Origin of the sequence: Oscillatoria sp. CS-180, from assembly GCF_028330965.1 — a bacterium.
Classification (GTDB): Bacteria; Cyanobacteriota; Cyanobacteriia; order Phormidesmidales; family Phormidesmidaceae; genus Halomicronema.
The window spans coordinates 1-109,905 of record NZ_JAQMUB010000100.1 but is presented as its reverse complement, the minus strand read 5'-3'; the positions used below and the strand labels follow the sequence as shown (position 1 = coordinate 109,905).

The window sequence follows — 109,905 nt, the reverse complement described above, 5'->3', positions numbered from 1 at the left end:
TCAGACCCAAGCGCCCATCCCGGTTGCCCTGGCCGTCCCCGATCGCGTAGTCGTCATAATTCGATCGCGCCGCATAGTTGGGCAGCTTTTCACCGTCCTGGGTAAGGGTGAAATGCCCCTGGATTTCAGCCTTGTACTGATAAGGCTCGTGACTTGAAAGCACAAGACACAGTAGATCATACGACCTACCGCATTTGATTATGAAATAATCATGAAATACATGGATGATCCGGTAAGCTGGACATTATGAAACAATTATGAAAAGCGATGGATTGGCATGTGCAACGACGATCGCTAATCGGAGCAGGGCTTTTAGGGATAGGCACCTGTTTAGGGCAGCGGTTTAGTCAGACGGCTTTAGCCCAAACGACTGCGCCGACGGTTCCGTCTTCCATTCACCAGGGGATGACCACCCTGGGCGAGGTTGACCACAATCAAAACGGCTTTAATCCTCATACTTTGTTGACCCGTTGGGATGGCGGTGAAGTGTCGCTGTTACCGAATGGGCAGCGCTTGCGGGAATACGACATAACGGCTATTGAGCGAGAGATTGAGGTGGCTCCGGGGGTCTTATATCCGGCCTGGACCTATAACGGGCAGGTGCCAGGGCCAACGATTCGTGCTTCCGAGGGCGATCGCATCCGCATTCGCTTTAGCAATCAGGGCTCTCATCTGCACACCCTGCATTTCCACGGCATTCACGGAGCCAGACAAGACGGCATTCCGGGCACTTTGGAAGCCACACCGGGGCAAACGGTGACCTATGAGTTTGACGCCAATCCCTTTGGCTGTCACCTCTACCACTGCCATTCCATGCCGTTTAAGCGCCACCTGCACAAGGGGCTGTACGGCGCGTTTGTTGTCGATCCAGACCCAGAGCGGCATCCAGAACAGGCAGAAGACGCGCGATCGCGCGTCTTAGGCACGCCAGAAAACCAGCGCTGGCAGGAGTTGCTGATGGTGATGAATGGCTTCGATACCAACTTTGACGAGGAAAATGAGGTCTACGCGGTCAACTCCATTCCTCACGCCTACATGAAGCAGCCGATTCGCATCGAGCGCGATCGCCCCGTCCGCATCTATCTCATCAACGTCACCGAATTTGACCCGATTAACTCCTTTCACCTGCACGCCAACTTTTTTGACTACTACGACCACGGCACCACGCTGACTCCCACCCTGCGCACGGTCGATACGGTGATGCTGTGCCAGGGGCAGCGAGGAATCATCGAATGCTCCTTTGCCAACTTTGAACCAGGACTTTATATGTTTCATGCCCATCAGGCAGAATTTGCCGAACTCGGCTGGATGAGCGCGTTTGAGGTGGTGGCATGAAGTGGCGCTGGATTTTGCCCCCGGTTTTGCTGGCTGGATTGGTCGCTCTCCTGTTGAGTATCAATCCGGCTCAGCTTCTGAATCTGAATGCCCCGCCGCTGGAATCCCTCACGGTTGAGCGCACCGTTCTCAATCACGATGGCATAACCCTACAGGTGCGGGCTGAAGGGTCAGAACCCATGCAAATTGCCCAGGTGCAGGTGGATGGCGCGTACTGGGAATTTGACCAGCAGCCCCCTGTCACGATACGGCGCTTAGCGACAGCGACGGTGCAAATTCCCTATCCCTGGGTGGAAGGAGAGGCCCATCACGTCGTGTTTTTGACGAATACGGGCGTGACTATTGATCATGCGATTGAGGTGGCACTGCCAACGCCTGGGTTTTCTCTCTCAACGCTATTGGGCTATGGCTGGCTCGGACTCTATGTGGGCTTGGTGCCGGTTGGTCTGGGAATGCTGTGCTATCCCTATTTGAAAGTGTTGCGGCAGCAGGGACTGATGTTCATGCTCACGCTGACCCTAGGGATGCTGGCGTTTCTGCTGGTAGATACCCTGCAAGAGGGACTGGAACTGGCGACAGCCGCCGCGATCGCTTTTCAGGGACAAGCCTTAGTCTGGTTGGCGGCGACGGTGGCGTTTCTAGCCTTACTCGCGGTGGGTCGGCGTCGCGGCAAGCCGCCTGAAGGTACCACCCTATCTACCTACATGGCGCTCGGCATTGGTCTACATAATCTGGGAGAAGGGCTGGCGATTGGGACGGCTTTTGCCCTGGGAGAAATTGCCTTAGGCTCATTTCTCGTGGTGGGCTTTACCCTTCATAACCTCACCGAAGGACTCGGCATCGTCGCTCCCCTGCTCAAAGACAAACTGCGCTGGCCAATATTCCTCTCGCTAGCTGCTCTGGCGGGACTTCCCGCCGTAGTGGGAATTTGGGTCGGAGCCTTTGCCTTTTCGCCCCATTGGGCGGCTCTGTTTCTCGGCATTGGTGCCGGAGCCATTTTGCAAGTCATAGTCGAGGTGGGGACCTACCTGCAACGGCGATTATCTCAGCCTGACGGCTCTGGACTCTCTAGTCTGGGGATAGCTGGCTTCGCCATGGGTCTGATGGTGATGTACGGCACCGCCTTCCTGGTGAAGTTTTGAAACTTTCGTGCTGGGACCCTTGACCTTGAAGTTGAGTATAAGGCTTAGGCTAAATCTAGCGTTTAGGAGACAAGCAAAATGTCTAAGCGAAGTGTGGAAGTATTCACCGCCGGATGCCAGCTGTGCGACGAGACCGTCAAGCTGGTTCGAGAGCTGGCCTGCTCAAATTGCGACGTGCAGGTTTGGGATCTGCGGACAGAATCTGCAACGAATGAAGGATTAGAAAAAGCGGCTCAATATGGCATCCATCGCGTTCCGGCTGTTGTAGTCAATGGTCAACTGGCGGAGTGCTGCCAGAACCAGCAGCCGATTTCGCGAGAGCACCTGATTGCAGCAGGTATCGGCCAAGGATAAACCAGTATGGCTGGGAGCACTATCTCCCGGCCAGGAAGATAGTGCTATGAAAGAGGGATTATTAATCGGTGAACTGAGCCGTCGGGTTAACCTTCCGGCTCAAACTATTCGCTATTACGAGCGACTGGGGTTACTGTCTCCCCCAAAGCGCACCGCCTCTCATTACCGCATCTACTCGGCAGCGGAGGAGGAGAGACTCGATTTTATCCAGAAGGCCAAACGATTTGGCTTATCTCTGGATGAGATTAAACGATTGATTGATCTCAGGCAGGATGGCGTGCCCCCTTGCGCTGACCTCAAAACTATGGTGAAGCAACACCTAGCAGAACTCGATCAGCACATTCAAGCTATGCTGAGCTTTCGCCAGGAGTTAGTCCATCGCTACAAGCACATTGAAGCCGCTCTGCCTGACTCTTCTGAGCTGCCCGATGAGGCTATCTGCAACGGCAAAATCTGCGGATTGATTGAGCAAGATCATGGGGAAAACGCGAGCCAAAAATAGACTCATTGCCAGTCTGGCTAGCACGGCTATGATCGCCCTTTGCTGCTTTACACCTATTTTGGTGTTCTCTTTAGGATTGCTAGGGTTAGGTGCTTGGGTCGGCTATCTGGATTTGGTTTTGCTGCCCGCAATGGGAGTCATGATAGAAGTGACCCTTTGGTCTTACTGGCGATATCGGCGATCGCGGCAATGCGAAAAATGACATTTGCGAGACCACTACCATGAGTCAATGCTGTTGTCCAGAACCCAACGAAGCTGACAACTCAAAAACAACGGCAGGCGGGTGTCCCCGGTGCCACCATGCAGGGAAATCAGTCGATCTCATCACTCTCAAGAGTTTGTTAACCCCGATCGCTCTAGCAGAACTGAATCCTGAGCAGATCTATCGCTTTTGCCCGGAGGTTTGCTGCTCGGTGGTCTACTTTTCAGCCAAAGGGCAAACCTTCACCACAACTGACTTAACGGTGTCGGTATTTCAGAAAGACCTGGACGAGAACGTCCCAGTCTGTTACTGCTTTGGCTGGACTCGCCAGCGGATAAAAACTACCGTCGAGCAGCAGGGAGCGCAATCTGTTATGGCCTCAATCACCCATCACATTCAAGCTGGCCGCTGCGGTTGCGAGGTGAATAATCCTCAGGGGAGTTGCTGTCTGGCAAATGTCAAAGCTTTGGCACTAACAACGCCTAGTGGCTAATTCCTAAAAGTGGTTAATTCCTAAAATTAGAGTTGCTGCTGGACGTACTGCATGATGCCTGCGGCGATCGCCTGCGACATTTGCTGTCGCCAAGCTGGGTCGTTGAAGTTCTGGGCATCCTGTGCTCCCGTGACAAAGCCAGTTTCGACCAGCACAGCGGGCATTGAGGTATTGCGAATGACGTAAAATCGCGCCTGCCGCACACCGCGATCAGGGATATTCAATGCTCGTAAGATTGACTGATGGATTGTCTGAGCTAAGTCATAGCCAGAGCTGTAGTAATAAGTCTCCAAGCCGTTCACATCGGGGCGTTCTAGGCTAATGGCATTGGCATGAATACTGACGAAGAGATCAGCGTCTGCCCGTTCGGCAATCTGTACCCGAGGGTCTAAGTCAATCTCGCGGTCGTCGGCCCGGGTGAGAATCACCCGCACTCCGCTCTGCTCCAGAATAGCGGCGACTTCGTAAGCAATGGATGACACGACATCCTTTTCCCGCAGTCCGCCGATGCCGATTGCCCCTGGGTCACGTCCGCCGTGGCCGGGGTCAATCACGATGGTAACCACCTGCTGGGGAATGACCGGGTTCGACTCCGGCATTGGTGGAGTCGTGGGCAACGTGGGTTCCGGCTGAGGTGGCACCACCGGAGTTCGCTGAGGCGGGGACTGCACGGCGATAGGCGGCGGCTCTGCTGAAGGTTGAGAAGGCTCAGGCGCTGCATTATCAGGAGGGACTGTGGCGATCGCCGCGCCCCTGGGCGGCAAAATCACAATGCCGCTGCCACTGCTGACCGTCGCTCGCCAATCAGCGGCGCTATTAGCTGGTACGGTCAGGACGATTTGGAGGGCGGGTTTGCCGTCTAGGGTCAGCGGTTGAACCTCCCAGGCACTAACCCCAAAGGCATCAAGCGGGGGCGTTTGCGCGGCGAACGCGGCAGTCACCGCCGCATCGCTGAGTTGCAGCACCACCTGAGTTTCATCGGAGCGATCGACCCTCAAATCAGGACTGGCCCCAGAAGTGCGAATGAAAAAACCATCGGGAGTTGTCCGAATCGCTTCTACTTGAGTGGCGGCTCCGGCGACTGGCTCAGCTTCGACCCGGTTGGCAGTCTGACCAGGCACAGTCACCGCCTCAGGCGTTGGCAGTTGCACCACCCACTGTTGAGGCGTTTGCCCTTGCACAATCACCTGGGCCGGGTCAACTGTATAGCCGGGAGCTAGCTCAATCACTAATCGAGTCGTCTGAGCGTCGAACTGACCAATGCGAATCGCTCTAACCATCCCCTCCACAGCCTGATTCACCGTGGGCTGGCCCAAGGTCGTACCCGGCAAATCCACCACGATTCGGGTGGGATTCGGCAATAGCTGCGCTCTAGGCTGTACCCCAGCATCAGTCGTAAACTCCAGCCGATTTTGTTGCGGGTCAAAACGCCAGAACTGAAGCTGAGCAGCCTCCACCGGATTGGCTAATAATAAGCCGCTAACGATGCCTAACAGACTTAATAGAGGCGGCTGTCGTCTCATGCAGTGTCCCCACAGTTGGTCAATCAGTTTATGATTTTGCCTGATTTTGGGTTTTTGGGATCACACTATTCTTTTCATCAATGTGAAATCCGGGAGCAGACACCGCTCGTTACACTAAACAGAGATCAGGTTTAATAAGCGTCACAGCTTTGCCTTTGGCTACTGTTTCGGCGCTTTAATCTACCCTTGCATGGACAACTGAGCCGTAGAAGAGTCCAGGTTGTCATTATTGGGAGGTCAGAATGAGACGCCACAGAGGGTTGATGCTCGGTTTGACGGTCTTGGTCGTTACGGTAGTAAGCGGACTGTCGGTTCCTGAACCTGGACGAACTGCAACGATTGCGGCTGTCCCTGATCCGTTAGTCGAGCAGGGCCTACAGCAGGCCGAGCAGGGACAGCTAGAGGCGGCGATCGCCACCTACACTGAGGCGATTGCGGCGGATGCAGACAATGCCGATGCCTATCTCCATCGCGGCGTTGCCTACCATGACCTGGGGGATTATCAGCAGGCGGTTGACGACTTTTCTGCGGCACTTCAGCTTCGCCCCGACCATGTGGAAACGCTCTATAACCGAGGCGAAGCCTACTCTCACTTGACCGATGCCGAGGCGGCGATCGCTGATTTGAGTCAGGCAATCGAGCTTGACCCAGACTTCGTGCAGCCCTACCTAGATCGCAGCATCATTTTGGCGGCGACTGGGCGCTTGCCCCAGGCACTGAGCGATCTAGATCAGGCGATCACCCTGGCCCCCGACAATGCCGATGCCTACTACAACCGGGGCAAGGTCTACACCGAACTGGGCAATGCCGACGCCGCCCTGACCGACTTTGATACCGCAATTCAGCTCAATCCGGAGCTGGCAGAGGCTTATGGCAATCGCGGGATTTTGCGCTATCAGCTTGGTGACCCGGAGTTGGCCCTGGCAGATTTGCAGCAGGCGGCAGAGCTGTTTGAGGCCCGTGGCAACCAGCAAGGCTATCAGCAAACCTTGTACTTTATCCAGCAGGTGCAGCAGACAATTGAGAGGGGCGATCGCCTTTGATTTGCCTTTTATCTGAACAGATTTTCAGGCGGTAATGATTCTCAGTATCATAAGAAGAGATGCTGAGAATTCTTTCATTATGGCTAAGTCTCGTTCTGCAAAAGCGCAACCCACTCAAAATACTGACGCCCCTGCCTGCGAAGAATCTCTGGTGCATCTGGATAACGTGCGGCAGGTGCAGTCTGAGGTGCTAGCCACTGAGAAAGCCCAGCGCATGGCGGAGTTCTTCAGTGCGCTAGCTGACCCCCATCGGCTAAAACTGCTCTCTGCCCTGGCCCAACAGGAACTCTGTGTCTGCGATCTGGCGGCTGCCGTGAAAATGGGGGAGTCGGCAGTGTCTCATCAGCTGCGGGTGCTCAAATCTCAGCGCTTGGTTAAGTACCGCCGCCAAGGGCGAAATGTGTTCTACGGTTTAGCCGACGACCATATCATGTCGGTCTATCGTGAGGTGGCAGAGCACCTTGACGAGTAAACGCTAACTGACAGCCGATACTGCCATCAGCCCCCAGACCACATCAAACCGTACTCGCTGAACACGGGCAATGTGAAACCCAGCGTCATTGAGCAAATCGTGCAGTTCAGACTCGGTATAGCACTGCTGATAGGCCGAGTCTAATCGTTTCAATATCCAGTCACACACCCGGCACAGTAGAAAGTCTTTACACCAGTCTAAAATCACCACGCTGCCCTGCGGTTTCAAAACTCGCTTTATTTCCTTAAGGGCCATCTCAGGTTCAGGAAAATAGTGAAAGGCATTGGCCGACACCACGATATCAAAGGATTGATCGGGAAACGGCAGCTGCGAGGCGATCGCCTGCTGAAAACTCAGATTGGCATAGCCTGACAGTTTTTGTCGGGCCTGCGCCAGCATTTGTTCAGAAATGTCAACTCCGACAATAGCTCGATTCGGATCGTCGTTGAGCAGTAAGCGTTCCAGCTCACCTGTACCACAGGCAATATCCAGCACCACAGCGGAGATCGGGATCTCTGCCCAAGCTTTAAAGAATGACAGGGTATTGGAAGTATATCGCCCCCAGCGCCAATCATAGATGTGGGCAAGCCGGTTGTACTGCTCTTGAATTGTCGATTCATGAGGATGCATGGAATCTTAGCTCGGAAGATGTGGAGGTAACTAACCTCAAGCCTAATATCTCAAGGGCACTGAAAAATGCCTCTGGTTCTACGCTTAGTCCCATAAAGCCCTGCCAAGGACGCCGGATTTGGCCCGCCAAAATCTGCTGAACCGCCGGGACCACCGGAATCGCTGTACCGCAATAGATATCCTGGTGGTGTAGTGCCAGCAGGCGCTGCTGCTGCGTCAGGGTAATGCCATAGGGTGGACGAGTAAAGTGCCGATTGGCCACCGGAACAGCTTCATCCCCCAGGAGAGCGCCCTGGCCCCCGACAATGCCGATGCCTACTACAACCGGGGCAAAGTCTACACCGAACTGGACAATGCCGAAGCCGCCCTGACCGACTTTGATACTGCAATTCAGCTCAATCCTGAGCTGGCAGAGGCTTATGGCAATCGCGGGATTCTACGCTATCAGTTTGGCGAGCTTGAGTTGGCCCTGACGGATTTACAGCAGGCGGCGGAACTGTTTGGGTCCCGTGGCGACCAGCAGGAACTCTGTGTCTGCGATTTGGCGGCAGCGGTGAAAATGGGGGAGTCGGCAGTGTCTCATCAACTGCGGGTGCCCAAATCTCAGCGCTTGGTTAAGCCGCCAAGGGCGAAATGTGTTCTACACCCTAGCAGACGGCCACATTACAGCGGTTTATCGAGAAGTAGCTGACCACCTGGACGAGAACTAACCCTTGAGCTGAATTGATTAATTTCTAGTAGTGATAACCCAAACGGCTAAAATTATGAAAGAATTATGAAAAGTCTTTAGGGATTCCACCCCTTCCTCGCTATGCTACATTTGCGCTCATTCTTTCAGGCCCTTGGGAACCGTTTCCCCATTTTGCAAAAGCTCTTCGGCGTGGGGTGGAAGGTCGTACTGACAGAAGCGCTGATTGAAATCCCGTTTACGATTCTGGAGTCATCGTTCTTGATGCGATTTCTATTCGGTGTGACCCTGGGATTGACCCTTTGGCAATACCTCGTCATCGCAGCCGCCCTCTATATACTGATCGAGTTGGGGCGGTGGACATTTTCGCGTTTTGTCACCAGGTCTAACGACTATCGGTTCTGGAAGCATGAACTGGAAATGCTGCAAATTCTGCTCGGTTGGCTCAGTCAGCTCCGAAGAACAAACAAAAACAGGCACTTGCACGGGAAAGAGGAACACTAACTCTAGAACAGTTTCGTGGCCTGGATTGCGTCTGTTGTCCGAAAACCCTCTACAGCCATCGACGTACCGACGCCATGTAGTCAGCGAAGAGGCTCCCGAATCTTTGTAGCAGTGCCTGCTCCTCCGGCTTGATCTGAAACTGGGTCAGATAGAGCACACAAACCAGCACCAGTAGGACGGCTCCTACATTAGACAGGAAGGTAGCCCAACCCATCAATCCTAGAACAAATCCGACATACATCGGATTACGCGTAAACCGATAGAGACCAGTGGAAACGATGGTAGTCGCTGCCGCTGGGACCATCGGGTTAACTGTGGTTTGATGCCGACGAAAAGCAGCCACTCCAGCCAGGCTAATCGCACCACCCAACAAAGTAAGTACGATTGCTATGACCAGCCGCCCAGGAACCAGCCAAGTCAGCCCCGGCAGTAGGCGGGTCACGGCCACCATCAGTGCAGCAAATACGACAATTACAGCCACTGGTGGGACTTTAAGATTCATAGATAGCAGCACTCTAGAAAACTGGGGGCGATGTCTACAGGCCAGCAAATTAACGAGTTTGCTGAGCCTCGTATATAGCTCCACCAAAAGCTAGGAAGAGCCCGATGTAATTGTCTGTGACTGTCATTAATAGCTGGCAAAGATGAGCTGTTGTGCCAGCTAACCGCCTCAGCTAGCCCAACTCCAATGACAAAAGCAATCACTCGATAACTTAGACGATACCAACTCGTAGCTAACTGATGTAGGGCTTTTGCCGTATGCATTTTCCGCTCCTCTGGCTTGATCTGAAACTGGGTCAAATTTCGCCATCCACCTGTCGTAATAGTGCTGCTATGACGGACAAAAATACTACTCCTACAGCTCCAGCTAAGGGATTCTGGTTAATTCCGGTGACCCAGTTGGGCACTACCTGGGTGTAGCTAGCCAAGTCCCCCACATCCACCAGGTAATATCCCCATACCAGTCCTCCATGCAGACCAATGGCTAGGCCCAATCTGCCTTGAGTACGCTGGCGAGCCCATCCCAGCGTCAGTCCTAGCAGCAACAATCCGGGAAAACTCGGCAGCTCATTCACAATAGCCTGCCAGGGCTTGATGAAATGGAGCGCAGCGTAGACAAAACTGCTAGCCCACAGCGCCCTTGAAAAGCCCCAGTCATAGCGCAACTCATCCAGCAGCCAACCACGAAACACAAGTTCCTCAGCCAGACTGACTCCCAAGCCAACGAGGAAGCCTTCAAGCAGGATACGCCAGAAGGCTAGTGGCAGCACCTGCCACCGCAGCCAGCCTAGCCAGCCTTCTATTCCAAAGAGCAGCCCTAGGCTCACTACCCCGATAACAATGCCAGTCAATAGCTCCCGCCAGTTCTGAGCTGATTTAACCAGGCCGTGCGCCTGCAAGGGTTTTGAATGGTGGTGTACTCGTTTACCCCAGATCTGAAGATCCAACACAAAAAGGCCATACAGCAAAACCAACGGCACCACACTTAAAAATGTCGTTGTGCCGAACCACAGGTAAAGTGGGAGCGCGATCGGCACCCAGACCAGCGCTAAAACTACTAAAAACCCAATCACCCGAATAGGAGCAGCAGAGATAGAAAGTTGGCTGACTAACCGGCGAAACTGGTCAACCTGCTTGCTGGGCTTCATACATGGCCCTCAATACCAGACCAGGGTCAACCCATTCACCATTAAATTTCAGCATCCAATGCAGATGCGGCCCAGTGGTGCGTCCGGTCATGCCCACACGGCCCAGTCGTTCTCCAGTGGGCAACTCTTGCCCCTGCTCATAGCGGATGCTGCCATCTGGATCAACCAAATACCGCCTGCCGTTCGAGACTTCAACCCAACCGCTCATATGACAGTAGCGATGTTCCCACTGTCCAGATTGAATGACGGCAGACGTGCCACAACTCGTATGATCAGATATCTCGATCACTTTGCCGCTCCACCAGTTGCGTACATAGCTACCCTGCGGGGCTGCCATGTCGAGGCCGTAGTGAAACTGAGAGCCACCGCCGCCAGTGGGGGAGGTGCGGTAGCCAAAAGCAGATGTGTAAGCCTGAAAGTTTTCGACTGGAAAAGAGGCTTGTTGCCATAGAGCAATGCTTTCGGCCTGAGCAAAAGCAGGTTGAGACAGTGTTGACAGGTTTAGGACACCCACCAAAGCAATGCCTAGAGCAAAGAAAATGCTGCGCATGAGCCAGCCCTGACGCCAGCACAAAGGCAGATCTATCCGTCTATTCATCTGGGTTACACTCCTCACCGTTGGGGTCAGCGACTAAAGGTCTGCCGAATTATGCCTTAGAACAGGCTGCATGGTGTAACGCCTGAATAATATTTCAGATTTTCAGGTGATTTTGCATTTCACAAGTTATGCTTTTTATGAACAGAGTTGCCGTATCTGAGTAGCTGCCGGAGTGGTGCTTAGGGCTACAAACTTAAAGCATCGGTATGAAATCAGTATGAAATCAAAGTCGCTTTTTGGTAAATCGAACGCTTCTAACTATTTTTCTAGATTCGAACGAGTATGTTCGCTAGGGAGCCTTGGATTATTGAGTGGTTTAGTTCTGGCGACACTTCCAGTCTGGGCTGAAGCTGAGATGGAAATTGAGACTCCAGCTGTGGTCGAAGCCCCAACTTCAACCACGCCTAGCCTCCCGATTGAATCTGCAGACAGTAACCCGGTGGAAACCTCGGCAGAAGCGCTATTGCGCCCTCAGGTTACTACGGCCCCAACTGTGGAAACGGATCTGTCTGAACCTGAGTTCGTAGATGAAGCCTCACCCCTCAGTACGCCACGCTCTGAGGCTCAAGCACCTGTAGAGTTCAACACCAACTTCATTGACCCAACTGACTATAGTCTCGGGGCAACGCCGTCGCCTGACAGTCCCTCGCTGGTGTTTCTTGAGCGCTCTACAAGCTGCCAATTTACCGCAGAGGGCGGAGAAGTTCTGAAGCGTAGCTGTGGTGAGGCTTTGCAGGCTAGCGATGGAGAATACCCAGCAGTAAGTCAGCCATCAGGAAGTCATCGAGAAACTAGGGTTTCCCACGAACCTGGTACTGTTGGCGAACTAACTGTTATAAGCCGTGAGGCCTTAAATGATAAGCTACGCCCCTTAAGCCTATTGAGAAGAGGCGCAGAAGAATTTATTTTTCCACTCTCGATTCCAGCACCGATTACGTCTTTGTTTGGCTGGCGCAACCATCCCATTTTTCAGGAACGTCGCTTTCATGCTGGGGTTGACTTAGCAGCTCCCGAAGGCACTCCGGTCCTTGCAGCCAAAGATGGCGAGGTGATTACTGCCGACTATCTGGGGGGATATGGCTTAACTGTGATGCTGCGCCACGAGAATGGCACCCAAGAAACCCGCTATCCTCACCTGTCTCAGATCCTGGTACGTCCTGGGGAGCAAATTAAGCAGGGCGAGGTTGTTGGCTTGGTCGGTAGCACTGGCAACTCTACTGGGCCACATTTGCACTTTGAGCTCCGTGAATTAACGGCTCAGGGATGGGTGCTGATTGATCCAAACGACTTGATGAATTACGCCACAGCTAATTTAGTGGATGTTCTCAACAGCCCTCTACAAGCCCTTGGCATCTCTCAAAAGCCTGATCAGAGTTCATCCTCAACTCTCGTTGAAGGTGAATTGGAATTACCTCATCGACCAGCCCAACCCAACGCTAGTTGAGTTTTGTACGAACCTAGAATCTAAGATAATGGCCGTCTAGATAGCCATTACAGTGCTCTACAGGAATGTTCCGCTGCAGAATATCTTGAGTTATATGGTTTAATATCTGAATAGTATTTCAGATATTCAGTCAACACCTGATAGGAGTGAACTTCCTATGGCCGAGTCTCATGTTCACAAGGGCTGCTGTGGCCACGATCAAAGCCATAGCCACAATCACGACCACGACCATGATCATGGCTCAGGCGAGTTCAGCCTGAGGAAAGCATTGACGCCGATCGCCATTTCCACAGTCCTCTTTTTGATTGGGCTAATTTTCAATGAGCCGCTGCACAATACCCCCTTTGCCATTGCTGAATACGCCGTCCTCATTCCGGCTTACCTCATCAGCGGTTGGAGTGTGCTGACCACTGCTGGACGCAATATCCTGCGGGGTCGGGTGTTTGACGAGAACTTTCTGATGACGATTGCGACCTTGGGGGCGATCGCCATTCACGAAATTCCTGAAGGTGTCGCGGTGATGCTGTTTTTCCAGATTGGGGAACTGTTTCAGGACTACGCCGTGGGGCGATCGCGTCGTTCCATCAAAGCCCTGCTGGAGGTGCGGCCTGACACTGCCAATCTAAAGGTGAACGGCGACGTGCAGGAAGTGTCGCCAGAATCCGTCAGCGTGGGAGATGTGATTTTGGTGCGGCCTGGGGAAAAAGTGCCGCTAGATGGCGACATTCTGGAAGGCAAATCTCAGGTAGATACCTCTGCCCTAACGGGAGAATCGGTGCCGCGTACCGTCACAACTGGGGAAACTGTGCTGGCAGGCATGATTAATCAGTCAGGAGCGCTAACAGTACAGGTTACTAAGCTCTTCGGCGAATCCTCCATTTCCCGAATCTTGGAGCTGGTGGAAAACGCCAGCAGTAAAAAAGCCGATACCGAAAAATTCATTACCCGCTTTGCCCGCTACTACACGCCAGTAGTAGTGATTCTTTCCCTCGCTGTGGCGATTCTACCGCCGCTGTTGATTGCCGGGGCATCCCAGGCCGAGTGGACCTACCGAGCGCTGGTGCTGCTGGTGATTTCCTGCCCTTGCGGTCTGGTGATCAGCATTCCCCTGGGGTATTTCGGTGGCGTCGGGGGGGCGGCTAAGCGCGGCATTCTGGTGAAAGGATCGACGTTTCTAGACGCCCTCACCCAGGTGAAAACCGTCGTTTTTGACAAGACGGGTACCCTCACCCAAGGCAATTTTCGGGTGACTGATGTGGTCACCCATAACGGTTTGAGCCAGCCTCAACTGCTGGAGCTAGCCGCCCAGGTCGAATCGCAGTCCAATCATCCGGTAGCTCAATCCATTCGCCAAGCTTACGGTCAATCCATCGATACCTCTGGTGTTGAAGGCTATGAAGAAATTTCGGGCCACGGTATTCGGGCTCAGGTCAATGGCCGTACGGTGCTGGCCGGGAACGATCGGCTGCTGCACCGAGAAAATATTCCTCACGATGTCTGCACCGTAGATGGCACCGTTGCCCACGTTGCGGTGGATGGTACTTACAGCGGACGGATTCTGATTGCAGATGAGCTGAAGGAAGATGCGGCTGAGGCGATTCGCACCCTACATGCTCAGGGGATTGAGACGGCGATGCTCACTGGGGATAGCCAATCTGTGGCTGACAGCATTGCCCGCAAACTGGGTCTGGATCAGTATCGGGCTGAACTCCTGCCAGAAGATAAGGTCGATGCGCTAGAAGAGTTCCTCAATCGTGCCGGTCAAGGCAAAGTAGCTTTTGTCGGTGATGGCATCAACGATGCTCCCGTCATTGCCCGCGCCGATGTGGGGATGGCGATGGGCGGGCTGGGGTCTGATGCGGCGATTGAAACTGCTGACGTGGTGATTATGACCGATGCTCCCTCTAAGGTGGCCGAGGCGATTCAGATTGCCCACAAGACCCTCCGCATCGTTTGGCAAAATATCATTCTGGCGATGGCGGTCAAAGGCATCTTTATTGCCCTGGGGGCGATCGGCATTGCTACTCTCTGGGAGGCAGTATTTGCTGATGTAGGCGTAGCGCTGCTGGCGATTCTGAACGCTGGTCGCATTATCCGCAATCCACAGTAGATGATGAGTACTTGGCTATGGGGAGCGGTACTGATTGCTGCTGTTTGGGCGGCCCACTGGGGAGCAGAGCAATTGGGCGAACCGTTGGGAAAATTGAGATCGCGCTGGGGGCTGACTCAGGTAGCGGGAGCAGCGTTAGTAGGCATTGCCGCTGCCAGTCCTGAGATTGGCATTAACGCAACCAGTGCTCTCAAACGGGTGGCAGACATCGGTTTAGGCACAATGCTGGGGTCAAACATCATCGCTATTCCAATGGTGGTGACGACCGCCTACATCGCCTCCCGTCAGCCCCAGCTTGGAAAACCCAATCAGGCCGAAGCGGGAGAAGACCAGGAAGCCCATACGAGACACCGGCAGCAGCGGTTTATGCGGATTGAACGAGACGCCGTAACAGTGCAGGCCATTCCTTACATCGCCATTGTGGCGGTGGTAGCGCTGCTCGCCCTACCAGCTCCCTGGCGAGGACTACAGCCCATTGATGGTTGGATCATGCTGGCAGTGTACGGCGCTTACTTGGCTCAAGCCATTTTCAGGGGGCGTCAACCTGGACAGGCAACTCAGTGGAGTCAGGAGGAAATAGCCATTGCGATCGCAGGCATTCTGGCCCTAGCGATTGGCGCTTATTCCACCGTCACCGCGACAGAAAACATCGTCGCGGCGATAGGAATTTCTGAAATCATTGGTGGACTTTTTATTACTGCCCCGATGGCGATGCTGCCGGAGCTGTTTGCGACCTGGAGCATTACCCGCAGCGGCCAAATTACAGCAGCAACCGCCAGCGTCATCGGCGACCATGCCGTCACCATGACCGTCGCGTTTTTCCCCCTCGCCCTTGCCACCGTTTCCATCAGCAACCTGCCACTATTTATCACCAATCTGGTATTTGTGGCGCTGGTGCCAACGGCGTATGCGGTCTTCATCCACTGGGGCACTCCAGAGCATGGCTTTGCCCTTTGGCAGGTGCTAGCTCTAGACAGTTTGGTTTTGATCTACCTGGTGATCGTGCTCTGGGGAGTCCTCAATGGTATTTAACTACCAGCAACCACCATGCCCGCCATGTTCACCACGATGGGTTCCACCGTGATGCCAGACCATCACCGTATCAGTGATTTCTGGAGAGTTGGTAACGGTTGGGTTGACCTGGCTCCATGCGATCGCTGGAACAACCAGTACCAGTCCAGTTGCCAACGCTGTACTAATCAAAGAAGTCCGTTTCATCAGAGCCCCCTTGTTACTAAGTATTTATACCCTGATCCTAGCTCTCCTCTTCCAGCCCAAACCTGCTATTTACAGGATTTCACACTCGTTGTTGTGCTTAGAAAATCTCTTTAAAGCATGTCTGCTTCCCTTCAAATCTTGCTGGGCACTCTGGCGCTGAGTTTGATTCATGCCCTAATTCCCAGTCACTGGCTACCACTCGTGACGGTCGGTAAAGCCGAAGGCTGGTCTCGTCCAGAAACTCTTTGGATTACTGCCGTGACCGGCTTGGCTCACACTGCCAGTACGCTCTTGATTGGGGTAGTCGTCGGATTGCTGGGCTATCAACTGGACTATAACTACGAACTTGTGACCCCTCTGGTGGCTCCGATAGTGCTCATTGGATTGGGCCTGGTTTACCTCAGCCACCCCCTGCGGCAACGCTTCTCGTCAGAGTCTGCTCAGCCTGACCATGCCCCTGTAGCGGCGATCGCAGGCAATTCTGACCGCAGTAAATGGGCGGTTGTCGTGACTCTGGCCACCGCCATGTTTTTCTCTCCTTTCATCGGGATCGGCGCATTTTACCTATCAGCAGGGGCGTTGGGATGGTTTGGCATTGCTCTCGTTTCTGGAGTGTATTTATTGGTGACCGTGCTCGGCATGGTGCTGATAGTGAACTGGAGTTGGCATAGAGCTGAACAGTTTTCTGCTGCCATCCCCACCTGGAACCTCAGCGGCCATGCTCTAACCGGGGCAGTGCTGGTGATTTTAGGGTTTGTAACGTTGTTTATTGATATTTAGAACTTATGCCACGCAAAAAAGCTACTCCTTGGATTCATCGCTATGCCCGCCCCCTGATGGCTGGGTTAGCGGCTGTGGGTGCTGTTGTTACCGCTTACTTAAGCATCAATAAGCTCACAGGTAGTTCTACTACCTGCCCTACCAAAGGCTGCGATATTGTCCTGTCTAGTCCCTACGCCACGGTGTTTGGGCAGCCTTTGGCGCTCTTTGGATTTCTGGCTTACGTGGGCATGATTGGGCTGGCGATCGCCCCGCTTCTCGTTCGGGGAACTGACCAGAAAGAGCTGCGAGCTAACCTCACCCGCTGGACCCAACCGCTACTTTTCATTGGCGGCACCGCCATGATGGTGTTTAGTGGTTATTTGATGTATCTCCTTACCGCCGAAATCAAGGCCGTTTGCCTCTACTGTGTCGGGTCGGCGTTGCTATCAACCGGGCTGTTTCTGCTGGCGCTGATTGGACAAGACTGGTCAGATTTATCCCAGCCTTTTTTCACTGGCATCATCACAGCCGTAGTCATTTTGGTTGGTACTCTCGGCCTTTATGCCAATGTCAACAATCCAGCCACTGCAACGGATGCGAATGGACAACCCAGCATTGAAGTGACTACCGAGTCTGGACCGGCTGAAATCGCCCTGGCTCAACACCTAGCTGATACAGGCGCAATCTTCTACGGAGCCTGGTGGTGCCCTCATTGCCACGACCAAAAGCAGCTATTTGGTAAAGCAGCAGCTCAAACCATTCCCTATATTGAATGCTCCAAGCCCGACGGACAGAGCCAGACTTCAGAATGCCAGGACGCAGGCATTACTGGCTATCCCACCTGGGAAATCAACGGTGAACGGTTATCGGGGACTCAAACCCTAGAAGAATTAGCCCAGCTCACCGGCTACAAAGGCCCAACGAATTTTCAAAATTCTATCTAGTTCAGAGGAGAGAAACTTTGAGACGCACGAGTCATCTACTCAATCAATTAGCCGTAGTCATGGGGAGCCTTTTGGTTTTTACATCCCCGGTTTTGGCCCATACCCCTGGGCAATCGCTGAGTGATCAGTCCCGACTCAATGAACTGGCCGATTTATTAGAGTCTGGAAAAGAACTGGTTGAGTCAGGCAGCCTGACAGAGGCGCTATCCCGCTATCAGCACGCCGCGAGTTTAGATAGCGAAAATCCAAAAATCTTTTCTGCGATCGGCTACTTGCAGGCTCGCCAAGGCAACTTTCAGGAGTCCGTGGCTGCGTTTCAAACAGCCCTGGAATTAGATCCAGAAAATCTGCCGTTTCTCTTTGGCTTAGCTTATTCCCAAAGCCAGCTAGAGGCTTATGAAGCAACCGCCAACACCTACCGCCAGATCCTGCGTTTACAGCCTGATAATTTAGACGCTCAGCTCGGACTAGGGGCGATGTTGTTTCAACTCGCAGCCTTTGAAGAGGCGTCAGAGGTTTATGCCAACATTTTGGCAGACGATCCAGAAAATCTACAGGCCACCGAATCTTTAGGGCTAATTCTGCTGCAACAGGGAGAGATTGAAGCAGCGATTACCGCTTTAGAACACGCGGCTGAACTCGCTCCTCAGGCCAGCCAAATTCAAATGAATTTAGGCATTGCCTATCTCCAAGAAGATGATATTGCGTCCGCTCTAATTGCCTTTGAAGCAGCGGCTGTAGGCGACCCTCGGAATGCCGATATTCGTATGCAAATTGGCTATATCCTCTGGCAGCAGGGTAATCTAGATGCCGCCATTGAGAGCTATCAGCAGGCTGTTCGGTTAGAGCCTGATTCAGTCATGGCCCATGATGCGATCGCCGATCTCTACTTTGAGCAGCAAGATGTTTTGATGACGATTGTCGCTCATCGTGAATTGCTAGAACTCGCTCCTGATCATGCCTCTGGGTACTATCACCTGGCCATTGCACTAGAAGCACGAGGTCGTACTACAGAGGCGATTGAAGCCCTTCAAAGAGCCAAAACTTTACTCTTAGAGCAGGGAAATGAAGCGGATATTCAGGTGATTGATGACCTGCTTCAAGAGCTTGAAACTTCGTGGCTCAGCTAGGTTCCACTAACCCGGCTAGCTTCGGGGATTGGCCTCAGGCGACTGATCGACTAAACCGATACGATCCTGGTTGGTTGCCACCGCAATTAACCTGAGCGGATCCCTGGCAGGGCCATTCACCACATTACCGAGAGCGTCGAAACGGGAGCCGTGACAGGGGCAAATAAACGTCTGTTCGTCGGCGTTCCAGTCAACGGTACAGCCCAAATGAGTGCATTTGGCGCTAATGCCATAGGATGCCAGCTCTGGCCCATTAGTAATTGCCAGGTAGGTCAAATTCTCCAGACCTTCGGCGGGAATGCGATCGCCCGCGCGGCTCTGACTCAGCAGCGCCTCTAAGGAGTAGGCTTCGCCATCGGGAACGGTAGCTTCCACACCAGGGAGATAGTTTTCACAGCGAGAATTGTAGGGATACTCTAAACAGAACTGATCAAGATCGAGTTCTTTAGTCGCCGCTGTGGCGGCAGCATGGCTAGCGGCAACCCAGTGAAACCCGAGTACGGTGGAAGCACTCCCGATCGCGTATTGAAAGAAGCGACGGCGATTTAACATAATCCCCTCGTAGACTAATCAACGATGTGAATGATGTCCTGCAAGCCAAACCAGTTGTAGCGGCGAATTCCCCAGGGCAGCAGTATCAGCAGGATAACGAACACGACAGATAAGACGATGCCTAGAGGCAGTCCGACGGTAAACGACTGTCCCACATAGGTCAGCAACAGCGTAGATGGAAGCATCCCGAAAAAGGTTGACGAAGCATATATTGGCAGAGAAAGGTTCGTGAGCCCAGCCCCATAGCTGACTAAATCAAATGACAAAACGGGCAGCAACCGTGTGACAAAAATGATGCCGCCCAGCAGCCATTCTCCTCGGTCTTTCGAAAAGTAGACCGCTTTGCCTGTCAGCGCCTTGACGGCTGAACGCCCTAGGCTGCGGCCAACAAAGTAAGCGATCAAGCCACCTAAAAACCCCCCTGCCACGCTATAGATAGCTGCCGGAATCGCACCCCATACAGCCCCAGCCGCCACAGTGAGCGGCGCACCCGGAATCGGACTAATCACCACGGCCAGCGCAATGATGGCGATGTAGGCCAAGATGCCCCAAATGCCTGTGCCGTCGATGAGTTGTCTAAGGCCCTCAGGGGTCAGCGGATTCGTGTCAGCTTGGCGGGAAACCCAGATATACACGAGGAGGGAAAGCCCGAGCACCCCAAGGGCAATTAAATTTTGTCGCTGCCATAGCGATCGCAACCGCCGCTGCCGTTTTCGAGACATTATTCTTCGTTGTTACTGGAAGACTGGGAATGGCGACTGCCATGATTATGCATTGCACCATGCATGAATAAGTGCATTAACGGACAAAGCAGCAGGAATAGATAAGGGGCAAAGGCTGGTAAACCCGTCCAGAATTGAGCGATCGCAACAACTGCAAACAAGCCGAGACAAAACAACAATCCTAGTCCTACCGGTGATTTCCAAATTCGATTGGCTTTTTTCAGCATGACTAACAAACTCCTGAAACATATTCGGATAATAATTAGCACTTTGTTCCTACTTAGCTAAGCAGCACAGGACGCAGCAGGACGCAGCAATTTCGAGTTTCTAGTCCCAACTTAAAAGGACAATTTCCAACCTGATTGAATCCCCATCGATTAAAGAAAGCTTGAGCCCGCTCATTTCGTTCTCCAACCTTGAGCCAGAGAGTTTCAAACCCGTTTTCTACTGCATAATTCAAACAGGCCTGAATCAAGCTCGAACCATGGCCTTTGCGAAGCTCACGGTGTTCCACAAATAGTTGAGCCAGCTCTACTGGTTTTGAAACAGTTTCAACAATGGGGACGGAAGAGTTGCCAACTAGATGCGCATATCCGATCGGTTGATGACTTAATGACGGATTGTTATAAGCTAAAAAAAAGATTGATTCTGGCCTTGACAAGTTATCTTCAATTTGCACTGTCGAGAATGTTTCCTCTAAATATTGCCTGACATCCGCAGGATCATACTCTGAGGCAAACGTATCGGAGAAAGTACGTCTACTTAAGTCAGTCAGAATATCAATATCGCTCCAGTTGGCTTGTCTAATGTTGTCCATGTTTTCTATTGAGATGCGTTGGAACCGCTGTCTAAAAGTCGGGACTGTCTGAAAAATTATTTAGCTTCCTTAAACTCATAGATGGAGCCGAATTTCCCCAAATTAAACCTGCTGAATATCCAAAACTCCCATCATGCCCCGGTCTTCGTGATCGAGGACATGACAGTGATAGACCGTTTTACCGGCATAGTCGCGGAAGGGGATGCGCAGGCGAACGCTCTCACCGGGACTCACCGACACCACATCTTTCCACGCGGCATAGGGCTCAGGCTGACCGTTGCGGCTGAGCACCTGAAACTTATTGATGTGAACGTGGAAAGGATGGGCCATTGTCCCTGTGTTGATGATTTCCCAGTCTTCGACGGTGTTGAGCGACACCTGAGTATCGATGCGGTCATGGTCGAAGGCTTTGCCGTTAATCAAAAACACCATACCCATGCCGTGATTGAGGGTGAACTGGCGGGTCGTTTGGGGCTCAGGCAGAGAATCTATGGCGATGAGTTGATCGGGCAACGGGAGTGGCTCGGTGCTGCCGTTGTAGGCCAGGGTCGCGACGGTTTCGGTAGTACTGCGATTTTGCGAACCGCCCATCATGCCGCCACCCATCATGCCGCCGCCCATCATTCCCTGGGCAGGGTTGAAGGGCTGGTTGAGCAGGCGATACTGGCCGGGGTCGCGGTCGGCTTTGACGAGAACCTCAACCCGTTCGCCGGGAGCTAGCACCAGGTCGTTGAGTTCAACGGGAGCTGCGATCGCCCCGCCATCAGTGGCAATCAGGTAAAACGGATGCTCCTCCAGCGACAGCTGGAAGAAGCGCGATGTTGACGCATTCAGCAGCCGCAACCGCAGCAGTCCCCCTTGAGGGATCTCCAGCGATGGATTGAACTGCCCATTGACGGTTAGGAGATCGCCGATGCGCCCGGTCATCTGAGCCATATGACCGGGATTGGGAATATTGCCGCTGCGGTCCAGGGCAAAGTCTTTGAGGACGAGAAATGCCTCCTGCGCCGCTTGGATTTCGGGGATTTCGTCCAGCTCGCTGCGCACCACAAACAGCCCAGCCAACCCGCCAAACAGTTGTTCTGCCACCAGCCCGTGGTAGTGGGGGTGATACCAGAAGGTGCCAGCGGGATGGTTTTGAGGAATTTGGAACTCGTAGGTATGGCTTTCACCGGGCGGGATTTCGAGAAAGACGTTGTCCCCAGAGCCGGTGGGGGGAATATGGAGGCCGTGATAGTGGAGATTGGTGGGCTGGCTCAGCCGATTGGTGAAGTGAATCTGCACCGTGTCGCCGGGGTTGGCCTCCAGATGCGGGCCGGGAACCTGACCGTTGTAGGTGAGCAGGTTGGCGTTGCGGCTGCCCAGCTTCACCCTTTGCTCCTCAGCCACCAGATCGAAGCTGAGCAGTCCGCCTTCACTGCTGTAAACCGCAGCCTGGGCCAAGGCCGAACTCGGCGCAGAGGATGGTGATGCTCCTCGGGAGCACTGCGATAGCAGCACTGCCCCTGTCGCTCCCAGGCTTAATCCCAAAAATTCTCGTCGCCGTATTGTTTTCGTGACTGTCATGAAACTGCTGTAGAACTGGAAGTTGAAACACCAAAGCAGAAGATTCGGATGTCTCAATCAAGGGGATTTGGCTGCTGTTGCCAAATCGGTAGAGTTGGTTTTCATCGAGTCTTCCACAACCTCGACGGTGCCTCGGAACATATTCATGCCGCAGGCAAATTCATACCGTCCAGGTTCATCAGGGGTGAACTCGATCGCGGTAGTTTGATTTACCGGCAGGGCTTTAGCGATGCGAAAGTCCGGGAGGCGAACCTCTTCTAGGCAGCTACTGGGGTCAGTCCGATGGAAGTTGAGCCGCACGGGTAAACCCGCTTGCACCACTATTTGGTTTGGGTCGTAACCGCCATCTACCTCAATCGTGATTTCCTGCATGCCGTCTTGGGCCTTGGCTTGACTCGACTTGGATTGACTGAAGACAAACCACCAAAGCTCTAGCCCGATTAACCCTAAACCACCTGTCGTGACTAAGGCTTTTGTCCACAGCGGCTGTTCAATCCGGCGAAATCCACCGTTAGACTCAGACATCGACTCATGGGTCATTTGAGCCGGAGAGCCAGTAGCCACAGCAAGAAGCAGCCCCACACTGGTCAAGCTACTCAAGGCTAGTTTGTGAAAACAACGCATGGTAGACCTCCTAAGCTAGCTAACGATGCCAAAGATGATGAAATTGCCCAGAATGCCGGAAAGGGCTCCGAGTAAGAAGCCGACGCCGACGAGCAGGGTGAAGAAGGAGAGGGGGTAGGTCATGGTCAGGATCCTTTAGGGGATGGGGGGATGGGGGGATGCGGAGACAGGGGGAGAGGAGTTTTAAGTCTGAATTTTGGGGCGGAAGTTACGGAGTCGTAGGGCGTTGGTGACCACTGACACGGAACTGAAGGCCATGGCTGCGCCCGCGATGACAGGGTTGAGCAGCCAGCCCAATAACGGGTAGAGGATACCGGCAGCAATGGGAATACCGGCGACGTTGTAGATGAAGGCAAAGAACAGGTTTTGGCGAATGTTGCGAATGGTGGCGCGGGAAAGTTGAATCGCCGTCACAATGCCCCACAGGTCGCCGGAAATTAGCGTGATATCACTAGCGGCGATCGCTACATCGGTGCCCGTTCCAATAGCCATCCCCACATCGGCTTGGGCGAGGGCCGGGGCATCGTTGATGCCGTCGCCCACCATGGCCACGAGCTTGCCTTCTTGCTGTAGGGCCAGCACCTGATCGGCTTTTTGGTCGGGGCGCACCTCCGCCATGACTCGTTGAATGTTCACCTCACGGGCAATCACCTCAGCGGTGCGTCGGTTGTCGCCTGTGAGCATGACGACCTCCAGCCCCATTTTTTGCAGAGCGCGAATGGCATTGGCAGAGGAGGGTTTAACGGCATCGGCAATGCCCATAATGGCCTCTACTTGCTCTTCCACTACCAGCCAGATAGCGGTTTTTCCTTCAGACTCTAGCCGATCCCATTCTGGTTTCAGGCGTTGGGTATCGATACCCAGTTCATCTAGCCAGCGGTGGGTGCCGATCTGCACCCATTTCCCTTCTACCTGGCCCCGAACACCGCTCCCGGCTACAGCTTCAAATCCTGCTGGGTCTACCAGGGTTGCCCCCTGCCTTTGGGCGTACTGCACAACTGCTTCTGCTAAGGGGTGCTCAGAGTTTTGCTCCAGGGAACCTGCCAGCTTCAGCAAGGCTAGTTCGTTACTATTGGCGGTGCCCCTAACGGTAATGTAGTCGGTAACGGTGGGCTGTCCCTGCGTCACGGTGCCGGTCTTATCCAGCACGATGGTTTGAATCTTATGGGCCAGCTCCAGGCTATCGGCCCCTTTGATCAGAATGCCGTTTTCGGCTCCTTTTCCGGTTCCCACCATGATGGAGGTGGGGGTTGCCAACCCTAAGGCGCAGGGACAGGCCAGAATCAGCACCCCCACAGTGGTGATCAGAGCCATGCTGACGTTGCCCATGACGTTGAACCAGGTGACAAAGGTGAGAATGGCGATCGCAATCACCGCTGGGACAAACCAGCCCGTGACGCGATCGGCCAATCGTTGAATCGGCGCTTTGGAGCCCTGGGCCTGCTGCACGAGTTTGACGATCTGAGCCAGGAAGGTATCTTTGCCCACCCGGGTCGCTCGAAACTTAAAGCTCCCCGTCTTGTTGAGGGTAGCTCCAATCACCTCATCGCCCACCTGCTTCTGCACCGGAATACTCTCACCGGTCACCATTGCCTCATCCAAGGTCGAGGAGCCCTCAATGATTTCCCCATCGACCGGCACCTTTTCCCCCGGTCTAACGAGCACTGTGTCTCCCAAAACTACTTCGGAAATGGGGACATCAATGGGTTCACCCTGGCGGATCACCCGCGCTGTTTTCGCCTGTAGCCCCATCAGCTTGCGAATCGCTTCCGAGGTCTGTCCTTTAGCCCGGTTTTCGAGCAGATTGCCTAGCAAAATCAGGGCGATGATGATGGCCGCAATCTCAAAGTACACATCGGGTCGCAGCCCCTGATCGATAAACCATTGGGGGTACACTGTCGGGAACAGCGAGTACAGGTAGGCAGTGCCAGTACCCACCGCCACCAGCGTATCCATAGTGGCCGAGTGGTGTTTTAGAGCTTTCCAGGTGTTGATGAAAAAATCACTCCCGGCCCACACCATTACGGGTAAGGTCAGCACTAACTGCAGCCAGGGGTTGTGCATCCAGGCAGGGATCAGCGGTATTTCTAACCCCGTCATCATAGGCAACGCTGCAATCACGAGGACAATACTCATCACCATACTAAAGATGACTTTGCGCTTCAGCTCTCGGTCTCGTGCGGCTCGCTCGCGTCGCTCAGCGTCGTCTTCAGCCGCCAAGGGATCGTCATCAATTGGCTGGGCTCCATAGCCCGCCGCATCAACCGCTGATTGGATATCGGCAGCGCTTACCCGGTTAGCGTCGTAGGCCACCACGGCTTGTTCGGCCCCAAAGTTGACGCTACAGGTCTCGACGCCGGGAACGGAGCGGATGGCCGATTCGATGTTGCTGGCGCAAGACGCACAGCTCATGCCGCGTAGCTTAAAGGTTTGACTATCCATGGGGGCATCCTCACGCGATTGTGTATCCTGCCGTGGCAATGGCGCTTTTGATGTCGGCTTCTGATGCCTCGGTAATGATGTTGACCCGCTTGGTCTTCGGATCAGCAACAACCTGAGCTGTGACATCCACAGAGTGGACGGCTTTGGTCACAGTTCCGGCGCAGGCAGAACAGGCGAGGTCGGGAACATGCAAATCAAGTGTCATCACAAACCCTCCAATATCAATGATGGTTCTATTTTGAGGTCTCTAGTTGGCTGAAGGGTCAAGAGGGGGACGGTAGAAGTTTGCACGTCTGCAGAAAATGAGCGCAGGGCGTAGATTTCGCTATGCCCCGCAGTAGCGACGATGCGCTGACAGATGACATTTGAGCCAGCTACTAGGGTGTGTCCGTCTCTTCGGCTTGATCGGTGATTGTTCGCAACTGCCCCATCAAAGCTTGCATCTCTTCAACCATGCGAGCATGGTGCTCCATCATGTAGGGACGAAACTCCGCCATTTGTTCAGGAGTCAGGGTGGACATGAGCTGCTGCATCTCGCCCATCAGCTCCAGCATTTCGCCTGACATCTGCATGGGCATGCCTTGGTGAGGCATCTGTTCTGACTCCATCATGCCTTCTGAGGCAGGTTCTTGCTCCAAATCTGATTCCTGCGGCATACCTTGACTAAAGGCAGGAGTAGTCAGTCCGCCCACAATCCCTACTCCGAACAAAGCAATCAGGGCGATCTCTGAACTTGCTTTTTTCAAAAACTCTATCATCGTCATTCCCTTAAAATCCAATCTTTTAACTTGCCACAACTAAAGTCTCTAAGATATTCGCAAAGTATTCGCGACAAGAAGGTTGCAGCACATGAGCTATAACAGCGCTAATTAGCTTACAGATAAACTATGAAATGGCGATGAAATATGAGCAATTTCTAGTTTGCTGTTGGAAGTCAAATAGTCTATTACAGAATTATGAAATCAGGATGAAATAGCTTTAATCCCTAGGACTGAAATGCGGCTTATTACCATTGATAGGTGTGGAAGCAATTGTTTTCTTAGTACGAATTAGCTATCGTTGCTGGAGAAAATTATGCTTTTGAATCATGAAAAATATCAGTCAAGCTTTGATAAAGCGATGGCTTGTGCTGTGGAGTGCGAACACTGTGCCGAAGCCTGCATGGGCAATCCAGATATGGTGAAATGTGCCCGCATGTGTCTAGACACAGGAGAAACCTGCAGAAGCCTAGCCACGCTTATGGTGCGTGGCTCCTATGCAATCGCTCCGTTAGCAAATGCCTGCGCCGAAATTTGCGAGGCCTGCGCTAGTGAGTGTGAAAAGTACGACATGGAGCATTGTAAGAAGTGCGCTCAAGCTTGTCGCACAGCAGCCGAAGCCTATCGCAAGATTGCAGGCGTAGGCGCAGTCGCTGCTTAGGTTTCACTAGGACTTGGGAAGTGGAAAAATGTCATATGCCTCCAGAGGCTCTACAGATCATGGTAGAGCCTCACTAACCACGACCTTAACTGACAACCACCGGCCTAGCCTGCGGCTAGAAGCTGCTGGAGTGAAAGATAGCTCCCCCTCTGAAAGAACTTTTCAGGAGATTCAAACTGATGCTGCAGGAGAGGTAGTAACGGCTTTTCCATCTGTTGCTGTAGCCGTAGCAGCACTTATTCCGGCGATCGTGCTCTTTGTAGGAATCGCCGTTTTGCTGAAATCTCAGAAGTGGCGACAGTTTCAGTCATTGCGTCCTCTCAGGCAGGTTTCACCGTGCAAGCGGTGCCAATTTTTTCACGACAATGTTATCTCAAGTGTGCTGTTCATCCTACCAGCGTACTAATTTTAGAAGCCAGAGCGTGTAAAGATTACTGACCTTTAGATTACTAACACGCACTTCAAAACAGACTTTTCAGTCTGGTTTTTTACCTCATTAATTCACGTAGAGAGCAATGAATACTCAGCAAAGTGCAATTTCAAGCCACGCAGATTCGGAGCATTCCAAAGGAATGTCCAGTAGTTACGTCAAATTCTTCGCAATGATTGGCACCTCAATCGTTGTGATGTTTTTCTTGATGTACCTGCATTCTTATGAGATTCTTGGTCACGCTTGGTTTAGCGAAACCAGGGCTTATATGGCACTCATCATGGGTGCTGCGATGATGGTGATTATGCTCCTGTACATGCTGAATATGTATAAGAGCAAGAAAGCAAATGTTGCCATTTTTCTAAGCGCTATTGTGCTGTTTGGCGCATCGCTATGGCTGGTACGGAGTCAAATCACCGTGAGCGATGTGGACTGGATGGAAGGCATGATTCCCCACCATTCCATCGCGATTTTGACCAGTGAGCGGGCTCAAATTAAGGATGTCCGGGTGCGCGAATTGGCAGACGAAATCATTGAAGCTCAACGCCGCGAGATTAAAGAGATGGAATGGCTGATTTCTGATATTCGAGAGAATGGCTTAGTTACCACTCAAGATGAGCTAGACGGGCGAGAAATGCCGGAATTTTCCCCCACGCCCGAATAGATATCGACGCCTTTTTGCTTACCTCATATCAATCGAAAGGAGAATTCTGTGACTGCTACCCAGCCAAAAGCACTAGAAACTAACCAGACTGTTCGCGTTTACCGAATGTCAATGCCGGAGCATGAGTGTCCTTGGGGGCTGCGGGCGGTCAATTTGCTGAACGAAAAGAATATCGAGTTTGAAGACCATCGATTGACCTCTAGAGGGGAGGTTGACGCGTTCAAAGCGGAGCATAATGTTTCGGCTACACCGCAGATTTTCTTTGGCGACGATCGCATTGGCGGCTATACCGACCTAGCGGACTACTTTGACGTTGAGGCTGAGAAAGCTGAGTATTCCTACACGCCAGTGATTGCTCTATTTTCGACCGCCGCGTTAATTTCACTGGCTGCGTCTCTGGGAACCGCTGGCTTCATGGGAGTTTCGCTGTCGATGCTAGCTTCGCTCAAGCTGATGGATTTGGAATCCTTCGTTGAAAGCTTTGAGAAATATGACCTGATTACTCAGCGCGTGAAACCTTTTGGCAGGGCGTTTCCTTTTCTTGAATTACTGCTAGGGTTGGGATTTCTATCAGGCGTGGCTCCGATCGCAACGGGAATTGGTTCACTGCTGTTGGGGACAAGCGGTGCCGTTTCGGTATTCAAAGCCGTCTATATTGACAAGCTAGAGCTCAACTGTGCCTGTGTAGGGGGGAATTCGAGCGCCCCTCTAGGTGTCGTCAGTTTTTTAGAAAACGCCATCATGATTGTGATGGGAGCCGTGTTGCTAGTGTCTGCAACAACGTCGGATACGGCTAGGCTCGAAGGACAAAGGGAAATTGCCGTAGAACCGCAGCGGCTTGAACTGCTGCGGTCTGCAAAGGACTGACGGAGATGCCGGTTTGAAAGCGAGCATCCTTCTTCTGCTCACACTGATCAGTTCTCCGTAGGGGTATCTTCAACCACACATGCTCGCTCAAATTCTAGGCATTGGAATCATTCTTGTTGCCCTTATCGATGTCTATTTGACGGTGCTCTATCCCCGCACCCACAAAAGTGTTATGAGCCTAAAGCTCTGCAAAAGTACGTGGGAGATATTTCGATATCTGTCTCGCGTACCGATTAGGGGGAGCGACAAGATTTTGTCCTACTGCGGGCCAACCTTGTTGATTTTGATTGTTTTTATCTGGGTGTGCAGCTTAATTTTGGGGTTTGCCTTGCTGATTTGGCCGACTTTGGGGAGTGGCATTCAGGCCAGCCAGGGTCAAACACCCACTGATTTCTCGACCGCGCTTTACTACAGCGGTTTTACCTTAACGACATTAGGAGTTGGGGATCTCGTCCCAAAAACGAATCTCTGGAAGTTGATTACGATTCTTGAGTCAGCGGTTGGTTTTTCCGTTTTTACCGCGTCGCTGACCTACTTATTGTCTGTCTACAGCGCCCTTACTAGGCGTAACACCTTTGCGTTGAGCCTCTTTCATCGCTCAGGCAGCGAAGCTGATGCTGGATTATTCTTGGCCCAACTCAAGGGCTACGATCGCTTTGAAACGGCTTTTGAAGACATTTCCAGCATCAGCCGCGATTTGCTGTTTCTTTTAGAATCGCATCATGCCTATCCCATCCTGCACTATTTTCGCTTTCAGGAAGTGCAGTATTCTCTAGCCCGCATCGCTCTAGTCAGCCTTGACTTGGCAACATTAATCAAAACCGCCCTGCATCCTCAAGAGTACGGGCCGTTTATTAATTCTTCTGCTGTTAACGAACTAGAAAGTAGCGGACTTGACCTGCTGTTTCAGCTCTCAGATTCTTTTTTAGGACAGGACAAACTTGATCAACCTGCATTTGAGAAAGAGTGGCGATCGCGCTATTTACGAGCAAGTTCGCTGCTCCAAAGTTATGACGTCAAAACCGTCCCGGATTTGGCAATAGGCGCAGATAAATATGTTGCGCGTCGCAGACAGTGGAATGGGGTTGTCCTGGCATTTGCAAACTACATGGACTATCGCTGGAGTAATATTGTCAATCCTGAAGCCGAAAAATTTAAAGAATAGGAAGCTGCCGCAGAACAAACCGGCGAAGAGTTTCTGGGAGAGTTTTTGCCATCTAGAAGTACAAAATTCACAGTGTGAAAAGCCTGGATAAAGGTATCCAAACTTGAAAACATTTAGCTGAGAAAGATAGACCATGGAAGGTATCAAAACGATCACGCCTGAAATAGCTGTTGCAGACAGCCAGTTAACTCCTGAGCAAATTCATCAAGCTGCTCAGGCAGGATTTCGTTCCATCTTAAATTTGCGATCGCCCCAGGAAGAAGGCGCACCAGCCGAGGAACAGGCTCAGGTTGAACAGGCCGGATTGACCTATGCCAACATTCCGGTCAAACCCAGCGACATCAGTGACGAGCTAACCGACCAGGTACTGCAAACCATTGATGATTTGCCCAAACCCGTATTGACTCACTGCAAGAGTGGTATGCGTTCCGGAGCCATGGCGCTGATGTACGTAGCCACCCGCAATGGCATGAGCTCTGATGCTGCCCTCCAAAAAGGCAAGGAAAATGGCTTCGACTGCGATGCCCATCCCCAAATGAAACAGTTTTTCATCCACTACATCGACAGCCATACCGAAACGAATGCCTCTGTGTGAGTACGCTCAATTGACTAAATTCTGACTAAAGCAATGTTTTTTAAACAGTTCTACCTTGAAAGCCTGGGCCACGCCTCCTACCTGATTGGCTCTGAAGAAACCGGCGAAGCGCTGGTGCTCGACGTGCGCCGGGATGTTGATACCTATTTTGAGACGGCCCAACACCAGGGCATGCAGATCAAGTACGCCGCCGATACCCACCAGCACAACGACTACCTCACTGGCATTTGCGAATTGCCCGAGCGGGGTGACGTGCAGCTCATCGGCAGTGCCCGCGCCGAATTGGGCTACAGCGTTAAAGGCATGGGGGACGGCGATCGCTTAGAGATGGGCGAAATTGTGTTTGAGGCGATGCAAACGCCAGGCCATACGCCAGAACACATGAGCTTCCTCGTCACTGATCGAGGGCGCGGCGACGAGCCGGTGCTGCTGTTGTCTGGGGGAGCCCTGCTCGTGGATGATGTGGGTCGTCCCGACCTGCTGGGGTCGGATGAAGACATTCGCCGCCATGCTGGGCAGCTCTGCCAAACCCTCCAGGAAAAAATTCTCAAGTTGCCGGATTACGTCGAAGTCTATCCCACCCATGTAGCCGGTTCCCTTTGTGGCGGCAGCATCGGTAGCCGTCTCTCAACCACCATCGGCTACGAACGCCGCATGAACCAGATGCTGGCAAATCTGGCGTCCCAGGATGAATTTACCCAGCAGTGCATGGATTTGTCGGAGCTGCCTACCGTACCGCCCTACTGGCCTCGGATGCGCCAAGCCAATCAGCAGGGACCGGCGCTTTTGGGCGTGCTAGCTGATCCACCGCCACTCACCGTCAAGCAGTTTGAGCAATTACAGAAAGACGGTGCCCTGGTGGTTGACTGCCGCTCTCCTGAAGCTTTTGCCAGCCACATTCCGGGGGCCATTAACGTGGCTCTCAGCTCGTCGTTTGCGACCTGGGCCGGGTCGGTGCTGCCGCCGGATGTGCCGCTGACTTTGGTGCTAGAGCGCTCCAGCGATCTGTGGGAGGTCTGCTGGCAGCTGCTTCGTATTGGTTATGATTTACCAAAAGGCTGGTTGGCTGGCGGCATGAAAGCCTGGCGCACAGCGGCTCGCGAGATTGATCTTTTACCACTATGGAGTGTTCATACGCTGCAAGAACAGATGCAGCGCACTGATGATTTGTTCGTGCTAGATGTGCGCCAGCAGGGAGAGTGGAATCGCGGGCACATTCAAGGTGCCACCTTTATCACCGGCGCTGAACTACCCAAACGCCTGGATGAAGTGCCCCGCGATCTCCCCGTTGCGGTGGTCTGTGGCAGCGGCTACCGAGCCTCCGTCGCGGCTAGTTTACTCCAGCATCATGGACGGGAAAGCGTTGCCAATGTTTTAGGCGGCATGAGCGCTTGGAAGCAGGCTAATTACGAAACCGTTTGATGTAGGTGAACGGAGTTTTCAGTTTCTCACTATAAGTGGGGGCATAGCAGGATGGTCTTGCCAACACCTAAACATCAAAGAAAAATCAAGCAATCTTAAGAACCTTTGCCAGTAGAAGGTGTTTCATCCCGATTTCATACTCACCTACGAGCCTTGAGGAGTAGGTTGATGCTTGCGCTTTATCGTCTAATGTGACGACAAGGATCGGGCATACACAAAGCAATGCATCACAAAGATCGCTAAAGAGAGGTGCAGTCGTGGATCAAGATCATACTGAAAATCATTACTGTCCTTGGCTTTTGATCAGACAGGATTCCTTAGCCGAGGATAAATCTAGCGTGGGCCACATTTTTACCGAAGGAATTATGAGTGGACTGCCCACGCGATTGCTGCTTCCTTAGCAACCTTTTTAGGTAGTAAAGCGGCATACAAATGCATTCCGTTTACATGCGATGTCCCCACGATTCTGTCAATGACATATGACAGTTGAATTTCAACAACTTCGATACTTTGTAGCCGTTGCAGAAGAATTAAACTTCCGCAAAGTAGCAGAGCGTTTGCATATTGCTCAACCTCCCCTTAGCCGCAAGATTCGTCAGCTAGAACAAGCTTTGGGAGTTGAGTTAATACGTCGCACCACTCGTAAAATAGAGTTAACTGCAGCAGGCAAAGTATATCTGGAAGAAGTAAGGCAAATCCTCAGCCAAGTCCAACAAGCCTCGACGTTAGCCAGACTGGCTGAACGTGGTCAGGTTGGCCACTTAAGAATCGGGTTTGAGGGCTCTTCTGCATATGATGTTGTGCCTGTTTCAGTCAAAGTTTTTAAGGAAAAGTCCCCTCTGATCGCCATATCTGCGTTTGAAATGGCTACAGGCGACCAAGGGTCAGCCATTCGAGAGGGGCAGATCGAGATCGGGTTTGGAGTACTCTCTCGTTTTGATGGAAACAACCTCACAGTCAAAACGATTATGCAAGACTCTCTCGTTGCGGTTTTACCTCAGAATCACCCATTAGCTGATCATCCCAGAATCGATTTGAGAGCATTACGAAATGAAACTTTTATCATTTGCCCACGCCGATACCGTTGCGGTTTGTATGACCACACTCTCGCAGTCTGTCATCAGGCTGGGTTTAGTCCCAAATTGATTCAAGAAACTCAAGAAGTACACAGCATTTTGGGGTTTGTTGCAGCGGGTTTAGGGGTAGCATTGCTGCCGTTATCTGTAAAAAAGTTACTGCGATCGCAGGTCATTTATCGTCCTTTTGATCCCCCTCTAGAGGGACTTGATTTAGCTATGGCATGGCGTCCAGAAAATGAATCTCCAACCCTATCCGTTTTCCTGGAAGTGGTGCAACAGGTTGTTGATCAACTATCTGAGGAAAAACAAATACACGATGTCAATACCGCTCACTTAGAGGAGGTGACTCCCAGTCATTAATACCATTTAAGTATCAATTCACCTCAAAGTTGGTAAGAGTCTCAAACAAAAATCCATTTAGGATATTGGTTAGATAGCAAATCAATCTTTTGTTGGCAGCAGCAACTCAAGCTCAAAGTCTAAACATCAGCTTCGACGAGAGTTTTTGTCTAGCTTGAGGAGCAGAAGTCACTCTGACGTTGATCACTTTATTACAAGAGCCATGAACTTGCAGCCTGGGCAATGGGTTCAGTGTTCTTTTACCCAGGAGAGAGGCAAGATTCTACCCTATGAAGGCCGCGCAATTTGTATTTCTTTAGGAGACGGTATCACGCTTTATATCTCACCTGAATCTCTGGAAACTCTGGGTTGGCGAATCTTGAAAGAACGGCAATGATCCAAACAATTTGGCCGAAGAAAAAGGAAATATCACAAATACAATTTTCTCAACAAAGCGATCGCATTCAGTGCTGTTACGTTAACCACACTGCCCAATTTCAGATCATACGGATTTCTAGCACTGAAAGTACCTTCTTCGAAAAGACCGTACTCCCACACGCAAGGATCATTTTTGAGGCTGGTCCTGATGACTATTTAGAAATTCATACAGGCAACCCAATTTGTTCAATTTTATCAGACAAGATTTCATGCCATCGTTTAGCCCTTAAGGAGGAGCATTCACCATGACAGTAATCACCCATTCCCAATTTCTTCGATTTTTGCGAGAAGAGTTAGCACTGCCTGAAACTTCTATAGATTTAGCCCTACGACATGAAGAACAAGATCTACGATTATTGCCCATGGTTCTGTGGAAATATGGTCTGGTTACGCTTAAACAACTTGATACAATCTACGACTGGTTGGCATCTCACCATATAGAAGAGGCCACGGTTCCACTGCAAAATCTCAGCGAATCAGTCTAAGCAATGAAGTCATGAGCGTAGAGAAAAAACAGCTAGGGCCAAAGACCTTTAAATCGTTTAAATAGTCTAAATGGAATGCGAAAAAGGATAGTTTCTTTAAGGAACTGATAATCTCTACAACGATTCCAAAACATCTTTTCAGAACAGAGTTTACAGCTTCTAATGCTCCCAGTTGTAACAAATTACTACCAGGTTTACTAATGCAGCAACAACATAGCCAGGGTCACGCACATCACCATGATCACGCTCATGGAGGTCACGAAGGTCACGGAGGTCATGATAAGCATGCGGGACATAGTACCGAGATGTTCAAAAATCGGTTTTTTGTCTGTCTAGCCCTTACTATTCCTGTACTTTACTTTTCTCCTGCGTTTCAGTCTTGGTTTGGCTATCAGGCGATTTCGTTTCCTGGCTCACCCTGGATAAACCCAGTCCTAGCGATTGTTATTTATTTTTACGGTGGCTGGGTCTTTGTTAAGGGTGCCTGGCGAGAAATGAAAGGAAAAATCGGCATGATGACGCTGATTTCTCTCGCCATTACGGTTGCTTTTATCTATAGTTTGGCAGTGACCTTTGGTTTAGAGGGGGAGCCATTTTTCTGGGAATTGGTCACGCTAATTGACATCATGTTGCTGGGGCACTGGATTGAAATGGCGTCAGTGCAGGGAGCCAGTCGCGCCTTGGAACAATTAGCTAAGCTAATGCCTTCGACCGCGCATCGGCTGGTAGGAGGACAGGTTGAAGATGTCTCTTTAGACCAACTCCGAGAAGGTGACTTGATTTTGATTCGTCCCGGTGAACAGATTCCAGTTGATGGGGTCGTGGTTGAAGGAGCGTCAAGTGCCAATGAAGCTTTCCTGACAGGTGAATCTCGCCCCGTGGACAAACGGGAAGGAGATGAAGTTGTGACTGGGGCAGTCAATGGCGAGGGAGCTTTAAAGGCCAAGGTAACCCGAACGGGTGAAAAAACGGCCCTTAGCCAGATCATGCGGCTGGTGGAAGAAGCACAGAATTCGAGAAGTAAGTATCAGGTTCTGGCTGACAAAGCGGCTTATTGGTTGACTTTAATTGCGATTGGCATCGGGTCGCTGACATTTGTGGTTTGGATAGCGCTCAGCGATTTGGTGTTTGCGATCAACCGTACGGTGACAGTATTGGTGATCGCCTGTCCCCACGCCCTGGGGTTGGCAATTCCTCTGGTAATTGTCAATGGGACTGCGATCGCGGCTAAAAATGGCATTCTCGTCCGGAACCGCGAAGCTTTCGAGCGAGCTAAGACCATTAGATATGCTGCTTTCGATAAGACTGGCACTTTGACAGAGGGACGGTTTGGCGTTCAGCGGATTTACACTGAGGGACTGAGCGACGAACAAGCTTTATCCATTGCTACAGCATTAGAATCTCTCTCAGAACATCCGTTAGCTCAGGCAGTTGTAGAAGCCGCCCAACAACAAAGAATACGACCTGCTAATGTCAGCGACTTTAAGGCGGTGCCGGGCATGGGCGTAGAGGGGATTATCAACGGCAAAACCTACCGAGTAGGGCGACCCGAGTGGCCACAAGAGCTAGGTTTCTATTTCTCTCCCGAGCTCGAACGCGGTTTAGAAAGAGCAGAAGCCAGAGGAGAGAGTGTTATCGCTTTGATGGATGAAGAGAAAACCCTGGCATTATTTGCCCTGGCGGATCGGATTCGAGAGAGTGCTAGAAAATTAGTCCACAGTCTAGAGGCAATTGGCGTTCAAGCAGCGATGATTACCGGGGATGCTAAGGCAGTCGCCCAAGCTGTGGCAAGTGATTTAGGCATTGAGCGTTACTATGCTCGGGTTTTGCCCCAGGATAAAGTGCGCATCGTGAAAGAATTAAAGTCCGAAGGAGCCACAGTCTTTACAGGTGACGGGATCAACGATGCACCTGCTCTTCTAGAAGCCGACCTGGGGGTTGCCATTGGTGCAGGTACGAATGTGGCGATCGAATCCGCTGACTTAGTTTTAGTCAAAGATAACCCGCTGGATGTGGGGCGAGCCCTAAAATTAGGCAAGGCAACCAATGACAAAATGATCCAAAACCTGTTCTGGGCAACGGGTTACAACGTTATAGCAATTCCTTTGGCAGCTGGGATTGCCTATCCCTTAGGCTTTGTCCTTTCCCCTGCAGTAGGAGCCGTATTTATGAGCCTTTCTACAGTGATTGTCTCTCTCAACGCTGTATTGTTGCGTCGAGTACGGTTGAACTAGGCCCCAAGAGGGAAAGCTGCCAATTCAGTGAATAGGCTTGCCATGATGAGTATTTCTAGTGGGACAAGACTATTCCAACTTTTTAGAATAGCAGCACCCCAAAAATCACAAAATTCATCATTGAAACAGGAAGTTGATTGTGAGATTACAAGCACTGTTACAGCTTATTAGAGTAGGATTAATCTCATTTTTTTCAGAGGAGTTTTTACTCCATCTTTAGCCTTTTACTAATCCTGATAGCTCAGGGAATGCTAAAGCTTTTCCAGTTTTTTCCTCAAGTTCAGTTAACGAGATGGTCGGGTCTTATTCTCAGTTTCATAGCTTCAGCTGTAGCAACAGTTCTAATTACTGCTCTGATGATTCAGCTTTACGAGCGTTTATACCAAAGCAAAGAATTTAGATAGTTAACTCAGCACTAGCAAGAGATCAACAGATCACAAAAGGTAAGGAATAATGGTCAGCAAGAAAGTACGTGTAGCTGTCAATGGTTATGGAGTTATCGGCAAACGGGTAGTCGATGCCGTCAGATTGCAACCTGACATGGAACTTGTCGGTGTGAGTGACATAGTTAGCGACTATCGGATTAAAACCGCAGTTGTTCTCAATCTTCCCATCTACGCCTCGTTGATAGAAAAAGTCGATCAGATGAAGGCAATGGGTATTCCTGTAAAAGGCACGCTTGATGATCTGTTAACTCAAATTGACGTAGTGGTGGATTGCACACCTAAAGGAATCGCCGCTAAAAATCTAGATCGCTATAGAGCAGCTGGCGTTAAAGCTGTTTTACAGGGAGGTGAAAAGCATGATTTAGTTTCTCACTCTTTTGTAGCGCAGGCTAACTATGAGTCAGCTTTAGGCCGAGAAGCTACGCGCGTGGTTTCGTGCAACACCACAAGTGCTGTGCGTACCTTAACGGCTTTACAGGATGCTCGTTTACTCAAGAAAGCTCGGGGTGTCCTCATGCGCCGCGCAACCGACCCTTGGGAGTCAGATCACAGTGGCATCATGAATACTGTGGTGCCTGAACCCCATATTCCTAGCCATCAAGGCCCAGATGTCAAAACAGTTGCACCAGAACTAGATGTCGTTACCATTGCCGCAAAAGCTGCTCACACCCAAACTCATATCCACCATTGGATAGTAGAGCTAACTCGTGAAGCGAGCCGCGAAGAAGTACTTCAGGCTTTCCGTTCAGCACCTCGTATTGCTTTCATCCGCATGAGTGATGGCATTGTAGCTCTCAATAATACTGTTGAGCTAATGAAGGACTTAGACCGACCACGGGGCGACATGTGGGAGGTCGCTCTGTGGGAAGACGTGCTGACAGTAAAAGGAAATGAAGCTTATTACACCTATCAGGTCTACAACGAGGCCATTGTTGTACCAGAAACGATAGATGCCATTCGTGCCCTTACAGGCATTGTAAAAGACGGGCGAATATCCATGAGTATTACCGATGAGGCCATGGGAATCCGACATGATTTTTTGGTCGCGTGACGTAAGTCTTTTCCCTTTTACCAGCAATTTAAACGACTATCGGAATGGAACTTAAGAGTCATGATACTTGATAGTTACCGTTTCGTAACGACGTGAACATTCAGTAAAAAAGGGCAGTAACAGGTGTGTAGCACTGTAGGGATTTTTATGTTTGAGCAGATTTTTACTACAAGCTCTATGTTGGAAAAACCTGCATCTATTCGTCCTCGAAAAGGAGTAGTTATAGGTGCAGGACAGGTCGGTATGGCCTGTGTTTATTCCCTACTCATTCAAGACTGTTTCGACGAGTTAGTCATTCAAGATATTGCCACAGAAAAAGTCGAAGGGGAAGTGATGGACCTAATGCATGGCATGCCCTTTATTACCCCTACCCTCCTCAGGGCAGGCACAGTAGCTGATGAAGGAAGAGACGCAGATATTGTAATCATCACTGCTGGAGCTGCTCAGAAACCAGGAGAAAGCCGTTTAAATTTGGTAGAACGCAATATCGCTATCTTTAAAGACATCTTGGGGGATATTGTCAAATACTGTCCCAGTGCTATTTTACTGATTGTCAGCAACCCCGTTGACATCATGACCTATGTCACCCTTAAACTTTCTGGGTTTCCCAGTTATAGAGTAATTGGTTCCGGTACGGTTTTAGATACCGCTCGTTTCCGTTCCCTGCTGGCCAAAAAGTTGGATATCGATGCTCGCAGTGTACATGCTTATATCATTGGTGAACATGGAGATAGTGAAGTACCTGTCTGGAGTACAGCTAATGTGGCGGGTCTAAAACTACTTCCCGATAGTTGCCCTGACAGCTGGGAAAATTTAACTCCTTCCGAACAGAAAGAGCTAAATTCTATCTTTGAAGAGGTCAAAAATGCGGCCTATGAAATTATTCAACGTAAAGGATATACGAACTACGCTATTGGTTTAGCCGTCACTGATATTATTAAGGCCATCTTACACAGTCAAGAACGTATTCTTACTCTGAGCAGCCTTGTTAATGGGGTATACGGCATTCATGATGTTTGTTTAGGTTTGCCAACAGTAGTAAATGAGAAAGGTGTACTCAAAACAGTCAATCTTTCTCTCAGCGACAAGGAAGAAAAACAGCTTAAAAAATCTGCTTTTATTTTGCAAGGAGTCTTTAACCAGCTAAACTTTTGACACTCTCATAAGAGTAACAAAAGTTTGACTTGCACCGCTGAAAATAACTCTTGAAGCAGGAAATTGAATGTTTAGATGGAACTGATAACAATGGTCACCGCCTCTTATCTTGAACAGATACTTTGGTGAAAAAAATCGACAACAAGGTATTCATATCCCAGATCGTGTTGCCAATTACGATAAGAATAGGAGTCAAACATGGTTCAAACTGCTCTTGAAGCCCAGCCCTCCCCTCTTGATAGTGCAGAACTAAACAAAATGAACGCCTATTGGCGCGCGGCTAATTACCTTTCTGTGGGGCAAATTTATTTATACGATAACCCCCTATTGAAGGAATCTCTGAAATTAGATCACATCAAGCCCAGGCTGCTGGGTCACTGGGGAACAACACCAGGGCTCAACTTCATCTATGTTCATCTCAACCGGATTATTAAGACTCAAGACTTGAATGCGATTTACATTGCAGGTCCAGGTCACGGCGGTCCTGGCTTAGTTGCCAACACCTATTTAGAAGGGACTTACAGCGAATATTATCCGAATATCTCTCAAGATGAAGCGGGGTTGAAACAGCTATTTCAACAGTTTTCCTTTCCAGGCGGTATCCCCAGTCATGTCGCCCCTGAAACTCCTGGTTCTATCCATGAAGGCGGTGAGCTTGGATATGCACTTGCTCATGCTTATGGGGCCGCCTTTGATAACCCTGATCTAATAGTTGCCTGTATTGTCGGCGATGGGGAAGCAGAAACGGGTCCCTTGGCCACAGCCTGGCACTCCAACAAGTTCCTCAATCCTGTTACTGATGGCGTAGTACTACCCATTCTGCACTTGAACGGATATAAGATCGCTAATCCCACAGTGCTAGCACGAATCAGCGACAAGGAATTAGAAAGCTTATTTATTGGCTATGGTTACAAACCCTATTTTGTAGAGGGGTCTAACCCTGAAATGATGCACCAGAAGATGGCGGCTACTCTGGATATTATCATTGCTGAAGTTAAGGAAATTCAGCACCAAGCTCGCAATACTGAAATACCCCAGCGTCCCCAGTGGCCAATGATTGTCCTAAAAACTCCAAAAGGTTGGACAGGACCACGAGAAGTTGATGGTGAAAAGACCGAGGGAACCTGGCGATCGCACCAGGTTCCTTTAGCTGAGATGGCTACTAAACCAGAGCACATCAAGCTACTAGAAGACTGGATGAAAAGTTATAAGCCGGAAGAGCTTTTCGATGAACGTGGAACCTTGATTCCTGAACTTGCTGAACTAGCTCCTCAAGGCGATCAACGGATGGGAGCTAACCCTCATGCTAACGGCGGCGTGTTGCTAAAAGACCTAAAAATGCCCGATTTTCAGAAATATGCCGTTGATGTTCCTGCCCCCGGAACTGTCACCGCAGAAGCGACTCGCGTTATGGGGCATTTTCTGCGGGATGTAATGAAAGGAAATTTAGAAAGCCGAAACTTTAGAGTATTTGGTCCGGACGAGACAGCCTCGAACCGATTGAGTGCTCTGTTTGAGGTGACAGATCGAGCTTGGACAGCTAGGACGATCGCCGAAGATGAGCATCTGGCTGCTAACGGTCGAGTGATGGAAATCCTTAGTGAACATACTTGTCAGGGGTGGTTAGAAGGATATCTCCTCACAGGTCGCCACGGCTTATTCTCCTGCTATGAAGCATTCATTCACATTGTGGATTCAATGTTGAATCAGCATGCCAAGTGGCTGAAAACTACCCGCCAAGAAATTCCTTGGCGGCGACCTATTGCTTCCCTCAATTATCTCCTGACGTCCCACGTTTGGCGACAGGACCACAATGGGTTTTCCCATCAAGATCCCGGCTTTATCGATCATGTAGTAAATAAAAAGGCTGATGTAATCCGAGTTTATCTGCCTCCCGACGCCAATACCTTGCTCTCTGTTGCTGATCATTGTCTGCAAAGTCACAACTATGTCAATGTCATCGTGGCTGGAAAGCAACCCGAATTGCAATATTTAGATATGGATTCGGCCATCAAACACTGTACTGCTGGCATCGGTATCTGGGAATGGGCCAGCAATGACCGCGATTGCGAACCAGATGTAGTGATGGCCTGCGCTGGAGATGTGCCAACCTTGGAAACGCTTGCTGCCGTTGCTTTACTTCGCCAGCACTTTCCTGAGTTAAAAGTTCGCGTCGTCAATGTTGTTGACCTGATGAAACTCCAACCAGAGGCAGAACATCCCCATGGCTTGTCCAATAAAGACTTCGATACGATCTTTACAACTGATAGACCCATCATCTTTGCCTATCATGGCTACCCTTGGCTAATCCATCGTCTCACCTATCGTCGGACAAACCATAAGAATCTGCACGTTCGTGGATACAAAGAAGAGGGAACAACTACCACGCCATTTGATATGGTCGTCCGCAACGACTTGGATCGCTTCCATCTTCTTGGGGATGTTGTTGATCGAATTCCCCAACTTAGTTCTAGGGCCGCCTACACGAAACAGTTCATCCGCGACAAACTCATCGAACACAAACAGTACATCACTAGATATGGCCAGGATATGCCTGAAATTTCTCAGTGGAAATGGCCATTTTCAAAAGCTTCCGAATCAATCTAAACAATTGATTCTGTGAACCCAAGCGGAGATTTTCATGGTTCTTAAGAAACAGCAATTTTTCTAGCCTCTATAGCTAGTCTTACGACTTCAGAGGTTGTGTCTACTATGCCTTCAATCAATGAAACAAGCATATTTTTTTCTATGACTTTACTCATAGAAACCACTGTCATTTCATCTCTCATCCTAATTCCTCGAATAGGTTCATTCGGTAAAACTCTTGCCGCAGCCTGCACCCGATCTCCGTGGCTCAACTCATTTTGTCCATTATTGTCTTGTTTCCTGGTTAGTTAGTAACTTGATAGCAGGCTGGTTTGGTGTGGTGATTGCCTTGGCTATGCAAATATTGACAATGTAAGGTTTTATGGGACAGCAGATACGCTTCAAAATTCCCCTTAAAATCTTGCCAGAACAGGCTGTAACTCAGTAGCAGATAAAATCTTCCTTGTAGCAGAATACAGCATCATTTCCATCTCTGAATAGCTGATTTACTTTCAAGCTTGCGGTGAATAAAAACCTATTTCTGCTATTAGTCTGTTTATTTGTCCTCATGGTAGGCTTTGGCATTACGTTGCCAGTATTGCCCTATTACGCCGAACGCCTTGATACAGCAGGTAGGGTATCTCGCGAAACGATGGTTATCCACATCAGCCTATTGACCAGTATTTATGCCCTGATGCAGTTTATTTCTGCACCACTATGGGGGAAGTGGTCAGACCAATTTGGGAGGAAACCATTATTGTTACTGGGCCTTGGTGGTTCTGCAATTGCCCAAATGCTATTTAGCATGGCAACCTCTCTGGATATGCTTTACATCATACGCGGAATCGATGGCTTCTTATCTTCAGCAGCCCTCCCTGCAGCAACAGCCTATGTGTCTGACGTGACAACGGAGTACGATCGCAGTCGCGGCATGGCATGGTTTGGTACTGCTGTCAGCCTCGGTGTTGTTGCAGGACCGGCAGTAGGAGGATTAACAACCCGGAGAGATCTCCACTTCGATGTCAATTTTGGACACCTCAAAATTGATAGTTTCTCGCTACCGTTCTTAATTGCAGCAGCATTAATGCTAGTTATGTTCTTTGTAGCTATATTCTGGCTGCCAGAATCTCTGCCACCACGACGAGTTTCTGCCTCAGCCAGTCAATCAACTATCAGATGGCAAAGTTTAGGCAATAAGCTACTCATACTGCTAGGTTTGACGACAATCGGGCAGTTAGGATTAGCGATATTTGAAGGTACATTTGCGCTCTATGCTCAAGAAAAGTTGAACTACGGACCACTTGAAACCGGCATCGTTTTCATGGTCTGTGGACTAGTGATGGCAATTTTTCAGACTGTTGCGGTCAGCTATCTTTCGGGAAAAATCAGCGTAACGAAGCAAATTGCTTTCGGTTTTAGCTTAATGGGAATAGGCAGTGTTCTGCTATTGATCGCTCAAACATTGCCCTATGTTTTAAGCACTGTTGGTGTGTTAGCTTTTGGGGTATCGTTGATTGCTCCGAACCTTTCAGCCTTAATTTCAAAGCGGGGAGGTCAACACACGGGAACAGTATTGGGAATGCAAAATGCCGCCAAGAGCCTGGGACAGGTGAGTGGTCCAATGGTAGGGGGTACACTATTTGCCTGGCAAGCAGGCGCACCCTATCTATTTACTGGCGTCATTTTGCTTGGAATTGGTCTCAAGCTCGGCTTGAGCGTAAGAAATAACTAATCCCAACTCATAACCCAGTCTCACTTGAGAACATAAGTGCCTGACCGATAGGCAAACATAGAGCTAGATGCGACCGAATTAAAGTTTGGCTAACTGGCAGAAAGCTATTAATTCATTTATATTTGTTACGGACATTCGATCATTTCACTTCAGTTTCATAATTCTCTGGGGATAATTAGGAAGAGAAAGCAAATTAGGATATTTTCCCTCAGGCAACGATTCCACTCTAATCTTTCCTAACATTAGAATCAGTTCTTTCCTCTTTCGCAATAACTATCGAAATGCTCATTCACCCATACCGAGAGCAAGCTGTTGACTATGACTTCACAAAAAATCTCTACTATTTTGTCAGTCTCAGAGAATGGTTTTACCGGCGAAAAGCTGTTCAAATGCTGCATTTAAGCCCAGGCGACACGGTCATCGAGATTGGTTGTGGAACAGGGATAAACTTTAGTTTGCTGCACGATATGGTCGGTGGCAAGGGCAAAATCATTGGCATAGACTCTGTTCCTGAAATGCTCGATCACGCCTATAAAAGAGTTGAGCAAAATCAGTGGTCTAACGTAGAACTAGTGCAGAAAGATGCGTCCAAGTATGAATATCCCAATCAAGTCAATGGTATCTTATCAACTTTCACAATTGCAGACATTCCGGAATCCGACTGGATAATTAAAAAAGGGGCTGAAGCTCTTTCATTAGGAAAACGTTTTGTCATTTTAGATGTGAAAATTCCAGATTTTTGGCCAAAGTGGCCACTAAAGCTTTATACATTCTTTTCCTCATTTTTTAAAAACTCGCAATCAGGGAAAATCGAATATCCCTGGCAATCAATTCAAAGATACTTAGAAAGAATTGAGTTCGAAGAGCTTTTCCTTGATGGCGTTTATTTATGTGTAGGCAAGAAGGTTTGAACACTGATGAAAAATTATCTCAGAAAAGTATGTAGGTTGTAAACTTTCATGAAAGTAGCTTAACCCTTTAGTTAGCTGTAGAAACTACGCTAGATACATATCTTTCAGAGACAACTTACTTGAACAGGGAACAATAATGTGAATTTTTTCGGGTCATTTAGATTAAAGAAACGGATAAGCAACCAATGTCTTAAATAGAGTCAGCAAGGAGGTCAAGCCATGAAAACGTCTCACTTGAAACTGGAAGGGCTCATGTGTAGCGGCTGCAGTGAAATTATCGAGCGAGCAACTCAACAGGTTGCAGGAGTGAACGCTTGTAGAGTCAATCTTGATCTTAAACAAGCCGAAATTGAATATGATCCTCAACTTATAAGGCTAGAAACCATTCAGAAGGCCTTAGCAGCCGTAGGATACTCTTCTACGCTAATGGATGAGACCACCCAAATCCTCTGATGAGATGAAGATTTCACGCCTTACTGACTGGATAAGTCAAATTCCATCAGTCCCTGAAGTGAATTTTTTCGTCTTCGCTTTTCTGGTGAACTTTGTCTATGAGGTTTGGCAGTCACCTTACTTCGAGTTTTATAACCAGCCCAGTTTGGCGGAGAAAATTGCAGCAATTAACCATTGCACTTTTGGCGACGGAGTTATCACTGTTATTTGTAGTCTGATTGTCAGTTGGCTTTATCGTTCTCGCTATTGGATACTCCAAGCTAGCTGGAAGTCGATTCTTATCTTCACAGGATTAGGATGGGCATACACTTTCGTCTCGGAGATTTATCGCACTCGAATTGCTCATCTGTATGGAGTTTTCAACTTTACACTGCCAATTATCGGCATTAGCTGGCTGCCTCTACTTCAATGGGCAATATTACCACCCATTGTTATTTATTTGACTCGACGACAAATACTGGGCGAACTTAATAGAAGGTAGCCGCAAGATTTCAAACATTTCCCTGAAATGTTATTCGATTCCTAGTTCATTAGGAGAAAACAATGTCTCAAAGTTCTCGGGAAAGTTGGCGGTGGCGATCGCCTGCAGGAATTGCCCTATTGGTATTTTTGGGCATTGCCGCCTTCTTTTTGTTCACTGAACATTTAGCCCACATCATCCCTGTTTTGCCATGGCTGTTTTTACTGCTGTGTCCCTTAATGCATGTATTCATGCATGGCAGCCATGGAGGACATGGTGATCATCGCAATCATAATACGCACGATGGAGATGAAAAATGAACGACGTTCCTGCCTACGGCCTTTGGTCTTTGGTGATTATTAATTCTTTGGTGTTCATCATTTTTGCATTCAGCTTTACGAAGCCCAATAGTCCGCGTGACTGGCGTTCTTTCGGAGCTTTTTCAGCCTTCATTGTGGCTCTCTTCACAGAAATGTATGGCGTCCCGTTAACAATTTATTTGTTGTCAGGCTGGTTACAGAGCCGTTATCCCAATTTAGATCCCTTCTCCCATGATGCTGGTCATGTCTGGTGGACAGTTCTAGGACTTGGGGGTAATCCTCACTTTAATCCGATTCACTTACTGAGTAATTTGGTGATTTTAGGTGGATTTATTCTCCTGTCTTCTGCCTGGAGAGTACTTTATAAAGCTCAACGCAGTGGCACTCTAGCAGTTACTGGTCCCTACTCCTATGTGCGGCATCCCTGGTTGACTGACAAAAGTTGTTCAAAAACGGCTGAAGCGCTTTTGTTCTAGGAAGCTGAGCATTTGCAAGAAGCTGGGTGGGAGCCAGCATTCTAAGATTAGATACCACTCCCATCCTGGAATGCTGTGAAAAAAACTCCCGCCTTTACCATGCCTTGGAAACCTGGCTCGGTCAATCACCTGAATGGGCTCATCTGAGTCATTTGAAGAGTTGCCTGTGGATGGTCATCGCCTTGATTCACAGCGGTGAAGTCAATCTGACGCGCTGGCTACCGCACATGCCGTGTCGCGGTAAGCAGGCCCAAAGTAAACAACGTCGTCTCAGTCGCTGGTTGCACAACAGCCGAATCAACACGCACCGCCTCTATAGACCGCTGATTCAAGCCGCCCTAGCCGACTGGCAAGAAGACGTAGTTTATCTCAGCCTCGACACCTCCATGTTCTGGGATGAATATTGTTTGGTGCGTTTGGCCGTCGTCCACCGGGGCCGCGCCCTCCCGGTCGTGTGGCGGGTACTGGAGCATCCCAGCGCCTCGATTGCCTTGACGGAGTATCGCGACCTGCTACAGCAAGCTGCGGAGCGGTTACCCAAGGGCGTCAAAGTGATCTTGCTCGCCGACCGGGGCTTTATTCACACCGATGCGATGACGATGGTAACCGCCCAACTCGGATGGCATTACCGCATTCGGCTGAAGCGCGATACGTGGATTTGGCGAGCCGGAAAAGGGTGGCGGCAACTGAAGGACTTTCGGCTGCAACGTGGCGAAGCGATGTGCTTTCACACGGTCAAACTCCACAAGGGCAAATGGTTTGGTCCGGTGCATGTGGCCTTTGGCCAGAACAACCTCAACGGTGAGTTTTGGGCCATTGTCAGTGATGAACCCACCTCGCTACAGACCTTTGCAGAATACGGCCTCCGGTTCGATATCGAGGAAAATTTTCTTGATGACCAGTCCAATGGCTGGAACGTCCAAAACTCCGAGGTGCGTTCCGTCTGTGCGCTCTCCAGGCTATGGTTTATCCTGGCGGTAGCCACCCTCTATGTCACCGCTCAGGGACTAGAAGTAGTCGCCACCGGACGCAGACGCTGGGTAGACCCCCACTGGTTTCGAGGCAACAGCTATTTCCGCATTGGCTGGGACTGGGTCAAAACGGCTCTATGGTCTGGATGGCAACTGATTCAACAAGTCCGCTTTACCAGCCACCGAGATTCACAACCCGCGATGGCCTCTAGAAAGCAACATCGGCAGCGCGCTGATCAAATCGAGTTCACCGTCCGAACCTACCGCTATCCGGCAGACTAAGTTTTGTCAGTCAATCAGGCGGCATCCTCAGTACGATGCGTTTATTCTGATTATGTTTGGCTTCCTGATACAGTGGCCTACCATTTTGACGCTGCCGATGTTTCCAATTTTAGTGTGGATGTATGTTCGGCTAGCTCGTCAGGAAGAACGCGAAGCTCTCGCAGAATTTGGCGATGAATATGCTAGGTACAGAGCTAAAACACCGGCCTTTTTACCAGCATTAGGAAAAGCTAAGTATCAAGACAATAGCAGCACTAAGCCTTAGTTGAAGATGAATTTGGTATTCGTTCAACTGAAACTTTGGACATGTAGAAAGGGCAGATAGTGAAAAGGAGATTTATGATGAAAACAAATGCTTATCCGCATAATAGGAGGACGTTCTCTATTAATATACGCTCGCTTTCTATTGCAACAACTCTGCTTGCAGGCTTGCTCTATATAGTCTGTGCCATTTTCGTCGCACTAGCACCTCAGTCTACCATGGCCTTCTTTGGCTATGTCTCACATCTTGATTTACTTGAAATTGCTCAGCCGATCACTTGGAAGGCATTCTTTGTCGGTCTGATTTTCTTTGCATTAGGAACAGGCCTCTCTGCTGCCTTCGTTGGTTACTATTACAATCGGCTTTCGACAAGATAAGGCTCAGGAATTCTTCTTCTTATTAAGATCGGAAACCTCGTTTTCCTGTTCAGGGTAGATCAAAAAACTAGGATGCATAGTCAATATCAATCTGGCAGTCTATCACTTTTAGGCACCATCTCAATGGGAACAGGCGTCATGATCGGCGCTGGTATCTTTGCGCTCACAGGACAAGTAGCAGAACTGGCCGGGGCGCTATTTCCTTTAGCCTTCTTAACCGCAGCAATCGTAAGTGGTTTTAGCGCCTACTCCTACATCAAGCTCGCTAACGCCTACCCTTCAGCCGGTGGCATCGCGATGTATCTGAAGGAGATTTATGGCCATAGCAACATGACCGGAGCCTGTGCTCTGCTCATGGTATTTTCGATGGTCATTAATGAAAGTTTAGTAGGCCGTACCTTTGGAACTTACACCCTTCAATTGTTTGACGTCAAAGACGATAGTCCTCTAGTGCCAGTTTTGGCTGTTGGATTAATTGCAGTTGCTTTTCTAGTAAATCTTTCCGGCAATAGAGTGATTGGATCTTTGTCACAAATTACCGCTTTTCTGAAGATCGGCGGGATTATTGTCTTTGCGGTTATTACACTTTGGGCGGCAGGCTTTTCCTTTGAACCCACTATTGGCGCAGGTTCTGAGAATATTTTACCGGGAAGCGGATTCTTAGCAGGCGTTGCGATCGCGATTTTATCTTATAAAGGATTTACAACGATTACAACGAGCGGTGATGAGGTCAAAAATCCTCGCAAAAATGTAGGCCGAGCCATCGCTGCTTCACTCCTCATCTGCACCATAGTTTATCTACTGGTCGTATTTGCAGTGGCCTCCAATCTGTCACTAGACCAGATTATTCAATCAAAGAACTTTGCACTAGCAGAGGCAGCAAGACCCGCACTAGGGCAGTACGGTGTTTGGTTCACTGTGGCGATCGCCATCATTGCCACTACATCAGGTATTATCGCTAGCATTTTTGCAGTTTCTCGGATGCTAGCTATGCTCACTGACATGAACCTAATTCCTCACAGACACTTTGGCATGCCCGGTAATATTCAGACTCATACGCTAGTTTATACAGTTGTTTTAGCAGCAATTCTCGCGGCATTTTTTGACCTTAGCCGTATTGCATCTTTAGGAGCTATTTTCTATCTGGTGATTGATATTGCCATCCACTGGGGTGTGTTCCGCAACCTCAGAGAAGAATTGAATGCAGATGGCAAAATTCTTCTGGCTGCTGGCATATTTGACATGGTGGTATTAGGAGCATTTGTAATCTTAAAGGGCGGTTCCGATCCAATCATTTTGCTTATCGCTGGAACAAGCTTGTTTCTAACATTCCTAGGAGAGAATCTATTTCTCAAGGCGCACCCAAAATCTTGACAATGCTCCTCCGTGGTATGCTAGCTGCCTAAGGATATTTAAGCAAAAGGCTTCTGTAACAGAGTCTCTGCCAGTATCTTAACTTCCAGTTCGTTTGCCCTACAAACTAAATAGCTTTAGATAAAACTTAGGGAAGTAACAAGGGTAGTCCTTAAAAGGTAAGGATATCTGGCAACTAGCCGATGCGATCGCGGTGTCTAACTGATAACCCTTACAGCTTTAGGACTACCGTAACAAACTTAAACTTCTTTCAGAGGTTTAAGCAGAGAGGCGCTAAATACTATGAGACAAACTTTCGCGATACTTTGTTTCGGAGCTGCGGGGGCCTTATTGCTCGCTCATTTCAATGCGTAGACCGTCAAAGCTGTCCATAGTGAGACTCACAAAAGTTTTCTGCACCACTAAGGTTTAGGCTGAGTCAAGGTCAGCCCACACAGTCGCTCAGCCTCGCGAAGTTATTGTTTCTCACTACCTTAGTCATCACAAATATTTAGAGCATCACAGTTCGTCTATTACCAGCAAAACAAAGTGGGCTACGTCAGTGCCCACGGCTAGCTGAGAAATTAAATTCTTGATATGACAGCGCTTGATTAAAAGAGGCAAATAATTTTCTATTCAGATTGAAAAGCTAGCTCTTAAGTTTCTTAAGGCAATAATTAAGTTCAATTTATCGTCATTTCAGGGGAAGTTTAATCTAATAACTCATCATATAAACATGAAACGAGAGTCAAGCCTCTTTGTTGAATTCTCAAACTCTTTAAGCTTTCACGGAGAATGATCATGAAACGATTTCTACTATCCGCTATGGTCGGATCACTGGTTGTACTAAGCATGGCTTCTATAGCTAGTGCTAAGGGTCAAACCAATCGTAAAGACGCAAGCGCAGACCTGAATGGAGATGGCACTGTCACCATCTCTGAATTACAACGTCATAATCGTGATTATCGCGGCAAGTAAAGAACCGATTCCGGAAAATCAATCTAGCCAAGACATAGGGAACCATTAAATGATCCCCTATGTCTTGGCATACATAATGAGCTTCATAGACCTCGATTAAAAGTCTTATTATCTTTGTACCTTGGCGAGAATATTATCAGGCTGACTCGCAATACTCTACAAGAGAACAATATGAGACAGACTTCCTAAGTACGTAACCAACCCCTCTAACAGTTTGAATTAGACGAGGATCCCCGGCTGATTCTAGCTTATTTCGAAGACTGCTAATGCACACATGGAGTACGTTTGAACCGCTTAAAAATTCATAATCCCAAATAGTTTCAAGCAAGCGGCTTTGCTCTATAACCTGCTTGGGATGGCGCAATAGATAACTCAGTAGGTCGAATTCTTTAGGCGTTAATTCAATCCGATGATCGCCACGATAAACCTCATGACTTGTTAAGCATAGAGACAGGTCTTCGAACCTGAGAATATTGGCCTTTTCAGTTAATTCCCAACGCATTTTCAGCCTGACCCTCAGTAGAAGCTCAGTCAGGTTCAATGGCTTGAATATATAATCATCAGCCATCCAGTCAGAAACTTTTACTCTCTCACTGTCAACAACAAGGATGATTTTGAGATGAGGATTTGTAGTCTGTAAACGACGGCAAACTTCAATTGATGATAAGCCTGGTGCTGCTTCATCTAAAATCAGTAGCTTTGGTTGGGTTTTACGCACAGTTATGAAGCCGGAAGTGGTGTCAGCTTCTGCGATGACACTGTAGCCTTCTACCTCGAGCTCTATCTGCATGAGCTGCCGCATTTTCTCATCATGAGAAATCACCAAAATTTCAGTGTCCATTTTGTCTACTCCCATAATCAGTAGAGCAGTTTACAAATCGCTTCACAAAATGCTTTGTGCCTGCTCTCTACCTAGGTTAAGCGGATGTGATGAAATCATAATGAAATTGAGAGCTTGCTATTGATCGATTTCTGATGAATTTTGTTGAGTCCGTCAGATTGAGATTGGTAAGCTAATGGTGAAAACGCTGCCTTGGCCAAGCTTGCTCTGAACCTGAATATTGCCGCCGTGGGCCTGGGCGATCGCCAGCGCAATCGACAGTCCCAATCCTGAGCCACCGCTCTGGCGGGAACGATCCTTTTCGACTCGGTAGAAGCGATCGAAGATTTTGATCTGGTCCTCTGGTGCAATGCCGACTCCAGTATCTTCAACCGTCACCAACGCTTGATTTTTTTCGCCTTCAGGAAACGTCTTGCGGACTGCCTGCTGCAGCCGGATGCTTACTTTTCCGCCTGCCGGTGTGTGCTGGAGGGCATTGCTGACGATGTTGAACACCAACCGATAGAGGTGTTCTTCGTTGCCCATGACGATGATCGCAGGAGTTTTTGGTTGGTCAAGAATGAGGTAAACGTTGTTAGCGATCGCTAATGCCGCTAGTTCTTCCTCAATATCGCTGAGAATATCCTGCAAGCAGCAATGTGTTTTAGCCGGTGGAGTTTGGATATCCAACCGAGACAGTAGCAGCAAATCGCTCACGAGATTGGCCAAGCGATGATTTTGACGGGTAATGACCTGCAGCATTTCACGGGCTTCAGCATCGGAAATTTTCGGCAGACGCATCACCGATTCTGTGGTGGCCTGCGTGGCCGTCAGTGGCGTGCGCAGTTCGTGGGCAGCATCGGCAGTGAACTGTTGAATCTTTTGATAGGAAAGCCGTACTGGTTTGAGAGCCAGCCCCGCTAGCCACCAACTCGCGATCGCAATCAGCCCCATTGTGATTGGCAAACTCAGCAGAATTATCCACCGAATTGTTGCCAAGTAGTGAGCAAAGTCATCGAAGGAGCGCCCCACCAGCAGAGTTGCAAGTAGGACATCACCGCTTGAAGTCTTTATCGGTATCGCGATTTGTCGATACTCATTGCCCGCCTCGTCCTTCAAGTTCTGCCAAGCGGGGTCAGTACTGGTCACAGGTAGGCCCGTCGGGTAATTTCCAGCAGTTGCCATCAATTCACCGGTCGGGTCGAGCACCCGAATGTAATAACTTCCTCGATACAGGGTCTCGCCATGATGGCCGCGAGAACGCTCAAAAGGAACCAGACAGCCTTCGCCAGCCACGCATAAATTGGGTAACAAATTGGGCGAGACTTCATCAATCGGCTGATCAACGGCGAGCGTCTTCTCTAATGCGCTGTGAATGGTTTCTGCAACAGATTTGAGTTCGCGGTCAGCCGTGACGCGGTGGGCATGGGCGATCGCTTCGTATACGCAAAATCCACTTATTCCCAGCACCACCGTCATCACCCCCGTGTACCAGACAGTGAGCTGCCAGCGACTGCGGCGAAACAATTTATGGGGTGCTGAGGCGGTATCCCATGCCATAGACGGTCTCAATAAAGTCTTCGCAGCCATAATGAGCTAGTTTGCGTCGCAATAGCCGCATTTGGGCAGCTACAACATTGCTACTCGGTTCACTGCCAAATTCCCAAAGCTGATTAAGCACCTGCTCACGAGTCAGAACTTGGTTCGGGTGCTCCATAAAATATCGCAGCAGCTGGAACTCTTTTTGTGTCAATTCAATCTGCTGTTCGGTGTCTCCGGAGGTTAGAAAAGCGATGCGGCGATCGCAATCCAGCGTGAGTGGCCCCACCTGTAGCTTACTAGGTTTCAGTTCGGGAGATCGTCGCTGTAGAGCACGCAGTCGGGCCAACAATTCTGCCGTGCTAAAGGGCTTGACGAGATAATCATCAGCACCGGCATCTAAACCAGTAATGCGGTCTTCAATTTGGTCTTTAGCAGTGAGCATGAGGACGGGTAGGGCATGGTGGTTGGATCGAAGCCACTGACACAATTCAATCCCCGACTTCCCCGGCAGCATCCAGTCAAATATCGCTACAGTGTAGAGTGACAAATCGTACTCTAAGTGGGACAACGCCTCATCCCCCGACTGCACCCAGTCCACCACGTAGGCTTCCTGGGTCAGGGTACGCTTGATGGCTTTACCCAGATCGGGCTCATCTTCAACCAACAGAATCCGCATAGAAACGACACCGACTACTTACCAATGATAGGTTCCAGCTTTTTCGGAGTCCGTCGCCGCCCACGCTGCTTCAGCCATGCTGTCGCGTCGTCGATGAAGGAATAGACCACTGGCACCACCACCAACGTCAGTAGCGTGGAGAGCAGTAGTCCGCCCAAAATCACAGTGGCAATGGGTGAGTAGGCATCCATGCCGATTTCCGGGAAAAAGGCTAGCCGCACGATGACAATCACGGTAGTGAGGGTGGTCATGGTGATCGCTTTCAGCCGCACTGGGCCAGCCATCCGAATCGCGACATCCCGAGGTACCCCTTCAGCTCGTTTCGCCAAAATTAGCTCTAGCAGCAGAATGGCCGCGGAGAGCGATAGCCCTGAGAGAATCACGATGCCCAGAATTGAGACGCTGGACAGGGTCTGCTGGGCCAAAATCAACCCGCCAAAAACGCCGACCAATTGCAGCGGCACCGAAATCATCATCACCAGGGGATGGATGAAGGAGCCGAACTGAATCACCAGAATCAAGTAGATCAGAATCAGCGATACTAGCAACCCCTTGAGCAGGCGATCAAACTCAATCATCATGTCGGTCATGTCGCCCATGGAGTCAACGCCGTAGCCGGGGGGAAAGTTGAGTTCTTGTCCTGCCCGCATGGCGATCGCCATCGACAGATCCATCGACGCCGGGCCACCCTTGCGGTAATAGCCGTTGACGTACACTACCCGCTTGCCGTTGACGTGCTCAATCAGGGTGGGGCCGCTTTGACGTTCCAGGGTGGCAACGGTGTTGAGCGGCACCTGTTGTCCCATCGGCGTTGTAATGTAGGTACCGGCTAGGTTGTCGAGGGTGCTCCGATCAGCTTCCTCATAGCGCACCAAAATCGAGTTCTGCCGCAGGTTCGGGCGGTTGTAGTAGCGCTGGGTAAAGCCACCGTTCAGGGCATAGCGGGCCTGCTGCGCCACCATCCGCACGTCCAGACCCAGTTCTTCCGCTCGGCGGCGATCGACCGTTAGCTGATATTCCGGTTGAGTCAGCGCCGAACTGGTCTGGGCCATCACCAGACCGGGGGTATCTTCGGCAATGCGGAGGACACCCTCTGCGAGACGGTGCAATACATCCAGGTCTTCCCCATAAACCGCCAGCTGGATGGGGGCGGCGGAGGTGGCCATGACGTCTACACCCATCTCCTTGAGGCCAATGCGGCGCAGACCGGGAATGGTGCGACGGGCCTCGGCTTCCACGCTGTCCATGATTTCCCAGATATCCCGCTGCCGCTCATCCTCCAGGGTGACAATCAGCGATGCTGAGTTGACGCTGCCCATGCTGTAGCCGGTGAAATAGGTACTGTTACGGGTCAGCTCAAAGCCGGTTTGGGCAGAGACTTTGGCAATATCGGGTTGGGCGAGTAGGAGTTGTTCTAGCTGGTAAACGCTCTCATCCGTTTTCGCGAAGGAGGTACCGGCCTCCATCTCCAGAGAGGCCATGAACTGGCCGGAATCACCCAGGGGCATCATTTCTTGCGGCACGAAGGGGTAAATGGCAATGGCGAGGACGATGGCAGACCCTGCGATCGCCAGCGTAATTTCCCGATTATTCATGCAGCGATCGAGCAGCCAGCCGTAGCCCTGTTCCAGTTTCTGGAAGCCCACCCGCACTGGCGTGGTCAACCATTGCAGCCAGGTTTGTCGTTGTCGTCGCTCCTGAGGTGGTTTCAGCACAAAGGCAGCAATCAGCGGAATCAGCGTCACCGAGACAATTAGCGAGGCGATGAAGGCGAACACCATGGGCCAGACGATGCCCACAAACATCAGTCCGGTCAGCCCGCCCGCCAAAATGGTCGGCAGCAGCGCCGCAATCATCACGCAACTCGCTGCCGCACTGGCGAGGAAAACTTCTCCGGTGCCCTTGATAGCGGCCTGCATCGGGCGAAAGCCCGCTCGCAGCTTCTGATCAATCGAGTCAATCACGATAATCGAGTCATCCACCAGCTTCCCGATCGCCATCATCATGCCAATCAGAGTGGACGAGTTGAGGGACATCTCGATGGGAATGAAGGGCAGGGTGGAGAGAGCCAGGGACGTGGGGATGGAGATCATAATGATCGCCGTGGCCCGAAAGTCTTCCAAAAAGATCAGAATCACGATGCCTGCCAGCAGTACGCTGATCAGCAGTTCTTGAAAGGTGCTGTCGAGGATGATGTTGACCAGATAAGAGTTGTCGTAGGCTTCCTCAAAGCTGAGACCGGGATTTTCTGCTTGAATCTTCTCTAACTCGGCCCGCACCTGCTTGATCACCTTGGGCGAACTGGAATCCGGCTTCTGAATGACGTTGACGGCCAGCGCCGCCTCGCCGTTGTAGCGGTAGCCGCTGCGCCGTTCCTCAAAGGTGTCTTTCACGGTCGCCACATCGCGGACATAGACTACCTGCCCCTCCTGCTCCAGGATGGGGTAGTCCATCACGTCGGCGGCACTGAGCGCTCGCTTATCGGCCCGCACCAGAATTTCGGAATCGCCCTGGGTCAAGACCCCCGCGCCTTGGCTGACGTTGTTGGCATCGATCGCATCGCGCACCTGCAAAATCGATAGGCCATAAGCTGCTAGCTGCTGTCGATCCACCACCACCTGGAGCTGTCGCCGATACCCCCCAAAGATCGACACCGCCTGCACATTGGGTACCTGGGTGAGGCGATCGACCAGCGTGTTATCGGCAAACTCCCGCAGCTGCACCGGATCCCAACCTTCTCCTTGCAGCGCCAGGGTCAGCACCGGACGGTTCAGCGGGTCGATCGGCAACACCCAGTAGGAACGGGAATTGAAGCCATCCAGCTCAATGTCCCCCTCCGCCGCCGTCATCACGCTTTGTACCGACTGCACGGCGTCGTCGATGTCTCCCCCCCAGGCAAACTGAATCGTCACCAGAGACATATCCTGCTGAGAGCTAGAGCGAATGAATCTTACCCCATCTAGCACCGTCATCCGCTGCTCAATCGGCTTGCTGATGTAGGTTTCTACCTCTGTGGGCGAGGAGCCCGGTGCCATGGTGACGATGGAGACCAGTGGACTTTCCACGTAGGGCATCATCCGCACTGGCAGGAGAAACAGGGTCAGCAGCGACAGTACCAGCACGGCGATGTACAGAGCCGCAACGACAACTGGATGCTTGATGGACCATTGGGTAAGGAAGCTTTTCATCAATAAAGACCAATGTGCTTAGAGTCGATAAAGCAGGTATTCCAAATACGCGAAAGAGGGACACAAAGCCTTATGTCCCCCAAGCCATTTGCCAAGATGGCTATTTCACATCGAGCTCGAAGGTCGCTTCGCCAGGCATGGCCGGATCGGCAGAGGTCACCTCCATCATCCACATCCCTTCCATGCCCATATTGGTCATGACCTTGTATTGACCCGTTTCTTCTCCCGGTTCGACGATCGCCATCGTAGTCATCGGTTCCATGCCATCCATTCCCATCGAAAGGTCGACCTGTAGGTCTTCGACCTCAACCGGTTCATTCGTAGCCGGGTCAATGACTTGCAAGACCAGCTCAGCATCACCCATGGGAACTGAGCCATCTTCAGGAGAAACGAGAGCGATTGCCACACCTGCATCAGTCGCAGGAGCCTCAGTGGTTTCGGTAGCTGGCTCCTCCGTCGTGTCTGCGGTCGCTTCAGGCTCGGCTTGATTGGCGCTGCCACAAGCTGCAGTTAAGAAAACGAGTGGAAGTATCAGAAACAGAGCTTTTTTCATAGGATCCTCGAATGCATTATTGATTAGGGAATACACACAAAAACTTGCTATGTAGCACTACATGTACTATCTAGCACTACTCAACTGGCACAGTGACCAGGGATTGGCCTGGGTAGTCAGGGTCGTTGACCTCAACTTTGATTTGCCATTCCCCAGCCATACCAAAGTGAGTCTTAACCTGGAACCGTCCTGGCTGTCCCGCCGGTTCGAGCTGCACCATCGTGGTCATCGGGGCCATGTTGGGCATGGGCATGGTGACATCGACGGCGATATCCTCAACGGGCAACGGTTCCTGGGTGTCGGGGTCGCGCACTTCTAGCATGAGTTCTGCCGCTCCCGGCTTAAATCCCTGGGTCGGATCAGGTTCGACGATCGCCACCTCAACACTCCCCTGACTGCTATCGCCCAGCATCGGCACAGGCATGCCCGCATCATCGACCACCGCAACTTGCGCACCCGGTGTCAAACGGCTGTGGCCGGAGGTGATGACCTGATCGCCTGGGCTGAGACCGCTGTTAATGGCGATGCGATCGCCGTTTACCATCCCCGTTTCTACCGTCCGTCTTTCAGCGGCAGAACCCACCATCACCCACACGGATGGCTCACCGTTGGATTCCACTACGGCTTCTTGAGGCACCGACAGGGTATTGCTCTGGCTCTTTGTCAGCAGCGTCATTTCTAAATACTGGCCCGACAGCAAGCGCCCCTGGGGATTATCAATCACGGCTTCCACCACTACCGTGCGGGTGTCATTGTTGGTCTGGGGAAAGATGCTGGTGACGCTGCCGGTGAGTGGTTCATCTGTGGCTCCCGGTACCTGGGCGCGAATCTGGGTGCCTACTTGGATGTAGCCCGCATCTTTTTGGGCGACGTTGGCCTGGAGCCGCACCCGCGAGTAGTCACCAATTTTGAGCACGCCCATCCCTGGCTGCACGACGACACCCGGATCAACCATGCGAGTCTGCACGATGCCGCTAATGGGTGACTGCAATGTGGTGTAGCCCTGCATTACGGCAGCGGTGTTGACTCTGGCTTCAGCTTGTCCGACCCTGGCTCGTTCTCGCTCGACCTGGGCTTGCAATCTCGTCAGTCCTGCCCTCGCTTCTGACAGGGCGGCTTCCTTCGCAGTGGCATCGGTGGCCACAGCGTCATACTCTTGCTGAGAGGTCGCCCCCTCGGCAGTGAGTTTCGCAAAGCGATCTTTTTGCAGATTCAAATAGTCCAGCTCAGCTTGCAGACGGGCAATCTCCTGCCGTTGCTCATCGATTTCCACCTCACTCACCTGCAAAGAAGTCAGCGTCACATCGGCCTCAGCATTGGCTTCCGCTAGCTCCGTGGAGCGCTCATCGGCAATCAAGTCGGCCAAGACCTGTCCCGCTTCGACGCGATCCCCCGGATACACCGAATAATTCGTTAACTGGCCCGCCACACGGGGATATACCACCGCTTCCTGGTAGGGCATGATTGAACCGGTGTAAGAGACTCCGGCCTCAAAGTTTCCGGCCTGAACTACCTCGACGGTGACAGGTACCGGATTGAATGCCCCATCCACTTGCATCATGTCGTCATGGGACATGCCCGACATATCGTGGCCTTCCATGCCCGCCATAGAATTAGACGGTTTAATCAATTGAGTGGTCAGCAGAATGCCGCCGCTGAGGGCCGCGAAAATACCCAGTCCTAACAACGCTCGACCATATTTGCGATGGGCAGGTCGTGAGGTTGCATCTCCTGTCGGCTCCAGCGATGAGTCCTCGAAAGACAACGCTTCAGAGCTAGTTTCTGAAGCATCGATGCTGGAATCATGGCTATCTGTCTGAGATGATGGCGGTTCCAAAGACATCGGTGTATGTAATCGTAAAAGATTGACTCTGTAAAACTATCAGCCAATTGTGAAACCAGGATGAAATCGCCCCCAGATTCACCAACAGAGCAAGAATAGCGGCTGGTCAGTACTCGTAGGGGTCTTCGGGTTCTGGAATCGACGTGAGGGCAGTGGGCGCGATCGCAACTCGCCGAGCACCATCCACTTCCAGCGTTTCCATCTGACCTTGAATGGCGAGCCAACTGTCCTGAGGGTATTCGCTACGACGCTGCTCCAAGATCACGGGCAATCCCACCGGGGTCGCATCCAGGGCGCAGTGACGGATGACAAAGCGCGTAATCATGAAAATGTTATCGGGAAGCTCTGGCGGATGCACCACAAATCCAGAGACATTGACGGTCTTCCCGGCATACGAATCGGGCTCTGGGTAAACCGCTAGTGTTCTGGCCCAGTCGCTCAGCGTTCGGTCTTCAGGACGAGCGCCACTAGTAAAGCGCTGAACCTGCGGTCGGGTTGGCAATCCTACTACCGTGTAACCCTCCTGTAGGGCGGCTTGACTGCCTAGAGGTTGAATCTGGGCCACCAGGCCCAGCATGGCGATCCCCAGTAGCAACATGCTACTCAGGTTGCCAGGCAAGGTCTTAAAGTGTTGACCTCTAGAAGGCGGGGTTGTATTCGTCACCGTCACAAAGGTTTTGGCGATCGCCAGCCCCAGCAAAACCACTCCTGCCAATACTACTGCCCAGTAATAGCGAGGATGAATCAGCAGTCTCAACTGATTCGTCACCCGATAGTAGATAAACAAAATGCCCCAGGCAGACAGCGCCAGAATATCCCAATAGGCAGGCTTGAAAGGAAAACGATAGCGTTTGAGGATAGCCAAATTTACTCAGTCCATCCGATTCAACCAAAGTCAAACCTTACTGAGAAAATATGAAACAGCGATGAAATGAAGCGGCTACATCGTGACTTCAACTGATTCAATAAGGGGACAAATATCGCCTGGTTGTGGATGGGAATGGTCAGCGGCCCAAGTGTCGCGATACTGCTCCAACGCCGACTTAAACGCCACTATTTCTTGAATCTGGGCCTCAAGCTGCTGAATCTTGTCTTGCAATAGCGACTGCACAAACTCGCAGGGTACATCGCCCTGGTGATGCACGGTCAGTACTTCGCCGATGTCTTCGAGAGAGAAGCCGAGGGTCTGCGCTTTTTTGATGAACTGTACCTGCTGCACGGTTTCGGGCGCATAGTAGCGATAGCTGTTCTCACCGCGCTCTGACTGAATGAGCCCCAGACTCTCGTAATACCGCAACGCGCCCACGGCAACGCCGGTTTGCTTTGACATTTCCCCAATTTTCAATCCGGTAATGACAGCCATTGGGTTCTCCTAATACGCTTCTACTCAAGCCTAAACCTTACAGTCGGCTTTAGAGTCAAGAGGGGACGACAAATAGCCATGACGATTTTTCACTCCCATTTCATCATTGTCTGTCATGGTGCTTGGTTGAAGTAGTTTTGTCACTCTATGCAAGCGAGTCTAAAGGTTCTTTATCCGGTTAAGCGTCACTCAACGGAGGCCGCGATCGCCCTGCTATTGGCGATGCTCTATGTGCCTCTCATTTGGTACTGGATTGATGGTTGGCTAAATAAATCAGTCAGCATTGAGCATGAGTATTTTTCCTACGCCCTGATCGGGTTTCCCTATGCCGCCTGGATTGCTTGGCAATCTCGACATCAGTGGCGCAATTTACCCAGTAGCGGCAGCTTTTGGGGCATATCGCTATTGGCATTAGCGGCCACGTTCTATCTCAGCCCAGTGCAGAATCTGATCAATCTGTCTTTCCCCCTCATGCTGGGTGCAGTGATTCTCATTCTGAAGGGATTGAGCGGGTTGCGGTTGATGAGATGGCCTTTGCTGTTTGTTTTGCTGGCAACCCCAACTGAGTTGCCTTACCTCATTGCCCCTTACCTGATGCCAGTGCAGCGTCTGAATGCCGCGATCGCGGCCTTTCTGCTGACGCAAATTGGTATGAATGTCAGCGTCGATCAAATCTACATCCTAGTGAATGAGCGCATTGTTGAAGTGGCTCCTTACTGCGCGGGGCTGAAGATGCTGATGACCTGCTTGTATGTTGCTCTAATGATGCTCCATTGGACAGGCAACCTACGTTCTCGACCGAAAGCCTTTTCGCTACTAGCGGGAGCAGCACTCATCAGCGTGGTAGGCAACATCGTTCGCAACACCCTGCTGACGTTCTTTCACGGCACCGGACGCACTGACTGGTTTGAGTGGCTTCATGCGAGTTGGGGGGGAGATGTGTTTTCGGCACTGCTGTTACTTAGCGTAGTTTTGCTGATGAACGGGATTGACCGAGTGGCCAATTCGCTGACGCTCTCTCCAGCAGGTAGCGCAGGGCAAGACAATTTTTTCTAAGAGTAGCCCAAGCAAATAATCATCCGATAAGATATGAGCCCTATGTTGGTCGTTATCAGGGTGCTGGCAGCAGTTGTGTCCTCACCCAAGCGCTAAGCTGTTATACCGAACAGTTGAAAAGGTATTTATGAGCAGTCAATTAGCAACACCCCGTTTTCTAGTCATCGGTTTGATGGTGGGCAGCCTAGCCTTTGCAGGGTGTAGCCTGGCCACGAACAACAGTGCATCTTCTACTCAGCCGACTGGAGCTGAGCAAGTCGCATTTAACCAAGAACTCACAGTCTTTCGCAGTCCCACCTGTGGCTGTTGTGGACTTTGGATTGAGCACATGGAAGCCGCTGGCTTTACCGTCAAAGACAACGTGACGGAAGATATGACGGCGATCAAAGAGCAGTATGGCGTTCCTGCCAATCTGGCCTCTTGCCACACCACGATTGTGGATGGCTATGTCGTTGAAGGCCATATTCCCGCCGAAGACGTGCAGCGGTTGCTGGCTGAAGAACCGGACGTCGCGGGTATCGCCGTTCCCGGAATGCCCATTGGCTCGCCTGGGATGGAATCCGGTGATTACGTTGAACCTTACACGGTATTTTCCTTCACCGAGTCCGGTGAGACTGAGGCTTTTGCAGAGCATTCTTAGACTGACGAGACCTTATGTATCCCCCTGTCGATCCCATCATCTTTCACATCGGCCCCCTTGCCCTGCGGTGGTATGGGGTGCTGATGCTGACGGCTATTCTGGCAGCGACCCTGGTAGCCAGTCGTGAAGTAGCCCGCAAAGGCGAAGACCCGGATAACCTTTGGGACATGCTCTTCTGGATTCTAATTCCAGGCTTTTTAGGAGCGCGACTTTACTATGTGTTTATTCAGTCGCCACGGGGGGAGTCTGGCCTGGGTTACTACCTGCAGAATCCGGGTGAAATTCTCAAAATCTGGGGCGGCGGTATTCATATTTTTGGCGGCTTCATTGCCGGTGGCATTGCGCTCTGGCTGTTTACCCGCATCCGGAAGCTAAACCCACTCCCTTACCTAGACGCGATCGCTCTGGGATTGCCCCTAGCTCAGGCAATTGGGCGCTGGGGTAACTTCATCAACCAGGAACTCTATGGGCCACCGACGACACTACCTTGGGGCTTACAGATTGATCCACAACATCGGATTCCGCCCTATAACGATTTAAGTATTTATCCCGAAAGTGCGCGGTTTCATCCCCTTTTCCTATATGAATCGCTCTGGAATTTTCTCGGATTTGCCATCCTGTTTTGGATTTCGCGACGGTTTCAGAAAGATCTAAAGGAGGGGGATATGGCCCTGCTATATCTAATCTGGTATCCACTCGGTCGCTTTTTTATTGAGTTTCTGCGGACGGATTCGTGGTTCTTTCCTGGCACGCCGTTCAACATGGTACACATCTTGTCTGCGATCGCGGTTATCGGTGCCGCCATCGGTCTCTATCTTCGGCATCGCCCTGATAGAACTCAGGGCTCAAACGCTTGACCCGCGTCAACTTTGACAACGCTTTGAAACTGTCACTCTCGTCCAATCTATGGTTGAACAAACAAATTCTCGCCGTCAATCTCGACGCCGCACCACCCAGCGCTTCAATGTCTGGACTATTACCTTTGGTCCGATTGGCGTTACTGCACTGATGGTCACCGTTATCGCATTCCTGGCATTGCGTAATCGACCCGAGCGGGTTGCCTTTGAACCGAATACTGAAGCGGGAACCGCTGCCCTCGCTGCGGTGCAAACCTTTCCCGATCAAGGACGACAGCATGTGGCTCCCGGCGAAGCCGTAGATTACGACAGCGAGTTTCCGACCTCTGGCCCTCACGACCCGACTCCTGTGATGCCCGGTGTCTATGACGAAGTCCAGCGTCCCGAGCAGCTTGTGCATTCGCTGGAGCATGGCAACATCGTGATCTATTACGACCAGCCCGAAGCAGAAACCATGAAAGCTTTAGAGAGCTGGGCAGATCAGTTTTCGGGGCCTTGGGAAGGGATCGTTGCTGTGCCCAAAGCAGGTTTGGGCCAGGAAATCGTCCTCACTGCCTGGACGAAAAAGCTGGTCATGCCGAAATTTGATCCGCAAGCTGCTGCCACCTTTATTGATGAATATCGGGGGCGAGGCCCAGAAAATCCGGTGCGGTAGCCATCGGTCGGCTCATCCCAAACTGTATTGGAGGGTGATGATGAGTGCGATCGCCCAGTCAAACCCGACGCACAACGGCGGATACCAACGCTGGGTAATCTGCGCACCAACGTGAACGGGATGGTGAAAGAAATCCCAAATCCCGTGCAGAATGTAGCCTGCGATTAGTGCCAAGGGGGATACCCAGAGACCAATGGGAGCTAGAGCGATGCAGGCGATCGCGATCTCTGTCTCCAGCAAAATGCTCCGCCCTCGTTTCTCAGCCAGCGCTGAGCCGACATAGACCGCTCCGATCGCTACAAAGGCCACAGCATATACATCCAATCTCGGTTGAGACGGCACCAATGAAAATGAAGAAGAAAACCTGCCAAACCTGCCAGGGCAACACCAAGAGCGAATGGCATTAGACCCCTCAACCATGAATCTTGCCGGGGATTGTAGGTAGCTGGCCCAGAGGCTTATGAAACTACCTCGCAATCCTGTCTGCTAACAGGTTAGCCTCTATCGTTAGCTGTAGGATCAAAAGTGTAGCTTCAGATGACATTACCAAAGATTTATGAACACCCTCTAGACCCTACAGCAAACCATAGTCCCTAGGCTGAAAGTAAGCTTTCAAAGGTGTCGTAATGGCCCAGCATCTCGTAGAAGTCTTTACTGCTGGTTGCCCCCTCTGTGATAAGACCGTCAAGCTAGTGCGAGACATCGCGAGTGATGACTGTAATGTTCAAATTTGGGACTTGCGGTCAGAGTTTATCACTCAGGAGGGGCGAGAAAAATTAACCCGATATGGCGTCCACCGAGTGCCCGCCGTCGTAATTGACGGGACTTTAGCTGACTGTTGTTACCCTCAACAACCCATTTCTCGCGAAGCCTTGCTTGCAGCGGGTATTAGCCAGCGATAGTGTGCTGTTAGACCTGATTGCTAAATTTTTTCCAGTCAGCACTCTCACCCAATCGTGTAGCTAACTGCACCCATGAGGGATATATCCGACGATCTAAATGATGGCCACTGCTGAATTGTATCTCTCGGGAGGTGTGATATAGCTTTTACCCAGCAGGAAATTCAGGAGATCTATCATCGACGGGCTCGAAATTATGACCTGACGGCTAATCTTTACTATTTGCTTGGTTTTCGAGAATGGGCCTATCGCCAGCAGGCAGTGCAGGCACTGCAGCTTAGCCCTGGCGATACGGTGGTCGAAATTGGCTGCGGTACTGGCTTAAACTTCAGTTTGCTACACGAGGCGGTCGGCGATCGCGGCAAGATTATCGGAGTTGACCTAACGCCTGAAATGCTACAGCAGGCGGCTCGTCGGGTCGAGCAGCATCAATGGTCAAATGTAGAACTTGTGCCGATGGATGCGACGCGATACGAGTATCCCAGCCGAGTCGATGGCGTGCTATCAACCTTTGCTATCACGCTGATTCCAGAGTATGACCAAGTCATTCGACAGAGCGCACAGGCGCTGTCTGAGAACAAGCACTTTGTAATTTTAGACCTGAAGTTTCCAGAAAACGGCCGACCTGGCTAGTGCAGCTCTTTGTGACCATTTCTCGCCCCTTTGGCGTCACTGAGGATTTAGCCGATAGGCATCCCTAGGAATCCATTAGGCATTATCTAACGGAAGTTGACTTTCGAGAACTTTATTTTGGTGGAGTTTATCTCTGCGTTGGCACAGCTATATCAGCCTAGACGCCAATAGCACGGGGCGATTCGCGATCGCCCATGACAGCTGAATTTTCATGATTAAACCGTGAAACCGTAAGGAGAAGCCAAATGATTCAACGCACTCTTGTTGCTTTTGTGCTGTCCCTGATTGGGGGGTTGTGGATGCTGGCCTCGGGCCGCATGATATATGGCGGCTTTGGCCGCATGCCAATGGATGGAAGCTGGGGGATGGGCCACATGACGTGGGGACGAGGCATGATGGGCCAGTTTGGACTGTGGTGGCCCTGGTTTGGTCCGCTGGCAGGGGCTATCGTCATCGTCAGCGAGATCGCCCTTTACTTCCTTCCCAGATATCAGCGATCGCTGGGCACGACGATTCTGATTGTTTCAATTCTGAACCTGTTTTTGGGAATGGGAGGACTGCTTGCCAGTACCCTAGGGATTATTGGCGGCATTGTTGCCCTCACGCCGAAAGCCACGGCTTCCTAGAAGAGCAGCCTAAAACCTCCTAAGACGGCAAAATTGCTGACTTCTTCTTCTTCCTCTCTGGCAAAATCTGCTGTCTCACCAAACTTTTGTGTCCAGTTGATTCCTACATAGGGCGCAAATCTGCGATTGACTTCGTAACGTAGGCGTAAGCCTAACTCAATGTCATTCAGACCTGAACCGACGCCAAACTCTTCTACCCGCTGGATCGCGATATTGGTTTCAAATTCGGGTTGTAGGACAAGTCGCTGGGTCAAAAGTAGCGGATACTCAGCAGCGAACCTAGCCGAAACATCTCCTTCTTGACTGACAAATAAGGCACCCTCTACTTCAAACTGATAGGGTGCTAATCCTTGAATTCCAAGCACTCCAAAAGCCCGCCCAGGACCGCCTTCAGAGCTATACACTTGGTCATATCGAATTCCTGCTTGAAAATCCCAAAAAGGAGCAATTAGCCTGCCGTATAGAAGCTGTAGCTCTGCCTCTCCATCGCCACTGTTTATACCAATATCACCTTCCGCTTTGATCCAAAGTCTTTGATAGTCGCCCCCGATCCAACCAATCCCATTCAAGTTCAACGTATCTTCCCCCTCGTTTAGTCGGTATTCCAACTGATCGATTAAAAAATACGAGAAAATCTGGCTGTCTTCTACAGGTTCAGGCCATTCATCTCTGTTGACTTCCGAAACATTAGATTGTCCTAATGACGGAGGTTGCTGTGAAGCGTTATCGGCTTCCAATAATTGGGCGGCAGAGCTGCTCATGTCGTGAGGCACAGTCGCTACTGCACTTGTACCTGGCTCCTCTGAAACAGCAGGGCTACTCATGTCGTGGTCCATTGGAGCATCACCACTCATGCCACTCATGTCATGAGGCATTAAAGCATCGTCGCTCGTACCACTCATATCGTGGGGTACAGCCGCTGCCGTACTTGCACCTGGCTCCTCTGAAACAGCAGGACTGCCCATGTCGTGGTTCATCGCACTATCGTTGGCACTTTGGGCTTTTACGATTTGAGGCGATAAGCCTACAACACCTGCGAGTCCAATTGATGTTGCTAGAACCAAAAATAATTTTCGTTGAAATATGTTCCGCATCTAGCCTACCTCCGATGGACGGTCAATAACCGCTACGGTGCGGAACATACCAACTTCCATGTGATAAAGCAGATGGCAGTGAAAAGCCCATCTACCAGGAGCGTCGACATTAATCTCTACAGGAAATCTTTCGGCTGGCTTAACGTTGACTGTGTGTTTGCGAGGTTTGTATTGTCCTGCACCATTGTCTACTTCCATCCACATACCGTGTAGGTGAACGGGGTGTTCCATCATGGTGTCATTGACAAAAACCAGCCGCAGGCGTTCGCCATCATAGAAGGTAAGTTCTTTTTCTTCAGAGTATTTTTTACCGTCAAAAGACCACATGTATCGCTCCATGTTGCCGGTGAGGTGCAACTCTATTTCTCGTTCTGGCGATCGCGGGTCATATCCTGGGTTGATGCTGCGCAAGTCGGTATAAACCAAAACACGAGTTCCAGTATTTTCTAGACCGGTTCCTGGTTCATGCATACGACTGCCTACCATCATAGGAGTACCAGAATTTCCCGCACCGTGGCTATCTGGGCCATGAGGAACCATTGAACTGCCGCCTGGACAGGACATGTCGTGGTTCATTGGAGCATCGCCACTCATGCCGCTCATGTCGTGATTCATCGGCGCATCATCACTCATGCCACTCATGTCGTGATTCATCGGCGCATCATCACTCATGCCGCTCATGTCGTGGTTCATCGGCGCATCGCCGCTCATGCCGCTCATGTCGTGATTCATTGGAGCATCGCCGCTCATGCAAGACATATCGTGGTCCATCGCTGGCGCATCGGCACCCATCGAACCATGATCCATCCCCATATCGGCCATCGTCCGTAGTGGCCGTTCGCGTCGTTCTGGCAGAGGGGCTTCTAACCCTGTACGAATAGCTAGAGTGCCGCGAGCATAACCGCTGCGATCCATCGTTTCAGCAAAGATTGTATAAGCCTGTTCGTCTTGGGGCTCCACAATAACGTCGTAGGTTTCGGCTACGGCAATTCTGAATTCATCGACGGCTACGGGTTGTACATTTTGCCCGTCTGCTTGGACAACGGTCATTTTGAGGCCAGGAATGCGCACATCAAAATAGGTCATCGCAGCAGCATTGATAAATCGCAGCCGAACCTTTTCTCCTGGCTGAAACAAGGCTGTCCAGTTGGCATCTGGCTCAATCCCATTCATCAGATAGGTATAGGTCGCGCCAGTGACATCTGCGATATCCGTCGGATCCATACGCATCTGTCTCCATTCCCCGTCCTCAGCCAGGTTGGCTACTGTCCGCCTTTGGTAGTTGTAGTAAGGAGACATGCGTTTCAGATTAGCCAAAACGCTATGGGGATCTTCAAACGTCCAGTCGGAAAGCATCACCACATAATCTTGGTCGTACTCGAAGGGTTCTGGTTCGGCTGGATCGATGATGATTGGCCCGAAGTGCCCTTGTTGTTCCTGTAATCCGCTGTGGCTGTGATACCAATAGGTACCACTCTGGGTGATCGGAAACTGATATGTAAACGTCTGCCCTGGCTTAACGCCAGCAAAACTGACTCCAGGTACACCATCCATCTCAGGCGGCAGGATAATGCCGTGCCAGTGGATGGAAGTATCTCGGTCGAGTTGGTTGGTAACATTAATGGAAATGTTTTGGCCTTCTCGCAGGCGAATCAATGGACCCGGAACGGAACCGTTTATGGTCAGAGCCTTTGCGCTCCGTTCACCCAGTTGAATGGCTGTTTCCTGCACCTGGAGATCGATTACATCAGGATAATTCATACCTTGGCTAGCTTGGCCAAGGGATATCCCCTGCCTTGCATAGGCTGGTAGAAGCGTATGCAACCCAAAACCCAAGCCTGCGCCTGCCGTAAAGCGCAGAAAACTACGTCGATTCAGAAAAGCCATGTGTGTATCGCCTTATGACTTAGTTAAATAAAGGTTTTAGCGCTTCGGGCTTCCGCCTCCAGCGTTCAACTAAGCAGAATATTCTGAAATAGTGAAATCAGAGTGAAATGAGAAAATCTGAGACGCCTGGTTTTTCTCTGAATAGCTGGATTCGTTACAGGCTCTGTTTTCTGCTTGCCTTAGGGATCCTCCAGGCATTTGTCTAGGCCATGCTCAACGGCGTTGTCAGCACGCTCCATAGATAGATCATCTGAACTATTTTCATCGTTAGTGCAAAGGGTATGCAAAAATCTCGGAGGCGCTTGCGTTGGAACCAGCCAGCTAAAAGCCTGTGCAGCTAGTTAAGGCGATAATGCCTAGTGAACAAAATCCAGTTTCTATTTCACCCTGATTTCATCTTCAGATGGCAAACTGCCATTGACAGCGAAATAATCAGTGTTTCGCAATGCTTCGCAATGATGTGTAATCTATTTGTGAAGCTTTCTTTTGTAGAGGTGTAGGAGATTAAGCGGTATGGCTCATTGGACGAAGCAGCATCGTAAGGTTTTGGTAGGGGGAGGAACTGCGATCGCGACTCACCTGCTGTGGGTTGAGAATGCAATAGGCCACGCTGGTCCGCACGACTCTCAAAGCATAGAGCCAGCGGAACCTTCGTCTGAAGGTGATTCAGCTGAAAGTTCCTCTGAGCATACCGATGGCATGACCCATTCCGATGGAACGGTTATGCCATCAGCGGAGATGCCGATGAGCACTGATGCCGATGCATCTCCTGTTGAAGAAGTGCCTGTCACCTCGGAAGAGCCATCTTCTTCATTACTTCAGGCTAACGTGGGTGCCATTGGAATTGGTTTAGGGGAATCATTATTCGCTCTAATTGTTGTTGGGCCATTCCTGCTGCAGTACCTAAAGAAACAGCTACAGTCTTCGTAAACTATTGACTTAGCAATGAACATTAATCGTGCTCGTTTACGTCAGTTACATACTGCGTTAGTGCCCGTGATGGTATTGCCATTACTGCTGACCCTGACGACAGGAGTCCTGTTTCAATTTGCAGTTGCGAGCGATCGCGCCAACGACTTTCTCTGGCTTTTAGAGCTGCATCGAGGCAAATTTGGTCAACTCAATTTGGACTTTATTTACCCTATTCTCAATGCACTGGGACTCTTGACATTGGTTATTAGTGGGTTTCTGATGTGGCTACAATCACCCGTGCGCAAGCGCAAAAAGACTCCTTAAATCTTTCAGGTTCTCTCCTAGGTACGAGAAGATAATTCAAATCCTGGAAAGAGAAATTGACGAGTTCTGAAAATTTTACTCTCCTAGCTTTGCAAATAAGCCTAGATTTTTAGGTGGAAATTTTCGGCTCTTTAGAGTGTCCTCTTCGGCTGTAGTCTTCATCGTCTATCTTTTGAAATTTTGTATGCAGCAAGGTATGTATTTTCAATGGCTAGTTCGCCTTAAGTGGGGCATGGCGATAGCTTTGCCATTCTCAATAATTACGGGATGGAGCATTCCCGCCGAAGCAACCTCTAATTCTCATCAACTTGTCCAGACTTCTTTAGTGCCCGAATCTGCTGAAAAGTTGAAAAAAGCAAATAGTCTTTCTCCTGAAGAAACATTTGCGGCTGTGTCCACATCCGTGAGTCAGGCGATTCCTGCAGAATCTACAGAGCCTTTAGACGCTGGACCTTTTATCCCTTTACCTGGATCTGATGCTAATGGCGATCGGGATGATGGTTCTCAACAGATTTCACCCTCTAATCCCGTCACCAGACCACCTTTAGAACAGGAAAATGGAGCATCTGATTCGCTTCAGCGTCTTGAACCCGAGCCAAACCCACTACTTATTCAAACTCGACCTGAAGAAGTTGAAATTATTGGAATACAGCCCCTTAGTCTTGAGGAAGCCATTGAGCTTGCCTATCGTAATAATCCTGATCTGCAAGTTGCTCTATTAGAGCTAGAGCAAAGTCAAGCAGCCCTCAGAGAAGCTCAGGCAGATTACTTACCTACCTTTGCTGTAAACGGTACCTTACAAGGACAAAACATAACTCAGAGTAGTTCTTCTCTAGTTCCTACGCCTGATGGAGGGGTTACTTTTCAAAGCAATACCTCTGAAGAATTGGGTGTAGCGCTTTCTGCTCAGCTGGATGTAGCCTACAACTTATACTCCTCTGGGAGACGTGCGGCCTCTGTTCGTGCCGCTGAGGAACAAGTTCGACTTAATGGGTTAGAGGTAGAGCGCCGTCAAGAAGAGCTGAGACTTAATACTGCCAACGAGTATTATGACCTCCAAGCTGCCATTGAAACCATCCGCATCAGCCAGGCTTTTCTAGAAGAGGCAGAACGGAACCTCAGAGACACTCGCTTACGCGAAGAAGTCGGAGTCGGAACTCGTTTTGATGTTTTACGCGCGGAGGTACAGGTAGCAAATGCTCGTCAGGATTTGGTCAACTCTGAACGAGCGCGTCAAGTTGCCGAACGAAGTTTGGCGCGTCGCCTCAATGTCCCTCCGTCTCTCAGCATCACAACATTGCCTGTCCAACTTTCTGGAAGTTGGCCTCTCACCTTAGAAGAAAGCATCATCGCTGCCTATCAAAATCGGGTGGAGCTAGAGCAACAGTTGATTCAGCGAGATATCAACGAGCAACTTCGACGGGTCGAACTTGCCGCGTTGGGTCCGCAAGTTGACCTGTTTGCAAATTATCAAGTCAGTGACACCCTCACTCAGGATGGTCGCTTCTCAGATGATTATCAGCTAGGTGTTCGGGCATCTTGGACTCTCTTTGAAGGTGGCGCTGCTCAGGCTAGAGCCCGTCAGCGTGAACTGGATATCGCAATTTCAGGGCAAAATTTTGAGGAAACCCGCAACACTATCAGACTTGCAGTTGAAAGTGCTTATTACACACTGACCTCTAACTTGACCAATATCGATACTGCCACCATCGCCGTTGAGCAGGCTCAAGAAGCCTTAGACTTAGCAATCTTACGGTTTGACGCTGGGGTTGGCACTCAACTAGATATCTTAAACGCTCAATCAGAGCTCACCGATGCCGAAGTCAATTTGGTACAAGCGATCGTTGGTTACAATCGCTCACTAGTCGAGTTAGAGCGTGCTACAAGTGATATTCCGTAACACTACATTGCACTTTGATATTTCGCACTCTGCCTATCAATAAAACCCTGTGGGCTTAAAACATACATTCGTACCACACGAAGTTGCCAAGCCATCACCAAGGTAGTTAGTGGCATGTTTCGAGCGTATTCACACTCATAATCTGTCTCAGCCTTTTGGCTTTATAGACTCGTCATCCAGGGCCATCAGCGTTAATGTAGAAACGCTTTATCAGCACTGACTCTATGTCCCCAATCGTGATCCTCGAAACTGACTACGAAACCATCGATGACGCGATCGCAGCCAAAGACGCCTATGCTGCAGACCTTACCAATCAAGGCATTCCCTTTCAGCAGCAAACTCTCTACCGGGCCACCGATGGCGCTCGCGTCTTCATGATCACGCCTATTGAGCCGGAAGCGGAAGCGGACGAACCCCGTAGAGCATCATCCAAATCGCGCACTCGCCGCACCAGTCCCCAAAGACGGCGTGATCGCACCCAGTAAGTCGATTATCGGTAATGAGCGAATTACTTCCGCTACCCGTCCAGACTCAATTCATGATGCCGCCTGGAACTAACAACGAGTCAGAGATCGCCGTAATCTTAAGCAATTAAAAACTACGACGCATAGTAGTAGCTTTCCATTTCATTCCAAATCGCCTGTAAATCCAGAATTCCGCTGTGGTGGGTAGTGATGTGTTGGGGTTCCTGATGGGCTAAAACAGGCATATGAAACCCCAAACTCTCGCCCAGAACGACTATCAGGCAAACCCCGAAGACTAGCCAGGAAAGCAGCATGGTTGCTGTTCGAGGCTTTTTACGAGTAGGTGATTGGTTTTCCATGGTTCAGAAATCTTCTGTATTGGCAATGACGTTATTAGCTAGTTCAACCACGTCAGCGCGATCGCCGCATTCAATACCCACGTAGTAGCGATAAAGTTCATCGCCGGATGCAGAAGGTTGTTCCCAGTAAACCTTCGCCTCGCTGCACTGGGCCGTAGCGATCCAGGGAACAAAAAACCCTTCAAAACCATTTATTAACTCTACATCCCCCATCGGGTCGTCCGACCGGGGACGATTGGGATCATCTAGGGGCTCATTAAGAAATGAATAAATCGCCTCGACGGGTTCCGTGTCAGCGGTGACGATTTCACCGCCGATTGAACCTCTAGAGCAAGCTCCAGCCCCCTCGCAACCAGACTCGACATCGACCGAGAGCGTATATTGGTTCCCTTCATTGGCAATGTACTCTGAGAGCCAGAATTCAGTCCCCAGCTCTGGGAATTCAGTCGGTAGCAACACGGGTAGATTGGCCTGTTCGATAGTACGTTCATAAGTTGACTTGAGCTGCGGCAGGATAGTTACAGCGCTGACACCGGAACTATCTTTGTTGGCTATGGCAGCAGTAAATAGAACGGCACCTGCCAGTACTAAGCCCCCCAGCGCTCCTGCGATCAACCATCTGACGATACGGCTCATTGTCCTTGCTCCAATACTCGAATAACGCCTTCATAGAGTTGAGAAGCGATCGCCTCTGGCACTCCACAGTTTTCAATCAAACGATATTCAGGAATCAAACTCGCCTCACGACAGATGAACTGCCAGTCTTCACCCTCCTTCAGCAACACCGCAGAGTTGGCGATGTAGTCAGCCGTCACGACGATGAAGCCATATTCTTCACCGCCTAAGACAGTAGAGAAGAACGCATTTTCTTCAATCGTGTCTACATCCCTTGCCGCCGCCTGAACTGCGGCTAATGGAGTTGCGCCAATCGCGACTCCAGGATTGTCGATTAATGGGAAAGGCCCTTCTGAGTACCCCAAGCCTTCTACTTGGGCAACGACAAGAGAGTTCAAGCTGGCAAGCAAAAATATCAAGGTTGCTGAGATCACTATCGTCGTAACAAAACTGATTCTTTGGGGTTTCATTGGTTTCTCCAAAATTTTTAATCGGTTGCAAAGCCATCTAGATTCGAGATCAACCTCCTCCTGCAATCTGGTCATTGATTAGAGGGATCACACGATTTCCCTGCCGACTAACAATCCCCTGAGACTCTAGGAATTGAATCGGGTCATAGGTGCCACCGTAACCAAAGCCACCCTGATTTTGATTATTCGCAGGTTCACGATATTCAACGTGAATCACTCCTGTCTCGGATTCTCCAACGCTAACGATCTGCCCAGGAGCGACCGTATCGCCCAAGCCGACTGTTAACTGAGAGCCTTCAGCAATTCTTTCTACAACGCCAAGCTCAGCATTGTAGATATCGACATAGTGACCGTAACCCCCAGGGTCATGCCCAACCCGTGTGACAACGCCACCAATAAAGCTCTGGAAATCGTCGTCAACTCCCTGCGTGATATCGAAATCCTGTCCCGCATGGGTTCTATCACCAGGTCTGGGAGCGCCGTATTCCTGTGCCGACAACAAGCCTGTCCGATATTCCTTCAGCGGTTGAACAGGTGCCCCAACACTCCCTCTCTGAGTTTCAATGGTCTGACACCGGCTGAGCATCTCGTAATACTGCTCGGCGTGAGCCGCGATTTCACCCGCATGATCCAGGACGTTAACCGTTCGTCGTGCCTGATAGAAATCCTGATGGCCTTCAGAAACGTAATAAGCTAGCCCATGTCCGTGCCCGTTAAACCAGCCTTTCATCATCCCGTTAATCAAGATTTCAGCCGCATTATCGGTTTGCAGAACTAGCGACGGATCGCTAACCGCATCAATGCCTAGCTCATCTCGAACGCGAGCATAGTTGTAGTCATGGGTGAGCTGCACATACCCGCGTCCATGCCATCCACACCCACCGCTATAGCGGCAGGGTTGACCAATCTCTTCAACCGGTCCCCAACCGACTCCTCCAGTTTCCCTACGGACTGTCGCCAAAACGTAAGCTGTCTGTGCCCGGTCTAGACCATGCTTATTTGCCGCCTCAATAATGATTGGGATATTCTTAGATGCCCCTGATTGTTGACTGGATGGGGTGACCGAGAGCAGACCATTTAAGCACTCCTCATCCATCTGCACTTGAGGGGAAAATCCCCCAGCGCCACCATAATAATGACCACCTACATTTCTTGATTGGTATTGCTGCAACTCGGGTGGCACCTCCATCCCGCTAGATGCCCCTCCCTTACCATCTAGCGGCCCAGTTAGGACAAAGCCCTTTTCCTTGGTAGACCAGATCGGAATGGGGCCAATAAAATAAGGCGTACACCCCAGGTCAACAAAGAGCGATCGCTGACAGTAGCGGGTATAAAGAGCAAAATCTCCTGTCCCCCTGGACTCTGTCGTGTCAGTGAGAACGATTTTGAAGACATCGCCAAACGGATGACGCCCTGTTGGTTCCTGCCCGCCATTGATCATCGCTAGGAGACCGCTACCCCCCTCAACCATCTGCTGCCCCTGACCGTTACCGCCAGCGATCCACCGAGCGCCATGCATCGCACCGGGGCCTTCTAGTTCTAGGTAGGCACAACCCCTGTCCTGGGAACATTCCACCCTAAAGCCTTCTTGATCAGAGCCTGTGATTGAAAACTGGGTCGGCGTGACGCGGGACTCCTTATCGCCATAGGTGACATCATGAGTCCCCCCAAAGCCGCCCGTAATCGCCGCAATCGGGTTCGGGAAATCGCCAAATGGAATGGAGTCTAGCCCTGGCACTTCACTCAGTACCAAGTCTTGCCAACCTTCCAGTTCTGCCATTGGCAAGTTTTCGAGGCCGGGGATATCTTCGACACTATATTCGCCCAAGATATCTAGCGATTCTCCAATATTGATGTCACCAAATACGGCTCCTTCCAGTAAATCAGGGGTCGCCAGCAAATCGCCCAGAGTCTCTTGTCCATAGGTGAGCAGTTCAGTTTCGACAAAGCTGACTGGATCGAACGCTTCAAGAGGAACTAAATCAATCGGCACCCCCAAATCTTGAGCAACTTGATTCAGTTGCTCAACGGCCTCGACCTCAAGTTGCGGCAGCACGGCCTCATTGAAAACGTCTTGAATGGGGGCAACTTCATTTAATTGAAAATTTTCAATTCCGATTAAGGACGTTAAAGACCCAATCGATTGCCCCTCAAGCAGCCTTTGATAATCTGAAAGCGATAATTCTGTCGTATTGATGCCGGTTTTGCGCTCCACGTCAGAAATCGTCAACATCTGGGGATAAAAGCTTTGCCCCAAATCCCCTAACTTGATCACATCTGATAGCCGAGCCCCCTCCGACCAATTTCGACCCGTGTTGTAGCCCATCTCCTCGGCAATATCGTCGGGGACGCCATCAATGCTCCCCTGGCTATTGAATCGGATATTGTCAAAGGTCTGAGTCCCGAATGAAGCGTAGTCCGGCAGTTCTTCTGCGAGGTGCTGATAATCACTCACGTCATACTGCGCGATCGCGGTTCTGACTTCGGCAAGCAGGCCCAGGAATGCAAACACGATGGCGACAGCAAACGTAATCGTGAGGCGTAGTAACGTGACGAGAAGCCTTTTATGTGTGGGATGGAGGTGCTTCACAGGAAAACTCGAAATCCATTTCCAGACGCTATAGGGCAGATATCTCTCAGATATCTCCGTGAAGCATCCTTAATGAAGTTGAGTTGCAATTTCCTGCGAAGAAATATGCCAACTCGTAAGCGAATATTGCTAGCTAGCCAATTTCCATGTCGCTTTGGCATGATCGACCGGTTGAAGGGGATTGAGCTGGAGTTGGCGATGGCAGCGCCAAACTTCTGGCCTGTTGCCGTTCTAAGACAGCAGCGCCCTTCGCAAAGATCTCAAGGTCTTGAGATGTTGCGGATGAGATAATTTCGCCTGATTGTCCATCCCGCTCAAAGATTAGCCCTCGACCATCTTTGGCAGTCACGGCTAACCCACCATGACCATCCCTGGAGATGTCGTAGCGGTTACCCAGAATGGTGGCGCTACCCTTTTTGCCGTGGGTCGTCTCCAAACAACAATCGAACATTGTGGCTAATGCTTGCTGCTCTTCCAGTCGCGCCTGCATCCACTGAGCCTGCTCCTCCCTTCGCTCCACCAAATCGACGGTCGCCTCCAGTCCTTCAATGGAAGGACTACGAACGATGTGACCATGACCATCCTTAGTCACAGTCGGCGTGGTGGGCTGGGCCATCCAGATGGCAGGATCATCAGTCGAGACATCACCCTCATTCTGTCCGGCGATCGCTTCAGCCTGAGACAAAGGCACGATTTCGGTCGTCAACTGTTCTCGATCCGCTGGAGGAGGAGGTGTCGTGTCAACAGGCTGTTCAGGTGGCTGTTCAGGTGCCGAGTTGCGAGAACGCTCTTGAGTGGGTGCGCGATCGGCATGAGGAGAAGGCGTGGAATCACCGGAATTTGCCTGCTCCTGAGTCGCTTCGGGGCTGGCATCTGGCACCTCACGGTCAACTCTGCCAACTGCTGTATGCAGGGGCGAGGCATCGACATCAACCACGGCTCCATCATTTCGCTCCATCTCACTCTGCTGATGATTCGAGATCAAGTCGTTTGCGGCTTGCAGGTCAAAGTCAGGATGCACGCAGCGTTCTTCTGGTCCTTGGTAAAAGACGCGATCGCCCGCTACTTGAATCTCCACATCAGGGTCAGTGGTCAGGGATTGATTATTGATCGCCCGTTGCACCACATCGAGGTGAGCGAGCTGCTGAATATCGTTGGCAATGCGGTCAGAGTCCGTTTCGATCTGCTCATCGCCCACGCTCAAGCGGATTGCCGCAGGGGCGTTCTCAGGTCGATAGGCGGTATGCTGCGTTGCGTCGGGCGGAGTTGTGCCCCCGGCTGGCGGCAACTCATGGGCGTCGTAGGATGGCGGATCACCAGGGCCACCTGAAAGTGGCCTGGGATGCCCTAAATCTTGGATATCCGGCCTAACTTCAACCGCTATCGGTTCGAGCGGAACGACTTCATCTGGCTCAGCGGCCTCCTGCTGCTGCTGCCTGAAATAGAGCAGCGCTGCGGCTCCAACCAACCAACCCATCGCATTGCGAGTTGATTGCTCCGCCTTGTCCGCCTCTTGCGTTGTGACGCCCGTAGCATCGTCAATGTCAGTTTTCATCAGAAAACCTCGCTGAATTCGAGTAGAGCGCCAGGATTAATCACCTTTGCCGCCGCTGCCGGAGTCGGCTGCAAGACCGGCACCAGCGCATCAAAGCGGGAATGATGGGGGTCCGGTTCGCCATCTTCATCCATCGGTAACGGCAGTAGCTCCTCGACCATCGCCTGACAGATGGTCATCTGTTGATTCGCTTTGGCCGAATCACGCAGCTTTTGAGGCGAACGGTGGATCAGCTTAACTCGCAACTTATCCCAAGTGGCTTTACTCCAGTCCTCTTCTCCCACGTCGGCTTTAGGGACCTTGATCATCGAGATGAGGGGGATAGAAGTTTCATCTTTGCGAACAAATCCCGGCGAGATTAGCACACACTTTCCGGTGGGTAATCGGTTGAACTGCGCCGACTCCACAATGGGGCGCTTCTGCAATTGCTCACTGACGGAACGGGATGCGCCCCCCTTGCCGCCAGAATTGCGCGACTTTTGCTTGATTTTCACCTCCTCATCTCCTAGATAGTCGCTAAACATCCGCGCACTATCGGCATCCTGGGGATTGAAAATCGCTTTAGTTGCACAACCCCCTAAAATCGACCTGGCAATATCCCGCTTATAGGCATCCTCAAGCTGGGTGATGTTTTGAAAGCCAATCATCGTGCAGAGGCCATCCGAACGGTTTTCGTTGAGCCACTGGGTTAGGTAGGGCAGATACAGCGTTGGCAATTCGTCGATCGCTAGCAGCAACGGGTCTTTTCTTTTCTGGGTGACGTTCATCGTCACCATCATGTGCAGCACGGTCGCGACCAGGGGCGCAACGGCTTCACGGCGACGGCGATCCATTCCCAAGATGACCAGTTGCCGACCCTTCAGTTCGATGGGCAGCGTGGTTTTCCCGCAGAACGTGGAAATGAGTTCTGGGGCCATGAAACGGGAGAAGACTTTACCCGTTGTACCCAGCACGCCTGCCACTGTTTTCTCAGAGTCTTTGAGCTGCATCAACTGGGAGAAGGCGTAATAAACCCAGTGGGAAATCTGCCACTGGTTGGGCAACTGCCCTAAATCTCCCAAGCGCTTCGCCTCTAGGATGCGATCCGGCAAGTTGTTCAACCCTAGAGCAGCGCTTGCCGCCATCAAGTCCGACACAGGCATCCCTTTCGCCAGCATCAAAATCGCTTGGGTCAACTGGTCACCCGCATCCGCAAAGAACTTATCTTCAGAGCTATTGGAGCTGCGGGCAAAATTGCGATTCATGACGGTGGCGATCTGTCGTGCCATCAGCGCATCGTCCTGATCCGTCATGAAGTCGAGAGGATTACACACCTCTGATTCGGGAAAACCAGGGGCAAACACCCGCACGTCATAACCCCGCTTCGCCGCATAAGCAGAGATACATTCCGCTTGAGACGGATATTTGAAGTCGTAGACCAGCGCCGGGAACCCTTCATCTAAAGCTGAGCGAATCACAGGATTGATAATCGAGAACGTCTTACCAGAACCTGGCCCCCCGGCAACCGCAATCCCTCTTTGAGCATCGGCCAAAAAGAGCGATTTTTTAGCACCCGTAATGTTGCCTGCCTGATTGCGATTGAGGGAACCCACATAGAGAGCGACCGAGTCCGGCTCTCTCGCCCGGAGTTGCTTGAGGGCCTGTCTCCGCGCCTTGGCTTTCTCCTTGCCACCGCTGAGAGACCCCCGCGCGATTTTGCCCGACTTCCCCCCTCCGCCCATCACCTTTAGGCCGATCAGCCCCAGTGCAGCCGCTAGTAAAATCAGGCCGCTGCGCCCCATCAGGGGTTGCAGCGCTGGCCCTAAGCTATCGCCTAGCCCCTGAAGACTCGGCACACTTTCAATAGCCCGGTTAGTAGCTTGAGCCGTCAGCCCAAACTCCTCATGACTTTTCTGCATCTGACGGCTCCGTAGAAGGTTCAGATTTTTCAGTCAGGCGGCGGGTATGGCGATAAATTTGAGTTGCCATTATCCACCGGAATGTGAGCACAAAGAACTGCACGGGATCGCCTTTCCAGGCCCACCACAGCACTCCGCCTAGTAGCGTGAAAATCATCGCCACAGTCCCAATCGGGCCTTTGTGCTCAGCGGCAACCTCGACTACGACATCGAAAAATTCAGCGACTGGCTCCGAAGGAACGGATTCATGAGGAGTGACGGCTGGAGCTGACGGCAGAGGCGTAACAGGAAAGGCGTACTCTCCTAAGAAAATTGTTTCGCCAGGGCGATAGGTCTGCAACGGAATGGGGCCAATGCCATAACCGGAACAATCCAGTTGCCCTGATTGCCTGCATGTCCGAAAGTACATCGACACCTGCACCCCTTCCGGGGTAATCGACTCAGGTACTACCTTGAAAACTGGCCCAAACGGCAAGGCACCCTTGAGTTCTTGCCCTTCGTTGATTTGCGATCGCGCCTGTAAACCAGCATTCGCAACGGCTTCCTCTTCACCTATCACCCACTCGACAGGTTCAAAAGCCGTCCGGGGCGTCAGCGTCAGCGCATAAGTTTTTTCAGCATCGCCAGCATCAGTCAGTGGTTGAATGCTTGCAACGGCAATTTCCCCATCCGTCTGCGGCGACTGGGGAAACAACCACCAGCTCATCACGGGCAGCATTGGCACTTCACTGATCGCGGCCTCTTGCCAATGAGCAAATGACTGGAGCGGCACTCGCTCAATTCCTGGCAAATCCCCCACCTGATAGTCTTCCAAGATGAGCTGACTGAGCTTGACCTCGCCAAAGTCAGGATAGGCCAATAGCAGGGTTTCCAAGGTCTCCGTTTCAAAGCGAATAGTGGGATGAACGCTCCTCACCAAGTCTTGAACCAGCGGCAACTTTTCGACGGGCACCTCTAGCAAAGAGGGAACGGCGGCGACCAAACTAGCGATCGTCTGACGCTCCAGCAGTTCAAACTCATTAAGACTGATTAGATAAATAGGACTCTTTCTCCCCAGTTCGGCGGGCATCCCCATTGCTTCGGCAATCGAAGCAATGGTCAGCAAATGCAAGTCCAGCGATCCTTGAAAGTCGCCAAGGGTCATCACATCGGCAAGGCGATCGCCCTGCGACCACGCCACATCGCCCCACCGCCCATCAGCCGGAAAGGGCGGGAACGCATCAAAAGAAACCACTTGCCAGTCCGGGATGGCGGCAGTACGCCCATCAATATGTAGCGTTCCCATCGGCAGACGCTGACTCAGATTCGGTACGGGGGTTTGGAAGGTGGCACCAGGCGTTCCTGAAGTCTCTAGCGTTTCAGGTACCGCCTCCGAGGTAGGAGGTTGCTCATGTTGCGCCCAGGAGGAGCCAGGGGAACCGGGACATGCATTGAAGCACAGACCAATGATTAGAGCTTGCAGCAGTGTTGCCCCTTTCATCTTCATCACTCCCCCCCCAGCGTGGACATTCGACGCAGCGTTTCGATTAATGCCCCAGAATCTATCGTCTCCGTAGGTGTCACCGCCTCCTTCACAGCAGCATCCTCATCCGTCGCCTCAATCTCGCCATCCACATCTGAAGGTTCCTCTTCTTCTATAAATCGAGACCTCTCTCCCGCCGCAGCGGCGTCCAGGCCAATTTGAGCCACTTCCTGAACCACCGCCAGATCCACGCCAGCGGACTGCGCGGCGACTGCCGGGGACGAGCCACTTTGCACCAGGCCCATAAAAGCTTTCAGTCGTTCATGCATGGGGCCATCCCCCGCAATCGTGCCATCCAGAATGAGTTGTGTGATGCCTGCTCGAAACGTCTCCAGATCAACGCCTCCATCAGCCGAGTTGGTTAGCAGCGTATCGATCTGCGGCGAAACGGCTTGGGGCGTCAGGGAAATCGTCGCGTACTCTGGTTGATGGTCGCCATAGGTGACGCGAAATTGATAGAGATGACGCTGCCCGGTGGCATCCACTGTCGCCACGCTTAGCAGCGTGACTCCCGTCGAGGGCAGTCCTTCAAAGTCGATCGAAGCGATTTTTCGCAGATGAATGATCTGAGCGTTCGCGTTCTCGATCGGGGTATCGGTATCGAGTTGCACCCGGCTGGGGTCATCCAACCAGGCCCGGTAGATATACTGCCCAGTGCTCGTAAAGTCCAGGTTGGTGCCAGAACCAGGCCACACCTGAATACTGACCGCACCGGATTCAGCCTGCTGCAAAGTGTACTGATCTCGAAGCTGAGCCATCCCCGGCATGGTAGAAGCAACGGCCACCACCAGAGAGATGCCGCCAGCGAGCAGACATTGGGTAGATTTTCTCAGCATGGCTATTTCCTCTAATCCGTTCGAAACGTGAACTCTTCAGCGACAAAGAGTGTGACCGGGGCATCGCTGCCGTGGAACCAGATGCGGGGTTGATTCTCGTAGTCATCAATGCGGTTTTCGACGCGGTCTTGCTCGATGGGGAGTATGGCACCTGCTGCCCCTTCCAGCAGTCCCGCCAGGATATTGACGGCTCCGTTCTCAACCGTCGAGACACTGCTGCCGATGCCGATAGCAGTCGTTTGAGAGTCAGGGCGATTGAGCAATGCGCCCACATTCCCCAGTGCGCCAAGGGCCGCCAACTGAATTTGCGCCGCCCGGATCTCGCCCGTGTTCTGGATTTCACGGGCAACCAAGGGCTGGCCCTCGCTTCCCGCAATCACCAGATTTTGATTTGGAATGGACATCACCTGCTGTCGCCCATCTTTGGTGATCACGACATCAGTAACGTGGAGTTGCAATAAGCCACTCCCGGCAATCACATTCACCTCAGCTACCAGCAGCGTTCCCACCTCTAAAGCCACCTCGCCCCGACTGCCATACAGCGGCTCCGATAGCTTCAGAGCAGTACGCTGAGACTGTTGCTCATTGGCTAAGTCTTGCGCCCAGTAGATGGGCGTTTCTAGGACAGCCTGGGCATACGTCCCCGATTGCACTGTGACCAGCGTGTGACCCAAAATCGCGGCGGCTTCTTCGGCATAGGTCGTATCGGCTTGCTTCGGGGCCAACCCTGACACCGCCACCCCTGTTTCAGGCGCACCATCACTAAAGGCGGGGACAGCTTCAGTCGTTTCAACCTGGGGCGTGGCGATCGCTGATGGCGAAGCCACCGGAGACGCGATTGGGGCTGCCGCGATGGTATTGGCGGGCAAGGCACTGCCGCTGCCATAGCTCCCGTAACGGCTAAGCATCGCCAGTTGCTCTTGAGGTGGAATCTGTTCTATTGACGCGGGACGCGGCAAGGACGCAGGCGGGGGTGCAGGGATAGAACGCAGTGCGGGAGGTGGCGCGGGACGTGGCGCAGTTGCAGGGGCCGAGCGCGGCGTGACTGACTGGGGACTTGTCACTCTGGTTTGGGGATTTTCATTAGCTTGGGCCGCTTCCTGTAACTGTCGCCGTTGCTCCAGTTGATTCCTGAGCGCCAACAAGTCCGCTGCGCTAACCTCGGAACCTTCTTCGGCCTGGATTTCCATCGCTAGCTGCTGGTTGCCCAGAGCATTTTGAGTCTTAAGCTCGCCAATCTGCTCTCCCTGGCTCCGCAGAGCACTTTGTATCGGGTCTTCTGGAGGTTCCTCTTCGACTCGCCGTGCGGTTTGAGGGGTCGCCAGGTCTCGCCGACCGGCGGTTTGGATGGTATTGACAACCAACCCGACGACCGTTAAACAGCCTCCGGCCACTAAAGCCACAAATGCCAGCTTCATCAGCGGATTAGACCAGAGCGGCGTTTTCGTCTTACCATCCTCACCAGTGCGGCTATCGGCGACCTCTGCCTCATCCGCCTCAACATCGACGGCCTCTGCCTCATCCGCCCCAACACCGCTAAGGGATGAGGCTCGTGCATTGGCGTTAGAGTCTGACTCTAATCCCATCCATCCAGCCATTTCTTCGGTCGTGGTTGCTGTGGGCGTGGTTGTTGTACTGGCAGCTCCCACATCTCCAGGGTCTAGCAGCTCAAAGTTCGGAGCGTTATCGCCGTTGTTAGAAGGATGTGCCATGACTCCTACTCCTTGATGAGTTCATTCATTTCGGTGATTTCTAAGCCCGCACCGCGAACCTGATAGACCGCCTGCTGAATCGGTGAGGCATCTTCAGGCAATGGATCAGATGGGGGGTCAACCGCCCTCAGAAAAACTTCTTTGTTGAACGGAATCGCTCGGCCTCTGGGAGTTTGCGGGTCAAAAATGATCAGGTTGCCGACCACCTCGACCACCCATTCCCCGTCGTCAACTTTCAACGGATCCGATAGCGTCGTCAGATTAAAGACACTCTGGGCATTCCCGGTAAAGATGTCAGGCGGAGTCATTTCAGCGACCGCCTCCAGGAATGGCCCCCGGAAGTCCTCCGAAAACGCAAAACTGGCCTGCCAGCTCTTGGTTGTTGCCCTGCCCCCGCCGACATCCACCCCCTGATCGGTTGTGGTCTGCATGACTCCTGCCGCATCCGGCACTTGAGTAATCGCATTCCAGGTGAACATCATGGACAACGCATTCCGGGTAAAGAGCCGAATGGTTTCCGGCGAGCGCTCTAGATGATCAATCGGCTCTGTCAGCACCGAACGGCCATCGACGAGTTGGACCAGGCGGGTCTCTGGACGGCTCGCCACCCGAAAGGTACCGACCGCTAGCGACAACAGCAGCAACAGGTTGATAGCGCTAAAGGCCAGCGAAATCACTACAAACAAAGGCAACAGATTATCGCTGGCGAATAATCCTCGTTTTTTGGGATGAAGTAGTGTCATGACATTCAACCTTAAAATCAACGACTAGAGGGCTGAGTGGGAGGGACATAGGAAGCACGAGAAGCGTAGGAGACCAGCAGCGTCACTGCCCCAGCACTGCCGGACAACATAATGTTGAAAATCGCCAACCCGCCGCCGCTGGCAAGCCCGATCGCCAAGGCCGGAGCCAATAGTGAAATCACCACCAGAAAGCCGTTGGTATCGAAGGTGTCAGCGTTCATGATGACCACCGCCGCGAAACCGACGATGATGTTGTACATAATCTGCACAAACCCCAGGCTGAAAAAGCCCGTGAGCCAGGCAAATATCGGCTTACCGCCAAAGGGCAGTAGCGATGCAGCGAGCGCGATCGGCCCCATTAACCCGGTCAGGAGCATCGAAATCTGGATGAGATTGACGAAGCCCCACTGAAACGCCATCAAAAAGGCGTGAATGATGGCGCGAGTCTGAGAGCCCACGAAGCCCCCAAAGAATCCCGGCAAGACCTGCCCGACCGCTCCACCAGAGGTGTTGTAGGCTTCCAGCGCTCCCTCAATACCTGAGCGCATTTGATCGAAATACGGGATGGCACCCGCGACGTTCCCCGCCGCATTCACTATCCAGTGATTCTGAAACGCTTCCATCGTCGCTTCAATTTGCTGATAGGCGGATTCCAGGCATTCAATCTGACTATCACCCACCAACGCCTGACACTGCTGAATTTGAGCGCTCGTCTCTACCCCAATCACCCCTTTTGCCAAAGCACCCCGGATGGCTTCTTCCAGATTTATGTTGAGTGCTGTCACCTGCAAGACTTCAGAGGCCGTGTCGTTTAGCACTCCTCGCAAGGCACGGGTTCCGCCTGCTAGGAGCTGACCGTTATTGCTTAGAAACAACACCACAATCAGCGGCCAGATCAGCATCCGCAGGGGCTCAGCATAATCCCCTTCATGCACGGCAGCATAAATAAATCGCAGCATAAAAAGTACCAGTGCCCCGACCGCAAACAGTCGCGCCAGAGCGACAATCTGCCCGTACAGAGAAAATCCGCCAACCGATGCGACATCCGTAAAGACCTGCTGCCACTGCAGGTCGTAAATCGCGTTAATGTCATCCGACATGGTGAGACCCTGTTCCAGCATGGCCGCAGAGCCTTCAACCGCCAGAACAGGCAACAAGAATAGGTGCATCACTCCGCTCCCTTAAACAACACCAGCGTCGAGGAACTCTGAATCACCTCAGCGGCGGCAGCCATCGGCTCGGTTTGTTGACGCCGACTGAGAGCTGCCAGATCCTCAGCCGCTTCAGCTTGAACCACTGCATCCGCTGCAAACTGTTGCCGGAGCTGGATCGTCTGCCCGTACTCAGCCACTTGCAGGCTCGACTGCTGAGCCGCCATTGCTGACAGATTTTTCATCACGTCTTGGGTGACATCGAGGTCTTGCGCCTCAGTCGCCAGGTCCACGATGTCCGTTAGCGTTTCGTCCGTGGCTTCTACTTCTTCAACAATCGCCAGTTGCCCTGCCTCACTCAGCAAAGTATTCGAGAAGCCGACTGATGCCGCTCTAGAGACCTCTTTGCCAATCGTTTCCGATAAGGCAACTGGGTTGACATTGAAGCGATCCGCTCGCTGGCTCGTCCCCCCCGGCGAGCCATTTTCGACGCCGCCCATCACCGTATCAAAGACGGATAACTGAGACGCCAACACATCCGGCACACCTAATGCACCGGTAACAATATGAGGGGCTGAACCAAATGCACCGACCACATTGCTAATCAGCGCCCCTGACGCCTCTCCTGCCAGGGTGTTCCAAGAGGCTAAAGATTCGCCGAGGGCAGGAATCTTGATATCGATTTCAGCAGAATAACCACCGCCACCGCCCAAGAGGTCGTCTAAACCACCGAGGCCCAAGTCCCCCAGGCCCCCTAAAGCTCCCTCCAAATCACCCCAGCCACCATCCGTTAGGATGCTCCCCAAGTCGCCGCCCAAGATATCTTCCAGGCCACCACCACCCAGCACATCCTCCAAGATGGAACCCGCCAGCACATCCCCCAGGACAGCATCGAGATCACCCTTCAAAATTCCGCCACCGAGGATGTCTCCCAAAATCGACTCACCACCCCAGTCACCACTGCCGAGGACATCGTTCAAAATTCCATCAATGAGGTCATCGCTACCGAGAATACTCCCCAGGTCACCACCGCCAAGAATGCTTGCAAGATCGCCGCCCAAAAGGCCCTCAAGTTGGTCATTCAAGATGGAGTCTAAATCACCATTGAGGATGGAGGTACCTTGCCCCCAGGTGCCGCCCGTAGTGGTCACAGATGGGGCGGGCAAGCTACCTGGCGCTTGAATGGTGCCATCCGGGGCAACGACTGGAGCATCCCCTGGAGCAACCAAGGTTTGCGCTCCAGCGACAGGCGCAGTGGCAACCCCGATCATGAGCGCCATTGGTAACGTGACTGCAATCCAAGGTTGAGTTTTCATCTGACTTCTCCTATGCGCTGACTTTGATGCCTTCTACCACTGGGCTTGCAGCACGTATTGGGTCATATTCCTGCTGATATCTCTCGACCAACCCTTGCAGCCCAGAACCGTTTTGAATCGCCTGAACATAATCCTCGGCAAATTCGTAGGCCGCCCTAAGTTTGTCGCCCTGCCTGTGCCCCAGCTTCAATGTCCGCACATATTGCTCATCCGGGTTATTGGCGACGATCGCAATCTGCACGGAACCGGGATAGTAACGGGCATAGATGCTGTGTCCGTCGATATCCACTAGCCAGTTGGAATACAAGCCCGAACGTTTGGGATAAAAGGCTTCTGAGGCGTTTCTCGCGATAATCGTGCGCTCATAGTTGAGCAATTTCACAAATGAATCGACCGCCACCGACTGAATCCGCCCGATCAGCTTGATGCTCATGTTCTGCATCACTTTCGCGCCGGATACAGAATTCATAATCGTGTCTGGGTCTTGAGCAGAAAGGATGACTCGAATACCGGCCTTCGCACCGTTGGCGCAGAGCCGCCCAATGAGCTGAGAAATAACGGGATACTCAAACAGAATGGGGGACTCGTCGATAAAGAAGATACTCTTTGGGGACGCGAGTGCCCGACGTAGAGCCGCAGAGTAAGCCGACAAGGAAAGAATCGCCGCCTCATTCTCATTGCTCAAGTTGCGGAGCGCAAAGACCAGAAGCTGAGCATCGGTCGGGAACGAACTCGGTCGCGCGATCGCCCGTCCGATTCGAGAATTCAACCAATATTCCAACTGCAAGATAATGTGGCCGAGTGCAGACTCGATATCGGCACTGGCCTTGTTCTCAACGTCTAAAACTTGAGGCGTACAGAACCGGATAAAGTCATGGAGCGTTGGCGTGTTATTCCAGGCGGGAAACCCATATCCCACCCGCTCTGCCGCCTGATATCGAGCCTGGATGTCCGGGTCTTTGAAATAGATGGTCAAGGCCCGCCCCAGGAGGCTGCGGATGGTTTGCTCTAACAGTAACTGCCCATCAGTGCTAGGCAACACCATCGTCACCAGAGCCGACTCTAGAAATGCCTTGTAGTCCTGAAAACGCTCTTGTCGCTCTTCACTCGAAAGCCCCGAAAGGTTGGGCATTTCCATAAGGTTGTTGCTTTCTCTACCGATATCGAAATAAGCGGCATTGGGCTCCAAAAACTTGGCGTAGTCGGTAAAGGTGGAGGTGCCATCCGGCTTGGGATAGTCCAGGCACACGATGGGATAGCCGTGCGCCAGAAACATCGACATCATCCCGGAAATCGCTACTGATTTACCGGAACGGGTGGTGCCGAAACAGGCAATGTTTCGATGCTCATTAATAAAGTCCAGACGAATCGGACTGCCACCCTCGTCCGCAATCAGTTCAAATCCCTGGCTGCTAAGCTGCCGGGTCATCGTCAGCGGCATGAGCCCTGGAGCTTCATTCGATAGATAGGTCGCCTGTCGGTTATAGGGCGACCCCAGCAACTTCTCCCAGGCCAGCAAGGGATGGCATTGCAACCAATATTGCCAAGCGAGTTCCTTCTCACGCACCACCTTCGCCGGTTGGATGAAGCACTCCGACAATTGACGGCAAGCCTCATCCAGCTTGACGCGGGACTGACGATGCACCAGAAAGACGGTCGCCACCTTGACCGGAATCGCTCCCTCGATAATCTGAGCAGCGGCCTCTACTGATTTTTGGGTGCGGATGGAAGCGGACACATCGATCGACCGATGATCTGCCGCACTGAGAGCCGCATTATTGCTCTGCTTAATCAACCGCTGCATCTGCGTTTTAACCAACGCCGCATTCGCCGTTGTGACCTGGCAAATGATTTCGGTATCAATGACATGAGGCCGACAGAGCACATTCCACAGATAGCGGAGCTGCGATCGCATATCCGCAAATCCGGCAGGCTTACTGGTAGCCGTTAGGACGCCCACATAGCGGTCTTTAACCTTTACCCACGTCCGATCAGCTTCTGGAACACGGGACTCTCCCATCTCTCCCTGCACCAGCAAACTCTTGATGTCCAAGTCGGTGGTGATAGTTTCTGTGATCCGCCTACCATCGAAGACCATCGGGTTAGGAACATTAGGGGGCGCGGAGACATTGAAGACGCGATAAACGTTGCGCCAGAGATCAGCGATCGAGAGCGGCGCGACATCGAGCCCCATTTTTACATCGAGCAAAGACTCGTAGATGAGGTAGCGCTCGAATGCATTACGGAAAATCTCTTCGAAGCGGCTTTGCTCCAACGAATCGCCATTGCCTTTAAAGCGCTCCCAGGAACCCAACAGCTTCGCCAGTATTTTTTCGATCAGATCAGAGTCCACATCGGTCGGATCATCGCCACCAATCGTCACGCTGCAATAGATATTGAGTTGTTTGACTCGCCGTATCCCTGAGCGAGCCAATTCTTTGACTCGCTTCTTTTCGCTCATCATGATGAGCTTTAGCTCTGGAGAAGCAGCACCAGAAATCACCTGGTCTAGCTCTGTTTGCCGATCTGAGTCGTCCGCAAAACTGGACAGATGAAACGTCAACATACTGCCGGAAAACAGCTCTTTGAGGCCCGACTCCAGTTTCTCCAACGTCGGCAGCACCTGCTCAGATCGCAGGACATCATGAAGACCCTGACAGCTAAACCCGAAAACTAGGCGGTAAAGGCCCTTATGAGTCAGCAAAGCCGCTCCAACGTCGCGCCCCTTCATTTGAAAGCGAATGAAACCGCGAAGGGCACAGTAGTCTTCAAACGCCTGCACTGTATGGCTTTTCTGCTTCCCTTTAGTAAACAGAGAAACCTGGCGCTTTCCAAGTTTCGCGTCTTTTCGGCTCATAACTTTTTTCCAAAACAATGGAATCAGGCATTGATGCGCTTTTGTCGTGGGTTGCGGCGCGATCGCTTGTGCCGTCGTTGCTTACGGTCAGCTTTTTTGGCAGCCTTAGCGATTTTGTCGGGATCAAGCTTTAGCGGCGGTTCTAGCGGACTACTGTGAGGCAGGTGGCCGTATAACCAGAGGGGAGGGTGATGAAATTTCGACAGGAATCGACTCGCATCACTCCCTGTGACGATCCACCAGGTCGCAATCCCCCACCCGATACTCAGGATGGTAATGATCCAACTCAGACCCAGAATGCGATTGGCAACAACAATATTTGCCAAGGTGATCACCGACCAGGGAATAAGCTGGTCTGCCGGAATGGGACCAAAGCTAGGTTTCAGGTTTAAGGCTCCATTCACCTGGATGAATTCATCTGGATTCCGTGTCGCCATCATTGAACCTTCTGTAAAAACGAGGCTGTCAGGCTAGAAAGGCCAGTCCGACAGCTAGAATTACGCGGGCCTCTTTTAAGCACCCACCACCAGGGTCGTTAATACGTCTGCAACCACGACCGCCACCACGACGATCAAGGGGGCCTTGGCGAGCTGCTGCCAATCATCGTCATTTCTACTGGCGTTAATCACCCGAATCAAAGACACGCCAATGTATAGAAGGAATAATGCGCGGAGTACCCCAAACACGATGGGGATAGTTTCACCTGCCGCATCGCCAAACGTCGTCGTGAAGAATTCCTCTGCTCCGCCAAAAAACTGGGCGTAAGCATTGCCGTTCAGAGCACCCCATAACGTCCCACCGAATAAGAGCGCAGCGATCATCCGCATGTATTTGCGGTGGCCAATCTTGGCAAACATGCATTGAATCACCGGATTATTCTTTTTAGCGCGACCTACAATTAGCTTCACAGCAGCTAGCAGGCCGACGCCAATCACCAACACAGGCGCGTTTGCCGCTAAATACACCGCTGCTGCTCCACCCATTGCACAATAAGGCAGCAGATGGCTCAACTTGTGCAAGAACTTATTGTCTCGCAGGCTTTGAATCCAGGCGGCCCTGAATATGGTCGTAGTCGCTGCCGTCGAAGCAGAATGATGCTGATTGCCACGGAGATCAGAAACCAAGCGATCAGAGAGCTGGCGCGCCAAGGCATGTTGTTCAGTCGTCAGAGTGATGTGAGTCATATCAATTACCTAAAAATTCTTGACTAGGCGGCTTGCCACTCCAAGCGGCTCACCCACGAGGAACAACATACTGGGCAGATATCTCTCAGTTGTCCCCACGCCCCTCTTTTTGGTAAAGAATCAAAGCCTTACTGCAAACAAACAACAATAAACAAGAAGTTGCGTAAAGATTATAAAGACAAGCTAAAAGAGGGATGGCGATAACACTCAGAATCTTGCATTTATGCAATCTTTAAAGGAACGCGAAAACAAATTTGGGCTTTATTTGTATGCGGATCCTTCTTATTGGTCAGGATGAAAAGCTGATCACGTCTTTGCAAGAAGTTTTTGAATTGTATAGAGCCGAAGTAAACTGTTGTTCTCCGGCTGATTCGGTCTCAACCATCGCTAGAGACAAGCCCGATATGGCATTGCTGGACACCGAAACTTGTTTGGCCCTACCGCCCTTCTTTTCGCAACTCGAAAGGCTGTACACGTGCCCCATTACAGCAGGGTATTATCCAATTCTGATTGGCCTTATTCCTCGTCAAATCGATGTCAAACATTCACGAATTTATCTTGACCTTGGCTTTGACTTGGTTTTCCAGAAACCGGTTGACTGCGATTTTTTCTTCTCGCAAGTCAACGCTTTGGATCGGCGAATTGGCATTGGCAAAAATACTTTAATATCACCACATTTATTACTCAATACAGCAACCCAAGATTGTCATCTCAAAAACACTAATGGCACACTTCTTGGCCATTTCCGAGTCAGTCCCGTTCAGTTTTCTATTTTGAAATTATTGATTCAGTCCCCGCGCGGGATTTGGAGTCGCACAACACTGATGCGGCGGATTGCTAGAGAAAACTCAACTGAAATCAGCGATCGGGCGATCGACAAAGCCATGTACAAGATCCGGAAAATTATTGCAGAGTGCCTGACGACATTGAGCGCGCAGCAGTGCCAATGGCAAATCGCAGCAGGCTACAAGCACCCGTTCATCCACACTCAGGATGGAGGCGGGTACTATTTTTTCGATGCCCTACATCTGCCCAGTGAGCTGGCCCTTAGTTGGGGCAGCCCACCAATTAATGAACGTCCGTATGAAGGCGGCTGGGAAATGTCAGCAATGTACTCCACGAAAAAGTGTGGCTGACCCGACCCTGAATCTGCGCTTCCGCGATCACCCCCAGGAACCGCGAGTCGTAGGATTCATCACGATTATCGCCCAGCACAAAATAATGCTCAGCAGGCACGTGTATTTCAGCATAGTCTTTGGTTGCAAGGGTGACATAGTCTTCTTTGACAGCATCTCCATTCACAACGAGTTGACCAGCCTCAATCGCAACCGTATCCCCCGGAATGGCTACGACTCGCTTGATGAACTTTACGGGTTCGCGATCGCCCAGACCATTGCGAAAATTTGAGTCAAACTGCACAATTTCACCCCGTTGAGGTGTCCCGCCCCTGGCGTAGTGAAGCTTATTTACGAATACCCGATCCCCAACATTAATCGTTGGCTCCATTGAGGCGGTGGGCACTACGTCAATGGGAAAAAGCGATCGCAGCGTGAGAAATAACAATATTCCGGGACCACCGATCCAGAGCGTGTCGAACCAGCTATCTCGAATGATGGCTCTGCCTTTACATGAAGAGAGTTGCATGGCTCTAGTCCTAAATTAGCGACACAAAATTCTGAACTCTCTGCTCCAATGTCAGAATCGCCAGTTCCAAAGTGGTCAGTGATTGAAGCTGAGCTGCATTGAGAGAGCGCTCTGACAAGACCTGGCAGATCTCAATTAGCTCTGAGGCATTTGCCTGCAATTCTTGAATCAGAGCGGGGGCAGAATCATCCGGGGGAGGCTGCAATGTCCCTAAACCAATATCCTCGAAAGCTTTGCATAGAACGACCTCAAGCTGGTCAAGCTGTAAGTCGCCCGAGTGTTGACTAGAGCACATACATCCTCCTTTTAAGGATCTTTCCAGCAACGTATCAGGCAGATATCTCTCAGATATCTCCCTCATCTTTTTTGATATTTGGGGGATATCCCATGAGGTCACCGACGAAATCAGCGATGATAGAGAAAAATTCTAGGTTGCCCTGATGTCAATTTTTGAGCGCGTCAGGCGTTTAATCGAAATCGGTTGCGCGATCGCGTTTGGTTGCCTGGGCCTGCTGGCTCTGAAGGGAGGTATCGACGGCATTCAGTTTGCCGCAGGCTTTACGCTGCTAACTGTAACTTTTGCCGCACCGCTCAAGTCATGGACAAACACTTTGCACAGCTTTGGCGGAATGCTGCGCTGGTTGCTCATGACGATTGGGTGTTTCACGGTTTCAGTTTGACCCAGAGCCCAGCGCAAACATCAAGCCCAAGCAACCCGATCAGGCATTCAGAAAAACAGAGCTTGCGGACTACTGCTATCGAATTATACAATCCTTTTACTTGCTTCACTGTGTATCTAAATCGGAAATCCCTACAAAAAACTTACAGGTAAAAGCTTTCGGCTTATGACTATTTCATAGGGTACTCGTAATAATAAAGACACTATATTTTTTTATTTCCTCCCTGGAAGGATCCGGATATTTTTGGCAAATTCCAAATAAAATTAACATTTAGGTGTTTCCATCATGCCTGCAGAATTAGGTCTTCATGACGCGCTGAACGAAACTTTTTCGGAGTTCCGCATTAACCGAAAAGATATTGCTGAAGAAAGCGGCGTTTCTGAAAGTATGATTTCCCGTTATCTAGACGGAAAGAATGATATGGGAAGCAAGAAGTTTCAAAAAATAATTGACTGTTTGCCAATGGATGCCAGAAGCTTCTTCTATTCACTTTTAGATTCTGGAGAAGATCATGTGTTGCCTATAGCTTTGTCAAATCGCAGTCAGCTTCTCCAAAGTCTTAAAACCTATCTGAGGGAGTGCTCACAGAGCGAGTACCTTGAAGTATTCGGGGTCATGATTGATGCACGTCAGCAAGGCCATAAAAGCCAGGATGCTTGAGCACCGGAAACAAGCAGACATTCCAATGAGCAGCGGTTGAACGGCAAATGGTCAAGATTTGGTTTGACGCTGCACTAGATCGCCCAGGATGCCAGTCACATCGCTGCGAGGATAGACGGTCAGCTCTCCACCCTGACCTTGCCCTCCAACCACCATCGTCATAGGAATTTGAGCCAGCATTCTAGCCATTAAAAGGTCTTGGTCACGCTGTGAAAGCTTCCAAAACTCATCCCAAACGTATCGTGCGGGATCTGATAAAGAGGCTCTAACTGAACTTTCACTCAGCCTTTGCTGGTCAGAACCATTGCTCATGCGTTTGGCCTCGTTTAGAGGTTACAAATTTGAAAGATGCTGATCTTATAGCAAGTATATCAATGCTGCACATACAACTGTACCCACCATAAATTGATAGCATTTGCTATCGAAAGCATTGACAAAATGGCGATACCAACTAAACAGAGATATCTAATCGCTTTCGCCTAAAAGTCTGGCATTTTGTACCGAGGCTCTATGAATGACGGCAAGCAACTCAAGTTGTTCCTCACGATTACATTGCGAGCAGTAACTGGCAACGAGGGCATGAAATGAGCGCTTCAGTGTGATTGGATCAGCAGATCGAACATTTGAATCTTCAGCCCAATCAACTATTCTTTTACTAAGCAACATATCTCCTTTGATTAGCACTTCTAGAAAATATGCATATTGCTCTGCATCTAGGGCATCCAGAATCAACTGAAGTGTAGTTAGGTTGATACTTCTCTTATTGTTCTTAAATTCAGAAAGGGTAGGCGATGGAACGCCCGACCCTCTGGAAAACTCTCGGGCGTTGGGGATACAGTCTTCAATTGTAATTTGCAGAGCAGCCTGAACGGTAGTGCGCGGCTTGGTAGGAGAGGCGTCTCCACTCTCCGGGTTACTCATTTCGGCGACATCCGGTATGGGGGCGGTTTCTATAACATACAGACTTTTTTCACTCAATCAATAACTGTTCCATATTTCAGAAAGTTTGCATACTTTCAAGAATCGCACCTCCAGGCCACATAAATCTCTGATCTCTTTAAAGGCGATCAGCGCTATCCTGTTCACTAAAGATTAACGGTTGCAAATTTGCAGGTAGTGCGCTGGGAGGTAGTTATGCCCAAGAACGCTTAAAAGCCTCCAGTGCTGTAACACTGAAGGCTTCAAAGAAGATCTAGAAGTGATAGGTTCGCCGCCTCTTACTTCCGGAACACAAGCTGAGTTGATCGCTCAAAGCTTAGTTGCTGTTATGGTAGCAGCTATGCTGATTTTGCGACACAGTTTTTTGCAGGATTGCAGCGATCACCTCAAAGTCCATTCCCTTCATCTATAGACTTTGAGATTGGAAATATGTCTCGCTTAAGCAGCGAGGATACCCCGCTCTTGCCCAAATCTGGAGACGGGCAGCGGTTCCTCCATATGTTTGGAAATTATCTGTGGGAAGCATTGGAGTCTCCTAACATTTCCCCGGCTCGTTGGCGCACGCTGAACTACGAGTTGCGCCCGCGATCGCTATGGCGCGACTGGTTAGACCCTCACAAGCTAGTTGGCGTCCGATTTGGCCATACGACTCAATACGCACTGATTGACCTCGACAAATTAGGGCGCTACTGCAACGCTGATGCCGTCACAGAAATCACCTTTGCGCTAGAAACGATCGGCATTACTCGAACCCTGCCTATCCGCTCCAGCTTTAGCGGCGGGCTTCATCTCTATATTCCCTTGGCTGAAGAGGTGCCCACCTTTGACCTGGCCTGCGTTATCGAACAATGCTTGATTGCCCAAGGATTCGAGATTGAGAAGGGCCACCTCGAAATTTTCCCAAACACCAAAACCTACGGCGTCGATAAGTTCATTGAGTACAACGGCCATCGGCTCCCTCTCCAACCGCAGTCTGGCTCCTGCCTGCTTGACGATGACCTCAATCCAATCGGCGATCGCCTCTCCGACTTTTTCACAACCTGGGATTGGGCCACACAGGGGCAAGATATGGAGATGCTGCGGGCAGCACTGCCACACGGAAGAGAGGCGCGGAAGCAGGCATCTCGAAGGCGAAAACTTTCGCGGGAAGCGACCGCATGGAAAGCAGATCTTGACGATGAGATCGCCCAAGGCTGGACCGGGCCAGGACAGACTAACCAATTAATTAAGGCGATCGCGGAGCGGGGGCACGTTTTTGAGGGCCTAAGTGGGTCAGACCTGGTGAATTACATCGTTGATGTTGCTACCCGTGCTCCCGGCTACTACGAGTATTGCGGCCATCAGCACGAAATCCACAAACGCGCTAGAGAGTGGTCTCGTTCAGTCCCTAAGCTCTACTGGCCCTACGGCACCAGGGAGAAACCCACACCACCCCCAGGGGGCAACAACACCGTTAAAGCCGAAAACGCCCGTTGTCGCATCGCTGAGGCAATCCAGCAGATCAAAGACAGCGAACCCTTCACCACGATTCGCAATCTTGCTTACCGCATTGCTGAGCTTGCAGGCAGCAGCTTAAAGACGGTTTACAAGAATGCAGATCTCTGGCACCCGGATAAAGCGCCTGTAACAGAAGAGCAGACAACAGATTTAAGTCCCCGCGAAAGCGATCCCGATCCACAAAACCCTGATGAACAGGCAGTGTTACACACCAAGAGGGGGGACATGAAGTGTTGTTCTCAAAATGAGGTGGGCTCGGAAGAAAAAAATATTCAATCCAGGGGGGCGCGGGGGGATTTTGACGGTTTTCCACAGCTTGAACTGGCACCGTCTAGCCTCAGCCCACCTCCTGATATCCCATTTGACGAGTGCTATTCACTCACCCAAAGAAAAATTCAGCAGCTTAAGTGGCGAATCGAGGATTTGCGTGAGTTTTTGCAGCCTCGCTTCGAGGGGCGATCTTCTTTGCGCGAACTGAACGATCACGAACTCGTCAAGTTGCTCTACTTCTTGCAAATTCATGAGGGAGTCTGCGCTTAACTCGAAAGATGTTCGCGGGCGGTCATTAAAGCGGCTCCAGGTTTTGCTCATTGACGTTCTCGCGATAGAGCCACTGCTCGGCCTCTCGAATCAAGATCGGATCTCCCGATTGCAGATACTCCATCATCTTTTCTCGGTAACTCTGGCGATCTTGTCGCGCTCTGGACTGCCGGTAAGCCTCTTTTTGCGATCGCGCCTGACGTTTTTGCTGCGCTTGTCGTGTTTTAAGGTCTAAAAAGACCTTTCGCCAGCTTCCCAGTGCATCTTCATTACGCACCTCCGATGCCGCAGCAGCCTCCTCAAGGTGGGTCAAACCCTTGTCCGGCAAAGGATTACGAGCATCGTCAGGTAATAAGCTTGTAGGGTGAGCAGCGTTGGCTGGCGCAGCCGTTGCCAACGCTGCCGCCCCATTTAAAGGTTGGGGGGTCTGGGGGGTTTTCCACAGGTCTGGGTGCCAGAGGGGTTTGTACTTATAGAGTGTGCTCCCGCCAATGCCATACCCCAAAAGTTTTTGGAAACGTGCCGTTGTAGTTTGAGGGAGGTTGCCAGTGTTGTACAAATCCAACATCGCCGCCTGGATTTTGCTTTGTGCCGTTTGCGATCGCTGTTCATTCCAAGTCGTTTCGACCGCTGCGCTATCCTTAACATCTTGCTTGGACTTATATTTGCCGCGTGGGGTGCCGTAGGGAAAATATTGACTGTTCTCAACACATCTAGCCCATTCAGCGGCTCGCTGATGAATTTCATGTTGATGCCCACACCACTCTCGATACCCCGGCAAAGATTGAGCGGTGGAAACAATCGCTTCAATCAGGGCATCCCCGCTTAGGGGCAGGCCACCATGAATGATGTGATGAAACACGTAAGCCCGCATCGTAATGCGGCCTAGCAGACGATTCGTTTGCCCTTTCCCCGTCCAGCCCACCTCAACTTCAGCGTTGAGATCATTGAGAAATTTATCGGCTCGTTGCGATACCCGATGACGATGGCGACGCTGCTGCTGAAGTAGCTGGTCGATAGTCTCTGAGTCAATCGAGTTGCGTTGCTGGCACCACTGCCACTGACGGACAAACGTTTCTGGATGACTGCTAATGGGCTCTAACTGATCATTAAGTAAATAGGAACCCGCTTGCAGGGGCAACCGATGGGCGTTGAAGAGATTCGGTGTGCCATCAACCACATAAAGCTTAGGGTTAGGAAACACTTCTAGCTGACCGGGTTGGCACTTGAAACCCTGATTTTCCAGCAGGGTTGTGACCACTGCTGAAAGCTGCCAAGAGTTCTGAGAAGTCTCAAATGGGAAGTAGAGGTGCAGCCCTTGCGAATAGCTGGACGTGCAGGCTACATAGCTAACAAGACCCAGAGGTTCCAAGGCGTCCGCGATTCGCTCGATGGCTAACGGATCTTGTTTAGGATGATACGCACTTCTAATATCGATATCTAGCAGGCAGTACTGAGTCTCTGTGCCAAAACGCACTCCGTAAAGGTAAGCCCCTTGTTGAATCAGGCGATCGCTGAGAGGATAACGGCTCTCTGTTTGCCATTGAGGGCGATCTCCAGGGTCAGGATGAGGTGCATAAATAAAATCATAGCGATGCGGAAATAGAGCAAGAAAGGTTTCTTTCTCCTCTACATAAGCGAAAGAGGTAGTGCCCGTTGCTAAGATGGCACACCTCCTAAACCGTTGTTGTAAGCAGGCTCAAGCTGCTCTAGTAAATCAAGCCTGGAGTTGCTAGTATGAATAGACACGATAAAATTGTCCACATTTGTGGACTGTGTAATTAAGTAAAGGCCCTACGCGAACTTTGGACGGTGAGCTGGGGTCTTTGCTTTTGGACTTTCGTAAGCCGTTTGCCTTGAGCAATCGCAGTAAAAACCACCCTGATTGCTCAAGATAGCTTTTGAACCATAGGCATCAGTTCATCTGTTTTGATAGGCAGAGGTTAGCACTGGAGTACAAGGGATTCAACCGCTTAAAATTCTTAATACGGCAAAGTGATAGGCAAGGAATACGGTAAAATGATAGGCAATTCCTGACGCTAAATTGATAGGCACCGACTCACTGCATACGGCAAAATGATAGGCAATTCCTGACGCTAAATTGATAGGCACCGACTCACCGCATACGGCAAAATGATAGGCAATTCCTGACGCTAAATTGATAGGAGACTGGCTAAGACCTCTTTCCAGAGACAAACGAGCTGTTCGGAGTATTCACTGCATACGGCAAAATGATAGGCAATTCCTGAGGCTAAATTGATAGGCACCGACTCACTGCATACGGCAAAATGATAGGCAATTCCTGACGCTAAATTGATAGGCACCGACTCACCGCATACGGCAAAATGATAGGCAATTCCTGACGCTAAATTGATAGGAGACTGACTAAAAAACGTACGCTAAATTGATAGGGCTTTTCTATTTTGAAAGAACGCCTTTATTATGAGGCTCATTAACCGAAGCTGTGGAAAGCATTTGTTATGGGCAACTCAAGCGCGCAACTTGATTTATTCGCAGTTGATAGTCAGCTTGTTCGGCTCTTGCCTCGTGCAGGCGCTTCCTTTCGTAATCCTGATGTTAACCTGCCCATTCTCCGTGCAGATGCAGGCGGTTATTATTTAGAGATGAGGGTCGATGCGGATCCAGAAGAGATAAGTGAGGTTGGGCTAACGCGTCGGATCCCCTTGGAAGATCTTTCTAGAGAAGCATGGCAAGAACTTAAGAAGCAGTATGACAATATCGACCTAGAAGCTTACTTAAGCAAAGGCATTAAAGGCTTAGAAAAAATTGAGGATATGCGGGTTCGGCGGTTAACAGCAACACTGCTTACCTTTCTAAATCCGCGACAGGTGGAACTGGTTCTTTATCTTTATAGAGCGGCCTCGGTTTGTGAGACTGGGCCTGTAGCTAAATTTCGCTCGAACGATCTGTTAGAAGTTATGGGCTACAGCCGCACTAAAGATGGTGGCTTTCATGCAAACATCAGATCTCAGCTTCATTGCGATCTAATGGCATTACATAGAACTGAGCTGGTTTATGCTGAAGAAACTGAGACCGCTAATGGCGTCGTAGCTGAGGTCACTATCAAAAATATTCTGCGTATTCAAAAATTTAAAGTTGACAATGTGCAGCGTGATTTTGATACAGACAAAGCAGCTGACTATACCTACGGGTCAGCAGACGAATACGTGGTGAATTTGGAATTCTTTCAAACACCAACACCAGATGGTGGTGATTACGTGCTTTTTGGCAATATTGACATGCAACAGCGAGTTGGAGGTAGCGCCAACCATAACTATGGGACGAAGCTATTAATATATTTAGCTAGTCGACTAAAGTGGGATTCTCCAAAAGATGGTCAATATCTAACCATATCGAGACGCCATTTATTTAAAAATTTGGATTTGTTTGGGAGTAATACATCCCGAAATAGCGCTATCTTCTGGCGAACGGTCGAAGAGCTAAAAGAAAAAGGGTTTTTGCTGAATGCTTGTGAAGTACCAGGGAAGAGAAAGAACAGTGTGCTGGTTGAATTTCAGCTTAATACTGACAAAATTCGAATTAGTGGAGATAGTCACAAGATATGAAATTGCTGACCTTTAAACCGCAACTGCTGACGCTCTTGCTTTTCCTGAGCTTCGACTTGGGCTAGGCGATATTGCTCAACCTGCTGCTGCCAAAGCTCTATCTGGGTTTGAACAGTTTGCTGAGAGTAGTCCAGTTCCTCACGTTGCCCAAATTCTTCTCTCACTGCCTGAGCCGTGTCGCCCTGCCGAACAATTTCTATGGTCTCTTGTTCGGAATACCCTGCGGTGATCGCCCCGATCGCAACTGCGCGATCGCGTCTTGGCCCTGGTTCACTGATAGCTGACTGGGCGTACTGTTCATACAGCTCTCGTAGCGTTCGTTGGTACTCCTCGTAGTCTGCCAGCTTTTGCTGACACTTAGCAGGACTGGCATTCGCCACCTGCTGCAAGGTGCTGTCTTGAGCCGTGTCGTAATAAATCGAACGATATTGCTGAAGACCCTCAAAGGAGTAGGCACGTCCTAATCGCCTTCCAGCAAAGGCAGAGTCATCGACTCCAAAGCTGATCCCTGTGTAGCGATCGCCCGTGAGCCGGAGGCGTATTTCGATATCCTGGGCCTTCAGCCTTGTGACCAGCAGCGCCATTGTGGGCTTATCTGCTGTGGCTGCGTCGATTGTTGCCCAGAGTTTTTCTTTGGGCAGGACTTCACCCGTGCGCTCCTTCCGTCTGGCCTCGCCGGTGGTGAGATTTCTCTGCTCAGCGACTGGCCTTGCAGGACAGGCCACCAAGCCAAACTGTCGCTCTAGAGATCGTTCCACCTGTCGGAGCCGCAGATGACTGAAACTGTCATTAACCCATTCATTGGTGGTGTTGACCGTGGCTGTAACGATATGCCAATGCTGCACCCCGCGTTTATGCTCCTGGTCATGATGCTGCACCGCGAAGTAGGAACAGCGTTCATGACCCATCTCCATGAGTAGTTGCCGCGATACCGTACCCATCTGCTGAGGAGTCAGCCGCTCTCCAGGTGTCAGACTAACTGAGTAGTGAGCCACAATTTTCTGGACGGGTTTACGCCTTGAAGCCTCAGCGCTCCATTCCAGTTCTCGCGCTAGTTCCTCTACGGTTTGACCCAACATATTAGAAGCCAGAACTGCATCTTCTTCAGTCGAGGACTGCTGTGATCGCGGCTGCTTCTCAGGGTTGAGTACATAGGCACAGAGGCCATAAGCATCACTGCCTTTAGTCACCTTGACGAGCATCGCTAAAGAAACCCTTCCTGTTCCTTTTGGGCTAACCGATTTCCTCCTACAGCATCATGGAGCTGCCGCAGGATTTCAGGAATGTCCATGTATTGCTCCATAACAGCTTGCCGCTGCATAGCTTTCATGGCCTCGCGTAAAGTAGATAGTTGATTGACCAGTTTGTCGGGCACCTGGCCTTTAGAATCTTTGGCGATATCAATGACGACCGATAACGCTTCATTCAAAGTCATCCCCAACGCATAAAACTGACGACAAGTTGTGTCATCGCTGCCAATATCATCTAGCGCCAACGCTTTTAGATAAGCCGAGATCTGATTCCCGCAGCGACCGCTGATCAGCCCCAATTCTTCAGGGGTAAAGCTTACGGTTACTCGTGGGTTTCTTTTACCTGTCAGAGCCACCTTAGTCACCTCAAAAGCTTGTAAAAAAGACAAAACGCGACCTACCCATCGGGGGCGATCGCGCAAACCAGGGAAGTGCTGATGAGTCGAAGGAGCGTTTTGAAGTTGCAGATAGTTTTCTTCTAGCCGATCTGCTCTGACTTGGCTACTCGTTTCACAGACCTTCTTAAACAGCAACAGTTTGTATCCGAAACGCGACATTTTTTTACGAGAAAAAAGGGATTGGAGATATCTGAGGGATATCTGCCCGATACGATGCCAACCAAAGCCAACAGCGATCGCATTGTACTGATGGTTTTGAAGCGTTGTTAGTTGCAGATGGCGCAGACCAGAAACCGCGATCGCTGTTGGGTCACTCTCACGGAGAAACGGTATGCAAGCACAAACAACGATTCAACCGGCCAGTTACTACCGTCAGCATCCTGGTGGTCAAAGCGATCGCGATCATCGCCGAGTGAAGAACGACCACGATCGACAACTGCCACATCTTGCCATCGCGGAAATTGCAATGGAATAGTCAGCTCACTGAGCAGGGGAAACGTCAGGACGCCGCGCAGGTCACTGGTGAGGAGCGCAGTTAGGAGAAACAGCAGAGATTTTGTCAGCTTCAGGTCAGGTCAGCAGGTAGGTGAGGTGTCATGTTTCGCAGCAGCCCCATCGTCAGGTTTATGAGCAGTCCTGTGGTAAGGAAATTTGCCAGGTCAAATAGAAATTGTGCTGGCAGGGAGAAGAGCAGGTTGACTGCCAGGTAATCCAGCAGTTCAGGAGGAAGAGATATCGTCAGGCCGTTTTCCAGGCAGTGAGTGAGGAGACGGGGCCGGTGAATAATCAGAAGAAAAGTCAGATTTTGGGCGAGGCATATTGTCAGGTTCTAAGGCATCACAGTGGTGAAGATATCTGTCAGGAAAATTAGCAGCAAGTGCGTCAGGTCTCGATACATGCGTTTATTCAGAACCACTGACAGATAGATTCATCAGGTCTGCCGTGAGGTCTTTTGTCAGGGCAACTGACAGGCTGATTGTGAAACAGGAAGGTAGGGATATTCGCAGGTATTCATCCAGGTGTAGAAGCAGGTTAGTAGTCAGCAATTTATGCAGGCTGAGGGTTAGCTCATGAGTGATGTTGATTTACGCAGACTATTTAGTGAGAAGGCTGACAGCCTACCTGAAGATGCAGAACTGGAGATTTCGGCGATAGAGGCTGTTAGGCAGTGTCTTCCAGCCATCCGTAAGGCCAAAAAAAAGAAAATGTCTTGGGAGACTATCGCCACAATCGTCAGGGATATTGTGCAGGAGTCACTTGGGGTAGAACTTCGCCTCACTGGAAATACAGTTCGTTATTACTACTACCAACTCACCCGAAAAAAGACGCGATCAGACTCTACCGCTGCACCTTTCAAGCTGAAATCTCGCTCTACCTCCACGTCTTCCCGAACATCTAATGTTCCGGCTACAGCTCCGGCCCAGACTGTACCGTCTGTAGCCCCAGCCGTAACACCAGCACCTATCCCAGCGCCAGAACCTGTGGCGCGATCGCCCGCCGTAGGGCCGAACTCAGAGCCCGTGATCGCGCCTGTTACTGATAAACCATCCACACCAGCTTCCTCTGAAACCCAGCAGGCAGCATCGACTGAAGACCTTCACCCCAATCGCTTTCGTGACCGTTTTAAGAAGGTTACGAATCCCAAAACGACGACGGGATATGAAAACTGTAAAACTCTTTGAGGATTCAACTCATGGCCAACCCAACCCAACAAAAACATGCCGTTATGCTGGTCCCTGGCAAGGGCGGGACGGGTAAGACTTTATTCGCCCGGTTGCTTTACTACGCCCTGGTCGAGGCCGGAGTCAAGGTAATTGGGTTCGACTCAGATACCGAAAACCCAGAGCTGGCTAACTATCACGCCCAGCAAAAATATCAGGTCTACACGGGCAATCTTCTGGAAATTGAAGGCTCTCACAAGCTGCTGGAAATGCTGGAGAAGAAGAAGCCCGATGTGGCCCTGATTGATATGCCAGCGGCCAGCGGGCACCAGACCCGCGATCGCATGGAACACTTTAACCTGCTGGACCTGAGTGAAGATAAGGAGATGCCGTATCGCTTCACCTTTGTCTGTGTTTTAGATATTGGTGCCCCCTCAGTTCACTCCTTTCAAGATGTCATGGCCTTCTGCGGCGATCGCGCTGACTATGTGGCTGTCCGGAATCAGTTTTGGGAAGACGGCAGCAGTTCAGATGAGAGTAGTTTTGCGATTTGGGAGCAATCGGAAGCTTATAAGTTGTTTGAGTCGCTGAAGGGCATCGAGATTGCCATGCCTGCTTTAGATCGACTCACTTTTCAGCAGATGCATCCCAGCACTAATTTCTTTGATGTCGCCAAGTTGACAGTTGGGCATCGGCTCATCACTCAGTCGTTCCTGCGGCGAGGGGTAGCTGAGTTGGACTATGCGGCTTCCTATCTAGGGCTACCAAAGCCCCAGGCTGAGGGGCAACCCATTGCCAGAGCAACGGAGGCAGCATGAGCAACGATGCTATGAATGGTGCCGACCGGAAGGCTCCCGGTCGGGGCACCTCACAAAGAGTACTCTCGCCGCCAGAAGACTCGCTTACACGTGCCATTGGGGATGTGGGACAGACCGTTGATCGGCTGCAAATTAGTGTGGAACGGCAAATTCGAGAACTCACGGAGTATGTCAATCAATGCGAGAGGAATCACCAAACGGACATGGCGCACTGGCGGACGGTGACGGAGGAGCTGGCCCAACTCCTTCACTTCAAGACCCAAGCGACCCAAGAGGTGAGCGGCAGCTACATGCAACTCACCGAACACTTGGCGAAATTCAACAACTACTTAATGATGTCCGAGATGACATTGAGCAGGGTCGAGCAGCCTTTGCTCAATTTCTTGAAAGCAGCGCCGAACTTAAGCGATGGTTCGACGCCAAAATCATCGATGAGTCCGTGGAAAACACAGGAAGTCTTACAAGCGATCGCGGAGGTCAAAACAGCCAACCAGCAGATGCAGGAAGGCGTGAAGCAAACCTTACGCCAGATGCAGAAGGGCATGATCGCTCCCGGCCAGTCAAAAAAAGAAACTTCGATCTGGACTGACCTCGCCAACTGGAAAGCTGCCCTGTTCTGGTTTGGTATGGGCTCAGTATTCGTCGCTGGAATGATGTATGTCGTGTTTCGTGGCAGTGGTTTTCAGCAGGCAATGAGGGTCATGCAGTTGCAGGGTGGGATGGTTGATGCCCGTTTGGAACGAATTGAGATTTGGTTGGGCATCAAAGGAGTTGATGATGAAACCCCAGACTTTGAAGAAAGACTCATGCCTGAAGAATGAGCGGGGGCTGCATCACGGTATCGTGAACCTGCTCTGGATTGGCTGGACGGTGCTAGAACTACCACTGGTATTGCCATATCACTTGCTCTTGATTGTCTGCCCGCCCCAAACTGGAAAGCGAGGCAAGCATACGCCTGCTCAGGGAAGCTGATGTCTCCAGCGCTTCGCTTACTCCAGAATGGGGGGTCTGTTCCCAGCTACCCTAGTCGCGACAGTAGGGTAGAAGAACTGATAGATTACAGAGCCGCCAAGATTTCAGGACGATCGCTCAGGGCGTCTCGAATTTCGGCGTTGAGTAGGTGCCGCCCTTCCCCGTGAGCGTTACGCCAACGGATGTCGAAATGGGTGGCGATCGCTCGCAACTTCTGGGTCGTTTTGACATTGCTGTTGAGAATTGCCTGAACAGCATCGGGAATCGCTGCTTGGGCTGCTTCAGCATCGGTGGCGATCAGTTCGGTCACTGGTTCGGTCGTTGCAGCGACAGGTTCGGATGCTGCCTCTTTAGTCAGGCAGCGGTCAGGATAGGAGAGGAATCGCTCAACATCGGCTGCCCATTCCGCTTCGTAGTAAGCGCGAAACTTGCGGCCAGCGATAATCGTGTAGAGTCCGGCTGCATAAAGCGCCAGAGCCGTAACTTGAACAATGACGCGGGTGATAGTCCAAGCGTCACGGTAGACACGCTGGGCCTGCTGGGAGGTCAGCGTTTTGTAGGTGGCGATCGCAAATTCTGAAACGATTTGCCCTGCGATCTCGTAGGGCTTAGAAAGAGTTGTAAACATGGGTTTCTCCTCGTGAAGTGATGGAGTTGACGTAGCGAGGCAACCTCAGCAAACTTGGAACGAACACTTGAAACGAGGCCGAGGTTGCTACATCCTCATCGCGCTAGCGCATCGGAAGCTACTCATAAGAGAAAAAGGGCAACGGTGAGAGTGCCCTTGCCATTGATACCAAAATTGGCGTGATTAAACAGGAACCTCAATAACGTTGGACCCCACTATTACAGCCTTATACGTGCTGTCAGAGTTGTTAGGGAATAATTTAGGGTTTTTGATCGTGAATTGTTCCCTAACAATCTCGACTTTTCGTATTTGCTCGGTCGGTATGAGACGAACAGGGCACTCAGTGCTTGATTTCGGGTGGAGAACGCTACTTTCTCTTGCACTGTCAAGAAGTTGAGATAGGCTTATATTTCAGAAACACCCGTCTTTTGAGGCTGTCAAGTAGTTTGTTGATAGCGATTAAAATAAAGTCAGTTTTTTAAACCTCTTCAAGCAAGGTAAATATTAGTGGTTCTCAAAGCTGTATTTATCGGAATCAATAAGCATAGTGATCCCCGTGTTAATGAGCTTTCAGCCGCCACCAAGGACGCTATAGCGCTTTGGGCTTTATTTAAGGACTCGGTCCAGGGTATTTCAGATAAGAGGCTTCTGGATGATGAAGCAACAGCAAGAGGAATCCGTCAAGCTCTTGATGAGTCCCTTGGTGATGCTGGCAAAGAGGATACAGTTATCGTTTTCTTTGCAGGACATGGAACGCCGCGTCATCAACTCGTGCCTCATGATGTTGATCTTGACCAAATTGATCAGACAACAATTGATATGCAGGAGCTTACAGATCGGCTTAGAAGCACGAGAGCTCGAGCGACGGTTGTCATCCTTGATTGCTGTTTTAGCGGCGGAGCTCCTGCACGTGTCCTGGCAGAGGTTCCTGTTTCCAGAGGTGTAGTAAGCCACATTGAGGACCTTGGCGGAGCTGGACGTGTCGTTCTTGCAGCTGCTAGAGATGACCAGGAGGCACTGGAGCTTGGGCAGCATGGCCTCTTTACTGCTGCTATGCTTCGTGTGCTTCAAGAGAGTCCGAATTGGACTGATATTGGAGTCATGATGGATGAGGTTATCCGGCAGGTTCGTGCTGAAGCTTCCCGGACTGGCCACGAACAAATTCCTGTCTGGGCTGGAATGATTGAAGGTGGTATCGAGTTACCACCTCTTCAGAAGGGTCCTATCTATATGGGTGCATTCCCTGATACCACTGGTATTAGAATTGGTTCCTCTGTGTCTGATCTATCAGCTTTTCTTGTACCTGATTCAATTCTCAAGGCATGGCAAAACCGTTTTTCAGAGCTCAATAACTTACAGCTATCGGCGGTAAACGACTATCGTGTGATGGATGGCAAGTCGCTACTTGTTGTCGCACCTACGACCTCTGGCAAGACATTTATTGGAGAGCTTGCAGCCGCACGAGCAATCGCAGATCATCGCAAAGCCGTCTTTCTTTTTCCCTTCAAGGCCCTAACAAATGAAAAGTTTGAGGAGTTTGAGGAACTGTATGGCAAAGGACTTGGCTTGCGAGTAATTAGGTGTACAGGAGACTACGCGGATCAGACCGAGCCTTTTGCGAAAGGGCAATATGATATTGCTCTCCTTACGTACGAGATGTTCCTTGGATTGTCTGTTTCGATGCCAGAACTTCTCACAAAAATTGGTCTCGTTGTTCTAGACGAGGCTCAATTTGTTACTGACTCTACACGCGGTATTACAGTTGAGCTGCTGCTGACTAATCTGCTGACGGCTAGGGAAAGAGGAATTGAACCGCAAATTGTTGTTTTATCTGCAGTAATAGGTGACGTTAATCACTTTAACGAATGGCTTGGCTGCCAGACCTTAATAACGGACAAACGGCCAGTGCCTCTTGTAGAAGGTGTTATGGATCGAAGCGGAGTGTATCAGTTCATTGATGTTAATGGTCAAGAGCAATCTGAACAGATGCTACAACCCCTCGAAATTATCCAGAGGAAGGCTAAGCCTGGATCTCAAGATGTCATCGTTCCCCTTGTCAAAAAGCTCGTAGCAAAACAAGAGCAGATCCTGATATTCCGAAACAACCGAGGCGCTGCACGTGGTTGTGCAAGTTATCTTGCAAATGATCTAGGACTACAAGCGGCAAATACGGCGCGTGAAGCATTGCCTGGTCAAGACCTCTCCACAACTTCTCAAGCATTGCGTAGTGCACTCTCGGGTGGAACGGCTTTTCATACTAGCGATCTCTCTCGGGAAGAGCGTCTCGTTGTTGAGCAAACATTTCGCAGTCAGAAAGGAGGAATTTGTGTCATGGCGGCTACATCAACCGTGGCTGCAGGCATCAATACACCAGCCGAGACTGTCATAATTGTTGAAACCTCCTTTCCTGGTTCTAATCCAAAAGATTACTCTGTTGCAGAGTATAAAAATATGGCTGGTCGTGCAGGTAGGTTGGGCTTTTCAGAACAGGGTAAAAGTATTCTTGTAACTGATAACAGCACTCAACGAAAGCTGCTATTCAATAAATATGTCTGTGGTCAACCAGAACCTTTTCTTTCCTCTTTTAAACAACAGGAGATAGATACTTGGATTCTTCGTCTTCTTGCCCAAGTTAGAGAAGTTCCTAAAGATGATGTTGTCACTCTTTTATCTAACACTTACGCTGGCTACCTTGAAACACGCAATTCTCCGAGTTGGGAGCCACAAATGCGTACCCATCTTGGAGCACTGCTTAGTCGTATGATTGACCTTGGCCTAGTGGAAGAAGAGATGGGGGTAGTTCGCCTGTCTCTTCTAGGTCAGGCATGTGGTCGATCCAATCTCAAACTACAGTCAGCTATGCGATTGGTTGAAATTCTTCAAAACTGGCAAAAGGAAGCGCTGACTGCCAAGAAACTTTTAGCAATTATTCATGCATTGTCCGAATTCGATGATTCTTATACCCCTTTATTTAAAAGGGGCAAGAAAGAGTCTGTTTGGCCTAATTATGCAGCCCAAATTTATGGAAGTGAGGTTGTTCGTGCTCTCCGGTTTGGTGCTCGTGACACTATGGCTTACTATGCCCGCTGTAAGCGAGTTGCAGTATTACAGAAGTGGATAGGGGGATCGCCTATTAGCGAGATTGAAAATATCTTTACAATGAATCCTTATTGTAATGTTGGAGCCGGTGACATTCGATCTTTCGCAGACTTTGCTCGATTCCACCTCGTTGCAGCTTCTGAGATTGCTGAAATACTTCTGCTTGGCCAGGGACCTGATCCAGATGATGTGGAGAAGTTACTCATGCAGCTTGAAGTGGGTATTCCTGCTTCAGTACTAGTACCGCATGGCAGAAATGGCGTTACCCTTTAGAACCGTCTCTGAGATTCCGATGATGCCCCGTCTTTCTGCTCCAGCGATTACTTTGAGCGCGTCAGAACAGGATGAGCTAGAGTCCCTAGCGAAGCGCCCCAGC

Annotated in this window: 113 protein-coding genes; 61 read left to right on the top strand and 52 right to left on the bottom strand. The window is 50.9% G+C overall.

Going from position 1 to position 109,905, the window contains the following annotated elements; genetic code table 11:
- The first annotated feature begins 267 nt into the window (after window positions 1–267).
- From PN498_RS27585 to PN498_RS27560, 6 genes are all read left to right on the top strand, one after another.
- The gene (locus PN498_RS27585; protein ID WP_272066680.1) at window positions 268–1,335 is read left to right on the top strand and encodes a multicopper oxidase domain-containing protein; all 1,068 of its coding nucleotides are present in this window, start codon (window positions 268–270) and stop codon (window positions 1,333–1,335) included.
- Window positions 1,332–2,477: a ZIP family metal transporter gene (locus tag PN498_RS27580; protein ID WP_272066679.1), complete on the top strand. Its 1,146-nt coding sequence runs from the start codon at window positions 1,332–1,334 to the stop codon at window positions 2,475–2,477. The genes PN498_RS27585 and PN498_RS27580 overlap by 4 nt, the downstream gene beginning before the upstream one ends.
- Before the next feature lie 78 nt (window positions 2,478–2,555).
- The gene (locus PN498_RS27575) at window positions 2,556–2,831 is read left to right on the top strand and encodes a thioredoxin family protein (RefSeq protein ID WP_272066678.1); all 276 of its coding nucleotides are present in this window, start codon (window positions 2,556–2,558) and stop codon (window positions 2,829–2,831) included.
- Window positions 2,832–2,877: 46 nt separating this feature from the next.
- Complete coding sequence (locus PN498_RS27570; protein ID WP_272066677.1) at window positions 2,878–3,333, top strand: heavy metal-responsive transcriptional regulator; 456 nt, start codon at window positions 2,878–2,880, stop codon at window positions 3,331–3,333.
- On the top strand, window positions 3,308–3,535 hold the full coding sequence (gene merF / locus PN498_RS27565; RefSeq protein WP_272066676.1) for a mercury resistance system transport protein MerF: 228 nt from the start codon (window positions 3,308–3,310) through the stop codon (window positions 3,533–3,535). The genes PN498_RS27570 and merF overlap by 26 nt, the downstream gene beginning before the upstream one ends.
- 19 nt (window positions 3,536–3,554) lie before the next feature.
- Window positions 3,555–4,028 carry a putative iron-sulfur cluster-binding metallochaperone gene (locus PN498_RS27560; RefSeq protein WP_272066675.1) on the top strand — a complete coding sequence of 158 codons (474 nt, stop codon included), beginning with the start codon at window positions 3,555–3,557 and terminating at the stop codon, window positions 4,026–4,028.
- Window positions 4,029–4,054: 26 nt separating this feature from the next.
- Here the strand turns inward: PN498_RS27560 and PN498_RS27555 are convergent, their stop codons facing one another.
- On the bottom strand, window positions 4,055–5,551 hold the full coding sequence (locus PN498_RS27555) for an N-acetylmuramoyl-L-alanine amidase (protein ID WP_272066674.1): 1,497 nt from the start codon (window positions 5,549–5,551) through the stop codon (window positions 4,055–4,057).
- Between the two features lie 242 nt (window positions 5,552–5,793).
- On the opposite strand from PN498_RS27555, the gene PN498_RS27550 reads away from it, so the two are divergent.
- Entirely contained in the window at window positions 5,794–6,594 is an 801-nt protein-coding gene (locus PN498_RS27550; protein ID WP_272066673.1) for a tetratricopeptide repeat protein, read from the top strand.
- A gap of 79 nt (window positions 6,595–6,673) precedes the next feature.
- Window positions 6,674–7,066: an ArsR/SmtB family transcription factor gene (locus tag PN498_RS27545; RefSeq protein WP_272066672.1), complete on the top strand. Its 393-nt coding sequence runs from the start codon at window positions 6,674–6,676 to the stop codon at window positions 7,064–7,066.
- A gap of 3 nt (window positions 7,067–7,069) precedes the next feature.
- On the opposite strand, the gene PN498_RS27540 is transcribed toward PN498_RS27545, so the two are convergent.
- Together PN498_RS27540 and PN498_RS27535 are read right to left on the bottom strand one after the other, a co-directional pair.
- Window positions 7,070–7,696 carry a class I SAM-dependent methyltransferase gene (locus tag PN498_RS27540; protein ID WP_272066671.1) on the bottom strand — a complete coding sequence of 209 codons (627 nt, stop codon included), beginning with the start codon at window positions 7,694–7,696 and terminating at the stop codon, window positions 7,070–7,072.
- On the bottom strand, window positions 7,683–7,958 hold the full coding sequence (locus PN498_RS27535; RefSeq protein ID WP_272066670.1) for a hypothetical protein: 276 nt from the start codon (window positions 7,956–7,958) through the stop codon (window positions 7,683–7,685). Before PN498_RS27535 ends, PN498_RS27540 begins: the two co-directional genes overlap by 14 nt.
- Here PN498_RS27535 and PN498_RS28525 point away from each other — a divergent pair.
- A complete protein-coding gene (locus PN498_RS28525) occupies window positions 7,944–8,387 on the top strand; it encodes a tetratricopeptide repeat protein (RefSeq protein ID WP_334312298.1) in 444 nt (147 codons plus the stop codon). The genes PN498_RS27535 and PN498_RS28525 overlap by 15 nt on opposite strands.
- A gap of 120 nt (window positions 8,388–8,507) precedes the next feature.
- On the top strand, window positions 8,508–8,888 hold the full coding sequence (locus tag PN498_RS27520) for a hypothetical protein (RefSeq protein ID WP_272066669.1): 381 nt from the start codon (window positions 8,508–8,510) through the stop codon (window positions 8,886–8,888).
- Between the two features lie 49 nt (window positions 8,889–8,937).
- Here PN498_RS27520 and PN498_RS27515 read toward each other — a convergent pair whose 3' ends face one another.
- The 3 genes from PN498_RS27515 to PN498_RS27505 form a co-directional block, all read right to left on the bottom strand.
- Window positions 8,938–9,390, bottom strand: coding sequence for a methyltransferase family protein (locus PN498_RS27515; RefSeq protein ID WP_272066668.1), 453 nt, complete (start codon window positions 9,388–9,390; stop codon window positions 8,938–8,940).
- A 295-nt stretch (window positions 9,391–9,685) separates the two neighbouring features.
- On the bottom strand, window positions 9,686–10,537 hold the full coding sequence (locus tag PN498_RS27510; protein ID WP_272066667.1) for a CPBP family intramembrane glutamic endopeptidase: 852 nt from the start codon (window positions 10,535–10,537) through the stop codon (window positions 9,686–9,688).
- Window positions 10,515–11,135 (bottom strand): M23 family metallopeptidase, encoded by a 621-nt coding sequence (locus PN498_RS27505; RefSeq protein WP_272066666.1) that lies wholly within the window; start codon window positions 11,133–11,135, stop codon window positions 10,515–10,517. Before PN498_RS27505 ends, PN498_RS27510 begins: the two co-directional genes overlap by 23 nt.
- Window positions 11,136–11,442: 307 nt before the next feature.
- Here PN498_RS27505 and PN498_RS27500 point away from each other — a divergent pair, with 307 nt between their 5' ends.
- From PN498_RS27500 to PN498_RS27490, 3 genes are all read left to right on the top strand, one after another.
- Window positions 11,443–12,579, top strand: a complete 1,137-nt coding sequence (locus PN498_RS27500) for a M23 family metallopeptidase (RefSeq protein WP_272066665.1) — start codon at window positions 11,443–11,445, stop codon at window positions 12,577–12,579.
- Window positions 12,580–12,736: 157 nt separating this feature from the next.
- A complete protein-coding gene (locus PN498_RS27495; protein WP_272066664.1) occupies window positions 12,737–14,689 on the top strand; it encodes a heavy metal translocating P-type ATPase in 1,953 nt (650 codons plus the stop codon).
- Window positions 14,690–15,721 (top strand): sodium:calcium antiporter, encoded by a 1,032-nt coding sequence (locus tag PN498_RS27490; RefSeq protein ID WP_272066663.1) that lies wholly within the window; start codon window positions 14,690–14,692, stop codon window positions 15,719–15,721.
- On the opposite strand, the gene PN498_RS27485 is transcribed toward PN498_RS27490, so the two are convergent.
- On the bottom strand, window positions 15,722–15,907 hold the full coding sequence (locus PN498_RS27485) for a hypothetical protein (protein ID WP_272066662.1): 186 nt from the start codon (window positions 15,905–15,907) through the stop codon (window positions 15,722–15,724).
- A 117-nt stretch (window positions 15,908–16,024) separates the two neighbouring features.
- On the opposite strand from PN498_RS27485, the gene PN498_RS27480 reads away from it, so the two are divergent.
- The 3 genes from PN498_RS27480 to PN498_RS27470 are packed head-to-tail and all read left to right on the top strand — an operon-like array spanning window position 16,025 to window position 18,743.
- A complete protein-coding gene (locus PN498_RS27480) occupies window positions 16,025–16,687 on the top strand; it encodes a hypothetical protein (RefSeq protein ID WP_272066661.1) in 663 nt (220 codons plus the stop codon).
- A 5-nt stretch (window positions 16,688–16,692) separates the two neighbouring features.
- A complete protein-coding gene (locus tag PN498_RS27475) occupies window positions 16,693–17,613 on the top strand; it encodes a vitamin K epoxide reductase family protein (protein WP_272066660.1) in 921 nt (306 codons plus the stop codon).
- A gap of 17 nt (window positions 17,614–17,630) precedes the next feature.
- Window positions 17,631–18,743 (top strand): tetratricopeptide repeat protein, encoded by a 1,113-nt coding sequence (locus tag PN498_RS27470; protein ID WP_272066659.1) that lies wholly within the window; start codon window positions 17,631–17,633, stop codon window positions 18,741–18,743.
- Between the two features lie 15 nt (window positions 18,744–18,758).
- Here PN498_RS27470 and PN498_RS27465 read toward each other — a convergent pair whose 3' ends face one another.
- The 9 genes from PN498_RS27465 to PN498_RS27425 all read right to left on the bottom strand — a co-directional run bounded on the left by PN498_RS27465 (window position 18,759) and on the right by PN498_RS27425 (window position 26,224).
- Window positions 18,759–19,295 carry a Rieske 2Fe-2S domain-containing protein gene (locus tag PN498_RS27465; RefSeq protein WP_272066658.1) on the bottom strand — a complete coding sequence of 179 codons (537 nt, stop codon included), beginning with the start codon at window positions 19,293–19,295 and terminating at the stop codon, window positions 18,759–18,761.
- Between the two features lie 14 nt (window positions 19,296–19,309).
- Entirely contained in the window at window positions 19,310–20,017 is a 708-nt protein-coding gene (locus PN498_RS27460; protein WP_272066657.1) for a TVP38/TMEM64 family protein, read from the bottom strand.
- Window positions 20,017–20,244 carry a DUF2933 domain-containing protein gene (locus tag PN498_RS27455; RefSeq protein ID WP_272066656.1) on the bottom strand — a complete coding sequence of 76 codons (228 nt, stop codon included), beginning with the start codon at window positions 20,242–20,244 and terminating at the stop codon, window positions 20,017–20,019. Before PN498_RS27455 ends, PN498_RS27460 begins: the two co-directional genes overlap by 1 nt.
- Before the next feature lie 53 nt (window positions 20,245–20,297).
- The gene (locus PN498_RS27450; protein WP_272066655.1) at window positions 20,298–20,834 is read right to left on the bottom strand and encodes a GNAT family N-acetyltransferase; all 537 of its coding nucleotides are present in this window, start codon (window positions 20,832–20,834) and stop codon (window positions 20,298–20,300) included.
- A 102-nt stretch (window positions 20,835–20,936) separates the two neighbouring features.
- Window positions 20,937–22,400, bottom strand: coding sequence for a multicopper oxidase family protein (locus tag PN498_RS27445; RefSeq protein WP_272066654.1), 1,464 nt, complete (start codon window positions 22,398–22,400; stop codon window positions 20,937–20,939).
- A 57-nt stretch (window positions 22,401–22,457) separates the two neighbouring features.
- Window positions 22,458–23,024 (bottom strand): cupredoxin domain-containing protein, encoded by a 567-nt coding sequence (locus PN498_RS27440; protein ID WP_272066653.1) that lies wholly within the window; start codon window positions 23,022–23,024, stop codon window positions 22,458–22,460.
- Window positions 23,025–23,207: 183 nt separating this feature from the next.
- A complete protein-coding gene (locus PN498_RS27435; RefSeq protein ID WP_272066652.1) occupies window positions 23,208–25,466 on the bottom strand; it encodes a heavy metal translocating P-type ATPase in 2,259 nt (752 codons plus the stop codon).
- Between the two features lie 10 nt (window positions 25,467–25,476).
- Window positions 25,477–25,671 (bottom strand): heavy-metal-associated domain-containing protein, encoded by a 195-nt coding sequence (locus tag PN498_RS27430; RefSeq protein WP_272066651.1) that lies wholly within the window; start codon window positions 25,669–25,671, stop codon window positions 25,477–25,479.
- Between the two features lie 172 nt (window positions 25,672–25,843).
- The gene (locus tag PN498_RS27425; RefSeq protein ID WP_272066650.1) at window positions 25,844–26,224 is read right to left on the bottom strand and encodes a hypothetical protein; all 381 of its coding nucleotides are present in this window, start codon (window positions 26,222–26,224) and stop codon (window positions 25,844–25,846) included.
- 316 nt (window positions 26,225–26,540) lie between these two features.
- On the opposite strand from PN498_RS27425, the gene PN498_RS27420 reads away from it, so the two are divergent.
- The 15 genes from PN498_RS27420 (at window position 26,541) to PN498_RS27355 (ending at window position 41,862) form a co-directional block, all read left to right on the top strand.
- A complete protein-coding gene (locus PN498_RS27420; protein ID WP_272066649.1) occupies window positions 26,541–26,885 on the top strand; it encodes a four-helix bundle copper-binding protein in 345 nt (114 codons plus the stop codon).
- A gap of 28 nt (window positions 26,886–26,913) precedes the next feature.
- Window positions 26,914–27,291 carry a hypothetical protein gene (locus PN498_RS27415; RefSeq protein ID WP_272066648.1) on the top strand — a complete coding sequence of 126 codons (378 nt, stop codon included), beginning with the start codon at window positions 26,914–26,916 and terminating at the stop codon, window positions 27,289–27,291.
- 109 nt (window positions 27,292–27,400) lie between these two features.
- Complete coding sequence (locus PN498_RS27410) at window positions 27,401–27,979, top strand: DUF305 domain-containing protein (RefSeq protein WP_272066647.1); 579 nt, start codon at window positions 27,401–27,403, stop codon at window positions 27,977–27,979.
- Window positions 27,980–28,027: 48 nt separating this feature from the next.
- Window positions 28,028–28,846 carry a glutaredoxin gene (locus tag PN498_RS27405; protein ID WP_272066646.1) on the top strand — a complete coding sequence of 273 codons (819 nt, stop codon included), beginning with the start codon at window positions 28,028–28,030 and terminating at the stop codon, window positions 28,844–28,846.
- Between the two features lie 79 nt (window positions 28,847–28,925).
- Window positions 28,926–30,011 carry a potassium channel family protein gene (locus PN498_RS27400; protein WP_272066645.1) on the top strand — a complete coding sequence of 362 codons (1,086 nt, stop codon included), beginning with the start codon at window positions 28,926–28,928 and terminating at the stop codon, window positions 30,009–30,011.
- 133 nt (window positions 30,012–30,144) lie between these two features.
- Complete coding sequence (locus PN498_RS27395) at window positions 30,145–30,606, top strand: protein tyrosine phosphatase family protein (RefSeq protein ID WP_272066644.1); 462 nt, start codon at window positions 30,145–30,147, stop codon at window positions 30,604–30,606.
- Between the two features lie 33 nt (window positions 30,607–30,639).
- On the top strand, window positions 30,640–32,028 hold the full coding sequence (locus PN498_RS27390) for an MBL fold metallo-hydrolase (RefSeq protein WP_272066643.1): 1,389 nt from the start codon (window positions 30,640–30,642) through the stop codon (window positions 32,026–32,028).
- Between the two features lie 479 nt (window positions 32,029–32,507).
- The gene (locus PN498_RS27385) at window positions 32,508–33,467 is read left to right on the top strand and encodes a LysR family transcriptional regulator (protein WP_272066642.1); all 960 of its coding nucleotides are present in this window, start codon (window positions 32,508–32,510) and stop codon (window positions 33,465–33,467) included.
- 202 nt (window positions 33,468–33,669) lie between these two features.
- The gene (locus PN498_RS27380) at window positions 33,670–33,843 is read left to right on the top strand and encodes a hypothetical protein (protein ID WP_272066641.1); all 174 of its coding nucleotides are present in this window, start codon (window positions 33,670–33,672) and stop codon (window positions 33,841–33,843) included.
- Window positions 33,840–34,133, top strand: coding sequence for a DUF1830 domain-containing protein (locus PN498_RS28700; protein ID WP_442951454.1), 294 nt, complete (start codon window positions 33,840–33,842; stop codon window positions 34,131–34,133). Before PN498_RS27380 ends, PN498_RS28700 begins: the two co-directional genes overlap by 4 nt.
- Window positions 34,130–34,369 carry a DUF2949 domain-containing protein gene (locus tag PN498_RS27375; RefSeq protein ID WP_272066640.1) on the top strand — a complete coding sequence of 80 codons (240 nt, stop codon included), beginning with the start codon at window positions 34,130–34,132 and terminating at the stop codon, window positions 34,367–34,369. The genes PN498_RS28700 and PN498_RS27375 overlap by 4 nt, the downstream gene beginning before the upstream one ends.
- A 305-nt stretch (window positions 34,370–34,674) precedes the next feature.
- A complete protein-coding gene (locus PN498_RS27370; RefSeq protein ID WP_272066639.1) occupies window positions 34,675–36,603 on the top strand; it encodes a heavy metal translocating P-type ATPase in 1,929 nt (642 codons plus the stop codon).
- A 453-nt stretch (window positions 36,604–37,056) separates the two neighbouring features.
- Window positions 37,057–38,100, top strand: coding sequence for a type II glyceraldehyde-3-phosphate dehydrogenase (locus PN498_RS27365; RefSeq protein ID WP_272066638.1), 1,044 nt, complete (start codon window positions 37,057–37,059; stop codon window positions 38,098–38,100).
- A gap of 147 nt (window positions 38,101–38,247) precedes the next feature.
- Window positions 38,248–39,255 carry an L-lactate dehydrogenase gene (locus tag PN498_RS27360; protein ID WP_272066637.1) on the top strand — a complete coding sequence of 336 codons (1,008 nt, stop codon included), beginning with the start codon at window positions 38,248–38,250 and terminating at the stop codon, window positions 39,253–39,255.
- Between the two features lie 198 nt (window positions 39,256–39,453).
- Complete coding sequence (locus tag PN498_RS27355) at window positions 39,454–41,862, top strand: phosphoketolase family protein (RefSeq protein WP_272066636.1); 2,409 nt, start codon at window positions 39,454–39,456, stop codon at window positions 41,860–41,862.
- A 41-nt stretch (window positions 41,863–41,903) separates the two neighbouring features.
- On the opposite strand, the gene PN498_RS27350 is transcribed toward PN498_RS27355, so the two are convergent.
- A complete protein-coding gene (locus PN498_RS27350; protein ID WP_272066635.1) occupies window positions 41,904–42,095 on the bottom strand; it encodes a hypothetical protein in 192 nt (63 codons plus the stop codon).
- 269 nt (window positions 42,096–42,364) lie between these two features.
- Between PN498_RS27350 and PN498_RS27345 the strand changes: the two genes are divergently transcribed.
- The 10 genes from PN498_RS27345 (at window position 42,365) to PN498_RS27300 (ending at window position 49,459) form a co-directional block, all read left to right on the top strand.
- Window positions 42,365–43,573, top strand: coding sequence for an MFS transporter (locus tag PN498_RS27345; RefSeq protein ID WP_272066634.1), 1,209 nt, complete (start codon window positions 42,365–42,367; stop codon window positions 43,571–43,573).
- 281 nt (window positions 43,574–43,854) lie between these two features.
- Window positions 43,855–44,484 carry a class I SAM-dependent methyltransferase gene (locus PN498_RS27340; RefSeq protein WP_272066633.1) on the top strand — a complete coding sequence of 210 codons (630 nt, stop codon included), beginning with the start codon at window positions 43,855–43,857 and terminating at the stop codon, window positions 44,482–44,484.
- Between the two features lie 219 nt (window positions 44,485–44,703).
- Window positions 44,704–44,937 (top strand): heavy-metal-associated domain-containing protein, encoded by a 234-nt coding sequence (locus PN498_RS27335; RefSeq protein ID WP_272066632.1) that lies wholly within the window; start codon window positions 44,704–44,706, stop codon window positions 44,935–44,937.
- A gap of 4 nt (window positions 44,938–44,941) precedes the next feature.
- Complete coding sequence (locus tag PN498_RS27330) at window positions 44,942–45,418, top strand: hypothetical protein (protein ID WP_272066631.1); 477 nt, start codon at window positions 44,942–44,944, stop codon at window positions 45,416–45,418.
- 62 nt (window positions 45,419–45,480) lie between these two features.
- The gene (locus PN498_RS27325) at window positions 45,481–45,717 is read left to right on the top strand and encodes a DUF2933 domain-containing protein (RefSeq protein WP_272066630.1); all 237 of its coding nucleotides are present in this window, start codon (window positions 45,481–45,483) and stop codon (window positions 45,715–45,717) included.
- Window positions 45,714–46,193 (top strand): hypothetical protein, encoded by a 480-nt coding sequence (locus PN498_RS27320; RefSeq protein ID WP_272066629.1) that lies wholly within the window; start codon window positions 45,714–45,716, stop codon window positions 46,191–46,193. Before PN498_RS27325 ends, PN498_RS27320 begins: the two co-directional genes overlap by 4 nt.
- A 170-nt stretch (window positions 46,194–46,363) precedes the next feature.
- Complete coding sequence (locus PN498_RS27315) at window positions 46,364–47,446, top strand: transposase (protein WP_272066628.1); 1,083 nt, start codon at window positions 46,364–46,366, stop codon at window positions 47,444–47,446.
- 97 nt (window positions 47,447–47,543) lie between these two features.
- Window positions 47,544–47,711 carry a methyltransferase family protein gene (locus PN498_RS27310; RefSeq protein ID WP_272066627.1) on the top strand — a complete coding sequence of 56 codons (168 nt, stop codon included), beginning with the start codon at window positions 47,544–47,546 and terminating at the stop codon, window positions 47,709–47,711.
- Between the two features lie 74 nt (window positions 47,712–47,785).
- Window positions 47,786–48,085, top strand: a complete 300-nt coding sequence (locus PN498_RS27305) for a DUF5676 family membrane protein (RefSeq protein WP_272066626.1) — start codon at window positions 47,786–47,788, stop codon at window positions 48,083–48,085.
- A gap of 72 nt (window positions 48,086–48,157) precedes the next feature.
- Complete coding sequence (locus PN498_RS27300) at window positions 48,158–49,459, top strand: APC family permease (RefSeq protein ID WP_272066625.1); 1,302 nt, start codon at window positions 48,158–48,160, stop codon at window positions 49,457–49,459.
- A gap of 1,093 nt (window positions 49,460–50,552) precedes the next feature.
- Here the strand turns inward: PN498_RS27300 and PN498_RS27295 are convergent.
- From PN498_RS27295 to PN498_RS27260, 8 genes are all read right to left on the bottom strand, one after another.
- The gene (locus tag PN498_RS27295) at window positions 50,553–51,257 is read right to left on the bottom strand and encodes a response regulator transcription factor (RefSeq protein ID WP_272066624.1); all 705 of its coding nucleotides are present in this window, start codon (window positions 51,255–51,257) and stop codon (window positions 50,553–50,555) included.
- A gap of 153 nt (window positions 51,258–51,410) precedes the next feature.
- Window positions 51,411–52,796, bottom strand: coding sequence for a two-component system sensor histidine kinase RppB (gene rppB / locus PN498_RS27290; protein WP_272066623.1), 1,386 nt, complete (start codon window positions 52,794–52,796; stop codon window positions 51,411–51,413).
- Window positions 52,765–53,454, bottom strand: a complete 690-nt coding sequence (gene rppA / locus PN498_RS27285) for a two-component system response regulator RppA (protein WP_272066622.1) — start codon at window positions 53,452–53,454, stop codon at window positions 52,765–52,767. Before rppA ends, rppB begins: the two co-directional genes overlap by 32 nt.
- Before the next feature lie 14 nt (window positions 53,455–53,468).
- A complete protein-coding gene (locus PN498_RS27280) occupies window positions 53,469–56,642 on the bottom strand; it encodes an efflux RND transporter permease subunit (RefSeq protein WP_272066621.1) in 3,174 nt (1,057 codons plus the stop codon).
- 100 nt (window positions 56,643–56,742) lie between these two features.
- The gene (locus PN498_RS27275) at window positions 56,743–57,195 is read right to left on the bottom strand and encodes a FixH family protein (RefSeq protein WP_272066620.1); all 453 of its coding nucleotides are present in this window, start codon (window positions 57,193–57,195) and stop codon (window positions 56,743–56,745) included.
- A gap of 76 nt (window positions 57,196–57,271) precedes the next feature.
- On the bottom strand, window positions 57,272–59,038 hold the full coding sequence (locus PN498_RS27270) for an efflux RND transporter periplasmic adaptor subunit (RefSeq protein WP_272066619.1): 1,767 nt from the start codon (window positions 59,036–59,038) through the stop codon (window positions 57,272–57,274).
- A 106-nt stretch (window positions 59,039–59,144) separates the two neighbouring features.
- Entirely contained in the window at window positions 59,145–59,903 is a 759-nt protein-coding gene (locus PN498_RS27265; RefSeq protein ID WP_272066618.1) for a TIGR03943 family putative permease subunit, read from the bottom strand.
- A gap of 75 nt (window positions 59,904–59,978) precedes the next feature.
- Window positions 59,979–60,401: a heavy metal-responsive transcriptional regulator gene (locus tag PN498_RS27260; protein ID WP_272066617.1), complete on the bottom strand. Its 423-nt coding sequence runs from the start codon at window positions 60,399–60,401 to the stop codon at window positions 59,979–59,981.
- 147 nt (window positions 60,402–60,548) lie between these two features.
- Between PN498_RS27260 and crtB the strand changes: the two genes are divergently transcribed.
- From crtB to PN498_RS27240, 4 genes are all read left to right on the top strand, one after another.
- Window positions 60,549–61,457, top strand: a complete 909-nt coding sequence (gene crtB, locus PN498_RS27255; RefSeq protein ID WP_272066616.1) for a cyanoexosortase B — start codon at window positions 60,549–60,551, stop codon at window positions 61,455–61,457.
- A gap of 127 nt (window positions 61,458–61,584) precedes the next feature.
- A complete protein-coding gene (locus tag PN498_RS27250; protein ID WP_272066615.1) occupies window positions 61,585–62,097 on the top strand; it encodes a DUF411 domain-containing protein in 513 nt (170 codons plus the stop codon).
- A gap of 14 nt (window positions 62,098–62,111) precedes the next feature.
- Entirely contained in the window at window positions 62,112–62,954 is an 843-nt protein-coding gene (gene lgt / locus PN498_RS27245; RefSeq protein WP_272066614.1) for a prolipoprotein diacylglyceryl transferase, read from the top strand.
- Window positions 62,955–63,003: 49 nt separating this feature from the next.
- Window positions 63,004–63,609 carry a DUF3105 domain-containing protein gene (locus tag PN498_RS27240; protein WP_272066613.1) on the top strand — a complete coding sequence of 202 codons (606 nt, stop codon included), beginning with the start codon at window positions 63,004–63,006 and terminating at the stop codon, window positions 63,607–63,609.
- A 12-nt stretch (window positions 63,610–63,621) separates the two neighbouring features.
- Here the strand turns inward: PN498_RS27240 and PN498_RS27235 are convergent, their stop codons facing one another.
- Complete coding sequence (locus PN498_RS27235; RefSeq protein WP_272066612.1) at window positions 63,622–63,951, bottom strand: DUF6010 family protein; 330 nt, start codon at window positions 63,949–63,951, stop codon at window positions 63,622–63,624.
- Between the two features lie 284 nt (window positions 63,952–64,235).
- On the opposite strand from PN498_RS27235, the gene PN498_RS27230 reads away from it, so the two are divergent.
- The 3 genes from PN498_RS27230 to PN498_RS27220 all read left to right on the top strand — a co-directional run bounded on the left by PN498_RS27230 (window position 64,236) and on the right by PN498_RS27220 (window position 65,767).
- Window positions 64,236–64,511: a thioredoxin family protein gene (locus PN498_RS27230; protein WP_272066611.1), complete on the top strand. Its 276-nt coding sequence runs from the start codon at window positions 64,236–64,238 to the stop codon at window positions 64,509–64,511.
- Between the two features lie 114 nt (window positions 64,512–64,625).
- Entirely contained in the window at window positions 64,626–65,141 is a 516-nt protein-coding gene (locus PN498_RS27225) for a class I SAM-dependent methyltransferase (RefSeq protein WP_334312299.1), read from the top strand.
- A 245-nt stretch (window positions 65,142–65,386) separates the two neighbouring features.
- On the top strand, window positions 65,387–65,767 hold the full coding sequence (locus PN498_RS27220) for a hypothetical protein (RefSeq protein ID WP_272066610.1): 381 nt from the start codon (window positions 65,387–65,389) through the stop codon (window positions 65,765–65,767).
- Here PN498_RS27220 and PN498_RS27215 read toward each other — a convergent pair.
- Complete coding sequence (locus PN498_RS27215; RefSeq protein ID WP_272066609.1) at window positions 65,764–66,861, bottom strand: copper resistance protein B; 1,098 nt, start codon at window positions 66,859–66,861, stop codon at window positions 65,764–65,766. The genes PN498_RS27220 and PN498_RS27215 overlap by 4 nt on opposite strands.
- A complete protein-coding gene (locus PN498_RS27210; RefSeq protein WP_272066608.1) occupies window positions 66,862–68,748 on the bottom strand; it encodes a copper resistance system multicopper oxidase in 1,887 nt (628 codons plus the stop codon).
- A gap of 513 nt (window positions 68,749–69,261) precedes the next feature.
- Between PN498_RS27210 and PN498_RS27205 the strand changes: the two genes are divergently transcribed.
- From PN498_RS27205 to PN498_RS27190, 4 genes are all read left to right on the top strand, one after another.
- Window positions 69,262–69,678: a hypothetical protein gene (locus tag PN498_RS27205; RefSeq protein WP_272066607.1), complete on the top strand. Its 417-nt coding sequence runs from the start codon at window positions 69,262–69,264 to the stop codon at window positions 69,676–69,678.
- A gap of 15 nt (window positions 69,679–69,693) precedes the next feature.
- Entirely contained in the window at window positions 69,694–69,984 is a 291-nt protein-coding gene (locus tag PN498_RS27200; RefSeq protein WP_039728190.1) for a hypothetical protein, read from the top strand.
- Window positions 69,985–70,168: 184 nt separating this feature from the next.
- The gene (locus PN498_RS27195; RefSeq protein ID WP_272066606.1) at window positions 70,169–71,884 is read left to right on the top strand and encodes a TolC family protein; all 1,716 of its coding nucleotides are present in this window, start codon (window positions 70,169–70,171) and stop codon (window positions 71,882–71,884) included.
- 224 nt (window positions 71,885–72,108) lie between these two features.
- Window positions 72,109–72,369, top strand: a complete 261-nt coding sequence (locus PN498_RS27190) for a hypothetical protein (RefSeq protein WP_272066605.1) — start codon at window positions 72,109–72,111, stop codon at window positions 72,367–72,369.
- Between the two features lie 113 nt (window positions 72,370–72,482).
- Here PN498_RS27190 and PN498_RS27185 read toward each other — a convergent pair whose 3' ends face one another.
- The 15 genes from PN498_RS27185 to PN498_RS27115 form a co-directional block, all read right to left on the bottom strand.
- Window positions 72,483–72,707 carry a hypothetical protein gene (locus PN498_RS27185; RefSeq protein ID WP_272066604.1) on the bottom strand — a complete coding sequence of 75 codons (225 nt, stop codon included), beginning with the start codon at window positions 72,705–72,707 and terminating at the stop codon, window positions 72,483–72,485.
- Window positions 72,708–72,710: 3 nt separating this feature from the next.
- Entirely contained in the window at window positions 72,711–73,343 is a 633-nt protein-coding gene (locus PN498_RS27180) for a hypothetical protein (protein ID WP_272066603.1), read from the bottom strand.
- Window positions 73,340–73,792: a hypothetical protein gene (locus PN498_RS27175; protein ID WP_272066602.1), complete on the bottom strand. Its 453-nt coding sequence runs from the start codon at window positions 73,790–73,792 to the stop codon at window positions 73,340–73,342. Before PN498_RS27175 ends, PN498_RS27180 begins: the two co-directional genes overlap by 4 nt.
- Before the next feature lie 49 nt (window positions 73,793–73,841).
- The gene (locus tag PN498_RS27170; protein ID WP_272066601.1) at window positions 73,842–76,382 is read right to left on the bottom strand and encodes a hypothetical protein; all 2,541 of its coding nucleotides are present in this window, start codon (window positions 76,380–76,382) and stop codon (window positions 73,842–73,844) included.
- 133 nt (window positions 76,383–76,515) lie between these two features.
- The gene (locus PN498_RS27165; RefSeq protein ID WP_272066600.1) at window positions 76,516–77,937 is read right to left on the bottom strand and encodes a hypothetical protein; all 1,422 of its coding nucleotides are present in this window, start codon (window positions 77,935–77,937) and stop codon (window positions 76,516–76,518) included.
- Entirely contained in the window at window positions 77,937–79,835 is a 1,899-nt protein-coding gene (locus PN498_RS27160; protein ID WP_272066599.1) for a type IV secretory system conjugative DNA transfer family protein, read from the bottom strand. Before PN498_RS27160 ends, PN498_RS27165 begins: the two co-directional genes overlap by 1 nt.
- Window positions 79,819–81,315: a hypothetical protein gene (locus tag PN498_RS27155; protein ID WP_272066598.1), complete on the bottom strand. Its 1,497-nt coding sequence runs from the start codon at window positions 81,313–81,315 to the stop codon at window positions 79,819–79,821. Before PN498_RS27155 ends, PN498_RS27160 begins: the two co-directional genes overlap by 17 nt.
- 5 nt (window positions 81,316–81,320) lie before the next feature.
- A complete protein-coding gene (locus PN498_RS27150; protein WP_272066597.1) occupies window positions 81,321–82,193 on the bottom strand; it encodes a hypothetical protein in 873 nt (290 codons plus the stop codon).
- An 11-nt stretch (window positions 82,194–82,204) separates the two neighbouring features.
- Entirely contained in the window at window positions 82,205–83,905 is a 1,701-nt protein-coding gene (locus tag PN498_RS27145) for a TrbI/VirB10 family protein (protein WP_272066596.1), read from the bottom strand.
- A 5-nt stretch (window positions 83,906–83,910) separates the two neighbouring features.
- A complete protein-coding gene (locus PN498_RS27140) occupies window positions 83,911–84,648 on the bottom strand; it encodes a hypothetical protein (protein ID WP_272066595.1) in 738 nt (245 codons plus the stop codon).
- Window positions 84,649–84,665: 17 nt separating this feature from the next.
- The gene (locus tag PN498_RS27135) at window positions 84,666–85,817 is read right to left on the bottom strand and encodes a hypothetical protein (protein ID WP_272066594.1); all 1,152 of its coding nucleotides are present in this window, start codon (window positions 85,815–85,817) and stop codon (window positions 84,666–84,668) included.
- Window positions 85,817–87,115 carry a hypothetical protein gene (locus PN498_RS27130; protein WP_272066593.1) on the bottom strand — a complete coding sequence of 433 codons (1,299 nt, stop codon included), beginning with the start codon at window positions 87,113–87,115 and terminating at the stop codon, window positions 85,817–85,819. The genes PN498_RS27135 and PN498_RS27130 overlap by 1 nt, the downstream gene beginning before the upstream one ends.
- A 10-nt stretch (window positions 87,116–87,125) precedes the next feature.
- Window positions 87,126–89,972, bottom strand: coding sequence for a hypothetical protein (locus PN498_RS27125; protein WP_272066592.1), 2,847 nt, complete (start codon window positions 89,970–89,972; stop codon window positions 87,126–87,128).
- Between the two features lie 23 nt (window positions 89,973–89,995).
- The gene (locus PN498_RS27120) at window positions 89,996–90,412 is read right to left on the bottom strand and encodes a hypothetical protein (protein ID WP_272066591.1); all 417 of its coding nucleotides are present in this window, start codon (window positions 90,410–90,412) and stop codon (window positions 89,996–89,998) included.
- A gap of 72 nt (window positions 90,413–90,484) precedes the next feature.
- Entirely contained in the window at window positions 90,485–91,156 is a 672-nt protein-coding gene (locus PN498_RS27115; RefSeq protein WP_272066590.1) for a hypothetical protein, read from the bottom strand.
- A gap of 269 nt (window positions 91,157–91,425) precedes the next feature.
- Here PN498_RS27115 and PN498_RS27110 point away from each other — a divergent pair, with 269 nt between their 5' ends.
- Complete coding sequence (locus tag PN498_RS27110) at window positions 91,426–92,292, top strand: winged helix-turn-helix domain-containing protein (protein WP_272066589.1); 867 nt, start codon at window positions 91,426–91,428, stop codon at window positions 92,290–92,292.
- On the opposite strand, the gene lepB is transcribed toward PN498_RS27110, so the two are convergent.
- Together lepB and PN498_RS27100 are read right to left on the bottom strand one after the other, a co-directional pair.
- Complete coding sequence (gene lepB / locus PN498_RS27105; protein ID WP_272066588.1) at window positions 92,225–92,800, bottom strand: signal peptidase I; 576 nt, start codon at window positions 92,798–92,800, stop codon at window positions 92,225–92,227. The two genes, PN498_RS27110 and lepB, sit on opposite strands and share 68 nt — an antisense overlap.
- Before the next feature lie 10 nt (window positions 92,801–92,810).
- Window positions 92,811–93,095 (bottom strand): hypothetical protein, encoded by a 285-nt coding sequence (locus PN498_RS27100; RefSeq protein ID WP_272066587.1) that lies wholly within the window; start codon window positions 93,093–93,095, stop codon window positions 92,811–92,813.
- A gap of 145 nt (window positions 93,096–93,240) precedes the next feature.
- Between PN498_RS27100 and PN498_RS27095 the strand changes: the two genes are divergently transcribed.
- Together PN498_RS27095 and PN498_RS27090 are read left to right on the top strand one after the other, a co-directional pair.
- Entirely contained in the window at window positions 93,241–93,480 is a 240-nt protein-coding gene (locus PN498_RS27095) for a hypothetical protein (RefSeq protein ID WP_272066586.1), read from the top strand.
- Window positions 93,481–93,765: 285 nt separating this feature from the next.
- Entirely contained in the window at window positions 93,766–94,140 is a 375-nt protein-coding gene (locus PN498_RS27090) for a helix-turn-helix domain-containing protein (RefSeq protein WP_272066585.1), read from the top strand.
- 51 nt (window positions 94,141–94,191) lie between these two features.
- Here PN498_RS27090 and PN498_RS27085 read toward each other — a convergent pair whose 3' ends face one another.
- Both PN498_RS27085 and PN498_RS27080 read right to left on the bottom strand, forming a co-directional pair.
- A complete protein-coding gene (locus PN498_RS27085; protein WP_272066584.1) occupies window positions 94,192–94,452 on the bottom strand; it encodes a hypothetical protein in 261 nt (86 codons plus the stop codon).
- A 153-nt stretch (window positions 94,453–94,605) separates the two neighbouring features.
- Complete coding sequence (locus tag PN498_RS27080) at window positions 94,606–95,118, bottom strand: helix-turn-helix domain-containing protein (protein WP_272066583.1); 513 nt, start codon at window positions 95,116–95,118, stop codon at window positions 94,606–94,608.
- A gap of 390 nt (window positions 95,119–95,508) precedes the next feature.
- Between PN498_RS27080 and PN498_RS27075 the strand changes: the two genes are divergently transcribed.
- The gene (locus PN498_RS27075) at window positions 95,509–97,116 is read left to right on the top strand and encodes a hypothetical protein (RefSeq protein ID WP_272066582.1); all 1,608 of its coding nucleotides are present in this window, start codon (window positions 95,509–95,511) and stop codon (window positions 97,114–97,116) included.
- Window positions 97,117–97,141: 25 nt separating this feature from the next.
- On the opposite strand, the gene PN498_RS27070 is transcribed toward PN498_RS27075, so the two are convergent.
- Window positions 97,142–98,593, bottom strand: a complete 1,452-nt coding sequence (locus PN498_RS27070) for a hypothetical protein (RefSeq protein ID WP_272066581.1) — start codon at window positions 98,591–98,593, stop codon at window positions 97,142–97,144.
- Window positions 98,594–99,596: 1,003 nt separating this feature from the next.
- On the opposite strand from PN498_RS27070, the gene PN498_RS27065 reads away from it, so the two are divergent.
- Window positions 99,597–100,703, top strand: a complete 1,107-nt coding sequence (locus tag PN498_RS27065) for a hypothetical protein (RefSeq protein WP_272066580.1) — start codon at window positions 99,597–99,599, stop codon at window positions 100,701–100,703.
- Here the strand turns inward: PN498_RS27065 and PN498_RS27060 are convergent.
- Entirely contained in the window at window positions 100,691–101,905 is a 1,215-nt protein-coding gene (locus PN498_RS27060) for a relaxase/mobilization nuclease domain-containing protein (RefSeq protein ID WP_272066579.1), read from the bottom strand. The two genes, PN498_RS27065 and PN498_RS27060, sit on opposite strands and share 13 nt — an antisense overlap.
- 2 nt (window positions 101,906–101,907) lie before the next feature.
- Window positions 101,908–102,510 carry a hypothetical protein gene (locus PN498_RS27055; protein WP_272066578.1) on the bottom strand — a complete coding sequence of 201 codons (603 nt, stop codon included), beginning with the start codon at window positions 102,508–102,510 and terminating at the stop codon, window positions 101,908–101,910.
- A gap of 172 nt (window positions 102,511–102,682) precedes the next feature.
- Between PN498_RS27055 and PN498_RS27050 the strand changes: the two genes are divergently transcribed.
- The gene (locus PN498_RS27050) at window positions 102,683–102,826 is read left to right on the top strand and encodes a hypothetical protein (RefSeq protein WP_272066577.1); all 144 of its coding nucleotides are present in this window, start codon (window positions 102,683–102,685) and stop codon (window positions 102,824–102,826) included.
- An 828-nt stretch (window positions 102,827–103,654) separates the two neighbouring features.
- Here the strand turns inward: PN498_RS27050 and PN498_RS27045 are convergent.
- On the bottom strand, window positions 103,655–103,903 hold the full coding sequence (locus tag PN498_RS27045) for a hypothetical protein (RefSeq protein WP_272066576.1): 249 nt from the start codon (window positions 103,901–103,903) through the stop codon (window positions 103,655–103,657).
- A 141-nt stretch (window positions 103,904–104,044) separates the two neighbouring features.
- On the opposite strand from PN498_RS27045, the gene PN498_RS27040 reads away from it, so the two are divergent.
- Together PN498_RS27040 and PN498_RS27035 are read left to right on the top strand one after the other, a co-directional pair.
- A complete protein-coding gene (locus tag PN498_RS27040) occupies window positions 104,045–104,830 on the top strand; it encodes an ATP-binding protein (protein ID WP_272066575.1) in 786 nt (261 codons plus the stop codon).
- Window positions 104,827–105,651, top strand: a complete 825-nt coding sequence (locus tag PN498_RS27035; protein ID WP_272066574.1) for a hypothetical protein — start codon at window positions 104,827–104,829, stop codon at window positions 105,649–105,651. Before PN498_RS27040 ends, PN498_RS27035 begins: the two co-directional genes overlap by 4 nt.
- Window positions 105,652–105,887: 236 nt before the next feature.
- On the opposite strand, the gene PN498_RS27030 is transcribed toward PN498_RS27035, so the two are convergent.
- Window positions 105,888–106,430, bottom strand: a complete 543-nt coding sequence (locus tag PN498_RS27030; protein ID WP_272066573.1) for a hypothetical protein — start codon at window positions 106,428–106,430, stop codon at window positions 105,888–105,890.
- A 507-nt stretch (window positions 106,431–106,937) separates the two neighbouring features.
- On the opposite strand from PN498_RS27030, the gene PN498_RS27025 reads away from it, so the two are divergent.
- Window positions 106,938–109,802 carry a DEAD/DEAH box helicase gene (locus tag PN498_RS27025; RefSeq protein ID WP_272066572.1) on the top strand — a complete coding sequence of 955 codons (2,865 nt, stop codon included), beginning with the start codon at window positions 106,938–106,940 and terminating at the stop codon, window positions 109,800–109,802.
- The last annotated feature ends 103 nt before the right edge of the window (window positions 109,803–109,905 follow it).

Bases quoted from the DNA above. Each gene is read 5' to 3' on its own strand.
- PN498_RS27210 (WP_272066608.1), bottom strand. From the start codon at position 68,748: ATGGCTTTTCTGAATCGACGTAGTTTTCTGCGCTTTACGGCAGGCGCA.
- PN498_RS27380 (WP_272066641.1), top strand. From the start codon at position 33,670: ATGAACTTGCAGCCTGGGCAATGGGTTCAGTGTTCTTTTACCCAGGAG.
- PN498_RS27230 (WP_272066611.1), top strand. From the start codon at position 64,236: ATGGCCCAGCATCTCGTAGAAGTCTTTACTGCTGGTTGCCCCCTCTGT.
- PN498_RS27165 (WP_272066600.1), bottom strand. From the start codon at position 77,937: ATGAAAACTGACATTGACGATGCTACGGGCGTCACAACGCAAGAGGCG.
- PN498_RS27195 (WP_272066606.1), top strand. From the start codon at position 70,169: ATGCAGCAAGGTATGTATTTTCAATGGCTAGTTCGCCTTAAGTGGGGC.
- PN498_RS27390 (WP_272066643.1), top strand. From the start codon at position 30,640: ATGTTTTTTAAACAGTTCTACCTTGAAAGCCTGGGCCACGCCTCCTAC.
- PN498_RS27125 (WP_272066592.1), bottom strand. From the start codon at position 89,972: ATGAGCCGAAAAGACGCGAAACTTGGAAAGCGCCAGGTTTCTCTGTTT.
- PN498_RS27145 (WP_272066596.1), bottom strand. From the start codon at position 83,905: ATGGCACATCCTTCTAACAACGGCGATAACGCTCCGAACTTTGAGCTG.
- PN498_RS27540 (WP_272066671.1), bottom strand. From the start codon at position 7,696: ATGCATCCTCATGAATCGACAATTCAAGAGCAGTACAACCGGCTTGCC.
- PN498_RS27175 (WP_272066602.1), bottom strand. From the start codon at position 73,792: ATGAAACCCCAAAGAATCAGTTTTGTTACGACGATAGTGATCTCAGCA.
- PN498_RS27560 (WP_272066675.1), top strand. From the start codon at position 3,555: ATGAGTCAATGCTGTTGTCCAGAACCCAACGAAGCTGACAACTCAAAA.
- PN498_RS27465 (WP_272066658.1), bottom strand. From the start codon at position 19,295: ATGTTAAATCGCCGTCGCTTCTTTCAATACGCGATCGGGAGTGCTTCC.
- PN498_RS27355 (WP_272066636.1), top strand. From the start codon at position 39,454: ATGGTTCAAACTGCTCTTGAAGCCCAGCCCTCCCCTCTTGATAGTGCA.
- PN498_RS27510 (WP_272066667.1), bottom strand. From the start codon at position 10,537: ATGAAGCCCAGCAAGCAGGTTGACCAGTTTCGCCGGTTAGTCAGCCAA.
- PN498_RS27065 (WP_272066580.1), top strand. From the start codon at position 99,597: ATGGGCAACTCAAGCGCGCAACTTGATTTATTCGCAGTTGATAGTCAG.
- PN498_RS27430 (WP_272066651.1), bottom strand. From the start codon at position 25,671: ATGACACTTGATTTGCATGTTCCCGACCTCGCCTGTTCTGCCTGCGCC.
- PN498_RS27120 (WP_272066591.1), bottom strand. From the start codon at position 90,412: ATGATGGCGACACGGAATCCAGATGAATTCATCCAGGTGAATGGAGCC.
- lgt (WP_272066614.1), top strand. From the start codon at position 62,112: ATGTATCCCCCTGTCGATCCCATCATCTTTCACATCGGCCCCCTTGCC.
- PN498_RS27395 (WP_272066644.1), top strand. From the start codon at position 30,145: ATGGAAGGTATCAAAACGATCACGCCTGAAATAGCTGTTGCAGACAGC.
- PN498_RS27030 (WP_272066573.1), bottom strand. From the start codon at position 106,430: ATGTTTACAACTCTTTCTAAGCCCTACGAGATCGCAGGGCAAATCGTT.
- PN498_RS27260 (WP_272066617.1), bottom strand. From the start codon at position 60,401: ATGGCTGTCATTACCGGATTGAAAATTGGGGAAATGTCAAAGCAAACC.
- PN498_RS27370 (WP_272066639.1), top strand. From the start codon at position 34,675: ATGTTCAAAAATCGGTTTTTTGTCTGTCTAGCCCTTACTATTCCTGTA.
- rppB (WP_272066623.1), bottom strand. From the start codon at position 52,796: ATGGCATGGGATACCGCCTCAGCACCCCATAAATTGTTTCGCCGCAGT.
- PN498_RS27190 (WP_272066605.1), top strand. From the start codon at position 72,109: ATGTCCCCAATCGTGATCCTCGAAACTGACTACGAAACCATCGATGAC.
- merF (WP_272066676.1), top strand. From the start codon at position 3,308: ATGGGGAAAACGCGAGCCAAAAATAGACTCATTGCCAGTCTGGCTAGC.
- PN498_RS27275 (WP_272066620.1), bottom strand. From the start codon at position 57,195: ATGAAAAAAGCTCTGTTTCTGATACTTCCACTCGTTTTCTTAACTGCA.
- PN498_RS27280 (WP_272066621.1), bottom strand. From the start codon at position 56,642: ATGAAAAGCTTCCTTACCCAATGGTCCATCAAGCATCCAGTTGTCGTT.
- PN498_RS27515 (WP_272066668.1), bottom strand. From the start codon at position 9,390: ATGAATCTTAAAGTCCCACCAGTGGCTGTAATTGTCGTATTTGCTGCA.
- PN498_RS27335 (WP_272066632.1), top strand. From the start codon at position 44,704: ATGAAAACGTCTCACTTGAAACTGGAAGGGCTCATGTGTAGCGGCTGC.
- PN498_RS27075 (WP_272066582.1), top strand. From the start codon at position 95,509: ATGTCTCGCTTAAGCAGCGAGGATACCCCGCTCTTGCCCAAATCTGGA.
- PN498_RS27110 (WP_272066589.1), top strand. From the start codon at position 91,426: ATGCGGATCCTTCTTATTGGTCAGGATGAAAAGCTGATCACGTCTTTG.
- PN498_RS27360 (WP_272066637.1), top strand. From the start codon at position 38,248: ATGTTTGAGCAGATTTTTACTACAAGCTCTATGTTGGAAAAACCTGCA.
- PN498_RS27215 (WP_272066609.1), bottom strand. From the start codon at position 66,861: ATGCGGAACATATTTCAACGAAAATTATTTTTGGTTCTAGCAACATCA.
- PN498_RS27095 (WP_272066586.1), top strand. From the start codon at position 93,241: ATGTCAATTTTTGAGCGCGTCAGGCGTTTAATCGAAATCGGTTGCGCG.
- PN498_RS27375 (WP_272066640.1), top strand. From the start codon at position 34,130: ATGACAGTAATCACCCATTCCCAATTTCTTCGATTTTTGCGAGAAGAG.
- PN498_RS27240 (WP_272066613.1), top strand. From the start codon at position 63,004: ATGGTTGAACAAACAAATTCTCGCCGTCAATCTCGACGCCGCACCACC.
- PN498_RS27320 (WP_272066629.1), top strand. From the start codon at position 45,714: ATGAACGACGTTCCTGCCTACGGCCTTTGGTCTTTGGTGATTATTAAT.
- PN498_RS27545 (WP_272066672.1), top strand. From the start codon at position 6,674: ATGGCTAAGTCTCGTTCTGCAAAAGCGCAACCCACTCAAAATACTGAC.
- PN498_RS27180 (WP_272066603.1), bottom strand. From the start codon at position 73,343: ATGAGCCGTATCGTCAGATGGTTGATCGCAGGAGCGCTGGGGGGCTTA.
- PN498_RS27085 (WP_272066584.1), bottom strand. From the start codon at position 94,452: ATGAGCAATGGTTCTGACCAGCAAAGGCTGAGTGAAAGTTCAGTTAGA.
- PN498_RS27580 (WP_272066679.1), top strand. From the start codon at position 1,332: ATGAAGTGGCGCTGGATTTTGCCCCCGGTTTTGCTGGCTGGATTGGTC.
- PN498_RS27550 (WP_272066673.1), top strand. From the start codon at position 5,794: ATGAGACGCCACAGAGGGTTGATGCTCGGTTTGACGGTCTTGGTCGTT.
- PN498_RS27060 (WP_272066579.1), bottom strand. From the start codon at position 101,905: ATGCTCGTCAAGGTGACTAAAGGCAGTGATGCTTATGGCCTCTGTGCC.
- PN498_RS27340 (WP_272066633.1), top strand. From the start codon at position 43,855: ATGCTCATTCACCCATACCGAGAGCAAGCTGTTGACTATGACTTCACA.
- PN498_RS27435 (WP_272066652.1), bottom strand. From the start codon at position 25,466: ATGGATAGTCAAACCTTTAAGCTACGCGGCATGAGCTGTGCGTCTTGC.
- PN498_RS27295 (WP_272066624.1), bottom strand. From the start codon at position 51,257: ATGGACACTGAAATTTTGGTGATTTCTCATGATGAGAAAATGCGGCAG.
- PN498_RS27185 (WP_272066604.1), bottom strand. From the start codon at position 72,707: ATGGAAAACCAATCACCTACTCGTAAAAAGCCTCGAACAGCAACCATG.
- PN498_RS27410 (WP_272066647.1), top strand. From the start codon at position 27,401: ATGAATACTCAGCAAAGTGCAATTTCAAGCCACGCAGATTCGGAGCAT.
- PN498_RS27050 (WP_272066577.1), top strand. From the start codon at position 102,683: ATGCAAGCACAAACAACGATTCAACCGGCCAGTTACTACCGTCAGCAT.
- PN498_RS27420 (WP_272066649.1), top strand. From the start codon at position 26,541: ATGCTTTTGAATCATGAAAAATATCAGTCAAGCTTTGATAAAGCGATG.
- PN498_RS27135 (WP_272066594.1), bottom strand. From the start codon at position 85,817: ATGCACCTATTCTTGTTGCCTGTTCTGGCGGTTGAAGGCTCTGCGGCC.
- PN498_RS27585 (WP_272066680.1), top strand. From the start codon at position 268: ATGGATTGGCATGTGCAACGACGATCGCTAATCGGAGCAGGGCTTTTA.
- PN498_RS28700 (WP_442951454.1), top strand. From the start codon at position 33,840: ATGATCCAAACAATTTGGCCGAAGAAAAAGGAAATATCACAAATACAA.
- PN498_RS27160 (WP_272066599.1), bottom strand. From the start codon at position 79,835: ATGCAGAAAAGTCATGAGGAGTTTGGGCTGACGGCTCAAGCTACTAAC.
- PN498_RS27455 (WP_272066656.1), bottom strand. From the start codon at position 20,244: ATGCTGAAAAAAGCCAATCGAATTTGGAAATCACCGGTAGGACTAGGA.
- lepB (WP_272066588.1), bottom strand. From the start codon at position 92,800: ATGCAACTCTCTTCATGTAAAGGCAGAGCCATCATTCGAGATAGCTGG.
- PN498_RS27480 (WP_272066661.1), top strand. From the start codon at position 16,025: ATGTCTGCTTCCCTTCAAATCTTGCTGGGCACTCTGGCGCTGAGTTTG.
- PN498_RS27300 (WP_272066625.1), top strand. From the start codon at position 48,158: ATGCATAGTCAATATCAATCTGGCAGTCTATCACTTTTAGGCACCATC.
- PN498_RS27485 (WP_272066662.1), bottom strand. From the start codon at position 15,907: ATGAAACGGACTTCTTTGATTAGTACAGCGTTGGCAACTGGACTGGTA.
- PN498_RS27220 (WP_272066610.1), top strand. From the start codon at position 65,387: ATGATTCAACGCACTCTTGTTGCTTTTGTGCTGTCCCTGATTGGGGGG.
- PN498_RS27100 (WP_272066587.1), bottom strand. From the start codon at position 93,095: ATGTGCTCTAGTCAACACTCGGGCGACTTACAGCTTGACCAGCTTGAG.
- PN498_RS27490 (WP_272066663.1), top strand. From the start codon at position 14,690: ATGATGAGTACTTGGCTATGGGGAGCGGTACTGATTGCTGCTGTTTGG.
- PN498_RS27400 (WP_272066645.1), top strand. From the start codon at position 28,926: ATGCTCGCTCAAATTCTAGGCATTGGAATCATTCTTGTTGCCCTTATC.
- PN498_RS27115 (WP_272066590.1), bottom strand. From the start codon at position 91,156: ATGACTCACATCACTCTGACGACTGAACAACATGCCTTGGCGCGCCAG.
- PN498_RS27305 (WP_272066626.1), top strand. From the start codon at position 47,786: ATGATGAAAACAAATGCTTATCCGCATAATAGGAGGACGTTCTCTATT.
- rppA (WP_272066622.1), bottom strand. From the start codon at position 53,454: ATGCGGATTCTGTTGGTTGAAGATGAGCCCGATCTGGGTAAAGCCATC.
- PN498_RS27310 (WP_272066627.1), top strand. From the start codon at position 47,544: ATGTTTCCAATTTTAGTGTGGATGTATGTTCGGCTAGCTCGTCAGGAA.
- PN498_RS27440 (WP_272066653.1), bottom strand. From the start codon at position 23,024: ATGCGTTGTTTTCACAAACTAGCCTTGAGTAGCTTGACCAGTGTGGGG.
- PN498_RS27450 (WP_272066655.1), bottom strand. From the start codon at position 20,834: ATGGACAACATTAGACAAGCCAACTGGAGCGATATTGATATTCTGACT.
- PN498_RS27330 (WP_272066631.1), top strand. From the start codon at position 44,942: ATGAAGATTTCACGCCTTACTGACTGGATAAGTCAAATTCCATCAGTC.
- PN498_RS27445 (WP_272066654.1), bottom strand. From the start codon at position 22,400: ATGACAGTCACGAAAACAATACGGCGACGAGAATTTTTGGGATTAAGC.
- PN498_RS27250 (WP_272066615.1), top strand. From the start codon at position 61,585: ATGAGCAGTCAATTAGCAACACCCCGTTTTCTAGTCATCGGTTTGATG.
- PN498_RS27365 (WP_272066638.1), top strand. From the start codon at position 37,057: ATGGTCAGCAAGAAAGTACGTGTAGCTGTCAATGGTTATGGAGTTATC.
- PN498_RS27150 (WP_272066597.1), bottom strand. From the start codon at position 82,193: ATGCTGAGAAAATCTACCCAATGTCTGCTCGCTGGCGGCATCTCTCTG.
- PN498_RS27270 (WP_272066619.1), bottom strand. From the start codon at position 59,038: ATGTCTTTGGAACCGCCATCATCTCAGACAGATAGCCATGATTCCAGC.
- PN498_RS27200 (WP_039728190.1), top strand. From the start codon at position 69,694: ATGAACATTAATCGTGCTCGTTTACGTCAGTTACATACTGCGTTAGTG.
- PN498_RS27415 (WP_272066648.1), top strand. From the start codon at position 26,914: ATGTCATATGCCTCCAGAGGCTCTACAGATCATGGTAGAGCCTCACTA.
- PN498_RS27570 (WP_272066677.1), top strand. From the start codon at position 2,878: ATGAAAGAGGGATTATTAATCGGTGAACTGAGCCGTCGGGTTAACCTT.
- PN498_RS27040 (WP_272066575.1), top strand. From the start codon at position 104,045: ATGGCCAACCCAACCCAACAAAAACATGCCGTTATGCTGGTCCCTGGC.
- PN498_RS27055 (WP_272066578.1), bottom strand. From the start codon at position 102,510: ATGTCGCGTTTCGGATACAAACTGTTGCTGTTTAAGAAGGTCTGTGAA.
- PN498_RS27155 (WP_272066598.1), bottom strand. From the start codon at position 81,315: ATGAAAGGGGCAACACTGCTGCAAGCTCTAATCATTGGTCTGTGCTTC.
- PN498_RS27385 (WP_272066642.1), top strand. From the start codon at position 32,508: ATGACAGTTGAATTTCAACAACTTCGATACTTTGTAGCCGTTGCAGAA.
- PN498_RS27495 (WP_272066664.1), top strand. From the start codon at position 12,737: ATGGCCGAGTCTCATGTTCACAAGGGCTGCTGTGGCCACGATCAAAGC.
- PN498_RS27090 (WP_272066585.1), top strand. From the start codon at position 93,766: ATGCCTGCAGAATTAGGTCTTCATGACGCGCTGAACGAAACTTTTTCG.
- PN498_RS27505 (WP_272066666.1), bottom strand. From the start codon at position 11,135: ATGAATAGACGGATAGATCTGCCTTTGTGCTGGCGTCAGGGCTGGCTC.
- PN498_RS27205 (WP_272066607.1), top strand. From the start codon at position 69,262: ATGGCTCATTGGACGAAGCAGCATCGTAAGGTTTTGGTAGGGGGAGGA.
- PN498_RS27130 (WP_272066593.1), bottom strand. From the start codon at position 87,115: ATGAAAACTCAACCTTGGATTGCAGTCACGTTACCAATGGCGCTCATG.
- PN498_RS27475 (WP_272066660.1), top strand. From the start codon at position 16,693: ATGCCACGCAAAAAAGCTACTCCTTGGATTCATCGCTATGCCCGCCCC.
- PN498_RS27425 (WP_272066650.1), bottom strand. From the start codon at position 26,224: ATGATAGAGTTTTTGAAAAAAGCAAGTTCAGAGATCGCCCTGATTGCT.
- PN498_RS27460 (WP_272066657.1), bottom strand. From the start codon at position 20,017: ATGTCTCGAAAACGGCAGCGGCGGTTGCGATCGCTATGGCAGCGACAA.
- PN498_RS27035 (WP_272066574.1), top strand. From the start codon at position 104,827: ATGAGCAACGATGCTATGAATGGTGCCGACCGGAAGGCTCCCGGTCGG.
- PN498_RS27140 (WP_272066595.1), bottom strand. From the start codon at position 84,648: ATGACACTACTTCATCCCAAAAAACGAGGATTATTCGCCAGCGATAAT.
- PN498_RS27575 (WP_272066678.1), top strand. From the start codon at position 2,556: ATGTCTAAGCGAAGTGTGGAAGTATTCACCGCCGGATGCCAGCTGTGC.
- PN498_RS27325 (WP_272066630.1), top strand. From the start codon at position 45,481: ATGTCTCAAAGTTCTCGGGAAAGTTGGCGGTGGCGATCGCCTGCAGGA.
- crtB (WP_272066616.1), top strand. From the start codon at position 60,549: ATGCAAGCGAGTCTAAAGGTTCTTTATCCGGTTAAGCGTCACTCAACG.
- PN498_RS27555 (WP_272066674.1), bottom strand. From the start codon at position 5,551: ATGAGACGACAGCCGCCTCTATTAAGTCTGTTAGGCATCGTTAGCGGC.
- PN498_RS27520 (WP_272066669.1), top strand. From the start codon at position 8,508: ATGCTACATTTGCGCTCATTCTTTCAGGCCCTTGGGAACCGTTTCCCC.
- PN498_RS27315 (WP_272066628.1), top strand. From the start codon at position 46,364: ATGGTCATCGCCTTGATTCACAGCGGTGAAGTCAATCTGACGCGCTGG.